This is a genomic window from Rahnella sp. BCC 1045 (assembly GCF_019049615.1).
In the GTDB taxonomy this organism is placed as follows: domain Bacteria; phylum Pseudomonadota; class Gammaproteobacteria; order Enterobacterales; family Enterobacteriaceae; genus Rahnella; species Rahnella contaminans.
The window spans coordinates 1-115,343 of record NZ_JAFMOZ010000132.1 but is presented as its reverse complement, the minus strand read 5'-3'; the positions used below and the strand labels follow the sequence as shown (position 1 = coordinate 115,343).

Annotated in this window: 102 protein-coding genes, 6 tRNA genes, 2 rRNA genes and 1 other RNA gene (1 of these 111 running past the window's edge); 30 read left to right on the top strand and 81 right to left on the bottom strand. The window is 53.7% G+C overall.

Annotation, left to right across the window (positions count from 1 at the left end; all coding sequences use genetic code 11):
- From tatB to katE, 9 genes are all read right to left on the bottom strand, one after another.
- Nucleotides 1–203, bottom strand: the 5' end (the start) of a protein-coding gene (gene tatB / locus J1782_RS16240) for a Sec-independent protein translocase protein TatB (RefSeq protein ID WP_217153510.1). The gene continues 475 nt to the left of window position 1, outside the view; the window shows 203 of its 678 coding nt (coding positions 1–203); the start codon lies at nt 201–203; the stop codon falls past the left edge of the window.
- 3 nt (nt 204–206) lie between these two features.
- The gene (gene tatA / locus J1782_RS16235) at nt 207–473 is read right to left on the bottom strand and encodes a Sec-independent protein translocase subunit TatA (RefSeq protein ID WP_152324825.1); all 267 of its coding nucleotides are present in this window, start codon (nt 471–473) and stop codon (nt 207–209) included.
- A gap of 73 nt (nt 474–546) precedes the next feature.
- Complete coding sequence (gene ubiB, locus J1782_RS16230; protein ID WP_152324824.1) at nt 547–2,178, bottom strand: ubiquinone biosynthesis regulatory protein kinase UbiB; 1,632 nt, start codon at nt 2,176–2,178, stop codon at nt 547–549.
- Nucleotides 2,175–2,783: an SCP2 domain-containing protein gene (locus J1782_RS16225; protein WP_152324840.1), complete on the bottom strand. Its 609-nt coding sequence runs from the start codon at nt 2,781–2,783 to the stop codon at nt 2,175–2,177. Before J1782_RS16225 ends, ubiB begins: the two co-directional genes overlap by 4 nt.
- Before the next feature lie 13 nt (nt 2,784–2,796).
- Entirely contained in the window at nt 2,797–3,552 is a 756-nt protein-coding gene (gene ubiE / locus J1782_RS16220; RefSeq protein ID WP_101079375.1) for a bifunctional demethylmenaquinone methyltransferase/2-methoxy-6-polyprenyl-1,4-benzoquinol methylase UbiE, read from the bottom strand.
- 147 nt (nt 3,553–3,699) lie between these two features.
- Nucleotides 3,700–5,220: a DNA recombination protein RmuC gene (gene rmuC, locus J1782_RS16215; protein WP_165061822.1), complete on the bottom strand. Its 1,521-nt coding sequence runs from the start codon at nt 5,218–5,220 to the stop codon at nt 3,700–3,702.
- Between the two features lie 157 nt (nt 5,221–5,377).
- Nucleotides 5,378–5,905: a DedA family protein gene (locus J1782_RS16210; RefSeq protein WP_152324822.1), complete on the bottom strand. Its 528-nt coding sequence runs from the start codon at nt 5,903–5,905 to the stop codon at nt 5,378–5,380.
- 194 nt (nt 5,906–6,099) lie between these two features.
- A complete protein-coding gene (gene udp, locus J1782_RS16205; protein WP_101079380.1) occupies nt 6,100–6,861 on the bottom strand; it encodes a uridine phosphorylase in 762 nt (253 codons plus the stop codon).
- 289 nt (nt 6,862–7,150) lie between these two features.
- The gene (gene katE, locus J1782_RS16200; RefSeq protein WP_217153509.1) at nt 7,151–9,433 is read right to left on the bottom strand and encodes a catalase HPII; all 2,283 of its coding nucleotides are present in this window, start codon (nt 9,431–9,433) and stop codon (nt 7,151–7,153) included.
- 171 nt (nt 9,434–9,604) lie between these two features.
- Between katE and J1782_RS16195 the strand changes: the two genes are divergently transcribed.
- Nucleotides 9,605–10,435 (top strand): dienelactone hydrolase family protein, encoded by an 831-nt coding sequence (locus J1782_RS16195; RefSeq protein ID WP_165061825.1) that lies wholly within the window; start codon nt 9,605–9,607, stop codon nt 10,433–10,435.
- A 91-nt stretch (nt 10,436–10,526) separates the two neighbouring features.
- Here the strand turns inward: J1782_RS16195 and fsa are convergent, their stop codons facing one another.
- Nucleotides 10,527–11,189: a fructose-6-phosphate aldolase gene (gene fsa, locus J1782_RS16190; RefSeq protein ID WP_152324819.1), complete on the bottom strand. Its 663-nt coding sequence runs from the start codon at nt 11,187–11,189 to the stop codon at nt 10,527–10,529.
- A gap of 11 nt (nt 11,190–11,200) precedes the next feature.
- The gene (gene ptsP / locus J1782_RS16185) at nt 11,201–13,705 is read right to left on the bottom strand and encodes a phosphoenolpyruvate--protein phosphotransferase (protein ID WP_165061829.1); all 2,505 of its coding nucleotides are present in this window, start codon (nt 13,703–13,705) and stop codon (nt 11,201–11,203) included.
- Between the two features lie 351 nt (nt 13,706–14,056).
- Here ptsP and J1782_RS16180 point away from each other — a divergent pair, with 351 nt between their 5' ends.
- From J1782_RS16180 to J1782_RS16160, 5 genes are read left to right on the top strand one after another with little or no spacing between them, the layout of a single operon-like run.
- Nucleotides 14,057–15,136, top strand: a complete 1,080-nt coding sequence (locus tag J1782_RS16180) for a PTS fructose transporter subunit EIIC (protein ID WP_152324817.1) — start codon at nt 14,057–14,059, stop codon at nt 15,134–15,136.
- Nucleotides 15,137–15,165: 29 nt separating this feature from the next.
- Nucleotides 15,166–15,495, top strand: coding sequence for a PTS fructose-like transporter subunit IIB (locus tag J1782_RS16175; RefSeq protein ID WP_152324816.1), 330 nt, complete (start codon nt 15,166–15,168; stop codon nt 15,493–15,495).
- Between the two features lie 16 nt (nt 15,496–15,511).
- Complete coding sequence (locus J1782_RS16170; protein WP_217153508.1) at nt 15,512–17,809, top strand: formate C-acetyltransferase; 2,298 nt, start codon at nt 15,512–15,514, stop codon at nt 17,807–17,809.
- On the top strand, nt 17,775–18,680 hold the full coding sequence (locus J1782_RS16165; RefSeq protein WP_217153507.1) for a [formate-C-acetyltransferase]-activating enzyme: 906 nt from the start codon (nt 17,775–17,777) through the stop codon (nt 18,678–18,680). Before J1782_RS16170 ends, J1782_RS16165 begins: the two co-directional genes overlap by 35 nt.
- Nucleotides 18,681–18,705: 25 nt before the next feature.
- A complete protein-coding gene (locus J1782_RS16160) occupies nt 18,706–19,050 on the top strand; it encodes a PTS fructose-like transporter subunit IIB (protein WP_152324813.1) in 345 nt (114 codons plus the stop codon).
- A gap of 18 nt (nt 19,051–19,068) precedes the next feature.
- Here the strand turns inward: J1782_RS16160 and J1782_RS16155 are convergent, their stop codons facing one another.
- The 3 genes from J1782_RS16155 to metE all read right to left on the bottom strand — a co-directional run bounded on the left by J1782_RS16155 (nt 19,069) and on the right by metE (nt 23,356).
- Nucleotides 19,069–19,932 carry an AraC family transcriptional regulator gene (locus J1782_RS16155; protein ID WP_152324812.1) on the bottom strand — a complete coding sequence of 288 codons (864 nt, stop codon included), beginning with the start codon at nt 19,930–19,932 and terminating at the stop codon, nt 19,069–19,071.
- Between the two features lie 155 nt (nt 19,933–20,087).
- Nucleotides 20,088–20,852: an SDR family NAD(P)-dependent oxidoreductase gene (locus J1782_RS16150; RefSeq protein WP_152324811.1), complete on the bottom strand. Its 765-nt coding sequence runs from the start codon at nt 20,850–20,852 to the stop codon at nt 20,088–20,090.
- A gap of 224 nt (nt 20,853–21,076) precedes the next feature.
- The gene (gene metE / locus J1782_RS16145) at nt 21,077–23,356 is read right to left on the bottom strand and encodes a 5-methyltetrahydropteroyltriglutamate--homocysteine S-methyltransferase (protein ID WP_217153506.1); all 2,280 of its coding nucleotides are present in this window, start codon (nt 23,354–23,356) and stop codon (nt 21,077–21,079) included.
- A 104-nt stretch (nt 23,357–23,460) separates the two neighbouring features.
- Here metE and metR point away from each other — a divergent pair, with 104 nt between their 5' ends.
- The gene (gene metR / locus J1782_RS16140; protein ID WP_165061841.1) at nt 23,461–24,396 is read left to right on the top strand and encodes an HTH-type transcriptional regulator MetR; all 936 of its coding nucleotides are present in this window, start codon (nt 23,461–23,463) and stop codon (nt 24,394–24,396) included.
- Here metR and J1782_RS16135 read toward each other — a convergent pair.
- Nucleotides 24,302–25,201 (bottom strand): carboxylate/amino acid/amine transporter, encoded by a 900-nt coding sequence (locus J1782_RS16135; protein ID WP_217153505.1) that lies wholly within the window; start codon nt 25,199–25,201, stop codon nt 24,302–24,304. The two genes, metR and J1782_RS16135, sit on opposite strands and share 95 nt — an antisense overlap.
- Before the next feature lie 202 nt (nt 25,202–25,403).
- Between J1782_RS16135 and J1782_RS16130 the strand changes: the two genes are divergently transcribed.
- Nucleotides 25,404–25,706 (top strand): DUF2756 domain-containing protein, encoded by a 303-nt coding sequence (locus tag J1782_RS16130; protein ID WP_152324807.1) that lies wholly within the window; start codon nt 25,404–25,406, stop codon nt 25,704–25,706.
- A 47-nt stretch (nt 25,707–25,753) separates the two neighbouring features.
- Here J1782_RS16130 and ugpQ read toward each other — a convergent pair whose 3' ends face one another.
- From ugpQ to J1782_RS16075, 11 genes are all read right to left on the bottom strand, one after another.
- Nucleotides 25,754–26,494 carry a glycerophosphodiester phosphodiesterase gene (gene ugpQ, locus J1782_RS16125; RefSeq protein ID WP_371819790.1) on the bottom strand — a complete coding sequence of 247 codons (741 nt, stop codon included), beginning with the start codon at nt 26,492–26,494 and terminating at the stop codon, nt 25,754–25,756.
- Nucleotides 26,495–26,496: 2 nt separating this feature from the next.
- The gene (locus J1782_RS16120) at nt 26,497–27,570 is read right to left on the bottom strand and encodes a sn-glycerol-3-phosphate import ATP-binding protein UgpC (protein WP_120134718.1); all 1,074 of its coding nucleotides are present in this window, start codon (nt 27,568–27,570) and stop codon (nt 26,497–26,499) included.
- Nucleotides 27,571–27,575: 5 nt separating this feature from the next.
- The gene (gene ugpE, locus J1782_RS16115) at nt 27,576–28,421 is read right to left on the bottom strand and encodes a sn-glycerol-3-phosphate ABC transporter permease UgpE (protein ID WP_217153504.1); all 846 of its coding nucleotides are present in this window, start codon (nt 28,419–28,421) and stop codon (nt 27,576–27,578) included.
- Nucleotides 28,418–29,305 (bottom strand): sn-glycerol-3-phosphate ABC transporter permease UgpA, encoded by an 888-nt coding sequence (ugpA, locus tag J1782_RS16110; RefSeq protein ID WP_152324804.1) that lies wholly within the window; start codon nt 29,303–29,305, stop codon nt 28,418–28,420. The genes ugpE and ugpA overlap by 4 nt, the downstream gene beginning before the upstream one ends.
- A 100-nt stretch (nt 29,306–29,405) precedes the next feature.
- On the bottom strand, nt 29,406–30,719 hold the full coding sequence (gene ugpB / locus J1782_RS16105) for a sn-glycerol-3-phosphate ABC transporter substrate-binding protein UgpB (RefSeq protein ID WP_217153503.1): 1,314 nt from the start codon (nt 30,717–30,719) through the stop codon (nt 29,406–29,408).
- Nucleotides 30,720–30,941: 222 nt separating this feature from the next.
- On the bottom strand, nt 30,942–32,129 hold the full coding sequence (locus tag J1782_RS16100) for a PLP-dependent aminotransferase family protein (RefSeq protein WP_217153502.1): 1,188 nt from the start codon (nt 32,127–32,129) through the stop codon (nt 30,942–30,944).
- Between the two features lie 131 nt (nt 32,130–32,260).
- Nucleotides 32,261–32,962, bottom strand: coding sequence for a high-affinity branched-chain amino acid ABC transporter ATP-binding protein LivF (gene livF, locus J1782_RS16095; protein ID WP_165061852.1), 702 nt, complete (start codon nt 32,960–32,962; stop codon nt 32,261–32,263).
- A 27-nt stretch (nt 32,963–32,989) separates the two neighbouring features.
- Entirely contained in the window at nt 32,990–33,760 is a 771-nt protein-coding gene (gene livG / locus J1782_RS16090; RefSeq protein ID WP_165061854.1) for a high-affinity branched-chain amino acid ABC transporter ATP-binding protein LivG, read from the bottom strand.
- Complete coding sequence (locus J1782_RS16085) at nt 33,757–35,046, bottom strand: high-affinity branched-chain amino acid ABC transporter permease LivM (RefSeq protein ID WP_152324799.1); 1,290 nt, start codon at nt 35,044–35,046, stop codon at nt 33,757–33,759. The genes livG and J1782_RS16085 overlap by 4 nt, the downstream gene beginning before the upstream one ends.
- The gene (gene livH, locus J1782_RS16080) at nt 35,043–35,969 is read right to left on the bottom strand and encodes a high-affinity branched-chain amino acid ABC transporter permease LivH (protein WP_095924234.1); all 927 of its coding nucleotides are present in this window, start codon (nt 35,967–35,969) and stop codon (nt 35,043–35,045) included. Before livH ends, J1782_RS16085 begins: the two co-directional genes overlap by 4 nt.
- Nucleotides 35,970–36,201: 232 nt before the next feature.
- Entirely contained in the window at nt 36,202–37,314 is a 1,113-nt protein-coding gene (locus J1782_RS16075; RefSeq protein ID WP_152324798.1) for a branched-chain amino acid ABC transporter substrate-binding protein, read from the bottom strand.
- 404 nt (nt 37,315–37,718) lie between these two features.
- Here J1782_RS16075 and panM point away from each other — a divergent pair, with 404 nt between their 5' ends.
- The gene (panM, locus tag J1782_RS16070; RefSeq protein ID WP_208951479.1) at nt 37,719–38,099 is read left to right on the top strand and encodes an aspartate 1-decarboxylase autocleavage activator PanM; all 381 of its coding nucleotides are present in this window, start codon (nt 37,719–37,721) and stop codon (nt 38,097–38,099) included.
- Between the two features lie 69 nt (nt 38,100–38,168).
- Here the strand turns inward: panM and rpoH are convergent, their stop codons facing one another.
- The 4 genes from rpoH to ftsY form a co-directional block, all read right to left on the bottom strand.
- Nucleotides 38,169–39,026: an RNA polymerase sigma factor RpoH gene (rpoH, locus tag J1782_RS16065; protein WP_152324796.1), complete on the bottom strand. Its 858-nt coding sequence runs from the start codon at nt 39,024–39,026 to the stop codon at nt 38,169–38,171.
- Nucleotides 39,027–39,345: 319 nt separating this feature from the next.
- A complete protein-coding gene (gene ftsX / locus J1782_RS16060) occupies nt 39,346–40,326 on the bottom strand; it encodes a permease-like cell division protein FtsX (protein WP_112290540.1) in 981 nt (326 codons plus the stop codon).
- Complete coding sequence (gene ftsE / locus J1782_RS16055) at nt 40,326–40,991, bottom strand: cell division ATP-binding protein FtsE (protein ID WP_152324795.1); 666 nt, start codon at nt 40,989–40,991, stop codon at nt 40,326–40,328. Before ftsE ends, ftsX begins: the two co-directional genes overlap by 1 nt.
- A gap of 5 nt (nt 40,992–40,996) precedes the next feature.
- Entirely contained in the window at nt 40,997–42,409 is a 1,413-nt protein-coding gene (gene ftsY, locus J1782_RS16050; protein WP_217153501.1) for a signal recognition particle-docking protein FtsY, read from the bottom strand.
- A gap of 226 nt (nt 42,410–42,635) precedes the next feature.
- Here ftsY and rsmD point away from each other — a divergent pair, with 226 nt between their 5' ends.
- The 4 genes from rsmD (at nt 42,636) to J1782_RS16030 (ending at nt 46,847) form a co-directional block, all read left to right on the top strand.
- On the top strand, nt 42,636–43,247 hold the full coding sequence (gene rsmD, locus J1782_RS16045; protein ID WP_152324793.1) for a 16S rRNA (guanine(966)-N(2))-methyltransferase: 612 nt from the start codon (nt 42,636–42,638) through the stop codon (nt 43,245–43,247).
- Nucleotide 43,248: 1 nt separating this feature from the next.
- Nucleotides 43,249–43,527 carry a DUF1145 family protein gene (locus tag J1782_RS16040; RefSeq protein ID WP_152324792.1) on the top strand — a complete coding sequence of 93 codons (279 nt, stop codon included), beginning with the start codon at nt 43,249–43,251 and terminating at the stop codon, nt 43,525–43,527.
- A gap of 221 nt (nt 43,528–43,748) precedes the next feature.
- Nucleotides 43,749–44,375, top strand: a complete 627-nt coding sequence (locus J1782_RS16035) for a lysoplasmalogenase (RefSeq protein ID WP_101079422.1) — start codon at nt 43,749–43,751, stop codon at nt 44,373–44,375.
- A gap of 114 nt (nt 44,376–44,489) precedes the next feature.
- Nucleotides 44,490–46,847 (top strand): zinc/cadmium/mercury/lead-transporting ATPase, encoded by a 2,358-nt coding sequence (locus J1782_RS16030; RefSeq protein ID WP_217153500.1) that lies wholly within the window; start codon nt 44,490–44,492, stop codon nt 46,845–46,847.
- Nucleotides 46,848–46,864: 17 nt separating this feature from the next.
- Here the strand turns inward: J1782_RS16030 and tusA are convergent, their stop codons facing one another.
- Nucleotides 46,865–47,125: a sulfurtransferase TusA gene (gene tusA / locus J1782_RS16025; protein ID WP_217153499.1), complete on the bottom strand. Its 261-nt coding sequence runs from the start codon at nt 47,123–47,125 to the stop codon at nt 46,865–46,867.
- 221 nt (nt 47,126–47,346) lie between these two features.
- On the opposite strand from tusA, the gene J1782_RS16020 reads away from it, so the two are divergent.
- From J1782_RS16020 to glpT, 3 genes are all read left to right on the top strand, one after another.
- Complete coding sequence (locus J1782_RS16020) at nt 47,347–48,018, top strand: 7-cyano-7-deazaguanine/7-aminomethyl-7-deazaguanine transporter (protein WP_152324789.1); 672 nt, start codon at nt 47,347–47,349, stop codon at nt 48,016–48,018.
- 124 nt (nt 48,019–48,142) lie between these two features.
- Nucleotides 48,143–48,709: a DcrB family lipoprotein gene (locus J1782_RS16015; RefSeq protein ID WP_165061883.1), complete on the top strand. Its 567-nt coding sequence runs from the start codon at nt 48,143–48,145 to the stop codon at nt 48,707–48,709.
- Between the two features lie 238 nt (nt 48,710–48,947).
- Entirely contained in the window at nt 48,948–50,300 is a 1,353-nt protein-coding gene (gene glpT, locus J1782_RS16010; RefSeq protein ID WP_208951476.1) for a glycerol-3-phosphate transporter, read from the top strand.
- A 76-nt stretch (nt 50,301–50,376) separates the two neighbouring features.
- Here glpT and yigL read toward each other — a convergent pair whose 3' ends face one another.
- Nucleotides 50,377–51,186, bottom strand: a complete 810-nt coding sequence (yigL, locus tag J1782_RS16005; protein ID WP_152324786.1) for a sugar/pyridoxal phosphate phosphatase YigL — start codon at nt 51,184–51,186, stop codon at nt 50,377–50,379.
- 48 nt (nt 51,187–51,234) lie between these two features.
- Nucleotides 51,235–52,227, bottom strand: a complete 993-nt coding sequence (gene pldB / locus J1782_RS16000) for a lysophospholipase L2 (protein WP_208951475.1) — start codon at nt 52,225–52,227, stop codon at nt 51,235–51,237.
- 121 nt (nt 52,228–52,348) lie between these two features.
- Here pldB and rhtB point away from each other — a divergent pair, with 121 nt between their 5' ends.
- On the top strand, nt 52,349–52,969 hold the full coding sequence (gene rhtB, locus J1782_RS15995) for a homoserine/homoserine lactone efflux protein (RefSeq protein ID WP_152324784.1): 621 nt from the start codon (nt 52,349–52,351) through the stop codon (nt 52,967–52,969).
- 63 nt (nt 52,970–53,032) lie between these two features.
- Here rhtB and rhtC read toward each other — a convergent pair whose 3' ends face one another.
- From rhtC to pldA, 3 genes are all read right to left on the bottom strand, one after another.
- Nucleotides 53,033–53,650 (bottom strand): threonine export protein RhtC, encoded by a 618-nt coding sequence (gene rhtC, locus J1782_RS15990; RefSeq protein ID WP_165061892.1) that lies wholly within the window; start codon nt 53,648–53,650, stop codon nt 53,033–53,035.
- A gap of 37 nt (nt 53,651–53,687) precedes the next feature.
- Nucleotides 53,688–55,520 carry an ATP-dependent DNA helicase RecQ gene (recQ, locus tag J1782_RS15985; RefSeq protein WP_217153498.1) on the bottom strand — a complete coding sequence of 611 codons (1,833 nt, stop codon included), beginning with the start codon at nt 55,518–55,520 and terminating at the stop codon, nt 53,688–53,690.
- Between the two features lie 128 nt (nt 55,521–55,648).
- Nucleotides 55,649–56,527 (bottom strand): phospholipase A, encoded by an 879-nt coding sequence (gene pldA / locus J1782_RS15980; RefSeq protein ID WP_152324781.1) that lies wholly within the window; start codon nt 56,525–56,527, stop codon nt 55,649–55,651.
- A 250-nt stretch (nt 56,528–56,777) separates the two neighbouring features.
- Here pldA and J1782_RS15975 point away from each other — a divergent pair, with 250 nt between their 5' ends.
- A complete protein-coding gene (locus tag J1782_RS15975; RefSeq protein WP_152324780.1) occupies nt 56,778–57,260 on the top strand; it encodes a thioesterase family protein in 483 nt (160 codons plus the stop codon).
- A 46-nt stretch (nt 57,261–57,306) separates the two neighbouring features.
- On the top strand, nt 57,307–58,221 hold the full coding sequence (rarD, locus tag J1782_RS15970) for an EamA family transporter RarD (RefSeq protein WP_165061900.1): 915 nt from the start codon (nt 57,307–57,309) through the stop codon (nt 58,219–58,221).
- Here the strand turns inward: rarD and J1782_RS15965 are convergent.
- Nucleotides 58,186–59,253, bottom strand: coding sequence for an AbrB family transcriptional regulator (locus tag J1782_RS15965; protein WP_371819789.1), 1,068 nt, complete (start codon nt 59,251–59,253; stop codon nt 58,186–58,188). The genes rarD and J1782_RS15965 overlap by 36 nt on opposite strands.
- 138 nt (nt 59,254–59,391) lie before the next feature.
- On the bottom strand, nt 59,392–60,342 hold the full coding sequence (gene corA, locus J1782_RS15960; protein ID WP_104924058.1) for a magnesium/cobalt transporter CorA: 951 nt from the start codon (nt 60,340–60,342) through the stop codon (nt 59,392–59,394).
- 420 nt (nt 60,343–60,762) lie between these two features.
- Here corA and J1782_RS15955 point away from each other — a divergent pair, with 420 nt between their 5' ends.
- Entirely contained in the window at nt 60,763–61,239 is a 477-nt protein-coding gene (locus J1782_RS15955; RefSeq protein ID WP_165061903.1) for a WbuC family cupin fold metalloprotein, read from the top strand.
- A gap of 122 nt (nt 61,240–61,361) precedes the next feature.
- On the opposite strand, the gene uvrD is transcribed toward J1782_RS15955, so the two are convergent.
- From uvrD to J1782_RS15920, 7 genes are all read right to left on the bottom strand, one after another.
- Nucleotides 61,362–63,527 (bottom strand): DNA helicase II, encoded by a 2,166-nt coding sequence (uvrD, locus tag J1782_RS15950; RefSeq protein ID WP_208951473.1) that lies wholly within the window; start codon nt 63,525–63,527, stop codon nt 61,362–61,364.
- 85 nt (nt 63,528–63,612) lie between these two features.
- Entirely contained in the window at nt 63,613–64,329 is a 717-nt protein-coding gene (gene yigB, locus J1782_RS15945) for a 5-amino-6-(5-phospho-D-ribitylamino)uracil phosphatase YigB (RefSeq protein WP_217153516.1), read from the bottom strand.
- A complete protein-coding gene (gene xerC / locus J1782_RS15940; RefSeq protein WP_152324776.1) occupies nt 64,329–65,240 on the bottom strand; it encodes a tyrosine recombinase XerC in 912 nt (303 codons plus the stop codon). Before xerC ends, yigB begins: the two co-directional genes overlap by 1 nt.
- Complete coding sequence (locus J1782_RS15935) at nt 65,237–65,941, bottom strand: DUF484 domain-containing protein (protein WP_101079448.1); 705 nt, start codon at nt 65,939–65,941, stop codon at nt 65,237–65,239. The genes xerC and J1782_RS15935 overlap by 4 nt, the downstream gene beginning before the upstream one ends.
- Nucleotides 65,938–66,762, bottom strand: a complete 825-nt coding sequence (dapF, locus tag J1782_RS15930) for a diaminopimelate epimerase (RefSeq protein WP_217153497.1) — start codon at nt 66,760–66,762, stop codon at nt 65,938–65,940. Before dapF ends, J1782_RS15935 begins: the two co-directional genes overlap by 4 nt.
- 97 nt (nt 66,763–66,859) lie before the next feature.
- Entirely contained in the window at nt 66,860–67,063 is a 204-nt protein-coding gene (locus J1782_RS15925) for a lipoprotein (protein ID WP_152324774.1), read from the bottom strand.
- Nucleotides 67,064–67,221: 158 nt separating this feature from the next.
- A complete protein-coding gene (locus J1782_RS15920; RefSeq protein WP_152324773.1) occupies nt 67,222–69,780 on the bottom strand; it encodes a class I adenylate cyclase in 2,559 nt (852 codons plus the stop codon).
- Between the two features lie 330 nt (nt 69,781–70,110).
- Here J1782_RS15920 and hemC point away from each other — a divergent pair, with 330 nt between their 5' ends.
- From hemC to hemY, 4 genes are read left to right on the top strand one after another with little or no spacing between them, the layout of a single operon-like run.
- Nucleotides 70,111–71,052 (top strand): hydroxymethylbilane synthase, encoded by a 942-nt coding sequence (hemC, locus tag J1782_RS15915; protein WP_165061914.1) that lies wholly within the window; start codon nt 70,111–70,113, stop codon nt 71,050–71,052.
- Nucleotides 71,049–71,798, top strand: coding sequence for a uroporphyrinogen-III synthase (gene hemD / locus J1782_RS15910; RefSeq protein WP_217153496.1), 750 nt, complete (start codon nt 71,049–71,051; stop codon nt 71,796–71,798). The genes hemC and hemD overlap by 4 nt, the downstream gene beginning before the upstream one ends.
- A gap of 13 nt (nt 71,799–71,811) precedes the next feature.
- Nucleotides 71,812–72,963, top strand: a complete 1,152-nt coding sequence (gene hemX / locus J1782_RS15905; protein WP_217153495.1) for a uroporphyrinogen-III C-methyltransferase — start codon at nt 71,812–71,814, stop codon at nt 72,961–72,963.
- Between the two features lie 3 nt (nt 72,964–72,966).
- Nucleotides 72,967–74,163 (top strand): protoheme IX biogenesis protein HemY, encoded by a 1,197-nt coding sequence (gene hemY, locus J1782_RS15900; protein WP_152324769.1) that lies wholly within the window; start codon nt 72,967–72,969, stop codon nt 74,161–74,163.
- A gap of 594 nt (nt 74,164–74,757) precedes the next feature.
- On the opposite strand, the gene J1782_RS15895 is transcribed toward hemY, so the two are convergent.
- The 18 genes from J1782_RS15895 to trxA form a co-directional block, all read right to left on the bottom strand.
- A non-coding RNA gene (locus J1782_RS15895) (RtT sRNA) lies at nt 74,758–74,887 on the bottom strand.
- Between the two features lie 34 nt (nt 74,888–74,921).
- Nucleotides 74,922–74,998, bottom strand: a tRNA-Pro gene (locus J1782_RS15890).
- Nucleotides 74,999–75,058: 60 nt separating this feature from the next.
- Nucleotides 75,059–75,144, bottom strand: a tRNA-Leu gene (locus J1782_RS15885).
- Between the two features lie 29 nt (nt 75,145–75,173).
- A tRNA-His gene (locus J1782_RS15880) sits at nt 75,174–75,249 on the bottom strand.
- A 63-nt stretch (nt 75,250–75,312) separates the two neighbouring features.
- Nucleotides 75,313–75,389: transfer RNA gene (locus tag J1782_RS15875), tRNA-Arg, on the bottom strand.
- Between the two features lie 143 nt (nt 75,390–75,532).
- Complete coding sequence (locus tag J1782_RS15870; protein ID WP_217153494.1) at nt 75,533–76,927, bottom strand: amino acid permease; 1,395 nt, start codon at nt 76,925–76,927, stop codon at nt 75,533–75,535.
- A gap of 240 nt (nt 76,928–77,167) precedes the next feature.
- Nucleotides 77,168–77,908: a lipopolysaccharide N-acetylmannosaminouronosyltransferase gene (gene wecG / locus J1782_RS15865; protein ID WP_217153493.1), complete on the bottom strand. Its 741-nt coding sequence runs from the start codon at nt 77,906–77,908 to the stop codon at nt 77,168–77,170.
- Nucleotides 77,898–79,271, bottom strand: a complete 1,374-nt coding sequence (gene wzyE / locus J1782_RS15860) for an ECA oligosaccharide polymerase (protein ID WP_217153492.1) — start codon at nt 79,269–79,271, stop codon at nt 77,898–77,900. Before wzyE ends, wecG begins: the two co-directional genes overlap by 11 nt.
- Nucleotides 79,268–80,350, bottom strand: a complete 1,083-nt coding sequence (locus J1782_RS15855) for a TDP-N-acetylfucosamine:lipid II N-acetylfucosaminyltransferase (RefSeq protein WP_165061929.1) — start codon at nt 80,348–80,350, stop codon at nt 79,268–79,270. The genes wzyE and J1782_RS15855 overlap by 4 nt, the downstream gene beginning before the upstream one ends.
- Nucleotides 80,347–81,597 (bottom strand): lipid III flippase WzxE, encoded by a 1,251-nt coding sequence (gene wzxE / locus J1782_RS15850; RefSeq protein WP_208949950.1) that lies wholly within the window; start codon nt 81,595–81,597, stop codon nt 80,347–80,349. Before wzxE ends, J1782_RS15855 begins: the two co-directional genes overlap by 4 nt.
- A 1-nt stretch (nt 81,598) precedes the next feature.
- The gene (rffA, locus tag J1782_RS15845) at nt 81,599–82,729 is read right to left on the bottom strand and encodes a dTDP-4-amino-4,6-dideoxygalactose transaminase (protein WP_217153491.1); all 1,131 of its coding nucleotides are present in this window, start codon (nt 82,727–82,729) and stop codon (nt 81,599–81,601) included.
- A gap of 4 nt (nt 82,730–82,733) precedes the next feature.
- Nucleotides 82,734–83,423, bottom strand: coding sequence for a dTDP-4-amino-4,6-dideoxy-D-galactose acyltransferase (gene rffC / locus J1782_RS15840; RefSeq protein WP_217153515.1), 690 nt, complete (start codon nt 83,421–83,423; stop codon nt 82,734–82,736).
- Between the two features lie 2 nt (nt 83,424–83,425).
- A complete protein-coding gene (wecC, locus tag J1782_RS15835) occupies nt 83,426–84,688 on the bottom strand; it encodes a UDP-N-acetyl-D-mannosamine dehydrogenase (RefSeq protein WP_217153490.1) in 1,263 nt (420 codons plus the stop codon).
- A gap of 2 nt (nt 84,689–84,690) precedes the next feature.
- Nucleotides 84,691–85,815, bottom strand: a complete 1,125-nt coding sequence (gene wecB / locus J1782_RS15830; RefSeq protein WP_217153489.1) for a non-hydrolyzing UDP-N-acetylglucosamine 2-epimerase — start codon at nt 85,813–85,815, stop codon at nt 84,691–84,693.
- Nucleotides 85,812–86,864: an ECA polysaccharide chain length modulation protein gene (gene wzzE, locus J1782_RS15825; RefSeq protein WP_152324759.1), complete on the bottom strand. Its 1,053-nt coding sequence runs from the start codon at nt 86,862–86,864 to the stop codon at nt 85,812–85,814. Before wzzE ends, wecB begins: the two co-directional genes overlap by 4 nt.
- A gap of 45 nt (nt 86,865–86,909) precedes the next feature.
- Nucleotides 86,910–87,995 carry a UDP-N-acetylglucosamine--undecaprenyl-phosphate N-acetylglucosaminephosphotransferase gene (gene wecA / locus J1782_RS15820; protein ID WP_152324758.1) on the bottom strand — a complete coding sequence of 362 codons (1,086 nt, stop codon included), beginning with the start codon at nt 87,993–87,995 and terminating at the stop codon, nt 86,910–86,912.
- Nucleotides 87,996–88,283: 288 nt separating this feature from the next.
- A complete protein-coding gene (gene rho / locus J1782_RS15815) occupies nt 88,284–89,543 on the bottom strand; it encodes a transcription termination factor Rho (RefSeq protein ID WP_101079467.1) in 1,260 nt (419 codons plus the stop codon).
- A gap of 415 nt (nt 89,544–89,958) precedes the next feature.
- On the bottom strand, nt 89,959–90,285 hold the full coding sequence (trxA, locus tag J1782_RS15810; protein ID WP_013577537.1) for a thioredoxin TrxA: 327 nt from the start codon (nt 90,283–90,285) through the stop codon (nt 89,959–89,961).
- Nucleotides 90,286–90,403: 118 nt separating this feature from the next.
- Between trxA and rhlB the strand changes: the two genes are divergently transcribed.
- Together rhlB and gppA are read left to right on the top strand one after the other, a co-directional pair.
- Complete coding sequence (gene rhlB / locus J1782_RS15805; protein WP_101079469.1) at nt 90,404–91,696, top strand: ATP-dependent RNA helicase RhlB; 1,293 nt, start codon at nt 90,404–90,406, stop codon at nt 91,694–91,696.
- A gap of 6 nt (nt 91,697–91,702) precedes the next feature.
- Entirely contained in the window at nt 91,703–93,196 is a 1,494-nt protein-coding gene (gene gppA, locus J1782_RS15800; RefSeq protein WP_152324757.1) for a guanosine-5'-triphosphate,3'-diphosphate diphosphatase, read from the top strand.
- A 63-nt stretch (nt 93,197–93,259) separates the two neighbouring features.
- Here the strand turns inward: gppA and rep are convergent, their stop codons facing one another.
- A complete protein-coding gene (gene rep, locus J1782_RS15795; protein WP_152324756.1) occupies nt 93,260–95,284 on the bottom strand; it encodes a DNA helicase Rep in 2,025 nt (674 codons plus the stop codon).
- 177 nt (nt 95,285–95,461) lie between these two features.
- Between rep and ppiC the strand changes: the two genes are divergently transcribed.
- On the top strand, nt 95,462–95,743 hold the full coding sequence (ppiC, locus tag J1782_RS15790) for a peptidylprolyl isomerase PpiC (RefSeq protein ID WP_152324755.1): 282 nt from the start codon (nt 95,462–95,464) through the stop codon (nt 95,741–95,743).
- A gap of 102 nt (nt 95,744–95,845) precedes the next feature.
- On the opposite strand, the gene ilvC is transcribed toward ppiC, so the two are convergent.
- The gene (gene ilvC / locus J1782_RS15785; protein WP_152324754.1) at nt 95,846–97,321 is read right to left on the bottom strand and encodes a ketol-acid reductoisomerase; all 1,476 of its coding nucleotides are present in this window, start codon (nt 97,319–97,321) and stop codon (nt 95,846–95,848) included.
- Nucleotides 97,322–97,507: 186 nt separating this feature from the next.
- Between ilvC and ilvY the strand changes: the two genes are divergently transcribed.
- On the top strand, nt 97,508–98,389 hold the full coding sequence (gene ilvY, locus J1782_RS15780; RefSeq protein WP_165061941.1) for an HTH-type transcriptional activator IlvY: 882 nt from the start codon (nt 97,508–97,510) through the stop codon (nt 98,387–98,389).
- A gap of 50 nt (nt 98,390–98,439) precedes the next feature.
- Here ilvY and ilvA read toward each other — a convergent pair whose 3' ends face one another.
- The 7 genes from ilvA to J1782_RS15745 form a co-directional block, all read right to left on the bottom strand.
- Nucleotides 98,440–99,984, bottom strand: coding sequence for a threonine ammonia-lyase, biosynthetic (ilvA, locus tag J1782_RS15775; RefSeq protein ID WP_165061944.1), 1,545 nt, complete (start codon nt 99,982–99,984; stop codon nt 98,440–98,442).
- A 5-nt stretch (nt 99,985–99,989) separates the two neighbouring features.
- Nucleotides 99,990–101,840: a dihydroxy-acid dehydratase gene (gene ilvD, locus J1782_RS15770; RefSeq protein ID WP_165061947.1), complete on the bottom strand. Its 1,851-nt coding sequence runs from the start codon at nt 101,838–101,840 to the stop codon at nt 99,990–99,992.
- Between the two features lie 203 nt (nt 101,841–102,043).
- Nucleotides 102,044–102,973, bottom strand: a complete 930-nt coding sequence (locus tag J1782_RS15765) for a branched-chain amino acid transaminase (RefSeq protein ID WP_101079475.1) — start codon at nt 102,971–102,973, stop codon at nt 102,044–102,046.
- A 16-nt stretch (nt 102,974–102,989) separates the two neighbouring features.
- Nucleotides 102,990–103,253: an acetolactate synthase 2 small subunit gene (gene ilvM / locus J1782_RS15760; protein WP_013577547.1), complete on the bottom strand. Its 264-nt coding sequence runs from the start codon at nt 103,251–103,253 to the stop codon at nt 102,990–102,992.
- On the bottom strand, nt 103,250–104,896 hold the full coding sequence (gene ilvG, locus J1782_RS15755; RefSeq protein ID WP_165061950.1) for an acetolactate synthase 2 catalytic subunit: 1,647 nt from the start codon (nt 104,894–104,896) through the stop codon (nt 103,250–103,252). Before ilvG ends, ilvM begins: the two co-directional genes overlap by 4 nt.
- 147 nt (nt 104,897–105,043) lie before the next feature.
- A complete protein-coding gene (ilvL, locus tag J1782_RS15750; protein ID WP_015699153.1) occupies nt 105,044–105,145 on the bottom strand; it encodes an ilv operon leader peptide in 102 nt (33 codons plus the stop codon).
- A gap of 132 nt (nt 105,146–105,277) precedes the next feature.
- Nucleotides 105,278–106,516 carry an MFS transporter gene (locus J1782_RS15745; RefSeq protein WP_152324748.1) on the bottom strand — a complete coding sequence of 413 codons (1,239 nt, stop codon included), beginning with the start codon at nt 106,514–106,516 and terminating at the stop codon, nt 105,278–105,280.
- A gap of 367 nt (nt 106,517–106,883) precedes the next feature.
- On the opposite strand from J1782_RS15745, the gene J1782_RS15740 reads away from it, so the two are divergent.
- Entirely contained in the window at nt 106,884–108,419 is a 1,536-nt protein-coding gene (locus J1782_RS15740; protein WP_152324747.1) for a YifB family Mg chelatase-like AAA ATPase, read from the top strand.
- Nucleotides 108,420–108,444: 25 nt separating this feature from the next.
- On the opposite strand, the gene J1782_RS15735 is transcribed toward J1782_RS15740, so the two are convergent.
- Nucleotides 108,445–108,783, bottom strand: coding sequence for a DUF413 domain-containing protein (locus J1782_RS15735; RefSeq protein WP_095924170.1), 339 nt, complete (start codon nt 108,781–108,783; stop codon nt 108,445–108,447).
- 118 nt (nt 108,784–108,901) lie between these two features.
- On the opposite strand from J1782_RS15735, the gene hdfR reads away from it, so the two are divergent.
- Complete coding sequence (hdfR, locus tag J1782_RS15730; protein ID WP_152324746.1) at nt 108,902–109,726, top strand: HTH-type transcriptional regulator HdfR; 825 nt, start codon at nt 108,902–108,904, stop codon at nt 109,724–109,726.
- Nucleotides 109,727–109,738: 12 nt separating this feature from the next.
- Here hdfR and yjfF read toward each other — a convergent pair whose 3' ends face one another.
- The 8 genes from yjfF to J1782_RS15690 all read right to left on the bottom strand — a co-directional run.
- Nucleotides 109,739–110,725, bottom strand: coding sequence for a galactofuranose ABC transporter, permease protein YjfF (yjfF, locus tag J1782_RS15725; RefSeq protein WP_165061956.1), 987 nt, complete (start codon nt 110,723–110,725; stop codon nt 109,739–109,741).
- Complete coding sequence (gene ytfT / locus J1782_RS15720; protein ID WP_217153488.1) at nt 110,725–111,744, bottom strand: galactofuranose ABC transporter, ATP-binding protein YtfT; 1,020 nt, start codon at nt 111,742–111,744, stop codon at nt 110,725–110,727. Before ytfT ends, yjfF begins: the two co-directional genes overlap by 1 nt.
- A 10-nt stretch (nt 111,745–111,754) precedes the next feature.
- Complete coding sequence (ytfR, locus tag J1782_RS15715; RefSeq protein WP_217153514.1) at nt 111,755–113,236, bottom strand: galactofuranose ABC transporter, ATP-binding protein YtfR; 1,482 nt, start codon at nt 113,234–113,236, stop codon at nt 111,755–111,757.
- A gap of 110 nt (nt 113,237–113,346) precedes the next feature.
- Nucleotides 113,347–114,303 carry a galactofuranose ABC transporter, galactofuranose-binding protein YtfQ gene (gene ytfQ, locus J1782_RS15710; protein WP_152324742.1) on the bottom strand — a complete coding sequence of 319 codons (957 nt, stop codon included), beginning with the start codon at nt 114,301–114,303 and terminating at the stop codon, nt 113,347–113,349.
- Nucleotides 114,304–114,703: 400 nt separating this feature from the next.
- Nucleotides 114,704–114,779 (bottom strand) — tRNA-Trp (locus J1782_RS15705).
- A gap of 53 nt (nt 114,780–114,832) precedes the next feature.
- Nucleotides 114,833–114,909: transfer RNA gene (locus tag J1782_RS15700), tRNA-Asp, on the bottom strand.
- An 87-nt stretch (nt 114,910–114,996) separates the two neighbouring features.
- Nucleotides 114,997–115,112, bottom strand: a 5S ribosomal RNA gene (gene rrf / locus J1782_RS15695).
- A 123-nt stretch (nt 115,113–115,235) separates the two neighbouring features.
- Nucleotides 115,236–115,343 (bottom strand): 23S ribosomal RNA (locus J1782_RS15690); the annotation flags it as partial.

The window sequence follows — 115,343 nt, the reverse complement described above, 5'->3', positions numbered from 1 at the left end:
TCTTCAGCTTTTTTCAAGCTGTCCTGCAATTCCTGAAGCTTCAGTTCTTGCGAAAGCTCACTCTGAACAGAAGCCGCCATAGCACGCAGTGTGCGGATCCAGCCTGCTACTGTTCTTACTGCTACAGGTAAACGCTCCGGCCCAAGGACTACCAGGCCAATCACCAATACCAGCAGCAGTTCACTAAATCCAATATCGAACACGGCTTATACCTGCTCTTTGTTTTGGCTCTTGGTTTCATCTGCCTTGGCTTCTGGCTTGCTTTCAACAGACTTAGCGATGAAATCAGCATCAGAAGCAGAAGTGTCAGCATCTTTGTTAGTTTTCTGGCCTTCATCATCGCTCATGGCTTTTTTAAAGCCTTTGATGGAAGCACCCAGATCAGAACCCAGACCGCGCAGTTTCTTAGTACCGAACAGCAGTACCACGAGTACAACGAGAATCAGGATTTTTGTAATACTAATACCACCCATTATTTTCACCTCAAACAGGAAGGAACGACGTTCATTGCCGTTCGCAAACGGCATTCAATTTAACGCAAAGTATTCAGCTGGCGCGCTTCCATCCAATCAACCAGGAAATTGCACCCGCAATCATCAGGCATGCCGGATAAACCTTAACATCGCCCAACAGTAGAAGAGTTCCGCTCAACAGCAGCGTCGCACCAATCCCCAGAAGATAACGAGACTGCCCCTGACGGGAACTCTGGTTATGGATCTGGGAGGAAAGCTTCTCAATGTTGTATTGCAACAACTTATGCTGATGCAGGCTCTGGTAAACCAGATCCGGCAACTCAGGCATTTTCTCCAGCCAGAACGGCGCACGCTCTTTCAATGCACGGATCATTGCCGGCAACCCGACCTGATCGCGCACCCAACTTTCGAGGAAAGGTTTCGCTGTGGTCCACAAATCGAGTTGAGGATAAAGCTGACGTCCGAGACCTTCTACGTACAGCAACGTTTTTTGCAGCAACACGAGCTGAGGCTGAACTTCCATATTAAAACGGCGGGCCGTATTAAACAGATTCAGCAGCACGTTACCAAAAGAAATTTCTGCCAGCGGTTTCTCAAAAATCGGTTCGCAAACCGTACGGATAGCGAATTCGAACTCTTCGACGTTGGTATCGCGGGGAACCCAGCCGGAATCGACATGTAATTCAGCCACTTTACGATAATCACGGTTAAAGAAAGCGATGAAATTCTCCGCAAGATACCGTTTGTCTTCCTTGTTGAGCGAACCCACTATGCCGCAATCGATCCCTATGTAGCAAGGGTCTTCGGGCGTTTCATAGCTCACGAAAATATTGCCCGGATGCATATCGGCATGGAAGAAACTGTCGCGGAAAACCTGAGTGAAGAAAACCTGCACGCCGCGTTCGGCCAGCAGTTTCATATTGGTGCCCTGTTTCTTCAACGCTTCAATATCAGAAACCGGGATACCGTAAATACGCTCCATCACCATCAGACGTTCGCTACAGTAATCCGGGTAAACCTCCGGCACATACAACATCGGGCTGCCTTCGAAATTACGGCGCAGCTGAATAGCATTCGCCGCTTCACGCAGTAAATTCAGTTCATCGAGCAGCGTTTTTTCATATTCGCGTACCACCTCACGGGGGCGCAAACGGCGACCATCGGGCAACAGAATCGGTAACCAGCCTGCCAGACGTGACATAAGACGGATATCCGCCACGATAGTCGGCAAAATATCCGGACGGATCACTTTCAGAACCACCGGCTTACCGTTTTCTTTCAAAATGGCAGTATGAACCTGAGCAATCGAGGCAGAAGCCAGCGGCGTCTGGTCGAACTCATCAAACCAGGTTTCCACCGGACCACCGAGCGCCACTTCAATTTGCTGACGCGCTTTTGCGCCATCAAAAGGCGGAACGTGGTCCTGAAGCAAAGCAAGCTGATCGGCAATCTGAGGAGGGAAAAGGTCACGCCGCGTTGACATCATCTGCCCGAACTTGATCCATACCGGCCCCAGTTCTTCCAGCGCCATACGCATACGCTCGCCCAACGGCTTTTCTTTATGACGATTAGGCAACCAGAAAAAAAGATAACGACCAATGCGCAGCGGCAGCGTTAAGCGGATTTTAGGGATGAGTTCGTCAAGGCCGTAGATCAGAAACATGCGGATGATCAGATATAAACGTCGCATTTCCCTAGGCGTCACGGTTTACCCTCCAGTTTTTCGATACGTCTATCCAGCGCATCCAGTTCCCGCACCAGTGCAGAGACTTCATCGCTAAACCAGACCACTTCCAGCGAACCGGGTGCCATTTTCCACTCTTCGGTCAGGGTTTGCGCTAAATAGCTTTGCTGGTGCTTAAGGCCTTTTTGCAGAAAACGGAAACCGCCCTGAACCGCCTGACTTAATCCCTGAGAGGCAATATCACCGATATAAGGGGCCAGGAATTCTGCGGGCTCGAATTCAGCCATATCCAGCAATGCAGAAAACTGCTGAACCACGGAAATATCACCATCGACCACCAGTTCGCCACTGCGCATCATTGGCGACAACAGCTGGCGATCGCGTAATTTTTGCAGCGATGAAATCCGTGAAGTAACGGTGCAATCGGCCAAACCTTCCCATTGTCCGAGCACATCGATTTTTTGCTCGCTGAAAACAAACGTCAGCGGTGCGCTCAGTTCCTGTAGTTCAACACGTAAAACTTTGCCTGCCAGACGCGTGCGCGCCGCCTTCATGCTGCGATCTTTGAAAAGCAGAAAATTAAGCGGCGTCTCGATAGCGGCAGTCAGCAACGGCGTTAACAACATCGGCATACTCATATCAGAATTTGAAACCCCGATGCAGCGCAACAATGCCACCGGTCAGATTGTGATACGTCACATTCTCAAAACCTGCATCCGCCATCATGCCTTTCAGGGTTTCCTGATCAGGGTGCATACGGATGGATTCGGCCAGATAGCGATAACTTTCAGCATCTTGTGCAACCAGTTCGCCAATGCGCGGCAAAATATGAAAAGAGTAGGTGTCGTAAGCTTTGCTCAGCGGTTTCAAAACCGGTTTGGAGAATTCCAGAACCAGCAGACGGCCACCCGGCTTGAGCACGCGGAACATCGAACGCAGCGCTTTTTCTTTTTCAGTCACATTACGCAGACCGAAAGAAATTGTGATGCAGTCGAAATAATTATCAGGGAAAGGCAGAGCTTCAGCGTTGGCCTGAACATAATTAACGTTGCCCACAATACCGAGATTACGCAGCTTTTCGCGGCCCATCTTCAGCATGGAGTCGTTAATATCTGCCAGCACAACTTCGCCTTTTTCGCCCACCAGACGGGAGAACTTCGCGGTCAGATCGCCGGTGCCACCGGCCAGATCCAGCACACGCTGGCCCTGACGCACACCGCTGCAATCAATGGTGAAACGTTTCCAGATGCGATGAATGCCGAAAGACATCAGGTCATTCATCAAATCATATTTTGCCGCAACGGAATGGAAGACTTCCGCCACCATTTCCTGCTTCTCATCTTTGGCTACTGTACGAAAACCGAAATGGGTGGTTTCCTGCGTCTGCTTTTCCATTATTTATGCCTGCTTTTTCAGTCAAACTCTTGGGGAGAAGTGTACCAGAACCCGTTAGAAAGCCCCATCACCGATGGTGATTCAACATATTGCAAAGATTCACTTATTGAATCAGTCCGACCCAGTGGAAACCTTTGCCAGCTTTAATTATTCACGCGGGTTCAGCGCCTGTTCTTCTTCCGCATCAGAGATATCGGGCAGAGATGCGGTATCTTCCGGTTCATTTTCCGCTTTCGCTATCTCAGCCAGAGAGGGGCTGATAGGCCGTTTAACTTCGACCCCCAGAGCACGGAAACTTTCAACCTGCCCTATTAGATTACCACGGCCTTGCGTGAGTTTATTCATCGCGGAGCGATAACTTCCCTGCGCTTTGTCCAGGCTTTGTCCCATCGACTCCATGTCATCCACGAACAACCGCAGCTTGTCATACAAACGCGCGGCGCGATCGGCAATGCGTTTGGCGTTCTGGCTCTGATGCTCATAGCGCCATAAATTACTGATTGTACGCAAAGCCACCAGCAGCGTTGTCGGGCTGACAAGCATAATATTGTGACGCAGTGCTTCGCTGATTAATTCTGGCTCCCGGTCGATAGCCAGTAAAAAAGCGGGTTCAACGGGGATAAACATCAGGACGTAATCAAGGCTGCGCAAACCGGGAAGCTGCTGATAATCCTTACGACCCAGCAAACGGATATGGCCGCGAACGGACGCGATATGCTCATTCAGCGCCGCTTCACGCTCGCTGTCATCTTCACTGTTGAAGTAACGCTCGTAGGCCACCAGCGTCATCTTCGCGTCGATCACCACGTCTTTATTCTGCGGCAGACGCACCACCACATCGGGCTGCATTCGGCTGTTCGTATCAACCTGAACGCTGACCTGCGTCTGATATTCGTAACCTTCGCGCAGGCCGGACGCTTCCAGCACGCGGCTGAGCACCACTTCGCCCCAGTTCCCCTGCGTTTTATTATCGCCTTTCAGCGCTTTGGTGAGGTTCACCGCTTCACGTGCCATCTCAACGTTCAGCTGTTGCAGGTTACGGATTTCGTGCGCCAGCGTGTGACGTTCACGGGCTTCCTGACCAAAACTGTCCTGCACCTGACGGCGGAAACCATCAAGCTGCTCGCGCAACGGCAGCAGAAGTTTGTCCAGGCTTTGCTTGTTCTGTTCGTCGGCCCGGCGACCATTTTGTTCAAAAATACGGTTGGCCAGATTTTCAAACTGGCTGCTCAGGCGCTGTTCGCTGTTAATCAGCAGTCGCTGTTTGTCTTCTGCCGCCATGCGCGTTTCGTCCAGCCGGGTCGAAACCTCGCGCAACTCGGCTTCCTGAGCGCTGTTAATTTCACGCTGGGCGCGTAATTCCTGGTTCAGCTGCTCGCATTCATTTTGCCAGTGAGCCAGCAATTGCAATTTCTCCTGGCTGGCTGCCGCCGCGCTGTGCAATTTGCGCAGCTCAAGTTCCGCTTCACGCATTTGCTGCTGAACGGCTTGTCGCTCATTTTTGTGCGCGTCATTTTCCGCCTTCATTTGCTCCAGCGAATGCTCCAGCAACCGGCGCTGTGTTTCGTACTCCGCCTGCTGCTGCTGTTGCCGCAAACTGGCGACCAGCCAGCCGACTAACAGACCGATTAGCCCTGCGCCCAGGGCGTACAAAATACTGATATCCACGCGCATTCCTTCTTAAAATCACTTGCGGTCACGGTAATAGCAGGCTGTATGGATGTCCAGTCTATTTTCAGGGGCATGACGCCTTTGCGAGACGTCTTCCAAAAAGGAATTTCTCCCGCCCGCGCCGCTTGAAGACTTCAGCGATGCAGCGCAGGATTCAGAACCAGCGGCTCAGCCATTGGATGCCAAAAGCGCCCGGCGCAAGAATGCCAAATGCCCAGATCAGTGCGGAGGTCACGTTGGCAATCTGGAAATATTTCTTTGGCATGCCACAGATCCCCGCTACCAGCGGCACTACGGCGCGCAACGGACCAAAAAAGCGGCCGATAAACGCGCCCGGCATGCCCCATTTTTCGAAGAATGCATGCCCGCGGATCAGCATTTGCGGATGGCGGGAGAACGGCCAGAAGTTGCCCACTCTGTCCTGAAAATGGTTGCCGACCCAATAAGAGAGCCAGTCGCCGAAGAAAGCACCCGCCGCGGCAGCGGCCCAGATGGGCCAGAAAGGAATACCGGTTTCGCCAATCAGCGCACCCAGCCCTAATAAGATAAACGTCGCAGGAAGCAACAGGGAAAGAAATGCCAGAGACTCACCAAAAGCCAGAAAGAAGACGATGGGCGCAGCCCACACCTGATGTGCGCGAATAAAGGTCGTTGTGTAATCCAGAATGTCGTGAACAGTCAAAAAGCAGTTCCTTTTGTCAGCGGTTTTGTGCCAGCGGCTTTTTATCAGCAGTTTTTTATCAGCAGATAAATAGCCGGATTGATAAATTATTCCAGACACTTTACTAACACGACCTTAACAGATCTGATTATCGGGACAAAAAAATGGGCCGCCAGAGGCAGCCCACAGATGTGATGTGTTTGTTTTAGTATTTTTTAGATCAGGCGACGAGCGGCTTCTACAACGATTTTCACCGCGTGGCTTTCGGTCTTTTTCATCGTTTCCGCGTCAGGAATTTCCTGCTGCGTGCGGTTTACGATAACACCGGCAACCATACCTGCGCGCAGGCCCTGGCTTGCACACATGGTCAACAGTGTGGCGGATTCCATCTCATAGTTCATCACGCCCATTTCCTGCCATTCTTTCATCGATTCTTTGAAGCGACGAACAACGCGGCCAGAGAAGGTGTCGTAACGTTCCTGACCCGGATAGAAGGTGTCAGAAGACGCGGTTACGCCGATGTGCGTTGCAGCGCCAACAGATTCTGCCGCCGCGACCAGCGCCGTGGTACAGGCGAAATCGGCGACAGCCGGGAATTCCATCGGTGCAAAGTGCAGGCTCGCGCCATCAAGACGAACAGCAGCCGTTGTGACCAGAACATCGCCCACATTGATGTGCGGCTGAATAGCGCCGGTCGTACCTACGCGCAGGAAAGTCCGGATGCCCAGCTGTGCCAGCTCTTCCACCGCGATGGACGTAGACGGGCCGCCGATACCGGTTGAACAAACGATCACAGATTTGCCGTCAAGCTCAGCACGCCATGAGGTAAATTCGCGATGAGAAGCCAGACGCACCGGGTTCTCCATCAGTTTGGCAATTTTCTCCACGCGTTCCGGGTCGCCGGGAACAATCGCCAGCGTGGCACCGTTTAAATCTTTTTTGGCCAGGCCAAGATGGAAAACTTCAGGCTGAGACATAACAAACTCCTCTGTATGTAAGGTCATTTATTGGCAGAAGGAACACCCGGCAACTGTACTGAACATTGTGACGTTATTTCGTGACGGCAGTCACTATGATGTAACAACAAGAATCACGCATACATTTAATTTGTGACATAAATCACAAATTAAATGTATTACGCCGAAATTTTAACCAGACTGATACTTTGCAGGATGAAGTATTTTCCCGAACGGAAAAATAAAAGCAGGCGTTGCCATATCACTGATGAATGACGCCGCCTGCCAGTGAGGCTGATAAAAATTCAAGTCAGGCCGGAACCGCTCCGGCTGCCGCACTACGCGACCAGACGCGATGTTTAGCCATTTCTTTCAGGAACTCTTTCAGCAATTTTCCTTCCGCCTTTTCGCCCTCGATAATCCCGTCCTCCGGTACGTCATCCGTCAGCCCAAGCAGCGGTTTAAAGCGACGGGCGTCTCCGCTCAGCCCGATAACTTTCAAATGTTTATAGGCTTCAAGCACATAATGACGGGAATCGCCGTTCATCAGCAAAGCATCAATGTGGCCGTGAGGCACAATAACAGCGTCCACGGTAATCGACGGCGAACCGGCAAACGTGGCGTCTACTGGCAATGCCGAACCATCATCGGCAATTACATTTCCCAAATGGCTGGCCAGAAGTTTGGGATGAACACCGGCAGCCTGTAACGCCTGCAAGGTTTCCAGCACATCAGCCGCGTTGACGCCTTCGCCCAGCAGCACGGCCACCTGACGCCCTTTTATCGTCCCTTTTCCGCTGGCGTACAAACTCAGTGATGGATCGGCTTCCAGACCATTAACCGGTTTCGGAGGCTTAACCTTTCTTGTCTGCGCGGAAAGTGTGATGCCCAGATTTTTCGCGACGATGGCCGCCAGAGTCTGGTCAACGTGCGCCAGCAAATCCACCACGCGTTCGCGAATATACGGCCGAACCACTTTGGACAACTCAAAGGAGAATGCTCCGGCGATATGATCCTGCTCCACTGGCGTCTGACTCAGCCAGAACAGGCGCGGATGCGCATAGTATTCTGCGAAGGATTCACTTCGCTGCCGAATTTTTTCAGCATCAATACGCTCAGGGTAACTTTCAAATCCGCCTCCGGACGCAGCCGGTGGCGTTTCTCGCGGCCAGTTATTGTTGATGGAATTCGGCTCGTAATTCGCCGGATTGTTATCTACATCCTGCCGGTGCATCCCGTCACGCTGGAAGTTATGGTACGGACAGGTTGGCCGGTTAATCGGGATTTCATGGAAATTCGGCCCGCCCAGACGGCTGATTTGCGTATCGGTGTAAGAGAACAAACGCCCCTGCAACAGCGGATCATTTGTAAAATCAATGCCGGGCACAACATGTCCCGGATGGAAAGCGACCTGCTCGGTTTCCGCGAAATAGTTGTCCGGATTACGGTTGAGCACCATTTTCCCGACAAGCTCCACCGGCACCAGTTTTTCAGGGATCAGCTTGGTCGGGTCGAGCAAATCGAAATCAAACTTGAATTCGTCTTCTTCCGGGATCAGCTGAACGCCCAGTTCATATTCGGGATAATCGCCGGCTTCGATGGCCTCCCACAAATCGCGCCGGTGGAAATCGGCATCTTTTCCCGCCAGTTTCTGTGCCTCGTCCCACAACAGAGAAGCCTTACCCGCCAGCGGTTTCCAGTGAAAACGGACAAACGTCGCTTTCCCTTTGGCATTCACAAAGCGGAAAGTGTGGATCCCGAAACCTTCCATCGTGCGGTAACTGCGCGGAATGCCCCGGTCAGACATCGCCCAAAAAACGTTATGCAGCGTTTCGGGCTGGAGGGAAACATAGTCCCAGAAGGAGTCATGCGCGCTGGCACCTTGCGGAATTTCGTTGTGCGGCTCGGGTTTTACGGCGTGGACAAAATCAGGAAATTTATGGGCATCCTGTATGAAGAAGACCGGCGTGTTATTACCGACCAGATCATAAATCCCTTCATCGGTATAAAACTTGGTGGCCCAGCCGCGAATATCACGAACCGTATCTGCTGACCCTTTCGAGCCCTGCACCGTCGAGAAACGCACAAAGACCGGCGTTATCTTTTTCGGGTCGGAGAGGAAACTGGCTTTCGTTAGCGCTTTCAGGCTGCGGTAAGGCTGGAAATAACCGTGCGCGGCGGCACCGCGCGCATGAACGATACGTTCAGGTATCCGCTCATGGTCAAAATGGGTAATTTTCTCGCGGAGGATGAAATCTTCCAGCAGCGTCGGCCCACGGCTGCCTGCTTTCAGCGAGTTCTGGTCATCAGCAATTTTGGTGCCCTGATTGGTTGTCAGCGGCTGCTTCTCGCCATTTTTTCTATGTCGCTCCAGCGCATCGAGTTTGGCGTTGGTGTTCTCCGGGCTTTTGGCACTGCCGGAGGCGGTCGGTTCTTTGCCGGGCGGCGTGGGTTGCGGTGAAGCCTGATAAGCGCTGTCGGATGGCGCGAGATTGCCCAGGCCCGGCTGAGAAGATTGACTGCCTGTGGCAGGGGCTCTGCTTACCGATTTTGACTCACTTTTCTTGGTCGTTTTAGACGGTGATTTCGACATTGAACATGACTCCTCATGAAAGATTCGGACGTTCTATGGTTCTTCCCTGACATATTTCCTGCATAACTTTTAACTATAGAACATCTGTTCTGCCTTGCTGTTCCAGCTTTCCGGCTATAGTTTTAATCCATAGAGCCAGATTTCCGTATGGACACTTGCATGGAGACCACGATGAAAAAAGAAGAAGAATTACTGACACTGAAACAGGCTCCGACCAGCTTTGCCCCTGCCGTGACACCGGTTGCCAGCACGACAATTCATACCGACACCGACGGGCTTCACGCGGGTCAGACGACCATTCCTTCGCAGGGTGAAGATCTTCCCGCCTATCTCGCCCGGCCGGAAAACTTCTCCGGAAAATTACCAATCATTCTGGTGGTCCAGGAGATTTTTGGCGTTCACGAACATATTCAGGATGTCTGCCGCCGGCTGGCAAAACAAGGATATCTGGCTATCGCGCCTGAGCTGTATTTCCGTCAGGGCGATCCACGCAATTACACCGAAATCAGCGAGCTGTTCGAAAAACTGGTCAGCAAAGTGCCGGATCAGCAGGTACTTTCCGATCTCGACCACACCGCGCATTGGGCATCGCAGCACGGCGGGGATATTTCCAAACTCGGGATTACCGGTTTCTGCTGGGGCGGCCGGATCGCCTGGCTGTATGCGGCGCACAACCCTCAACTGAAAGCGGGCGTGGCGTGGTACGGAAAACTGGTCGGCAACAAAACACTGACCAGCCCGACCAACCCGGTTGACCGTGCCGCCGCGCTTGATGCGCCGGTGTTAGGTTTGTACGGCGGTCAGGACACCGGCATTCCGCTGGATACAGTCGAAACTATGCGGCAGGCTATTCGCGCGGCCAATGCGACGGCGGAAATCGTGGTGTATCCGGATGCCGGCCATGCGTTTAATGCAGATTACCGCCCGAGTTATCACGCCGAAGCCGCCACCGATGGCTGGCAGCGTATGCTGGATTTCTTTGCACAGTATGGGGTGAAATAAAAAACACGGTGTGAAGTAGACAATCAAAAGTGAAACAAATAAAAAAACCCGGCCGGTTTTCCTGTCGGGTTTTTTGTTGTCTTTCAGAAGGTTATAACGACAACTTCCCGAAGGCGCCCTGCCAGTCCTGTTCAAATTTCTCGACGGCTGCCTGCACCGCAGGCGCGCTGATGAACTGCTCCGCCACATCCACCGGCATGGTGACCGACTGACATCCCGCCAGCAAACAAGCCAGCACCTGGCGCGGCGTTTTAAAGCTGGCGGCCAGCACTTTGGCGTGCGGTGCATGAAGCGACAGCAATTGCTGAAGCTCAGTCACCATCGCAATGCCGTCGCCGCCCTGCGCGTCCAGCCGGTTAACATACGGCGCGACATATTCTGCCCCGGCCAGTGCCGAAAGCAGCCCCTGACCTGCGCCATACACGGCGGTTCCCAGCGTTGGAATTTTTCGGGTACGCAGGATTTTAATGGCTGCCAGCCCTTCCGCCGTGACCGGAACTTTCACCACCAGCCCAGGAACGCGTGAATGAAGCAATTCGGCTTCTTCAACCATTTGTTCAGCCTGATTTGCCAGCACCTGCGCAAACAGTTTTCCTTCTCCGCCTAAAGCATCACGCAGCGCGGGCAAAACTTCCCATAATGACGTCCGGGCTTTTGCCACAATGCTCGGATTCGTCGTCACGCCCTGCAACGGCAAAATACGGGATAAACGTTTTACTGCGCTGATATCAGCCGTATCCAGATAAAGTTCCATACCCTCTCCTGTCAGAGTTCAAGTTCTTGTTTGAGCAGTGCTTCTATCTGCGCTGCTGTCGTTGAATTCATCAGCGCGTCGCGGAAACTGTCGTGCATGATTCGTCGCGCCAGCTTTGAGAAAATCCGCATATGCTGGTCGCCCGAAGCATGTTTATTCAGCGTCAGCATGATGACAAACTGTGCTTCTTCCTCGCCCCACTGCACCGGTTCAGGCAACTTCGCGACGCTGATCGTCGATTGTTCGATATGTTCTGATTTGGTATGCGGGATAGCAAAACCGAAACCCAGTCCGGTCGAAAATACGGCTTCACGCGCCCAGACGTCTGCTGCCAGTTTTCGCGGATAGCGACAACGTCCGGCCAGCATCAGGTTATCGACCATGCCTTTAATCACTTCCTCTTTGCTGCGCCAGTCCGCATTGAGCGCTACGCATTCTGTGGTGATCAGCGGTGCATCGTTCACAGCCATACGGAACTGCGCCAGCAAATGTTCAACCTCAAGCGACGTGCGGCACTGCATCGCACGGTTGAGCAACTGACGGCATTCCCGGCTGTCGAGATTTGCCAGACGCGCTTTCGTCACCGGCACCGACGGCGCACTCATGCTGATTTCATCCAGCCCGAGGCCGACAAGCAGCGGCAGTACGGAACCTTTTGCACCCAGTTCGCCGCATAAGCCAATCCATTTCCCGTGGTGATGAACTTCGCGTACGACGTGGTCAAGACCACGCAGGAATGCCGGATTCAGGCTGTTGTAATGACGGGTAACCTTGGTGTTATCCCGGTCGACGGCAAGCAAGTATTGCGTCAGGTCATTGCTGCCGATGCTAAAGAAATCAATCTCTTCACAGCACTGATCGATGATGAACATTACCGACGGCACTTCCAGCATGATCCCCAGCTGAATTTTTTCATCGAACGGGATTTGCTCACTGCGCAGCGACTGTTTGGCTTCCGCCAGTTTCTCTTTCACCCATAAAATCTCTTCCATCGAAGAAATCATCGGGATCATAATTTTCAGCGATCCGTGCGCGGAAGCACGCAGAATTGAACGCATTTGCGTATGGAATAACGGCAGGAATTCCTGATAAATACGCACTGCGCGATAACCGAGGAACGGGTTATTTTCGGCAGGAATATTCAGATAATTGACCGGTTTATCGCCCCCGATATCCATGGTGCGGACGATAATGGTTTTGCCTTTAGCCGCTTCTGTTGCCTGGCAGTAAATGTTGTATAACTCGTCTTCGGAAGGCGCACTGGCGCGATCCATATACAGCATTTCTGTACGGAACAGCCCGACAGCTTCCGCGCCATTGTCAAATGCCGCACAGGCTTCCACCGAGTGGGCAATATTGGCCGCGACTTCAAGACGCACGCCGTCGGCGGTATAACCCGGTTTATCCAGATATTCGCTTTGCTGATTGCGCAGTGCCTGATGCACCGCCTGTTCCTGACGATAATAGCGCCTTACCGGCTCACTGAGCGCACAAGCCACCAGCCCGAGATCGCCGTCAATCTGCACATCCTGCCGCAGATATGCCTGTAATGGCTGCGGATCGACCCCAACCAGCGTGGGAATATTGAAAGACCGCGCGAGGATCACCGTGTGCGATGTGCTGCCACCGCTGCCGAGCAGTAATCCTTTAAGGTGTTGTTTATCCAGTTCGAGAAACTGGCTTGGCGTCAGTTCATCCGCCAGACAAATGCTCGCTTCACTCAGTTTTTGCTGGGATGCAAAACAATCCTCGCCATAGATTTGCTGCAACAGCTGGAAGCTGACATCACGAATGTCCAGTTCGCGTTCACGCAGATAGGCACTGGAAGATTGCGCCAGCTGTTGGCTGAAATGCTGAGCTGTTTCCACGATGCTTTGCGCGCAACTTTTTCCTTCCATGACATGCTTATGCAGCGCGTCACGCAGGCTGTTATCACGTAGCAAAGAACGATGCGCCTCCAGCACCGCGGTCACCGTGCCATTCCCTGCCATCAGCTGAAGTTCGATAGACTTCTCCAGCCCTGTCAGCCCGTGAGAAAGTAAACTCTGTTCTTTATCCGTACCTTGCGTCTCGGGTAAATCCGCCAGCGTCGCCAGATTCACGCGGGCAAGGCTGACCAGTTTCCCCAGCGCGCAGCCTTCACTGACGGAACGGGCGCGAAAGACCAGCGGAGAAAGATTTGCCAGAGATTCAGGAAGAGGTTCCCGCTCCGCCTGATCATCATGTTCAGGCAGGGCTTCATCACACAGCGGAAACTGGTGTTCAATAAAATGCGCCAGCGCGGCACAGGCGGCCTCTTCATCTTCCCCTTCCACGGTGACGTGACATTCATCACCCAGCAAAATATCCGCGCCAATCAGCGACAGAACACTTTTGCCATCGGCTTTGCGGTCAGAACGGACATTGTGCCAGTGAAAAGAAGAATCAAATCCATTGCACAGCGTTTCAATATGGCTGGCCGGACGGGCATGAACACCATTTACCAGTACGCAGGTGAAGCTCAACTTCTTGGTCATTTCTGAATCCTCATCCCAAATTCCGGCGGATAAACCGGCTCATTGCAGGATAAGAGTCGCGCGGGCCAACTTGCTACCAGACAAAAATGACAAACACTGGACAAATGTAATGTCCGTCGCTTTTTGCGAGGCAGCTCACATTGAGTTCTGACGTAAAAACCTCTCCCCGACTCGGGTTATTTGAACCTGCTCGCATTTTTGAACTGAGCTTACAAAAGTCCAGTAAAACACAAATTTGTCCACTATTAGCGCCCCTGACGGCGGCCTATTGTGGTCGTCAATATCCTTTCAGCTTCCGAGGTTTTGCTGAAAAGGACGTTCCGTTATTTTCGCCCGACACCGGAGCCCACTATGAAAGAATTGCTTAATATTCTGAAAAATACCCGTCAGCACCTGATGACCGGCGTATCCCATATGATCCCTTTTGTGGTTGCGGGCGGCATTCTGCTGGCGGTCTCCGTCATGCTTTACGGCAAAGGCGCCGTGCCTGACGCAGCGACCGATCCGAATCTGAAAAAACTGTTTGATATTGGTGTGGCCGGTCTGACGCTGATGGTGCCTTTCCTGGCGGCTTACATCGGTTATTCCATTTCCGACCGCTCTGCGCTCGCGCCCGCAGCCATCGGTGCCTGGGTCGGCGCTTCCTTTGGTGCGGGCTTCTTCGGCGCGATCATCGCCGGTCTTCTCGGGGGGATCATCGTCTTCTATCTGAAGAAGATCCCGGTGCCGAAGATCCTGCGTTCCGTGATGCCGATCTTTGTGATCCCGATTATCGGTACCTTACTGACGGCGGGCATCATGATGTGGGGGCTGGGGGAACCGGTCGGGCTGCTGACTTCCTCGCTGACCCACTGGCTGCAAGGTCTGCAGCAGGGCAGCATTGTCGTGCTCGCCATCATTATGGGGCTGATGCTGGCCTTCGATATGGGCGGGCCGGTCAATAAAGTCGCCTACGCCTTTATGCTGATTTGCGTGGCACAGGGCGTTTATAGCGTCGTGGCAATTGCCGCAGTTGCTATCGCTACACCACCGCTGGGGCTGGGTTTCGCCACGCTGATTGGCCGTAAATACTATTCCACTGAAGAACGGGAAGCCGGAAAAGCCGCCCTGCTGATGGGTTGCGTCGGCGTCACTGAAGGCGCGATCCCTTTCGCCGCCGCCGACCCGCTGCGCGTTATTCCTTCCATCATGATGGGTTCTGCCTGTGCCGCCGTGACCGCCGCACTGGTTGGCGCGCAATGCTATGCCGGCTGGGGCGGGCTGATTGTTCTGCCTGTGGTGCAGGGAAAACTGGGCTACATCGGCGCATTGCTGGTCGGCATGGTGGTGACGGCTCTTTGCGTCAACCTGCTGAAACATCTGGCTGCCAAAAAACAATCCGCTAAAAAACATCCGGAATCCGACCTGGATCTGGATTTCGAAATTAACTGACCTCAGACGTAAAACCAAAGGTGAAGATCATGACCAAAATTATTGCTGTAACTGCCTGCCCTTCCGGCGTTGCCCACACCTATATGGCGGCGGAAGCCATTGAACGCGCGGCGAAAGCCAGAGGCTGGGAATGCAAAGTCGAAACTCAGGGCTCGATAGGCCGGGAAAATGAGCTGACCACGGCCGATGTCGCGGCCGCAGATATCGTGATCCTGACCAAAGATATTGGTATCAAACAGGAAGAACGCTTTAAGGGCAAAGTCACCGTTCGGGTCGCCATCAGCGATGCCGTTAAGCGCGCTGATGCCATTATGGAAAAAATCGCGGCACATCTCGCCAAAGCCGCTGTCACGGACTGAAAGTAAGGAGAACAGGATGACTTCCCGCATCGAACGTCTGAAAAATGCGCTTTTCGCTAACCCGCGTGAAATCTCGCTGGAACGGGCTCTGCTGTACACCGAAAGCCACCGTACGACTGAAGGCGAGTCCACGCTTTTGCGCCGGGCAAAAGCGACAGCCTGGATCCTTGATCACGTGGCAATCACCCTGCGTGAAGACGAACTGATTGCCGGCAACCGCACCGTCAAACCGCGAGCGGGGATCATCTCTCCTGAAATGGACCCTTACTGGCTGCTTAAAGAACTGGATACATTTTCCACCCGTCCGCAGGATCGCTTTACGATTTCTGAGCAGGATAAACAGATTTACCGCGAACAGCTTTTCCCTTACTGGGAATCGCGCTCGATGAAAGATTTCATCAACAGTCAGATGCCGGAAGACGTCAAAGCGGCTACCAAAACACAGATTTTCAGCATCAACCAGACCGATAAAGGCCAGGGGCACATCATTATTGATTACCCTCGCCTGCTCAGCGGCGGTCTTGATAACTTAGTCGCTGAACTTAAACAGCACGTTATCGATGTGCCGGATAATGCCTTTTATCAGGCGGCACTGATTTTGCTCGAGGCTTCGCAGCGGCACATTTTGCGTTATGCCGCGCTGGCAGAACAAATGGCGCAGACGTGCAATGATATGCAAAGAAAGGCTGAACTCGAACGTATTGCCCGCATATCGCAGCATATTTCCGGCAATAAGCCGCAGGATTTCTATCAGGCCTGTCAGCTGTTCTGGTACATGAATATTATTTTGCAGTACGAATCCAATGCCAGTTCGCTATCGCTCGGACGCTTCGATCAGTACATGCTGCCGTTCTACCAGCATTCCCTTTCACACGGCGAACAGCCGGAGTTTTTGAAAGAGTTGCTGGAAAGCCTGTGGGTGAAATGCAATGACATCGTGCTGTTACGTTCGACGTCGAGCGCCCGGTATTTCGCCGGTTTTCCCACGGGTTATACGATTTTACTCGGCGGTTTAACGGAGACGGGTCGCAGCGCGGTCAACGTGTTGTCATTTCTGTGTCTGGACGCTTATCAGAGCATCTGCCTGCCGCAGCCCAATCTTGGTGTGCGGGTCAACGAACTCATCGACCGTCCGTTCCTGCTGAAAACAGCCGAAACTATCCGTCTCGGCACCGGCATTCCGCAAATCTTCAACGATGAAGTGGTGGTTCCGGCCTTCCTGAACCGCGGCGTGAGCCTCGAAGATGCCCGGGATTATGCGGTCGTCGGCTGCGTCGAATTGTCTATCCCAGGGAAAACGTACGGGCTGCATGACATCGCGATGTTCAACATGCTGAAAGTCATGGAGTTAACGCTGCATGAGAACGAAGGAAATTCTGCGATTAACTATGCTGAGCTGGTGGAACAGATCCGCCAGAAAATCAGCCACTACGTGAAACTGATGGCGCAGGGCAGCAATATCTGCGATATCGGCCACCGCGACTGGGCACCGGTTCCGTTGCTGTCGTCTTTCATTGAAGGTTGTCTGAAAAGCGGGAAAGACATTACTGCTGGTGGCGCGCGCTATAATTTTTCCGGCGTTCAGGGCATCGGCATCGCAAACCTCAGTGACTCACTGCATGCGCTGAAAGGGATGGTGTTTGATCAGCAACGCCTGAGCTTTGATGAACTGCTTGCCTCGCTGAAAGAGAATTTCGCCAGCGAAGAAGGCCGCGCGCTCCGCGCCCGCCTGATCAACCGCTTCGAGAAGTACGGCAACGACGTCGATGAAGTGGATTTAATCAGTGCCGATTTGCTGCGCTATTACTGCAAAGAAGTCGAACAGTACCGCAACCCGCGCGGCGGCCAGTTTACGCCGGGCTCTTACACTGTCTCTGCACATGTGCCGCTAGGGGCGGTCGTCGGGGCTACACCGGACGGGCGCTTTGCAGGCGAGCAACTGGCCGACGGCGGCCTTTCGCCTATGCTCGGGCAGGATCATCAGGGGCCAACCGCGGTACTGAAATCCGTCAGTAAGCTCGACAATATGCTGCTCTCAAACGGCACTTTGCTGAACGTGAAATTTACGCCATCAACGCTGGAAGGTTTGCAGGGTCTGAATAAGCTGGCTGATTTTCTCGGCGCCTTCACCCGGCTGAAATTACAGCATGTTCAGTTCAACGTGGTGAATGCCGAACAGTTGCGCGAAGCGCAAAAACGTCCGCAAGATTTCGCCGGATTAGTGGTCAGGGTCGCCGGATACAGCGCGTTCTTTGTCGAACTGTCAAAGGAGATTCAGGATGACATTATCGGTCGCACCGCACACCAGCTCTGACCTGCGGATCCCCATGGTCAACGGAGCTTGTGAAACCGCTGAAAAATCCCCGACGGGGCGCATTTTTAACATTCAGCGATTTTCTCTCAACGACGGTCAGGGGATCCGCACGATGGTTTTCTTTAAAGGTTGCCCGCACCGCTGCCCGTGGTGCGCTAATCCGGAATCCATGTCGCCCCGGATCCAGACCATCAAACGTCAGGCGAAATGCCTGAACTGCCGGACCTGTTTGCAGGATCCGCAGGAATGCCCGAGCGGCGCACTGGAATATGTAGGCGAAGACATTACGCTGCCAGCGCTGATGTCCCGCCTGCTCAAGGATGAAGTTTTTTTCCGGTCATCCGGCGGTGGCATCACGCTTTCCGGTGGCGAAGTGCTGATGCAACCGGTTTTTGCCCGCGAGTTGTTGAAGGAATTACAGGGCCTCGGGATCCACACGGCCATTGAAACCGCAGGCGATGTCCCGCGGGATCATTTGCTTTCGGTGGTTGAACACTGCGATCAGGTTTTATTTGATTTCAAAATCATGGACGCCACGCTGGCCCGCACCCTGCTCAACATGAATCAACCTCGGGTGCTGGAGAATTTTCAGGCGCTGACCCAGCGCGATGTGGAACTGCTTCCGCGCGTTCCCCTGATCCCTGGCTACACGCTGACACAGGAAAATCTGCGTCAGATCCTGGATTTCCTTAAACCCTTCAACTTAAATGAAATCCATCTGTTACCCTTCCACAAATACGGAGAAGCAAAATATCCGTTATTAGGAAAAACCTATTCGATGCACAAAACACTGGTGCCGGATGCCGTCGCACTTGCGCCATTGCGCGCAATGGCTGAAAGCGATGGGTATACCGTGACGATGGGCGGGTAAAATTTCCAGCTACGGGGAACGGCAAATGTCATTAAAACTGGTCGGAGTCACGGCCTGCATCAGCGGTGTCGCTCACACATATATGGCGGCTGAACGCCTGGAAAAGCTGTGTTTGCAGGAAAAATGGCAGGTGAAAGTGGAAACGCAGGGCGCGCTGGGTGTCGAAAACGCGCTCTCGGAAAGCGATATTGCTCAGGCAGATATCGTTTTGCTTATCACGGAGATCCAGCTGGAAAACAGTGACCGTTTTACTCATAGCCGCTGCGTACAGACAGGCATTCACACTTTTTTACGCACGCCGGACAAAGTCATGGCCGCCGTGAAAAAGATCGCCTCATCTCCGCAGGGTACGCGCATCGTTCTCGCATAATAAGGACCGTCAGCGCTTCTACGGCTCCAGACTCTCAAACTGGCTGCGATACTGGCGGCGATATTCGGAAGGGGAACGTTCGGTGCTTTTCTTAAACTGGCGGCAAAAATAGTTGCTGTCGATGTACCCGCAGGCATGGGCGACTTCTTTCACTTTCATGTCATATCCTTTCAGTAGATTTTTTGCCTGCTCCAGCCGGACATAGTTCAGGTATTCGTTCAGCCCAATCCCGCCGCTTTTCTGAAACAAATGTGACAGATAATTCGGTGAAATATAAAACGCCTTGGCGACCGAATCGCGGGTGAGCGGTTCGCGGTAATGCTCTTCGATATGCTGGCGTACCGCGCCGAAGAGCGCCTGGCTGCGTGAGGCGGTATGCGCCGAGTAACTGAATAAATCCTGCGCATGGCTCAGTAACCCTTTCACCAGGAACCGCGCCGTCAGCTGATCCGCCTGGTGCCACGCCAGTTCATTGAGCGCCTGCAACATAAAAGCGCCTACGCGCGGCCCGCGCCTGCCAGTATTGCCTTTTTCACGTGAATCAAACTGTTTGCCGTCCCAGCCGAGCAGGCTGAAACCCAGCTGTTGTTTGCCAAATAACAGGCTCAGGGTGCGAACCGGCGTTTGCCACTGCGGACTATTCCAGCCTTTTGCCGGCACAAATAGCACATCCCCCGCCTGCATGCAGACAACCTGACTCACGCCCTGCTCATTTTCCCATTCCATCATCTGCTCCCCTTCGAGGACGAGTTCCAGACGCGGAAAATCTACCTGATACGCAAGTGCCGGCACCGGATGCAGGGCACCGGCAAAAAAGACCTGCCGGACGCCTTCGGGTTGCTCAATTACCGGAGATAAAACGGAAAAAAGAGGATGCGTCATGTTCAGATTACCTGTCAGCGGAATCACGCCATCATAACTAACCTGCGACGCAGAAAGAAAAGGAAGTCACAAATTTGGGAGGAGTACCGGGAAATCCGGCCTGCCGGTGAAGCGGCGGGCCGGAAACATCAGCTTATACCTGCGGAGGGTGGAGCTTATGCCTGCGGAGGCTGGCCGTTAGACGCCGACAAACCGCCATCAACCGGCAGATTTACGCCCGTCACGAAGCGGGCATCATGGCTGGCGAGAAACGCAATCACATCAGCAATTTCTTCCGGCTCCGCACCACGTCCCAGCGGAATTCGTTCGGCAAATTTAGCCAGCAACGGCTTGTTGTCTTTAATTCCGGCCGCCATCTCCGTAAAGGTCAGCGACGGACACACCGCGTTAACACGCACGCCGTCTTTACCGTGGTCCATCGCAATCGAGCGGGTAAAGTTCGTCACGCCGCCTTTCGCCGCGTTATAGAAACTCATTCCCCAGTCGCCGCCGGTACCGGAAACCGAGGAAATGTTGACAATATTTCCCTTACTTTTGATCAATGCAGGCATGAAGAATCGCGTGCAGTAAAAGACGCCGCTCAGATCGATGGCGATAATTTTCTGCCAGTCATCAAGGCTCGCTTCGGTCGCTTTACCCTGCACAACCACGCCTGCGGCGTTAACCAGCACATCAACACGCCCGAATTTGTCTTCGATCACCGCCGCCATCCGCTCCACATCCTGCGCGGAAGAAACATCCGCCAGATGAATATAATACTGCGTACTGCTCAGCGTTTTGGCGACTTTCTCCAGTTTCTCTTTCGTTCTCCCCACCAGCACGACTATCGCGCCTTCTGAAGAAAAACGCCGTGCGGATGCCGCACCCATACCGGAACCTGCGCCCGTTACTACCACGACTTTGTCTGTAAACCGGTTCATATTTTCTCCCTGTCTGTTGGGTAAAAAGAAAGTTAATCCTGATTTAAGCCTAGCGGAGAAAGGCGCAACGCGCGGAAACTGCCTGAGGCTGAGTGCCGTAATCGCGCTACAGCCGCCGTATGACGGGGGCTGAAACAGACGTAACAAAGTGCGAATGTGCACCAAAAAAAAGGGGCACCGGAGTGCCCCAAAACGTGTCAGCAACAACACAACGACTCTTTAATTCAGGCTTTCTCAGCGCGCAGACGCTTGGCGGCTTTAACCATGTTTTCCAGCGATTCGCGGGTTTCCGGCCAGCCGCGGGTTTTCAGGCCGCAGTCCGGGTTGACCCACAGGCGTTCCGCCGGAATACGATCCGCGGCTTTACGCAGTAAATCCTCAATCCACTCCACGCTTGGCACGTTAGGTGAGTGAATGTCGTAAACGCCCGGCCCGATTTCATTCGGGTACTCGAAGTCTTTAAACGATTCCAGCAAGTCCATATCGGAACGCGAGGTTTCGATGGTGATCACGTCAGCATCCAGCGCGGCAATGGAATCCATGATGTCGTTGAATTCGCAGTAACACATGTGGGTGTGGATCTGCGTGTCATCGCTGGCAATCGCGGCGTTCAGTTTGAACGCATCTACCGCCCAGCGGAGGTAAGCATTCCATTCAGACTGGCGCAGCGGCAGGCCTTCGCGCAGTGCCGGTTCGTCAATCTGAATGATACCGATACCGGCTTTTTCCAGATCTTCCACTTCATCACGCAGCGCCAGCGCGATTTGTTTAGCGATGGTTTCGCGGCTGACATCTTCACGCGGGAAGGACCAGCAGAGAATAGTGATCGGGCCGGTCAGCATGCCTTTCACCGGTTTTTCGGTCAGCGACTGCGCATACTTCGCCCACTCCACGGTAATGACTTGCGGACGGCTGACATCGCCGATAATCACCGGCGGTTTCACGCAACGTGAACCGTAGCTTTGTACCCAGCCGTTTTGCGTGAATACAAAACCGTCCAGATGCTCGCCGAAATATTCCACCATGTCGTTACGTTCAGCTTCACCATGCACCAGCACGTCGATATCCAGACGTTCCTGTTCTTTAATGGCCTGCTTAATATGTTCGCTGATACCGGTGCGGTATTTGGTGTTATCCAGCCGACCTTGTTTAAAGTCCAGACGCAGGCCGCGAATTTCAGTGGTTTGCGGGAATGAGCCGATGGTGGTGGTCGGCCAGGCAGGCAGGTTGAAACGGGCACGCTGCGCTTTAGCACGTTCGGTATAAACGTGCTGACGCTCGATATCTGTGGCCGTAATCGCCGCCACGCGTTGACCGACTGCCGGATTATTCACGCGGGCGGATTCACGGCGGGCACGGATGGGCGCGCTGTATTCGGCCAGTTTCAGCTGCGCTTCCGCAGTCGGATGGTTCAGCGCAGACGTCAACAGTGACAGCTCGGCACATTTTTGCAGGGCGAAGGCGAACCAGCTTTTCACTTCTTCATCCAGACGGCTTTCGACGCTTAAATCAATCGGACTGTGCAGCAGGGAACAAGAGCTGCCGATCCAGACGTTGCGCCCTGCCACCAGCGGTTTCAGACGGTCAAACCAGGTGCTCAGATCCGCACGCCAGACGTTACGGCCGTTGATCACACCCAGAGAAATCAGCCAGTTTTCTGGCAGTTTACTGATGACGGCTTGCAAATCATCGCGACCCGCGACGGCATCAATGTGTAACCCCTGAACCGGCAGCTGACGGATAGTGTCGAGATTATGCCCGACGCTGTCGAAATAGGTGGTCAGCAGCAGTTTGGTTTTGCTCTGTTCCAGCGCGGTATAAGCCGGTTTGTACGCGTCCAGCCATTCCTGCGGTAATTCCAGCACCAGCGCCGGTTCGTCAATCTGCACCCACTCAACATCGCGTTTTGCCAGTTCAGCCAGCACCTGCTGATAAACAGGCAGAATGTCGTTGAGCAGGGAAAGGCGGTCAAACTGTTCGCCTTTGACTTTGCCGAGCCACAGATAGGTCAGCGGGCCCAGCAGAACCGGTTTCACTTTGTGGCCGAGCGCCAGCGCTTCGTCCACTTCTTCCAGCAGTTGTGTCCAGGTCAGTTTGAATTTCTGCCCTTTCACAAACTCCGGCACCATGTAGTGATAGTTGGTGTTAAACCATTTGGTCATTTCCGCTGCCGCCGCCGGTTTACCGGTCGGTGCGCGGCCACGGCCAAGGCGGAATAAGGTATCGAGATCCACAGAGCCGTCGTCATTCTGATGACGTGCCGGCACGTTGCCCAGCAGGAGGCTGGTGGTCAGAACGTGATCGTACCAGGCGAAATCGCCCACCGGCACTAAATCCACGCCTGCTTCAGCTTGTTGCTTCCAGTGACGGGCGCGGAGTTCACGTCCGGTTGCCAGCAGTTCTTCCTGAGTGGAATTGCCTGCCCAGTAGCTTTCTTGTGCTTTTTTAAGTTCACGACGCAGACCAACGCGTGGAAAACCCAGAGTGTGATTCAGTATCGTCATCTTTTTAGTTCCTGTTTAGCCATCCAGATGTTTACACATCCATAATCCGCAGGTACTGTATAATCCACAAGCGCAAATTATTCATGACACAGTGAAGGACTCTCATGATCGAACTGAAACACCTGCGAACGTTGCAAGCACTGCGCAACACCGGGTCACTGGCCGCCGCCGCCTCGCAGCTTCATCAGACACAATCGGCCCTGTCGCACCAGTTCAGCGACCTTGAGCAACGGCTGGGTTTCAGGTTGTTCGTGCGGAAAAGTCAGCCTTTACGCTTTACGCCGCAGGGCGAAATCATGCTGAATCTGGCAGAACAGGTGCTGCCGCAAATCCAGCAGGCGTTGCAGGCGTGCAATGAGCCGCACCAGACTTCACTGCGCATCGCGATTGAGTGCCACAGCTGTATTCAGTGGCTGACGCCCGCGCTGGATAACTTCCACCAGAACTGGCCGCATGTGGTGATGGATTTCAAATCCGGCGTGACGTTTGACCCGCAACCGGCGCTGCAACAGGGCGAGCTGGATATCGTGCTGACCTCCGATATTCTGCCGCGCAGCGGTTTGCACTACTCCCCGATGTTCGATTACGAAGTCCGTCTGGTGCTGGCACCGGATCATCCGCTGGCGGCTAAAACCGTGATTTCGCCGGAAGATTTGAGTACGGAAACCCTGATGATTTATCCGGTTCAGCGTCAGCGTCTGGATATCTGGCGGCATTTCCTGCAACCGGCAGGGGTCAGCCCGTCGCTGAAAAGCGTCGATAACACGTTGTTATTAATCCAGATGGTGTCGGCAAGAATGGGGATTGCGGCGTTACCGCACTGGGTCGTAGAAAGTTTTGAGCGCCAGGGCCTCGTCGTAACGAAGACCCTGGGCGAAGGTTTATGGAGCCGTCTGTTCGCCGCCGTCCGTGACGGCGAACAGCGTCAGCCGGTGACTGAAGCGTTTATTCGTTCGGCGCGCCAGCACGCGTGCGATCATCTGCCGTTTGTTCGCGACGCGGCACGACCCAACGCCGGTGTACCCACAGTGAGGACATAATCACTACTGCGCCAATAATAAAGCTCGGCCAGTGCGGCTGCTGTTGCCAGATTGCCAGATTCACCAGCAGCCCCGCCGGGACGTGGAAGTTGTTCATAATTCCCAGCGTTCCCGCATCAACCTGCGTCGCACCGTAGTTCCACATGAAATACCCCAGCCCTGAAGCACCAATGCCCAGCCACACCAGAATGCCCCATTGCAGGTTCGTGGTCGGTAATTTTTGCGGATTGCCCCACAGGAACCAGGCCACCACCGCGCACAACAGTGCGCCGAGATAGAACCAGGAGAACGCCGTATGCTGCGGCATCGGACGGGTTTCCATCAGGCGTTTATAGCCCACCTGCCCGATGGCAAAACAGATGTTCGCCGCCTGCACCAGCAGTAAACCAATGATGAAATGTTCGCTGATGTGGTCGTAACGAATAATCGCCGCGCCCGCGACCGCCAGCAGGGCGCTCAGCGCATAACCGATACGGATTTTGCGGCCACTGATCAGGTCATAAATCAGTGTGACGTACAGCGGCGTCATCACCGTAAATAGCAGGAATTCCGGCACCGAAAGGTACAGATACGCTTCGAAGCTGATGAGATACATGATGCCAAGCTGCATCGCGCCCACCGCCATGTACAACAAAATGGTGGTGAGCTGATGACCTTTCCAGCGCAGGAACGGCAGGAAAACCAGCGCCGCCAGTCCTAAACGGACTAACACGGAGAACACGCTGTCAACCTGTCCTGCCAGATAGACGCCGATCAGGCTGAACGAAAAGGCCCACAAAATGGTGGTGATAATGAGTAAAGGCACGGCAGTTGAGCCCTAAAATGATAAAGATGGATGATTGTAGCGGAATGAAGGAAACCGCGAAGCGTGAAGGTGGTTTACATCTGTTCAATTATAGAGCAAACGAGAGCGACAGCACGCTTTGAGGGAAACGTGCGCTCAAAGGACACGTTCACGGCTGCGATGGCATACACTTAACGGATGACTGAAAACGGAGGATGAACTGATGAAATGTTTATATGGAATGCTCGCCGCGCTGCCGCTGCTGTTTGCTGTTCAGACCACCAGTGCAGTCGAAAAAGTGCCGAACCCTGACGATCCGCTGCTGAACAATCCGTCGCAACAACGCATGCAACAACAACAGCAGAACAATCAGCAGATGCAGAAACGTCAGCAGGAGCAGGATATGCGTAACAGTCAGCAGCAACAGCAGCTGAAGCTGAAATCGCAGATCCAGAGCAATCAGCAACGTTTACAGATCCAGCAGAATAACCAGACGCTGGGTCAGAAGCTGAATCAGACGCCGTAATCCCCCTTCAGGCGCGGTGTTCACTGCGCCTGATCCGCGTTACCCGCTTAAACGAAATCCGGCCCGATCACATCAATCTTATCGGTACAAATACAGTCCACGCCCCAGCCCAGTAATTCACGGGCGCGCGCCGGATTATTCACGGTATACACCAGAATATGCAGACCGGCGGCTTTGATTGCTTTCACGCGTTCTTCATTAAGCAGTTTGTGATTGAGATGCAGAGACGCACATTCCAGTTCGTCGGTCAGTGCTTTCCAGTTTTCGTGCCACGAGTCGATCAGCAGACCGCGCGGAAGCTCGGGGGCGGCTTTTTTCGCAGCAACCAGTGCGTCAAATTCGAACGAAGAAAGCAGCGGCGGCACGGCCTGGTTTTTCCACAATTCACGGGCGGCCAGCGCGACGTCGGTTCCGGTTTTTTCATCCAGCCCGGTGGTCGGTTTGATTTCGATATTCGCCATCATGTTGTGGCGCGCACAACGTTCGGCGACCTGCGAGAGCAGCGGGAGTTTTTCTCCTTTGAACTCTGCGCCATACCAGTCGCCGGCGTCGAGCCGTTCGAGTTTTTCCCACGGCAATTCACCTGCCACACCCCAGCCATTGCTGGTGCGGTTCAGGGTATCGTCGTGCAACAGGAAGATTTCCCCGCCCTGCGCCAGTTTGGCGTCAAATTCGATCATCTTATGACCGTATTTCGCGCCCATATCGATAGCCGCCAGCGTGTTTTCCGGTGCCAGAGCACCGCCGCCGCGGTGCGCCACAATGCGAGGATAAGGCCAGGCTTTCATGTTCATTCCATCCGTAATCCGGTGTGAGTATCGAAAAAGTGTAACGCTTTCGCCGGGAAAACCAAGCGCAACAGCGAACCGGCTGTCGGGAACACTTCATGCGATAAACGCACCACAACGCCGCTGCCCGCCAGTTTGCCGTGTGCCAGATTATCCGCACCCAGCAGTTCCAGCGTATTGAGCACCATCGGAATACCGTTTTGTGTGTCATCAGTCAGATGAATATGTTCAGGGCGAATACCGACCGTCAGCTCACGACCGCCCCACTCAGGGCGCGCCACCGGCAGCGGCAGTTCAAACCCGCCTTCCATCACCAGCGACGTGCCGTCCGTGGTGAGCTGGCCAGGTAACAGGTTCATGGCCGGAGAGCCGATAAAGCTGGCGACAAACAGGCTGGCCGGACGGCGATAGACTTCCGACGGCGTGCCGATTTGTTCGGCAATACCTTTGTTCATCACGATCACACGTTCGGCCAGGGTCATGGCTTCCACCTGATCGTGGGTAACGTACAGGCTGGTGGTGCGCAGACGACGATGTAATTGTTGTAGTTCAAGGCGCATCTGGACGCGCAGTTTAGCGTCGAGGTTAGAAAGCGGTTCGTCGAACAGGAATACCGCCGGTTCCCGCACGATGGCACGCCCCATTGCCACACGCTGACGCTGGCCGCCGGAAAGCTCACGCGGTTTTCGTTTGAGCAACGGCCCCAGTTCCAGAATGCGCGCCGCTTCCTCAACGCGATCGTTGATTTGCGCTTTGCCGAAGCCGCGGATTTTCAGGCCATACGCCATGTTGTCGTACACGCTCATGTGCGGATACAGCGCATAGTTCTGGAAGACCATTGCGATGCCGCGATCTTTCGGCTCCAGTTCAGTGACGCGCTGGTCATTAATGTAGATATCACCGGAGGTCGTGCGCTCAAGCCCGGCCACCATGCGCAGCAGAGTCGATTTTCCGCAGCCGGAAGGCCCGACCATCACGATGAACTCGCCGTCGGCCACGTCCAGATCGATGCTCTGGATGATCTGGTTTTTGCCGTCGTAGGATTTGGTCACTGCCTGTAATTTCAAATTTGCCATTTCAGTTACTTCTCACTGTCTACCAGGCCGCGCACAAACCAGCGCTGCATCAGGAGCACCACCGCCAGCGGTGGCAATAAGGTCAGGATCATGGCCGCCATCACCTGATTCCATTGGGTCGAGCCGTCGCCGGAGGAAATCATGCTTTTGATCCCCGCCACCGCCGTGCCCATCGAGGCATCGCTGGTGATCAGAATCGGCCACAGGTACTGGTTCCAGCCATAAATAAAGGTGATGACGAACAGCGCCGCCAGATTGGTTTTCGACAGCGGCAGCACGATGTCCCAGAAAAAGCGCATCGCGCCTGCGCCGTCGATACGTGCGGCTTCCAGCAATTCATCCGGCAAGGTCATAAAGAACTGGCGAAACAGGAAAGTCGCGGTCGCCGAGGCCATCAGCGGCAACGTCAGGCCGGTGTAGCTGTCGAGCATATGCAGATTAGCGATGACCTGAACGGTCGGGAAAATACGCACTTCCACCGGCAACATCAGCGTCATGAAAATCAGCCAGAAGAACAGGTTACGCAGCGGAAAACGAAAATAGACAATCGCGTAAGCCGAAAGCATCGACACCGAAATCTTACCGATGGTGATCACCATCGCCATGATGAAGCTATTGATCAGCATCCGTCCGAATGCCGGACTGCTGTTCCCTGCCCCCTGTGTCCAGATGGTGATGATGTTTTCCCATAAATGGGTGCCCGGGATCAGCGTCATTGGCACATCGAAAATCTGTTTGTTATCCAGCGAGGCCGCCACAAACGCGACGTACAGCGGGAATAAAATCACCAGCACGCCAAGCAGCAGCATGATGTGGCTGAAGATATCCAGCCCTCTGCGGTTCTCAATCATTGGTAACGCACCTTACGCTCGACAAAGCGGAACTGAATGAACGTCAGGCCGCAAACCAGCAGCATCAGAATGACGGACTGCGCGGCAGAACTGGACAAGTCCAGACCGGAGAAACCTTCGCGATACACTTTATAAATCAGCGTGGTCGTCGCTTGTACCGGGCCACCGGCTGTCGCGGCATCAATCACCGGGAAGGTATCAAAGAAGGCGTACACCAGATTGACCACCAGCAGGAAGAAGCTCACCGGTGAAATCAGCGGTAATACGAGATTGAAGAAGCGACGTACCGGGCCTGCGCCATCGATAGCCGCCGCTTCTACCAGAGATTTTGGGATCGACTGCAACGCCGCCAGGAAGAACAGGAAGTTGTAGCTGACCTGCTTCCAGACCGACGCCAGCACCACCAGGAACATCGCCTGACCGCTGTTTTGCGCGTGGTTCCAGTTGTAGCCTATCGAGCCCAGGAAATGAGTAATCAGGCCCAAACCGGGGCTGAACAGGAACATCCACAAGACGGCAGCGACGGCAGGCGCCACGGCGTAAGGCAGGATCATCAGCGTCTGATAAATCCGGCTGCCGCGTACCACGTGATCGACCAGCGCCGCGAAAAACAGCGAAACGGCCAGTCCGATGAATGCCACCATAAAGCTGAATTTCAGCGTGGTATAAAAAGAGTCGAGATAGTACGGGTCCTGAAACAGCTGTGTGAAGTTAGTCAGACCGGCGAAGGTGCTGGATAAGCCGAAAGGATCCAGTGTCTGTACCGAATACCACAGCGCCTGACCGGCAGGCCACAGGAAAAATATCGCGGTGATCAACAGCTGCGGCAACACCAGCGCGTAGGGCAACCAGCTGCAACCAAAACCGGGACGGTGTGAACTCATGATGGTTTACTCGTTAATGCGATGACGGGTTTGGCTCCTCCCCCTGCAAAGGGGGAGGCTGTTTTGCTCCCTCCCCTTCGCGGGGGGAGGTGCAAGAAAATTATTTGGTAGAAGCTTCGAAGCGACGCAGCAGCAGATTCCCGCGCTGTACTGCGGTATCCAGTGCTTCTTTGGCGCTTTTCTTACCGCTCCAGACGCTTTCCAGTTCTTCATCAACGATGGTACGTATCTGCGGCATGTTGCCCAGACGCAGACCTTTGGTGAACGGTAATGGCGGCTTGTTCAGCATCTGGCGGGTGGCAACGTCAGAACCCGGATTCTTCTCGTAGAAGCCTTCTTTTTTGGTCAGCTCATACGCCGCAGTCGTCACCGGCAGATAACCGGTTTTCTGGTGCCATTCGGCAGCGATTTCCGGCGTGGTCAGGAATTGCAGGAATTCGGCGACGCCTTTGTAAGTGTCTTTGTCTTTGCCGTTCATCACCCACAGGCTTGCGCCGCCGATGATGGCGTTTTGTGGTGCGCCTTTGATATCTGCGTCGTAAGGCATCATGCCCACGCCGTAGTTGAATTTGGAATACTGACGGATGTCGGCCAGTGAACCGGAAGATGCGGTAGTCATCGCGCAGTCGCCGTTATAGAACTTGGCGGTGGATTCGTCTTTACGACCAAAATAGGTGAAATCACCTTTTTTGTTCATGTCTTCGAGCATCTGAATGTGTTTGATTTGCTCTGGTTTATTGAATTCCAGAACCGCATCGGTGCCGTCGAATCCGTTGTTTTTGGTAGCGATTGGCAGACCGTGCCACGCGCTGAAGTTCTCAATCTGGATCCAGCCCTGCCAGCCGCTGGCGTAGCCGCACTTCATGCCGGCTTCACGCAGTTTTTCGGTGTACGCGGCCATATCCTGCCAGGTTTTCGGCGGCTGATCCGGGTTCAGACCGGCTTTCTTAAACGCATCTTTGTTGTAATACAGCACCGGCGTGGAGCTGTTGAAAGGCTGGGATAACAGACGGCCTTTGGAATCGGAGTAATAACCGGAAACGGTCGGCACGAACTGGGAAACGTCTTCTTTGATGCCTGCATCACTGAACACTTCGTAGACCGGTTTGATGGCTTTGCTGGCCATCATGGTCGCGGTGCCTACTTCGTAAACCTGCAAGATAGCCGGAGCATTGCCGGTGCGATATGCCGCGATACCGGCCGCCAGGCTTTCGTCGTATTTGCCTTTATAGACAGGCACGATTTTGACATCAGGGTGCGTCTGGTTAAAACGGTCGGCCAGCGAGTTCACTTCTTTGCCTAATTCGCCGTCCATAGAGTGCCAGAAAGGAATTTCTGTCACAGCGAAGGCATTGGCGCTGAAAGCCAGCGTCAGCGCGGTGCCGATGACCGTTTTTTTGAGGTTGATGAACATGCCTGTCTCCTGAATTCTGCTGGTGTAAAAGGGGCAGAGATAAATGGGGTATTGAGAAACGTTTTTATGCGGAGGTAACATGACACGGCTAAATTACAGATAAATAACAGTTAAATGACATTAACGTTACAGCAGCATGAAGTGCAGGTGACGAACAGATGGCAAAAAAGAAGGCGCATCGGGTGAACGATGCGCCTTATAAAGAAGGGAAATCCGGGGGTTTTACAGCGCGCGTTTCAGGCGGGCAACCGCCTCGTGCATCTGCTCTTCGGTCGCGGTGGCGAACGACAGACGGAAGGTCGAGTGATCCGGATTATCGGCATAGAAGAATTCGCCCGGCACAAACACCACGCCCTGCTCCAGCGTCTTTTTCATCCACTCAGCGCAGTTACGCGGCTCGCGGAAACGTGCCCACAGGAACATGCCGCCTTTCGGATATTCAAACGTCAGCACGTCGCCCAGTTCGCGTTCCAGCAGTTCGGCCATGACCTGGCATTTCTTTTTATACGCGGCACGAATGGTTTCGATCTGCTTCGGCAGACGGCCAAGACCGAGATAATATTCCGCAATGCTCTGCGACAACGCGCTGGCGTGCAAATCTGCCGCCTGTTTGATGATGGCGACCTTATGCAACAGCCAGTCAGGCATAATCACCCAGCCCAGACGCAAACCCGGCGCCAGAATTTTAGAGAACGTCGAGGTGTAGATAATGTTATCCGCGTGACCGAAAAGGGCTTTCGACAGCTCAAACAGCGTCGGCTGGCGTTCTTCGGTGAAACGCAGTTCGCCGTACGGATCATCTTCTACAATCAGGAATTCGTGCTGTGCCGCCAGTTTCACCAGCTGCTCACGGCGCACACGGCTCAGGGTCACGCCGCTCGGGTTACCGAACGTCGGCACCAGATACACGCCTTTAATCTTTTGTGTTTTCAGCAGTTCGGCCAGCTCATCGACAATCATGCCGTCGCCGTCTGAACTGACGGAGAGGATTTGCGCTTCGGCCAGTTCCAGGGTCTGCAAAGCGGCCAGATAGGTCGGGCGCTCCACCACGAAAATATCATCCGGGTTCACCACGGCGCGCATCACCAGATCCAGCGCCTGCTGGGATCCGGCGGTCACTACGATATCTTCAGGCTGCGCGACCACGCCACGTTCCTGACAAAGAGAAGCAATACGCTCACGCAGCGTATAACTGCCTTCTGTCAGGCCATACTGGAATGCGTGCTCCGGCTGTTCTGTTATCGCCAGCTGTGTGGCTTCACGCAGGCCGTCGAAATCAAAAAGCGCTGAAGAAGGAATACCACCCGCCAGTGAAATAACGCCTTCCATTTTGCTGTGTTTCAGCAATTCCCGGATGGCCGAACTTTTAAGCCTGACCATACGGGCGGCGAGTAAACCTTCTGTGTTCATGACATGTTCCTGATGATGTGCAAAGTTATAAGAATGTAAGAGATGTTAATTTATCGACAAAATAAAAACCGCAAAGCGCTTGCCGTGCGGTTTAGTAGATTTATCACAGATTTTTAAAATCAGAAGCCAATTTATGCGCCGAGATAGGCCGCACGCACAGCTTCGTTGGCCAGCAATGCCGCGCCGGTATCTTCCAGCACCACATGACCGTTCTCCAGCACATAACCGCGATCGGCGAGTTTCAGCGCCTGATTGGCGTTTTGCTCGACCAGGAAGATGGTCATCCCTTCTTCGCGCAGTTGCTGGATAGTGTCAAAAATCTGCTGGATGATGATCGGCGCCAGACCGAGCGACGGCTCGTCGAGCAGCAGTAAACGCGGCTGGCTCATCAGCGCACGGCCAATCGCCAGCATCTGTTGCTCGCCGCCGGACATAGTGCCTGAACGCTGAACACGACGCTCTTTCAGACGCGGGAACAGTGTAAACACGCGCTCCAGACGGGCATGAAACTGGTCACGTGTGGCGAAAAATCCGCCCATCGCCAGATTCTCTTCCACGGTCATGCGCGAAAACACACGGCGGCCTTCCGGCACTATTGCGATATCGCCGCGCATGATTTTGGCGGTCTGCCACTGTGTGATGTCCTGCCCTTCAAAAATGATCGAGCCGTGCGACGCCCGCGGTTCGCCACATAAACTGCCGAGCAGCGTGGTTTTACCCGCGCCGTTCGCGCCGATCAGCGTGACGATTTCCCCTTTGTTAATGCTCAGGCTGACTTCATGCAGCGCCTGAATTTTGCCGTAATGGGCGGATACCTGATTAAATGACAACATCTTGTTCTGTCCCTTAGCCTTCGCCCATTAACCTTCGCCTAAATAGGCGCGGATCACGTCAGGATTGTTACGAATTTCAGCCGGTGTGCCCTGCGCCAGCGGCGTGCCCTGATTCACCACGTAGATGCGGTCGGAAATGCCCATCACCAGCTTCATGTCGTGCTCAATCAGCAGCACCGACACGTTGTGCTGGTTACGCAGTTCGGCAATCAGCTGATTCAGCTCTTCGGTTTCGCGCGGATTCAGACCGGCAGCCGGTTCGTCGAGCATCAGGATTTCCGGGCGCGTCACCATGCAGCGGACGATTTCCAGACGGCGCTGCTGGCCGTACGCCAGATTACCCGCCTGACGGTTCGCCAGCTCGAGCAAGCCGACGCGTTCCAGCCAGTCGGCGGCGCGATCGAGCGCTTCTGCTTCGGCGCGACGAAATCCCGGCGTTTTGAACAGCCCCGCCAGCACACCGCTTTTCAGGTGCTGATGCTGGGCAACCAGCAGGTTTTCAATCACCGTCATTTCACGGAACAGACGCACGTGCTGGAAGGTTCGCACCACACCCATGCGGGCAATTTTCTGCCCGGGTAATCCTTCCAGATGCTGGTCACGCAGTTTAATGGTGCCGCCGCTCGGTTTGTAGAAACCGGTCAGACAGTTAAATACCGTGGTTTTACCGGCACCGTTCGGGCCAATCAGCGACACAATTTCGCCCTGATTGAGGTTCAGCGCCACGTTGTTGACCGCCAGCAGGCCGCCAAAACGCATCATTAAACCTTCAACGGCTAACAGAGGTTGCGTGCTCATGCCTGTTCCCCCTGATCGGCGATTTGTTTTTTAGACAATTTGAGTTTCAGCTGCGGACGTTTCATCGGCAGCAAGCCCTGCGGACGCCAAATCATCATCAGCACCATTAACGCACCGAGCAGTAACATGCTGTATTCATTGAGGTCACGCATCAGCTCGCGGGAAACTACCAGCAGAATGGCCGCCAGAATGACGGCAAACTGTGAGCCCATGCCGCCGAGCACCACGATAGCCAGCACAAAGGCGGACTCCGCAAAGGTGAAGGATTCCGGGCTGACAAAGCCCTGACGCGCGGCGAACAGCGTACCGGCGAAACCGGCAAACGCGGCGCTGATGGTGAACGCGGTCAGTTTGATCCGGGTCGGATTCAGCCCGAGCGAGCGGCAGGCAATTTCATCTTCACGCAACGCTTCCCACGCACGGCCCAGCGGCATGCGCAGCAGCCGGTTGATGATGAACAATGTCGCAATCACCAGCAACAGTGCCACCATGTACAGGAAGATGATGCGGTCGCTCGGGTCGTAGGTGACGTGAAAGAAGTTGCTGAAGGTATCCCAACCGCCGTCGCGTGGCGTGCGGCTGAATTCCAGCCCGAACAGCGTCGGTTTGGGGATCTGGCTGATGCCGTTCGGCCCGCCGGTCAGTTCGGTATTGTTAAGCAGCAGGATACGCACGATCTCACCGAAGCCGAGCGTCACAATCGCCAGATAATCGCCACGCAGCCGCAGCACCGGGAACCCGAGCAGGAAACCAAACGCCGCCGACACCAGACCGGCCAGCGGTAATGCTTCCCAGAAACCGATACCGTAATAGTGATTGAGCAGCGCATAGGTGTAAGCGCCGATGGCGTAAAAGCCGCCGTAACCCAGCACCAGCAGACCGGACAACCCGACCACCACGTTCAGACCGAGGCCGAGCATAATGTAGATAAGCGTCAGCGTGGCGATATCCACCGTGCCGCGTGAAACGATAAACGGCCAGGCGATGGCGGCAATAATCAGCACCAGCGCCAGCAGCTTTTGTTTCGGCGTCGAGCCGTCAAAGCTCGGCAGTACCCAGCCCGGACCGGACACTTTTTTCAGGCCACTGCTGACCATCGGACGGAACAGCTGAAACACGAAAACGATGGCACAACCGATGGCAATCCACGTCCAGCGCACTTCACCGGCACCGTTGACCACCAGCTTTGTGCCATCGAGGCTCAGCTGTAATCCCATGATGAATGCAGCCAGTACCAGCAGGACGAAAGCGGAGACCAGCGCATTTAACAGATTCAGGCGCTTCATACTTTCTCAACCTCCGGACGTCCGAGAATACCGGTCGGCAGCACCAGTAACACCACGATCAGCAATGCGAAGGACACCACATCTTTGTACTCGGTGCTCAGATACGCCGAGGTCAGCGCTTCGGCCACGCCTAAAATCAGGCCGCCAATCATCGCGCCAGGAATACTGCCGATACCGCCGAGAACCGCTGCGGTAAAGGCTTTCATCCCGGCCATAAAGCCAATGTACGGGTTAATCACGCCATAGAATTGCCCCAGCAGAACGCCCGCCACTGCCGCCATTAATGCGCCAATAACGAAAGTCAGCGAGATCACGCGGTCAGTGCTGATCCCCAGCAGGCTGGCCATTTTGAGATCTTCCGCACAGGCACGGCAGGCACGCCCCATACGTGAATAACGGATGAACAGCGTCAGCGCCAGCATGGCGACAAATGTGACTATCCAGATAATCAGTTGCATGGTGCTGATTGTCGCGGCGAAACCATTCGCTTCGCCCAGTTTCCACTGGCCGGTCACCAGACTCGGTAAAGCGAGGTCACGCGAGCCCTGAGTCAGGCTGACGTAGTTTTGCAGAAAAATTGACATCCCGATGGCAGAAATCAGTGCAATCAAACGCTTGGAGTTACGCACCGGCTTATATGCCACGCGTTCAATGCTCCAGCCGTAGGCACTGGAAATCACAATCGCGGCGATAAAACCGGCACCGATCAGCAACCAGCTGGCGTCGATACCCATCATCATCAAAGCGGCGATTACGATAAAAGAGACATAACTGCCGATCATATACACCTCGCCGTGTGCGAAGTTGATCATGCCGATAATGCCGTAAACCATGGTGTAACCAATGGCGATCAGCGCATAAGTACTGCCCAACGTCACGCCGTTGAACATCTGCTGAATGAAATAGAGGAACTGCTCTGACATACCCTATCCTTATTAATCAAGGGTTTGATAACTTGTGCTGAGACTGCAACCCGGTGCCTTTTATAACACCAGACGCCGGGCAGAGTAATGCGCTGTTCTGAAGCATAATGCCCAAAATCATTCGTGTTGCCTCAAGGCGGCAACTGAATGAATCCCCGGGAGCTTACACAGGTAAGTGACCGGGGTGAATGAAGGCGGCCAACGCAGAGGCGGCGCGAAGGATGCCGGGCATTTATTTGATAGGGGTAGACGTGCCGTCCTTATGCCACTCGAAAATACCGAATTCGAATCCTTTCAGGTCACCTTTTTCATCCCAGCTCAGGGGGCCCATGACGGTGTCCACGGAAGCTGATTTCAGATTTTTAGCGATGTCAGCCGGTTCCATGCTGCCGCTGCGTTCCATACCGGTAGTCAGCGCCTGTAATGCGGCGTAAGTCGTCCAGACGAACGGACCGGTTGGATCCAGTTTTTTGGCTTTCAGGGCATCCACGATTGGCTGGTTAGCCGGAACCTGGTCATAACGTTTTGGCAGCGTCACCAGCATACCTTCAGAGGCATCACCGGCGATGTTAGACAGTGAGGAGTTACCCACGCCTTCCGGACCCATAAATTTGGCGTTCAGACCGGCTTGTTTAGACTGGCGCAGGATCTGCCCCATCTCCGGGTAGTAACCGCCGAAGTAGACGAAATCGACGTTTTCTTTCTTCAGACGCGCAACCAGCGTAGAGAAGTCTTTATCGCCGGCGGTCACACCTTCAAACAGAACGACGTTGCCGCCGCCTTTTTTCAGCGCGTCCTGTACGGAACGGGCCAGGCCTTCGCCGTACTGTTGTTTATCATGCACAACAGCAATGCGTTTTGGTTTGATGGTGTCGAGGATGTATTTGGCTGCGGTCGGACCCTGGTCAGAATCCAGACCAGTGGTGCGCATTACCATTTTATAACCACGGGTGGTGAGGTCTGCGTTGGTTGCGGCTGGCGTGATCATCAGAACGCCTTCGTCTTCATAAATGTCAGAAGCAGGCTGTGTTGAGGATGAACATAGGTGGCCAATCACGTAACGGATACCGTCGTTGATCACTTTGTTGGCAACGGCGACCGCTTGTTTCGGATCACACGCGTCGTCATATTCGACGCCAACCAATTTATCGCCCTTCACGCCGCCTTTGGCATTGATGTCTGCGATCGCTTGTTTAGCCCCTGTAAACTCCATATCACCATACTGGGCGACCGGACCTGACATAGCACCAACGATGGCGACTTTGATATCTTTCGCGAATGCCGCCTGACTCATTGCTAATGCAATACACCCTGCCAGCCAGATCTTACCCTTTGTTACTTTCATCCGATTACCCCGTTTGATGTGTGGTGTGGTTTGCTCTTTGCCTGCCTGTTCAAAACATCATCACTTAAGAAATTTAGTATAAGTAATAATGAGTTACCGGCTTATTTCGCCTTATTTTCGAATAAGACTTTATAATTCATATCATTAAACAGGAATTTTCTTCTGCAAATCAAATGGCACAGTCAGAAATATGAGGTGTAAACAGAATTTTATTTGGATGGAAAATCGGTTCTCTTTTAAACAATCAGCCGTTAACGCTGGCATTATTGATTAAAGCCAACATTTATCGCTTATACAGGGATCGCTGAAAAAGTTTTCAACCTGTTACTGTACAAAAAAAGTTACGCCCGATTTTCAGACGGATCCGCTACACTAAACGCCTCTTTTTTCTGACCATCCACATCATGAAATTAACCATCCAAAAACTCACTTCGCTCAGCACGCAGGATCTCATCGATCTGGCAAAAGTCTGGCCTGAGCAAACGGAAAGTGACTGGCAAGGCAGCCTGAGCGAACACCACGCGCTGTTCGCCGCCGTGTTTAACGAGCGCATTCTTGGCGCGGTGAAAGTCCGGCTGAACGGCGACCACGGCGAGCTTAGGGATCTGCGGGTTCGCGAAGTGACGCGGCGCCGCGGCGTCGGGCTGTATCTGATGGAAGATTTGCAGGTGCAACTTCCGCAGGTCAAAAGCTGGGAAATGCCGTCCGATGGCGAAGCCGTGACCGACGCCTTTATGCAGGCCTGCGGTTTTTCCCTGACAGGGAATATCTGGAAGAAGCCCTAATCCGCGCTGAATTTCAGGCATAAAAAAAGCGACCCGAAGGTCGCTTTTTGGTTTCAGAAAGCTGTCGTATCAGGCTTCAATCGCCAGACGCAGTTTCTTCATCGCGTTCTTTTCAAGCTGACGAACACGTTCTGCTGAAACACCGTATTTATCGGCCAGTTCCTGCAGAGTCGATTTGTTATCGTCATCTAACCAGCGGGCACGGATGATATCCTGGCTGCGTTCGTCCAGACCTTCCAGCGCGTAGCTTAGTTTGTCTGTCGCATCGCGATCCCAGTTATCTTCTTCGATGCTTTCTGCAAAGTCAGAGCTTTTATCTTGCAGATACAGCATCGGTGCCATCGCGGCGCCGTCGCGTGGTTCGTCGTCCGGTGTCGGGTCGAACGTCATGTCCTGTGCGGCCATGCGCGATTCCATTTCCAGCACATCTTTGCTGGTCACACCCAGTTCGCGGGCAACGTGCTCCACTTCGTCGTGGCTGAACCAGCCCAGACGTTGTTTGTTTTTACGCAGGTTAAAGAACAGCTTACGCTGTGCTTTCGTCGTCGCGACTTTCACGATGCGCCAGTTACGCAGCACGTATTCGTGAATTTCTGCTTTAATCCAATGCACCGCAAAGGACACCAGACGCACACCAACTTCCGGATTAAAACGGCGAACCGCTTTCATCAGGCCGATGTTACCTTCCTGGATAAGGTCCGCCTGTGGCAAACCGTAGCCTGAATAGTTGCGGGCAATATGAGCAACAAAGCGCAGGTGAGACAGGATCAGCTCTTTCGCTGCGTCCAGGTCACCGTCGTAATGCAGCCGCTCAGCCAGTGCCCGTTCTTCCTCTGCGGTAAGCATAGGATAAGTATTGGCTGCCCGAACATAGGCTTCCAGGCTACCTTGGGGTACTAATGCTAAAGTGCGCATTTCGTTAGTCATTCAAAAGCCTCTCATGTATGACGTTGTGCAGGTTTTATACCACGTTGCTGCGGGATGATACCGCTACGCTGTGTGCCATCTGGCGACCACAGAAGCAACGCCGAGCCCTTAATATCCGCTGTTATTCGACCCCGAATTTTACATAAAGTTCACGGCCGGATTCAACAGTCTGACGACTGTATGTGACAGACTGACTATTGGATAGTGAATTTGTGCCATTGCGGAGAAAGCAGGGAAATGATGTGGCGGAAAGGCCGAAAACAGCTTCCCCCTGAGACACAATTACTGAGCAGCAGGGGGACATTATAGCAAATTCTCGCTACTGTGGTGTAAATCGCCGTAAATGTTGAACGGTCGCCAGCCACGCCGCAATCCAGCCAATCATTGCGGACACGATCAACAGCAACAGACTTTCGTCCCAGCCCAAACCGTGCAGATCAAAGGTCGTGCCGAACACTTGCGCGACTTGCGTCACCACGCTCTCAAGGCGCAGTACCAGCACTTCCGACAGGATCAGCGACAACAACGCGCCGGTAAAACCGAGCATCGCGCCACCGTTCAGGAACGGCCTTAAAATGAAGCCATCGGTCGCACCAATCAGCTTCATAACGTTGATGGTATCGCGACGGCTGAAGATACTCAGTCGCACACTGTTACCAATGACCAGGAAGACAGCAATCACCATCAGCACGCCAATCATCGCGGCAATTTGCCCCACCAGACCGGTCAGCGCCGCAAGGCGGGCAAACCAGCTGTCATCCATACGCACTTCATCCACACCGTGAACCGCCGCAACGCGATCGCGCAGGGTGTTCAGCGTGGCGGAGTCCTGGAAATTCATTTTTGGCGTGATGATAGCCACGGCAGGCAGCGGATTCTGTTCGAGCATATCCATTGCGCCGCCAAAGCCTGACCAGTTGCGGAATTCACCCATCGCTTCCTCACGGGAGAGATAATTGACTTTATCCACGCCCGCTTCAGTTTTGAGGGTTTTCACCACGTTTTCTGCGGCGTCATCATCCAGTGCTTTATCGAGATAAACGGTCAGCTGCGGCGTCGGATACCACTGTTCAGCCGCAGTACTGACGTTCTTCCATACCAGATAACAGACACTCGGCAGCGTCAGGGAAATCGCGATGACCATCACCGTGAGCAATGTCGCCAGCGGCTGACGCAGCATGTCAGCCAGCGCGTTCATCCACGCATAGCGCCACTGTTCGCGCCAGCCACCCTGCAATGCTTTACTTTTCGCAGCGCGTGCGCTTTTTGCGGTTTTCGCCGGGTTAGGACTGTTCGCCATTAGTACACCCCTCCCGACGACATACGCCCCTGACTCAGCGTCAGCGTGCGATAATTTCGACGGGCAATCAGACCCACATCATGCGTCGCCATCAGAACGGTGACGCCCACGCGGTTAAATTCTTCGAATAGACGCAAAATGCCTTCCGACAATTCGCCGTCGAGGTTACCGGTCGGTTCATCCGCCAGCAGCACCGCAGGCTTGTTCACGACGGCGCGGGCAATGCCCACGCGCTGTTGTTCACCACCGGATAACTGAATCGGCAGGTTTTTGGCTTTATCCAGCAACCCGACTTTATCCAGCGCCGCCGAAACGCGACGGCGGATATCTTCACTGCTGGCGCCGGAAATGATCAGCGGCATTGCCACATTGTCATACACGGTGCGATCCATCAGCAGATGGTGATCCTGAAAGATCATGCCGATCTGACGACGCAGGAACGGCACTTCGCTGGATTTCAGACGGCTGATGTCATGGCCGCCAAACAAAATGTGTCCGGCACTCGGGCGCTCAATGCCGCAAATCAGCTTGAGCAGGGTACTTTTACCCGCGCCAGAGTGTCCGGTCAGAAATGCCATTTCCGCTTGCTGGATGTGAAAATTGACGCCCTGAAGCGCCTGTCGTCCGCCCAGATAAGCTTTACTGACCTGTTCAAAGCGAATCATCCGTATTAATCCTCTCGGGCAAAAAGTGCCTCAATAAAATCGTCTGCCTTAAACGGCCTCAAATCTTCGATACCTTCGCCGACACCGATATAACGTATCGGGATACTGAACTGATCGGCGATGGCGAATATCACGCCGCCTTTTGCGGTGCCGTCCAGTTTAGTCAACGTAATGCCGGTTAGCCCGACCGCTTCGTTAAACAATTTTGCCTGACTGACGGCATTCTGGCCGGTACTGGCGTCGAGCGTCAGCATCACTTCATGCGGCGCATCTTCGTCGAGCTTTTTCATCACACGAACTATTTTCTTCAGCTCTTCCATCAGGTGCGCTTTGTTCTGCAAACGCCCGGCGGTATCGGCGATCAGTACGTCGATATTACGGGCCTTCGCCGCCTGAATGGCATCGAAAATCACGGAAGCGGAATCGGCACCGGTATGCTGGGCAATCACCGGGATCTTGTTGCGCTGGCCCCAGACCTGCAACTGTTCAACAGCGGCCGCACGGAAAGTATCACCCGCCGCCAGCATCACAGATTTGCCCTGCGCTTCAAACTGACGCGCCATCTTACCGATGGTGGTCGTTTTACCGACGCCGTTCACGCCAACCATCAGAATGACATACGGGGTTTTTCCGCTGACATCCAGTGGCTCGTCAACTTTCGCCAGAATTTCGGACATTTCTTCCTTCAGCTTGCCGTAGAGCGCATCGGCGTCTTTCAGCTGCTTACGCGAAGCGTGCTCCGTCAGCGAAGTGATGATTTTACGCGTGGTTTCAACACCAACGTCGGCGATCAGCAGTTGTTCTTCCAGTTCTTCAAACAGATCGTCGTCGATTTTTTTACCGCGGAACAACCCGACAAAACCGGAGCCGAGATTCTGCTTAGTTTTGACCAGACTGCGTTTCAGGCGGGCGAAAAAACCTTCTTTGGTCGGACGTTCCTGCTCAGTTTCACCGGCAGGCAGCACAACGATAGGATCGAGCGCAACGGGCAGCGGCGCGTCTTCAACAGGTTCTTCTTCAGCAACGTGATCTTCCACCACCAGGCTGTCGTCGACGGCGTCGAGAGAATCTTCGCGGGCGTCTTCTGCAATCTCAGCGGCTGACTCAACGAATTCGTCTTCAACAACCTGTTCTTCAACCAGCACCGGTTCTTCGGTGACGACTTCTGCAACCACAGGCGTTTCAGCAACGGGCTGCGCAGCGACCTGTTCGGTGATGTGAACAATTTCTTCGGCCAGTTCCGCCGCCGCCTGTTCGTGAGATTCTTCAGGTGCCGGTGGCGCTTCCTGTGCAGGCGTATCGCTCCGTAGCGCTTCGGCAACCGGCGGTTCTTCGCGGATTTCTTCCTTCTGCTGCTCTTCTTCCTGACGGCCACGGCCAAACCAGGAGAAGAAACCGCGTTTTTTATCTTTTGCCATTTTACAACTTCACTCCTCGCCGCTAATGATTGGCGAACGGATTATTAATCGGGTTATGGTCGGGCAGTCTATCACTTTCCCCTTCCGGCAACACGCCCGCGTAGTGAATTCCGGTGGTTTTTCAATCGACAATGTTAAACATTTGCCCAATGCCCGCACACCGGTAGAATAGCCCTCCAAACGATATGCAACGAAGCCCGACGGCTTTGGATTACACAAGCGAACTATGGCAAAGAAACCCAACACTCCAGCCGCAGGCCAGATCCGAATTATTGGCGGTCTCTGGCGCGGACGCAAACTTCCGGTTCCACACAGTCCGGGACTGCGCCCGACCACCGATCGCGTGCGCGAAACGCTGTTTAACTGGCTCGCGCCGGTTTTGCAGGGCGCACATTGTCTGGACTGTTTTGCAGGCAGCGGCGCACTCGGTCTGGAAGCGTTATCGCGCTACGCCGCCAGCGCCACCCTGCTGGAGTTTGAGCGCCCGGTTGCGCAACAGTTAGAGAAAAACCTGGCGCTGCTAAACGCCAAAGATGCGCAAGTCTTTAACGTCAATACATTGAACTGGCTGGCAAAAGCCGGGAATGCCTTTGATGTGGTTTTCCTCGATCCGCCTTTCCGTAAAGGTATTCTGCAAGACACGCTGAATCTGCTGGAGCAAAATAACTGGCTGGCAGACGAAGCCTGGATTTATGTCGAAACAGAAGCCGAACACGACACTCTGGATGTGCCTGCCAGCTGGCGTTTACATCGTGAGAAAGTCGCCGGACAAGTTGCTTATCGCCTTTACCATCGCGATGTGACGCCTGAAACCGGCTCACCAGAACAGGAGCTGTAAGATGTTGATCAATATTGGTCGGTTGTTGATGTTGTGTATTTGGGCGTTTCTGGCGTTTAACCTGATTCACCCTTTCCCGAAACCGATCAAGTATTTTTTAGACGTGGCGATTGTGTTCATGTTCTTCATGCACGGCTTGCAGGTGATGTTGCTCAAAGCCACGCAGGGTAAGGAAAAGGACACCATTGGTGGCTGGCTGCAAACCCGTATTTTCCTGTTCGGCGTGTTTGAATTGCTGGCCTGGCAGAAAAAACAGCCTCCGTTGCCCACCAAGAAGTAATCCCCGTTTTACGGCGCGTAGTGCGCCGTAAAAAGCCCCTCTGCGGCTGCTATTCTTCAACTCTGCCTGAACAGACGGCCTGATAAGGTTATTTCTGATTGTCTGCGGCACCGCGCCTCTCCTACACTGAGAATAAGTACGGGAAACCAGGATGTGTTTTCCTGAAGGCAGATCCTTGCGTTGGTTTTATCTTCTGTTTTTTAGATATAAAAGGATAAACAATGAGTTGGCCATTCCTCGCAGTATTTTTCTCAGGCTGGTTGTTCGTTGACGCCAGCTATCGCGGCCCGCGCTGGCAACGCTGGGTATTCAAACCCGTCACCTTATTATTGCTGCTTTTACTTGCCTGGCAGGCACCGACGCTCAATGTTTACAGCTATCTGATCCTGCTGGGTCTGGCCGCGACGCTGGTTGCCGACGGTCTGTTGCTGCTGCCGGAAGAGCGGTTTATGTACGCCATCGGCGCGTTCTTCCTCTCGCATCTGCTGTATACGCTCAGTTTTGCCAGCCAGATGACGATTACGTTCTTCTGGCCTTTACCGCTGACGCTGCTGATTATCGGCGCGATATTACTGGCGGTGATCTGGACGCGCCTGGCGGAACTTCGCTGGGCAGTGACCACTTACATCGCGATGACGCTGCTGATGGTCTGGCTGGCGGGTGAACAGTATTTCGCACGCAGCACCGACATGGCGTTCTCGCTGTTTTGCGGCGCTGCGCTGCTGTTGCTGGGGAATATTTTCTGGCTCACCAGCCGTTATCGCTTCACTTTCCGCGCCTCCGACGCACTGGTTGCCGCGTGTTATTTCGGCGGTCACTTCCTGATTGTCCGGTCGCTTTACCTGTAAATTCCTGCGGCGGAACCGTTCTGGTTCCGCTATCTCGAAATTGTTATTGACCTTAGAGCTGACTCCAGGGTTTACACTGGGAGTAATTCCACTCGGTTTCGAACCGGAGGCTTTATGATCCCAATGAAAAATAACAACAGCTGTAACTGCGGATGTCAGGGCAAACGCGCGCCTGCACTGCATATCAACAAAATCAGCATGCCCGCGCAGTCCGGCACACATCCTGCGGGCTGTTGCAGTGACAAAGCTCCGCTGGCGGCATCAGCTTGCGCTACGGCGTCCGACAGCTGCTGCACTCCGAAAACAGGTGAGCACTCACACACTTCCGACGATGGCAGCGCAGAAGGCTCGCCGGGCGAAGATGACCCCAGAGCGCCGCTTTCCGCCAGCCATCAATACAGCTGGAAGGTGGAAGGAATGGATTGCCCGGCGTGCGCCCGCAAAATCGAAAATTCTGTTGCAGGCCTTGATGGCGTAAACCGCGCCAGAGTACTTTTTGCTACTGAAAAACTGGTCATTGATGCCGGTTTTGATATCACAAAAAACGTGCAAAATGCCGTTACCGCCGCAGGATTCACCCTGCAATCTCTCGATAACAAACAAAATATCCCGGAAGCGGAAGAGTCACGTCTGAAAGAAATGCTGCCGCTGATCGTCCTGTCGGTGCTGATGTTGCTGAGCTGGGCGCTCGATCATTTCAACCCGCAAATGGGTAAAATTGCGTTTATCGCCACCACACTGGTGGGATTGTGGCCGGTGCTCCTTCAGGCCATCCGCCAGACGCGCTCCGGTTCGCCTTTTGCCATCGAAACGCTGATGAGTATTGCGGCGCTCGGTGCGCTGTTCATTGGTGCAACCGCCGAAGCCGCGATGGTGTTGCTGCTGTTTATGGTGGGCGAGCGTCTGGAATCCTTCGCCTCGAGCCGCGCACGCAGTGGCGTGAAATCCCTGATGGCGCTGATCCCGGATACCGCCGTACGCGTGGTAAATGACAAAACAGAAACGGTGCCGGTCAGCAGCCTGCGCCCCGGCGATATCATTGAGATCGCAGCGGGCGCGCGCCTGCCCGCAGACGCCATTTTACAAGGCCACGCCAGTTTCGATGAAAGCGCATTAACCGGCGAATCAGTGCCTGTTGAACATCAGCCCGGCGAAAAAGTCCCGGCGGGAAGCCTGTGCGTTGACCGCCTTGCGCGCCTTGAAGTGGCTTCCGCGCCCGGCAACAGCGCCATCGACCGCATCCTGCAACTGATTGAAGAAGCTGACGAACGCCGTGCGCCTATCGAGCGTTTCCTCGATACTTTCAGCCGCTATTACACGCCGGTCATTATGCTGATGGCGCTGCTGGTGATTATCGTTCCCCCGCTGGCGATGGGACTTTCATGGGAAACCTGGATTTACCGCGGGCTAACGTTGCTGCTGATTGGCTGCCCTTGTGCGCTGGTGATTTCGACGCCGGCGGCGATCACCTCCGGGCTGGCCGCCGCGACCCGCCAGGGCGCATTAATCAAAGGCGGTGCAGCGCTGGAACAGCTGGCACTCATTCAGACCGTCGCGCTGGATAAAACCGGTACGCTGACCGAAGGGAAACCAGAAGTCACCCACGTTGTAACCCTGAACGGTATCAGTGAAGGCGAAGTGTTAAGTCTGGCCTCGGCGGTCGAAGAAGGTTCGCATCACCCGCTGGCGCAGGCGATTTTAGCCCGTGCAAAAATCAGTAATCCTTTACCGCTTACGGCGCAGGATCGCCGTGCGCTGGCCGGTACAGGCGTGGAGGGCATTGTTTCTGGCCGTAAAGTTCAGGTGCTGACTCCAAAAAGTGTGGCAGAAAATACGCTAACAACAGAAACCCTTGCGCAAATTACTGACTGGGAATCCACCGGGAACACCGTGGTGGTTGTGTTGCAGGAAGATAATGCCATCGGCCTGATTGCAATGCAGGACCGCCTGCGTGATGACGCCGCAGAAGCCTTGCAGAAGCTCAAAGCCCTCGGCGTGTCGGCGGTAATGCTCACCGGCGACAATCCGCGTGCAGCGAAAAACATTGCCGACCGGCTGGGCATTGATTTCCGTGCAGGCCTGCTGCCGGCGGATAAAGTCTCGGCGGTCACCGCGCTGAATGCAGTTAAACCGGTGGCGATGGTCGGCGACGGCATTAACGATGCGCCGGCAATGAAAGCCGCTACGATAGGGATTGCGATGGGAAGTGGCACCGACGTTGCGCTGGAAACCGCCGACGCGGCGCTGACGCACAACCGCCTGAGCGGGCTGGCGCAGATGATCAGTTTGTCACGCGCAACGCGGGCAAATATTCGTCAGAACATTACGATTGCGCTGGGGCTGAAGGCGATATTTCTGGTGACCACCATTATAGGGCTGACCGGTTTATGGCTGGCGGTGCTGGCCGATTCCGGCGCCACGGCGCTAGTCACCGCCAATGCCCTGCGGCTGTTGCGCAAGAAATCACACTGACCGTCAGGGCTGAGCAATCAGCCCTGTTTTTCCACCAGACCTTTGCACAGCAAATAGCGGTACGGCAGGTTTTCAGTATCAGACGCTAAAAGCCGGTGTTCCATAAAACGGCAGAAACCGGGAATATCGCGGGTCGTTGCCGGATCATCGGCGATGATCAGCAGCGTTTCGCCGTCTTTCATGGTGCGCACCGTTTTGCGAACCATCATTACAGGTTCCGGGCAACGCAGTCCCAGCGCATCAAGCTGATGGTCGGGATTGATAAAGGGGTTGTTCATTTCGTGTCTCAACATCTTCATACGTGAATGCGCGACAGTTTAACCCGCTGGTTTTCTGGTGCAACAAACAAGGCGCATTGCGCTAAAATTAACCATTGAAGCTGTTGCGCAAACGATGCGCAAACAGGTAATATGCGCGCCGCACGTGATGACTCACTGCAGAAGTAAAAATACGTTTGGGTTCCCTCACCCCAATTTCTTTATAAAAAAAGGTCACATCTATGTACTCTTTTACTGCTCAGCAGCGGTTTTCCGCGCTGATATGGCTTTCTCTATTCCACATTGCCATCATTACGTCCAGCAACTATCTGGTTCAGCTGCCTGTTTCCATTTTTGGTTTCCATACCACCTGGGGCGCGTTCACTTTTCCGTTTATTTTCCTGGCTACCGATCTCACGGTGCGAATCTTTGGCGCACCGCTGGCACGACGGATTATCCTTTCCGTCATGATCCCGGCACTGGCAATCTCTTACGTGATTTCCGCGCTGTTCTTTGAAGCACAGTGGCAGGGCGTTGAAGCGCTCAGTAGCCTGAACATCATGGTAGCCCGCATCGCGACCGCCAGCTTTATGGCTTACGTGCTGGGACAAATCCTCGACGTTCACGTGTTTAACCGCCTGCGCCAGAACCGCCGCTGGTGGATTGCGCCGGTCGCCTCGATGTTCCTCGGCAATATCAGTGATACGTTGTCCTTCTTCTTCATCGCGTTTTACAAAAGTACCGATGCCTTTATGGCGGCGCACTGGGTAGAAATCGCGCTGGTGGATTACAGCTTCAAAGTGCTGATCTGCCTGGTGTTCTTCCTGCCGATGTACGGCATGCTGCTGAATATGCTCCTTAAGCGTTTATCCGCACAGGGACATAACCCGCATTCGGCTATCCGCGCACACTGAACAGGGCTCTGGTAAAACACAAATCGCGCCATAATCTGACTTGCATTTGTGGCCTGAATAGGTTGCCATAACGACTGTTAAGTCAACATGTAAGCCTGATAGACAGGCCACTTAAGGAAGCCCGATGCGTAATATCGCGAAAATGATGGGAATGGCAGTACTGATCGCCGGTCTGGCTGCGTGTGACGGTAAAACCACCGATGCACCTGCCGCAGATAAAGGTGCGCCAGCGGCCGCAGCGACGGCAGCGACCACGCCGGTCAGCCTGCTGGAAGGTAAAGTCACTTTCTCCCTGCCGCAGGGAATGAGCGACCAGAGCGGTAAGCTGGGCACTCAGGCAAACAATATGCACGTCTACGCAGACAGCACCGGCCAGAAAGCGGTGATTGTGATCCTGGGTGATAACACCACCGAGTCACTGGACGTTCTGGCGGGTCGTTTACAGGATCAGCAAAAAGCGCGTGATACCAATCTGCAAGTCGTCACCAATAAATCCATTCAGGTGAACGGCCAGACGTTGCAGCAGTACGACAGCGTCATCACCTCTGCCGGTCAGAAAGCGTATTCCTCTATCGTGCTGGGCAAAGTCGACAGCCATTTGCTGACCATGCAAATCACGCTACCAGCAGATAATCAGCAACAGGCACAGACCGATGCCGAAGCGATTATTAATACGTTGAAAATTCAGTAAATTCAGATGTTGTGAAAATATCAGGCGGAGCTCAGGCTCCGCCTTTTTTGTCTTATGCTGTTACTCGTTCTCACAAAATCCGCCTCCGCTGTAATATAAATGTAACAATTCCGTCATAAATCACAGTTCGTTTGTGCGCGAATAGCTAAAATGATGTTCGTTTTGGAACACACTGGCTCCGCCATTTCGTTCGTGACTCACGATGAGTCCGACCTGATTTATGCCATCGGAGGCATTTATGCTCAGTATCTTTAAACCCGCGCCCCACAAAGCTCCTGTTGATGAGGCTCACGTCGATCCGCTTTACCGCCGTCTCCGCTGGCAAATCTTCATGGGGATTTTCTTCGGTTATGCGGCCTACTATCTGGTGCGCAAAAACTTCGCCCTGGCTATGCCTTATCTGATTGATCAGGGCTTTTCCCGGGGTGATTTAGGCTTTGCGCTGTCCGGGATTTCTATTGCCTACGGCATCTCAAAATTTATTATGGGGTCTGTCTCTGACCGCTCGAATCCGCGCGTTTTCCTGCCTGCTGGTCTGATTCTGGCCGCGGCGGTGATGTTGTTTATGGGCTTCGTGCCATGGGCAACGTCGAGCATCGCCATTATGTTTGTACTGCTGTTCCTGTGCGGATGGTTTCAGGGGATGGGCTGGCCGCCGTGCGGTCGCACCATGGTCCACTGGTGGTCGCAGAAAGAACGCGGCGGCGTGGTGTCTGTATGGAACTGTGCGCATAACGTCGGCGGTGGTATTCCCCCGCTGCTGTTCCTGCTGGGTATGGCGTGGTTTAACGACTGGCACGCGGCGCTTTATATGCCTGCTTTCGGCGCTATTCTGCTGGCGGTATTCGCCTTCATGACCATGCGCGATACGCCACAATCTTGTGGTCTGCCGCCGATTGAAGAATACAAAAACGATTATCCGCCGGACTATGTAAAAGAGTCTTCCGAGCAGGAACTGACGGCGAAACAGATTTTCATGCAGTACATTTTGCCGAACAAATTGCTGTGGTACATCGCCCTGGCTAACGTGTTTGTCTATCTGCTGCGCTACGGTATTCTGGACTGGTCGCCGACTTACCTGAAAGAAGTGAAGCATTTTGCGCTGGATAAATCCTCGTGGGCGTATTTCCTCTATGAATATGCCGGTATACCGGGCACGCTGCTGTGCGGCTGGATGTCGGACAAAGTGTTTAAAGGCAACCGCGGCGCTACCGGCGTGTTCTTTATGGTGCTGGTGACGATCGCCACCGTGATTTACTGGCTCAATCCGGTCGGTAATCCGGGTATCGATATGGCTTGTATGATCACCATCGGCTTCCTGATTTATGGCCCGGTCATGCTGATTGGTTTACATGCGCTGGAACTGGCACCGAAGAAAGCGGCGGGGACGGCGGCAGGCTTTACCGGTCTGTTTGGTTATCTCGGCGGTTCAGTCGCCGCAAGTGCGATTGTCGGTTATACCGTGGACTACTTTGGCTGGGACGGCGGTTTTATCGTGATGATAGCCGGTTGCGTGCTGGCCGTTGTGCTGCTGTTGCTGACCATGCTGAGTGAAAATAAACACAAAGCACAGCTGGCCGGACGCGTCTGATTTAAGAGGGTAATAAGATTAGCAAAGCAGGGCAAACGCCCTGCTTTCGTTTTTATGACGCTGGATTTACAGCAGATCAGCTTTCTTGTGCAAGATACATCTTACGCAGGTAATGCGGTACGGCGTCGTCGGCGTTGGAGCCGATAATTTCCGCATCCGGCAGGGCAGCTTTCAGACGTGGCAATGAGCCACTCATCAGGCACCCTTTACCGGCCATCGACAGCATTTCGAGGTCATTCAGACCGTCACCAAAGGCGATGCAATCTTTCAGCGAATAGCCCATCAGCTTAGAAACATATTCCAGCGCGTGGCCTTTCGATACGCCACCCGCCATCACTTCCAGACATACCGGCAATGAGAAGCTGACGTTGACACGGTCGCCCCAGCGCGCGTTGATGGCTTCTTCCAGCGGCAACAGTTTTTCATGATCTTCACAGGTGAAATACACTTTGCAGATGCCGTCGGTTTCCAGCAAACCCGGTTCATACAATTTGTATTTGAAGACGGATTCACGGAAGAAATCATCCTGATCGGCGCGGTCCCGGTTCATGTACCAGTCATCGTTGCGATAAACGTTGGTCAGAATATCCGGGTTGTTATGCATGATGCCGAACAGGTCTCTGGCAATGTCTTCATCCAGATTGTGCGAGAAAATCAGATCGCCGTCAGTGTTATGCACACGCGCACCGTTGGAGGTGATCATGTACGCACTGATTTCCAGATTATCGCGCATCTGCGCCACGTCGATATGGTGACGCCCGGTGGCGAACACGAAATGCACGTCGCGCTGAGTCAGCAGTTTCAGCGTCTCTTTGGCGAACGGGCTCAGGGTATGATCAGGTGATAGCAGCGTGCCATCTAAATCGGAAGCAACAACATGGTACATAGCGTTAGGTTCTAACCTCTGATGGAGTTGTGCGCGGCGAACCGCGGATTAAAGCTGTCGCGCAAAAAAGCGCATGATAGCGTCCAGCGCCTGTGCCCTCAGGTCGTCCCGTTCAAACAGGATCTCATGGCGCGCGCCTTCAATGACCAGCGGTTTTTCCCCTTCACAAGGATGTCCCGCAACGGCCATGGCCTGACAAAAAGCAAGATGGGACCGGTTATCCACTACGCGGTCTTCGCTCGCCTGCAATAACAGAACCGGCGTGGTGATTTTTTCGGCTTCTTTCAGGATATGCATCCCCGCCTCAATGCCTTCACGCACCCAGTGATAGGTCGGTCCGCCGACCTGCAACTCCGGATAATCAGCATAAAAGCGCAGATTGCGGCGATAACGTGCGCGGCTGTGCGTCAGCTGGTTGACCACAAACGGCAGCGGCCGCCAGTGTCCGGTACCCAGCGCATAGCCATCACGTCGAACCGGACGATTCTCCGCCCAGTTGAGAATACGGCGCGACACCCAGCCGGGCATCGGCAGATAAATACCGGTCATCGGCGCGAGTAACGCCGCGGCATCGAAATTCTGCGGATTTTTCGCCAGATACAGCGCCAGAATCGCACCGCCCATGGAGTGTGCCAGCGCGAACTTTTTCGCGTACTGACGCGTCGCGATCTCCAGCTGATAAAAGCGGTCAAAATCTTCGACATAATCATCAAAGTGTTTCACGTGACCGCAATGCGGATCGTCAAGCATCCGCCCGGAACGCCCCTGACCGCGGTGATCGACAATCATGACATCGTAGCCGCAATGGAATAAATCGTAGGCTACTTCAGGATATTTTACGTAGCTTTCGATACGCCCCGGTGACACCACGATGACTTTATCGTGCTCAGGCGAACAAAAGCGGACGTAGCGGATCGGCACATCATCAACGCCGCTAAACTCACCCTCTTCGCGCGTTCGCCAGAAATCCAGCAAAGGCCCGGTCGCAAAGGCTGCAAACTCCTTCTCGCGTGTTAACCACTTCGCATAATTCACAGGCATTCAATGATCCAACGTCGTCAGACAGGCAGGAGGAAAGTGTTATTTGTGAGCTATAGCGCAATTATAGACAATGGCGTATTGTGCCATAAAACAACCTAAAACGTACTCAGGGAGTCCCGCAATGACACTGGACTGGTGGTTAACCTACCTGCTCACCACTTCTATTTTAAGTTTATCACCCGGTTCCGGTGCGATTAATACCATGAGCACGGGCATCAGCCACGGCTATCGTGGTGCCGTAGCCTCGATTGCCGGATTACAACTCGGTCTGGCCATTCACATCGTGCTGGTCGGTATCGGACTCGGGGCGCTGATTTCATCCTCGCTGATGGCCTTTGAAATTCTCAAATGGCTGGGCGCGGCGTACCTGATCTGGCTGGGTATTTGCCAGTGGCGTTCTGCCGGTGCGATTGACCTGAACGCACTCGCCAGCAGTATGCCGCGCCGCCGTTTGTTCAAACGCGCCATTCTGGTGAATCTGACCAATCCAAAAAGCATTGTGTTCCTGGCCGCATTATTCCCGCAGTTTATCATTCCGCACCAGCCGCAGGCTGCACAATACGTGGTATTGGGCGTCACCACCGTGGTCGTCGATATCATTGTGATGATCGGTTACGCGACGCTGGCGACCCGAATCGCTAACTGGGTAAAAGCGCCAAAACAAATGCAGTTGCTGAACCGCATCTTTGGCTCGCTGTTTATGCTGGTGGGCGTGTTGCTGGCGAGTGCGCGAAAAGTGTAAATCGCTGAAATGCAAAAAGGGTCCGGCAAATCACCGGACCCTTTTTTATGCAGAACGTTTTAATCAGCGATTTACGATCAGCGCAATACCGAAGCCAGCGAAAACCACACCTGCCACGCCATCGATCCATTTCGCTAAACGCTGATACCCGCGACGCATTTTCGGCAGCGCAAACACCATCGCCACTAAAGAGAACCACGCCAGCGTTTCCACCACGATCAGCAGGAAGATACCCAGACGCTCACCGCCGCTGACGCTGTCGCCAACAAACATGGAGAACACGCTGCCGAAATAAATCACGGCTTTAGGGTTCGAAAGATTGGTCAGCAACCCGCGCATAAACGTACGGCCACGCGCGGGCAGAACCACCGGCGTTTCATCGCCATTCTGCTTTTTAGCCCGTGCGGATTTCAGCAACTGCCAGCCCATCCAGCACAGATACAGGCCACCACCGACGGTGATGATCTGATGCAGCCAGGCCATTTTTTGCAGAATTAAGTGTAAACCCATCAGCGCAACCGCCGCCCAGACCAGCACGCCCAGCGTAATGCCAATCACGCCCATCATGGCTTCTTTACGTGACCGGCTGGCGGCAGTTTGTGAAACAAAGAAGAAGTCCGGTCCCGGACTCATCAGCGCGATCAGATGAACCATCGCAACCGTCAGGAATAACATCAGCATGATCAACTCTCAGTGTTATGTGTAGGAAACAGAATTCTTATTCGTCACCGTTATCGATATGGTCACGGATCATATTCATAAATGGCCGACCAAATTTCTCCAGCTTACGCTGACCGACGCCGGTGATATCCAGCAAATCACCTGGACTGACAGGCAGATGTTCGGCCATTTCCAGCAGCGTTGTGTCGTTAAACACCACGTATGGCGGCACATTATTTTCATCCGCCAGCGATTTACGCAGTTTACGCAATTTGGCAAACAGCTTGTGATCGTAATTTCCGCCATAGGTTTTCTGGCGTGATGTGCTTTTAATTTTCAGCGTCTGAATACGCGGCACCGCCAGTTGCAACGGAATTTCGCCGCGCAATACCGGACGGGCAGATTCGGTCAGTTGTAGCGCCGAATGCATGGCGATGTTCTGAGTAATCAGCCCGAGATGGATCAGCTGGCGTACCACGCTGGTCCAGTGCTCATTGCTGTGCTCTTTACCGATGCCGTAGACGGTCAGTTTTTCGTGGCCGTATTCGCGGATACGCTGGTTGTTCGAGCCGCGCAGCACTTCGACCACGTAACCCAGACCAAAGCGTTGCCCGACGCGCGCCACCACCGACAGCGCTTTCTGCGCGTCCAGCAGGCCATCGTAGCGTTTTGGCGGATCCAGGCACACGTCGCAGTTACCGCAGGCATTCTGCTTACCTTCGCCAAAGTAATTGAGCAGTACCAGGCGGCGACAGGTTTGCGCTTCGGCAAATGCGTTCATCGCATTCAGTTTGTGGCGTTCCACATCCTGTTGCGCACCGGCCGGTTTTTCTTCCAGACAGCGGCGCAGCCAGGCAATATCAGCCGGATCGTACAACAGCACCGCTTCGGCGGGCAGACCATCACGTCCGGCACGGCCCGTTTCCTGATAATAAGACTCAATGGTGCGGGGAATATCGAAGTGCACCACAAAACGGACGTTCGGCTTGTTGATGCCCATCCCGAATGCGACGGTGGCGACCACAATTTGCAGGTCGTCGCGCTGAAACCCTTCCTGCACGCGGGCGCGGGTTTCGTTATCCAGTCCGGCGTGATACGCGCCAACACTTAGCCCGCGGCTTTGCAATCGCGCGGCGGTGTCTTCAACTTTGGCACGGCTGTTACAGTAAATAATGCCGCTTTTGCCGCGCTGGTCCTGCACAAAGCGGATCAGCTGATCGAGCGGTTTAAACTTTTCTACCAGCGTGTAACGGATGTTCGGACGGTCAAAACTGCTGACCTGAATCAGCGGATCGTTCAGCTCAAGCAGACGAACAATGTCGTTACGGGTGGCTTCATCGGCGGTCGCGGTCAGCGCGATCACCGGTAATTGCGGGTAACGCAGTTTCAGCTGGCCGAGCGCGCGATATTCCGGACGGAAATCGTGGCCCCATTGAGAAATACAGTGGGCTTCATCGACGGCGAGCATCGCCGGATTCCACTGTTGCAGCTGTTCGAGGAAATCGCCCATCATCAGACGTTCCGGCGCGATATACAGCATTTTGATGCGCCCCGCGCGGCAACCAGCCATCACTTCCAGCTGTTGCTCACGGGTTTGTGTCGAGTTCAGGCAACCGGCTTCAACACCTGCCGCCATCAGCTGATCGACCTGATCTTTCATCAGGGAAATGAGCGGCGAAACGACCAGCGTCAGGCCGTCCATCACCAGTGCGGGGATTTGATAGCACAGCGATTTACCGCCGCCTGTGGGCATCACTACCAGACAATCACGGCCAGAAATGGCGGTGTTGATGATAGTTTGCTGGCCTGGTCTGAATTGCTGATAGCCGAAGGTATCGCGTAATACCTGATGAGCCAGCTCTTCTTTGTTTATCACTGCCGCCGTAGACACTCAATTCCCCAACTGTTCAAACCACCCGGCTAAACCCTAAAGCCGCCGGGGCTGTACTGCACCGACATAATATACCCTAAATAATTCAGGTTGCAGCCAAAGGGCATGCAACCTGAGTATGACGGATATTACATCATGTCGTTAAGCATGATACCGACACCGACGCGAGTTTGCTTGTGGTTGTAGTCGATCAACGATTCGCCGTAACCGCTGAACACCTGCGTGTAGAAGCGAACGTGTTTGCTGATCGGATAGCTCCAGCCCGTTGTCGCGCCGCCGTAGCCGGTGTTCCAGTTGTAACGGCTTTCCACGCTGAACACGCTGTCACCGAGGGCATACCCGACTTTCAGACGGTAATATCCCATGTATTTGGTGATGTCCGGATTATCGTCATTTTTGTCACTTTCCGGCAGGCGATACCAGGGTTTGACATCGACTTGCCAGTTGCCGTGCTGCGCCATAAAGCGCGCATAGACGCGGTTCCAGCTGCGCGAAGTCGGGTCAGAACGTCCGTTGGAATCGTGATTCACGCCGTATTCGGCTTCGCGTAACGTCCATCCCAGGAAGTCGTAATCCGTCGCCCAGGCCAGGAACAGTTGCGGCTCATAGTTAGTTTCGCGGAACGGTGAAGATTCACCACGGTTGGAAAGCTGCCAGAACGATTTCTGCGTATAAGACGCGCCGAGCACCGAGTTATCCCCGGCGATACCACGCCACAGCGGGAATGCCAGACTCAGCTGGAACTCAACTTCATCGTGCTTGGCATTGTCCGCCCAGTCATAAGACTGAATGGCTTTTTTGTTAATATTGCTGGTATCGGTATACAGCAAATAGTTTGATTCATAAGGATAAAGCGTGAACGGGTTGTCGTGATCCTGCAACATACTGGCGATAATGCTGCCACGAACAGCCGGTTTATCATGCACTTCCTGAATGGTGGCTTCAGCCGCATAGCTCAACGCTGGCAACGCCAGAATGGCGGCACCGACAGCCCAAATTTTACGCATTTTCCTTACCCTCGCCCTAAAATTTTAAAATGAGTTATTGTTTATTGGCCCGCTACCTGGCCGTTTTCCTGCAGACTTAAGTCCGGAAATCCAAAGCGGGACATTTTACACACAAATACATTTCTACATGACCACTGAATACATTTATCGGTCGCACTCTGGAATTCCCTTTTTTCCGCACCTAAAATCAACATCCCGTTAACTTTTTCGGCGAACATACGCGTCTTACATTTTCGTCAGGAATCACTCCATGTCTGCTTCATCCCTCAGCCACGAGGCTGCCCTGCAACTGATCGGCAATATTTTCGTTTATGACATGCCGTTTAACCGCGAACTTGGGCTTGAACTTAAACGCCTTGACGTTGATTACGCTGAGCTGAAATTTTCCAATCAGACTAAACTGGTGGGCAATGCGGCACAAAAAATTCTGCATGGCGGCGTAATTGCCGCGGTGCTGGATGTCGCCGCCGGTCTGGTCTGCGTAACCAGTTCGCTTATCCGCCGAGATAAACCCGACCATCCTCTGCTGGAAGCGGAAATGCGTCAGCGGCTGTCGAAAATGGGCACCATCGATTTACGTGTGGATTATCTGCGTCCGGGCCGTGGCGACTACTTTATTGCGTCCGCGAGTCTGGTCCGCGCCGGGAATAAAGTGTCCGTGGCGCGTGTTGATCTGCACAACGATACCGGCGTACACATTGCCACGACCACGGCGACCTATATGGTCGGCTGAAATCGGGTAAACTCCGCTTCTTTACCTACTCTTTTTCAGGTACCTCATGGACGCACACCGTACCCGGCAGGGCATTATTTTTGCCTTTATTGCCTATCTGATCTGGGGGATCGCTCCGGCGTACTTCAAGCTCATCAGACAGGTGCCTGCTGACGAAATTCTGACTCACCGGGTGATCTGGTCATTCTTCTTTATGTTAGTGCTGCTCTCCGTCAGCCGCAGCTGGGGCGACGTCCGGCGGGTACTGGCACAACCGAAGAAAGTCGGGATGTTACTGATTACTGCCCTGCTTGTCGGTGGGAACTGGCTGATTTTCATCTGGGCCATTAACCATGACCACATTCTCGAAGCCAGCCTCGGCTACTTTATCAATCCGCTGGTGAATGTGGTGCTGGGGATGCTGTTTTTGCGGGAAAGGTTCCGCAGTTTGCAATGGTTTGCCGTGGCGCTGGCGTTTGCCGGAGTACTGGTACAGGTGTGGTTATTTGGCTCCGTGCCAATTATCGCGATCGGGCTGTCGCTGACTTTCGCGTTCTACGGTCTGCTGCGTAAAAAAATCGGTGTGGATTCGCAAACCGGTATGCTGATTGAAACGCTGTGGCTGCTGCCGGTTGCGGGAGTTTATCTGTTCTTTATCGCCAACAGCCCGACCAGCAATCTGGCCGCTAATCCGTGGTCGCTGGACTTAATGCTGATGGCCGCCGGGATCATTACCACGATTCCGCTGCTGTTCTTCACCGCCGCCGCAGCGCGCCTGAAGCTTTCAACGCTGGGCTTTTTCCAGTATCTCGGCCCGACGCTGATGTTCCTGCTGGCGGTGGTGTTCTACGGCGAGACCGTTCACCCTTCCCAGCTGATTACGTTCGGCTTTATCTGGGTCGGGCTGCTGTTCTTTATCGGCGATGCACTTTACACGCAAGGCCGCCTAAGACGAGGAAGAAGCGGGCACAGCGCTGCGTGATATAAAACGCGCCATCGCGGGACCGGTAGCCAGAATGGTGATCAGACGCAACGTCTGCATCGCCATCACAAAGCCCAAATCCGCATGACTTCCCGCCGCAATAATCGCGACGGTGTCCAGCCCTCCGGGGCTGGTCGCCAGATACGCCGTGAGCATATCCACATGCAGTAATTTCGTCAGCACCCACGCCATTCCCCCGCAAATCAGCATCAGGCCGATAATCGACGCAATCATCTGCGGCAACGTACGCAGCGCCAGCTTGAAGATGGGCCGGGTGAACCGCAGGCCAACGCTCCAGCCAATCAGCGTGTACGCCATCGCCAGCAGCCATTCGGGCACTTCTAAAGTGACAGTGCCGGTGGAATGCAGCACCGCGCCGACGACGGCCGGAAGCAGCAGCGCGCCGGAAGGAATGCGCAAACGCGGACCGAGCCAGACACCGGCCAGCGCCAGAAAAACGGTGGCAAAGAAACGCCACGTCAGCGGCGGAAACCACACAATTGCAGCGGCAAGCGACGCGCCGTCGCCCATCGCCATACGGGCGACAAATGCGGCAGCGGTCGCAACAAACAACACGCGCAGATACTGCATAAATGCCACCAGACGAACGTCTGCACCAAAATCACCGGCCATCGCGACCATTGCGCTGGCACCGCCGGGTGACGAACCCCATGCACCGGTTGGGCCGGGTAACTGGCTGAACCGCACCAGCAGCCAGCCGGAAAGCCCGCTGGCCAGCAGCGTCGCCACCAGCACCATCAGCACCAGCGGCCAGTCATTCAGAAGCGGAGGCAAAATGGATGGCGAAAGGCTTTGCGCAATCATGCAGCCCAGCACGCCCTGCGAGATTTTGAAGAACAACGGGTGAATGCGCACACTGGCGCCCAGCAACCCCATCAGCACGCCGACAATCATCGGCCCGAGCAACAACGCAGCCGGGACATGGAATGCTTGAAATATAATACCGAGAATCAGCGAGGAAACGACGAGGATTATCCACTGGCCCGCCGGAGCCATCCTTTCCATCAACATGGCAGTTGGTCTGTTTTTAAGAGAGTTCAGCGCTCTTTATTAACATATTTCAAACAGGAGAGGGAACCGCAAAGACATAACAAAGACGGAATCCCCCGCCGCGGCAAGGCGCAAGAGGGGGAAATTTTGTCTGGCCGGTTACAGCCAGTTTTTACGTTTGAAGTACAGATAAGGTGCCAGGCCGGCGAGGATCATCAGCGCAATAGCGCCCGGATACCCGAATGACCATTTCAGTTCAGGCATGAATTCGAAGTTCATCCCGTAGCTGGAGGCCACCAGCGTTGGCGGCAGGAATACCACGGAAACCACCGAGAAAATCTTGATGATGCGGTTCTGTTCGATGTTGATAAAGCCCATCGCCGCCTGCATCAGGAAGTTTACTTTCTGGAACAGGGATTCATTGTGCGGCAGCAGGGATTCGATATCGCGTAATACTTCGCGCGCCTGCTCCAGCTGACCTGCCGGTAAACGGGCTTTACGCACCAGAAAGTTCAGTGCGCGCTGGGTATCCATCAGACACAACCGGACTTTCCAGCCGATATCTTCCAGCTCCGCCAGCGTGGAAAGCGCAGCGTCATATTCGTCGCCCTGATGCCCTTCCATAATCACGCGGCTGAGTTTTTCCAAATCGCTGTAGATGTTTTCAATTTCATCCGCCAGCTGTTCGATTTTGGTTTCGAACAAATCCAGCAGCAGTTCGTACGCATTCCCATCGACCAGTTTCTGGTTTCTGGCGCGCATACGGTAGAGTCGAAACGCCGGTAATTCGCGCTCGCGCAGGGTATAAAGACGCCCTTCGCGCACGGTAAAGGCGACGGTGCTGTTGCCCGCGTGATCTTCAGCGTCTTCGTAATAGAAAAAGGAGTGAATGTGCAGACCGTCTTCGTCTTCAAAGAAACGTGCGGAGGCTTCGATGTCGTCCAGTTCAGGACGCGTCGCCAGGCTTTGCCCTAATTCACATTGAACGCGTTCGCGCTCCTGTTCGTCAGGTTCAACCAAATCCACCCACAATGAGGTTTTGAGATCGTCTGACTCGTCCAGCTCTAAACGGGATAAGCGGCTGTTTTCTAATTTAAAAGCACTCAGCATGTGCCCGTTCTCCCAATAAATACGGAAAGTGGACAACGCGTTGAAGCACAGAAAATCACGAGGTGAGAGATGTCACCGGCGTAATTCAGACCAAATTCAGATCTGACTCACAGCGACAAAACGGGGGTCGCTGACAACCACTAAGGCCATCAGCAAAGAGGAGGGCCTTAGAAGTGGTACCTAATGAACAGGTTATTGAGCCAGTATCTACTGGGTGTGTCCAAGGCGCAGTTCCTCATTGATAATAGTGCGCGCATGTTACGCCGGGAATAAAAAGACTGTCAACCGCCAGTAAATCGATTCTGGCAACATTTATGCATAAATTTCAGGCATTGTTAGCAACGTTTCCCGGCTTATGTGCAGCCGTTTTTTTGGCTACACTCAGAGACCTGATTTCCCCACACTTTTCAGATGACCCTAATGATTAAGCAGATTAACCAAGACACGCTGTGCGACCTGATCACCAGGGCGGCTCACTCGCCAAGACTGCGTCAGAACCTGAATATGCATCCGGCACCGGAAGACGACGTTCAGCGTCTGGCGATCGCCATGGAGCCGGGCACTTACGTGCGTATTCACCGCCATCCGCACACCTGGGAAATGCTGACCGCCCTGCGCGGACGTTTTCTGGTGCTGATTTATGATGCCAGCGGAAAAGTGACCGACCGTCTGTGGCTCGGCGCAGAAACCCGTCTGCTGGAAATCCCGGCCAATACCTGGCACAGCGTGTTATCCCTCGACGAAGGCGGCGTGATTTTTGAAGTGAAACACGGCGCTTATCAGCCGGTACAGGAACACGATTATCTGCCGGGCACCCCGCCGGAAGGCGAAGAAGGCGTAAAAGAAACGCTGGAATGGTATGCGAAAGCAGAAGTGGGTGAGGTTTTCGCCCTTTAATACGCCGTTGTGCAAGCGTCAGCGGCGCAGCGAGGTTGAGTCCGGCCAGAGCGGAGACACCGGAATGGACACGTAGTCCATGAGGATGTCGAGCACTGCCCGGGCTCAAGATCGCAAGTAAGCTAGCTTGCGGCCTCTAACCTGGCGTAAGCGGCGACGAGCCACTTAATCCCCTCACCCGGGAATGCGACCTGCAGGCGACTGTGTTCGCCGCTGCCTTCCATGTTGACGATAGTGCCTTCGCCAAATTTAGGGTGTGTCACGCGCTGGCCGAGTTTGAAGCCGGTATCGCTGACGCTGGTTGGCGTGCCGACGCTGCGGTTACTCATCGGGCGCGATACATTGGCACGCATTCTGACTTCTTCGACACAATCTTCCGGTAATTCTCCGACAAATCGTGACGGACGATGGGAGACTTCTTTGCCGTATAAGCGGCGGGTTTCGGCGTAGGTCAGGGTGAGTTTTTGCATGGCGCGGGTGACACCCACGTACGCCAGACGGCGTTCTTCTTCCAGACGCCCGCCTTCTTCCAGTGACATCTGGCTCGGGAACATGCCCTCTTCCATGCCGACGATAAACACCTGCGGGAACTCCAGGCCTTTCGCCGAGTGCAACGTCATCAGTTGCGTGGCGTCCTGATTGGCATCCGCCTGCCCTTCGCCTGCCTCGAGCGCGGCGTGCGACAGGAATGCCTGCAACGGCATCAGATCTTCGTCTTCATCCTGATAGCTGAACTGACGCGTCGCCGTCACCAGTTCCTCTAAGTTTTCGATACGCGCCTGACCTTTTTCGCCTTTTTCCTGCTCATACATGATGAACAGGCCGGAATCTTTGATAACACGGTCAGTCTGCACGTGCAGCGGCATGTCTGATGTTTCATGCGCCAGTGCGTCCACCAGTTCGGTGAAACGCTGCAGGGCAGATGCCGCACGACCTGCCAGCACTTTTTCCTGTAACAAGGCACGCGTGGCCTGCCACATGGTCAGCTGGCGGTCACGGGCAGTCTGGCGCACCACATCCAGCGTACGGTCGCCGATACCGCGCGTCGGGGTGTTCACCACGCGCTCAAACGCCGCATCATCATTACGGTTGGACATCAGACGCAGATACGCCAGCGCATCTTTGATTTCCTGACGGTCAAAGAACCGCTGCCCGCCGTAAATGCGGTATGGCATCGCCATCTGCAGTAATGCTTCTTCCAGCACACGCGACTGGGCGTTGCTGCGGTAAAGAATGGCGCAATCTTTCAGCGCACCGCCGTTGTCCTGCCAGGTTTTTATACGGTTAACCACAAAGCGCGATTCATCCAGTTCATTGAATGCGCAATACAGTGAAATCGGTTCGCCCTCGCCGTCTTCGGTCCACAGGTTTTTCCCCATACGGCCGTTATTATTTTCAATCAGCGAGTTGGCGGCTTTCAGAATGGTGCTGGTCGAGCGGTAATTCTGCTCCAGACGGATGGTTTCCGCATTCGGGAAATCTTTCAGGAAGCGCTGGATGTTTTCGACCTGCGCGCCGCGCCAGCCGTAGATCGACTGGTCATCGTCGCCGACGATCATCACGTTATTGTTGTCGCCCGCCAGCAGACGGATCCACGCATACTGGATGCTGTTGGTGTCCTGGAATTCGTCCACCATCAGATTGGTAAAGCGTTCGCGGTAATGCTGCAAAATATGCGGCTTGTTCAGCCAGAGTTCGTGGGCGCGCAGTAATAACTCGGCGAAATCCACCAGCCCGGCGCGGTCACAGGCTTCCTGATAGGCCTGATAAATTCGTAACCAGGTTGCCTCGACAGGATTGTTATATGTTTCAACGTGCTGCGGGCGCAACCCTTCGTCTTTTTTGCCGTTGATGTACCACATCGCCTGTCGCGGTGGCCATTGTTTCTCATCAATGTTCAGGGCTTTTATCAGGCGCTTGATCAAACGCATCTGGTCGTCGCTGTCGAGGATCTGGAAATCCTGCGGCAGTTTGGCGTCCAGGTGATGCGCGCGCAGCAATCGGTGCGCGAGGCCGTGGAAGGTACCAATCCACATGCCGCCCTGACTGGTGCCAATCAGCTGGTCGATACGGTGGCGCATTTCTGCTGCCGCTTTGTTAGTGAAGGTGACCGCCATAATGGAATACGGCGAGCACTTTTCTACCGCCAGCAGCCACGCGATGCGGTGAACCAGCACGCGGGTTTTGCCACTGCCTGCCCCGGCCAGCACCAACAGATTGCTGCGCGGCGCGGCCACGGCTTCACGTTGTTTTTCATTCAGGCTGTCGAGCAGGTCAGAAACGTCCATAGGCACCGTTTGTCAGGATGAGAAAAGCACTCACCAGATGAATGCTTTTCTACTGTGAATTTATACAGAGTAATTTATGAAGGGATTATAGCAATGCTGTCAGCGATGCCAACTGCGAAATCTCAATATGCGGCAACAGACGGGCATCCTTAATGTGCATCAGGTCGCCTTTACGCAGATTAATCCAGCACGATTGCATGCCGCAACGGACGGAACCCGCGACGTCTGTCGTCAGGTCATCGCCGACATGAAGGATGTTTTCCAGCGGAATATCCAGCTTCATCGACGCCTTTTTATACATGTCGGCGTAAGGTTTCGCCCGGCCATGATCCCCTGCGCGCAGGGTAAACTGAAAATATTGCGCCAGACCACAGGCGTGCGGATCGGCATTGCCATTGGTGATCGCCACTAAAGGCCAGCGTTCAGCCAGTGCGGCCAGCGCATCGTGGTTTTCTTCCGGTACATAAATACGGCTGCGCCACAGGGCGAAGGTTTCCATGGCGGCTTTCGTACCCTGTTTTGCATCGTTTTCACCGAGACCCGCGCGGGTCATGGCCAGATGCACTGCCTGACGACGCCACTCAGTAACGTCGTGATAAATCTCTGCGTCCTCTGCCAGCAATTCTGCACGCATCAGGCGGATGGTATCCGGTGCCATGTCGGCCAGTGCCGGATGAAAACCCTGAATCGATTTCAGCGTTTCAGAATCGGTACGACGGATAACATCGTAATTGTCATACAGCGTGTCGTCTAAATCGAAGGTGATCGCTTCAATGCGTTTCAGCGGACGATAGAACTTCATCATGATTTTCCTCGTTTTGCGCGGGGATGCGCGGCGTCGTAAACCGTCGCCAGATGTTGAAAGTCCAGATGGGTGTAGATTTGCGTAGTAGACAAATTCGCGTGGCCCAAAAGTTCCTGTACCGCGCGTAAATCTCCGCTGGATTCCAGCACATGCGTGGCAAACGAGTGACGCAGTTTATGCGGATGAATATGGCTGTTCACGCCCTGTTTCACGCCCCACTCCGCGAAGCGTTTTTGTACGTTGCGGGCGGAAATCCGGTTGCCCTGGCTCGACAGAAACATCGCGTCGTCCTTCGGGCCAAACAGCGCACGTCTTTCCAGCCAGTGCTCCAGCCAGGTCACCGCCGTTCGACCGATGGGCACTTTGCGCTCTTTGCTGCCTTTCCCCAGAACACGCACCTCGCCTGAAGCCATATCAATATGCTTGCAGTCGATGCCCACGAGTTCGGATAAACGTAACCCGCCGCCGTACATCACTTCCAGCATCGCGCGGTCACGCACGGAAAGCGGATCGTCGAGGTCGATTTCCAGCAGTTTATTCACCTCATCGACGTCGAGATTTTTCGGCAGATGTTTTGGAGAATGCGGGGTGGAAATCCCTTTGGCAGGATTAGCGCTTAACACGCCCTGACGCACCAGCCAGTCGAGAAAGCTGCGCAGTGAAGACATGCGCAGCGCCAGACTGGATGCGCCAAGACCGGCGCGTTTACTGCGGGCCAGCAACATACGCACTTTCGGCGCATCAAGCTGTTGCCAGTGAGCAATGCCAATCTCGCCAGCGATCACGATCAGGGCGTCTAACTGACGGCTGTAATTGGTAGTCGTTAACGGACTGAGCTGACGTTCGACGTGCAAATAACGCAGAAACGCCTCGACTGCGGGATACAGAGGCGATTCGGTGTGGCTCATACCCGTTCGATCCAACGTTCCAGCAGGCCAGGCAGCATTTTAGCCAACTGATCGAGTAAGACGGTGCCCATTCCCGGCTGATAGTGTTGCGGGTCGCGGCTGCTGAAAATCAGCACGCCCAGTTCGCCTTGTTCACCCATCAGGGAAAGCGCGACAGAACCCACGGCTTTGGCCTGCGGCAATAACAGTAACAGTTCGGGACCGTTCAGGCCGCCAAGATAGTGGGGTGTTTCGCCCAGACGCTGAATGCGCATGGATTCAAATGCGCTGCGACTCACCGCCAGATGGGTGAAATCAGAAGGCGCACCGATACGCCAGCCTTCGCTGAACAGGCGCACATTGGCGCCCGCCAGTCCAAGACTGCGCGCCCAGCGCTGCAGGCGGTTCAACATATCCTGCAAACTGCTGGCCGCCGCGAGCGTGGCCTGTAGTTCAATCATCCGCCCGAACAGCGATTCATTGATCGACGCCTGCTCCATCAGCAAGGTAATTTCTTCTTCCAGCTGCGCAATCTGATGACGCTGACGTCCGAGCTGCCACTCCACCAGCGAAGTGCTGCCTTTTACCGGGTGCGGAACGTGCATCTGTTCAACGCTGCGGGCATTGCGGATAAAGAAATCCGGGTTTTGCAGCAGATATTGCATGACGCTGTCGTCGTCAAGCGCAATCACCGGTTCAATCTGGTCATCAAGATTGTTCATAGATGAATAAATCCGTCGTAAACATGAGTGGCAGGTCCGGTCATATACAGCGGATGACCCGGCCCTTTCCAGTGAATATCGAGGCTGCCTCCCGGCAGTTCCACCTGAACTTCTTCTGCAAGTAAACCTTGCTGAATTCCTATGGCAACCGCCGCACAGGCACCGCTTCCGCATGCCTGTGTTTCTCCCGCTCCGCGCTCATATACGCGAAGTTTGACGTTTTCCGGGCTGACAATCTGCATGAACCCGACGTTCACGCGCTCAGGAAAACGCTCGTGGCTTTCAAGCACCGGGCCGAGGATTTCGACTTCTGCCGTCAGAACATCCTCAACCTGCAATACGCAATGCGGGTTTCCCATCGACACGACGCCGCAAAATACTGTGCGCTCTTCTGCACGCAGAATATAGGTCTTTTCCGGTTTTGCTGCACGGAAAGGAACCTGCTGCGGTTCGAAAACCGGCTCGCCCATATTGACCTGAACGTCTTCATCTTCCGTGACAGTCAGCGTCATACGGCCAGTCTGCGTACTGACGCGAATGTCGCGTTTGTTGGTCAGACCTTTGATGCGCACGAAGCGGGCAAAACAGCGCGCACCGTTACCACATTGCGCCACTTCGCTGCCATCCGCGTTGAAAATACGGTAATGGAAGTCTAATTCGGGATCGTAAGGAGGCTCTACCACCAGCAGCTGGTCAAAACCCACACCACGGTGACGATCGGACAATCGACGGATCAACTCAGGAGAGAAATAGACATTTTGAGTGACGGCGTCAACGACCATAAAATCGTTGCCCAGGCCGTGCATTTTGGAGAACTGCATAACTGACTCCGTTTACCGCTGGTCAAATCCAGTCGCGATGATCCCTTCATGATACGAACCGGCACACAGCCGCCGGCACGCCGACACAAAGTGCTGATTAATCTCTGGAGTTCGTCGTGAGATCTTCGGGTGATACACCTTTCTGCTGCGAAGAACCGTCGTTAGCAGTACCCGGTACATTGCTGGTTTTTTGCTTTGTGGCTTTTTCCGGTGGTGGGAAATAAAGCGGCCCTTTCAGCCCGCAACCGGAGAGAGCAAATAGTATCGTCGCGGCCAGAGACCAGCGTAAAACGTTTTTCATTTTATGAATGCCTGTAATTCATGCGACCAAGCTCTCTATCATCGCAGGTGGATCATGAAAAGCAACAGGAATCGATAAAACCCGCGGGCACATTTTTGGGATTTAAAGGGAAAGAAAGCCGGATATTCTGCCGCGTGTCCGCCAGAGGAACACTTTTTCTAATGCAGCTGGAATTGCTGTTTCAGGCGGGAGGGTTCCGCGTCGCTTTCCGGGATAACGGCGCAGGTCGCAGATAACGCGTTACTGCGAAATGGGATCACCTGGATACGGTCATCAAGCGTCACAATCTGGTAGAACTGAGGCAGGTTGAAGTTAATGAAACTAGAGCCATAGGTGAAGCGGTCATGTGAGGAAGAGTAGAAGCGGCTGACGTCGCGCACCAGATCTTCTTTGCTGCCTTCGCAGTGGTGATACACCTCGACGCGGTTTGACTCATCAAGAATATAGATGTTAAAGCCGATATCGTCAGCGCTGTCTTCGAAGAAGAACTGGATGATACCTTCGCTCGCATAGCCGTCAATAACCGCGGGCAGATGCGCCTGATCGGTCTGCAATTTCACCGACAAACCGTGCAGTTTGTTATTGGAAATGGCTCCGTAAAACTCGACGGCGTTTTCCAGTTTCTGCACGGAAACGCTCAGACGCTCGAAGAACAGTCCCCAGGTCTGCCCGGAAACGCGTACCGCTTTGAAACGGCCAGGTTCCAGACGTTTGCTGGACAGGCGCAGCTCAATGCATTCCGATACCAGTTGCTGAATGCGCGTGCGGATAAGCCCGCGCAAATGCTGGCTGTAGCAGAACACTTCCACCGATTCCGGCGGCGCGGCGTCCTGATGCATTTTACCCAGAATGGTTTTCAGCGCTTCCAGCACCGCCTGCTCGCCGCTGAAATGCAGCGTACGCACTTCATTCCACGAGTTGCGGTAAAGCAAATCAATGCTGCCAACCATGCATTCCTGATTCTGACCGAAGCTGAAAACATCCAGCTTACGGAAATCAAAATGCACGACCTGATTGCGGAATGCGGCAGTCGGATCGTGTTCTAAGTTAACGATAATCGCCAGATGGCGGATTTCGCACGGGCTGTACAACGCTTTTGGCGTCGGTGCCGGTAAACGCAGCGGGAAACTGTGGGACACATCGGCCACCAGTTCGCGCAGTTTAGCGATGTCACACAGGCTGCCACTTTTAATGTGCAGGCGCGTGGTCGATGTCAGCAGGCCGTTGAAATACGCCCATGCCACCAGTTTATTCAGGTAACGGTTATATTCCAGCGGCTGATGGCTGACGATAGACTCCATCGACGGCGACTGGTTATACAGGTACCAGCCGGTGCGGTTCGCACGGCCAATCGGCACATGAATAAAGGTTAAATCGTTTTCGGACAAATCAGGTGAAATCTGTGGATTCACCAGCGTGACTTTACCCGGCAGCGCTTCGAATGCGGCGTACAACTTACGGGTCAGCACGCCGATATCCTGCGGGCTGGCGCTGACGCTTAAATTGTTGCGACGGGCAAAGCGAATCAGGTTGCGATAGCTTTGCATCATGGCATCAAGCAGTTCGTTATGCGCTTCGCGCACGCGCTCGATTTTCCAGTTCGCCCGGTTGTCCAGGATCGCCAGACGCTCTTCATCCCAACCCCATTCTCCCACCAGCTGGCTGAGAATTTCGCGACGCCATCCCACCGACGCACGGGCGCGGGACAGCTTTTCGCAGACTTTTAAATAGAAACAGCGGCGGACTAAATCAAGGCGGGTGAAATCTTCAATCTGGGTGAGGTAACGGGTCACCCGGTCGAGCATCATACAATATGAATCAAGACCGAAGCATACGATTTCACCCTGATGCAGACGTTGTTTGATATCCATCGCCAGCAATTGTGTTTTCGGGTATTCCCACGAATAGGTTTCCAGCAGCAGCGTTTTCAGCACCGCTTTGTACGGCGAATCAATACTTTTATAGAGCTGCCAGAGGCTCGCGCCAAAATACTCTTCTGCCGAAAGCGTACTGAGGCCACCGAGATCGAGCCATTCATTAGGCGTCAGCGCGCCCTGTGCATAAAGAGAAAGAACATATTCATCGTAATGCCCTTCCTCTTCGCCCGGCACCATATTCCAGAGAATACGTTTACCGGCCAGACGGACTGCCGTCCGGTAGAATTCGTCGAGCAATAAAATGTGCTGCGTGGAACCACAGTCCTCACCGCCCAGACTGCCGCTTTCATTGTGGCGGAAGCGGTTTTCATCAATCAGGAAGAAACTGACTTCCACGCCCAGCGACGCCGCCCATTTCTCTAACAGGCTGCATTTTTGCTGTAAGCGGTTGCGCTCTTCGTTATCAAGCCAGGACTGGTGGCATACCCAGATATCGAGATCTGAGCTTTGGCTCTGACCAATGGAGGAGGTGCTCCCCATCGAATACACGCCAGTAATCGGCAATTCGCCTTTCGCCAGAGGTTCGAGCGCGCTTCCCCATTTATCTTCGAGGTCATTTAAATAGGTATTTTGGGATTCATCAGGCGTGAAAACGCAGATACCGTGCGGAACCTTACCTTCAAGGTATCCCGGCATCAGAGGGTGATGTTGATGTAGAAAGACGGGAAGCAGCTGGTAGACCTGTTGAAACGCAGGGCCCATTGCTGCCAGTGCACGATCGACTCGTAACTGGTTGATCGCATCCAATCTTTGCTTCAATGTCTCGATGTAGAGGTACAAGACGTTTCGCCTGATTATACAGTGTCTGGAAATAACCCCGTTCCAAATCCGTCATTTATCGTGATGCTTATGCTTTGAACAACCGCGATTGTGCAAATAGTTGACGAATAATTGCTGGAAACGTGATCAATTTAACACCTTGCTGATTGACCGTAAAGAAAGTAACGCACCACAATTACTCTTCCGCTTCTCTGGATTTTACTGCCTGTTCCTGAATGGAACAAATGACCTCCATCATCGTTAACCCTCTTTTACGAATGCCTTCTTACGCTGACAGCTTTCTATTGTCAGTGGTAGGATGGTCGCAGAGACAGTTAAACGGTAACAAACATGTTAGACAAAATCATTCGAATTGCCACCCGGCAGAGCCCTCTGGCTTTGTGGCAGGCACAATATGTTCAAACCCGGCTGATGGCCTGTCACCCCGGTTTACAGGTGGAACTGGTCCCAATGGTCACGAAGGGAGATATCATTTTAGATACTCCTCTGGCCAAAGTGGGCGGCAAGGGTTTGTTCGTTAAAGAGCTTGAACTGGCCATGCTGGATGGACGCGCAGATATCGCCGTACATTCCATGAAAGATGTGCCGGTTGAATTCCCCGAAGGTCTCGGCCTGGTCACTATTTGCGAACGCGAAGATCCGCGCGATGCTTTCGTCTCCAATCATTACGCCAGCCTGGCTGACTTGCCGCACGGTAGCATCGTTGGAACGTCCAGCCTGCGCCGTCAGTGTCAGCTGCGTCAGAAACGTCCTGACTTGCAGATCCGCGATTTGCGCGGGAACGTCGGCACACGTTTATCCAAACTCGATAACGGCGAATACGATGCCATTATTCTGGCCGTTGCCGGGCTGAAACGTCTGGGTCTGGAAGACCGTATCCGCACAGCCCTGACGCCGGAAGAATGTCTGCCCGCTGTCGGACAAGGCGCTGTCGGTATCGAATGCCGCCTTGATGACCAGATCACCCGCGATCTACTCGCGCCTCTGGCGCACCGCGAAACCACGCTGCGCGTGGAGGCCGAACGCGCCATGAATATGCGCCTTGAAGGCGGATGTCAGGTGCCTATCGGCAGTTACGCCGAGCTGGAAGGTAATGAACTCTGGCTCCGTGCGCTGGTTGGCGCACCGGACGGCAGTCAGATGGTGTGTGGCGAACGTCGCGGCCCTTCAGAAAATGCCGAAAGCATGGGTGTTGATCTGGCCGAAGAGTTGCTGGCCAACGGTGCCCGTGAAATTCTGCATGAGGTCTATCAGGGAAACGCCCCGAAATGACCATTCTGGTCACCCGCCCCTCTCCGGGAGGAGAAGCACTGGTCAGCCGGTTGCGCACTTTAGGCCGGGTGGCCTGCCATTCCCCGCTGATTGAATTTGCACCGGGGAACCAGCTCGCAATGTTGCCGAACCTGCTATCCTCATTAAATCAGCAGGATCTGGTGTTTGTACTCTCACAACATGCCGTGAATTACGCCGATCGCGCATTACGTCAGGCCGCGGTTCGCTGGCCGGAGAGCCTCAATTATTACGCGATTGGCCGAACCACCGGCCTGCTTTTTCACCGGGTCAGCAGCTTGCCTGTACTTTATCCGCAGGACGGTGAAACCAGCGAAATGCTGCTCAAGCTTCCGACGCTGCGCCGCCTCGAAGGCAAAAAAGCGCTGATACTGCGCGGCAACGGCGGGCGTGAACTCCTGGCGGAAACACTGACTGAACGGGGCGTCGACGTTACGTACTGCGAGTGCTATCAGCGCAGCCCGATTCATTACGATGCCAGCGAGCAAAGCGCCCAATGGCAACGCGCCGGAATTGACACGCTGGTGGTAACCAGCGGAGAAATGCTGCAACAGCTGTACCAGTTAGTTCCTGATTACTACCGAAACTCATGGTTACTGCGCTGTAATCTGGTGGTGGTCAGCGAACGTTTGGCAACCCTTGCCCGCCAGCTAGGCTGGAGCGCCATTCGGGTTGCCGATAATGCAGATAATGATGCGCTGATCCGCGCATTACAACTACCTGACTAAGGGATGTGCCAAAATGACGGAACAAAAAAATCCTTCCGCTGCGGATGATGAAGTGATGATCTCCAGCGCGGTTGAGAGCCCCCAGCCAGACGCCTCCGGCCGCGACCAGGAGCTGAAATCGTTGCGAAGAAAGCAGCGTACCGCGCCGGTGTTAGGCGCTATCGCAATTATTTTAGTGATTGCGCTTGGCGGGGGCCTTTATTACCACGGCCATCAGCAATCGCTGGCTCAGGCGGCTTCCAACGAAGCGCTTTCTGAACAACTCGATGCCCTGCAAAAAACCCAGCAACAGGATAAACAGCAAATTGCTGCCCTGCTCGCTCAGCAGGACAAAACCCGGCAGGACGCCGAGCGTCAGCAGGCATCATTCGGCCGTCAGCTGAACGAATTGCAGGACAAAGTGGCCAGTATTTCCGGCAGCGATGCCAAAACCTGGTTACTGGCGCAAGCCGACTATCTGGTGAAACTGGCGGGCCGTAAACTCTGGAGCGATCAGGATGTCACGACTGCCGCTGCGCTGCTGAAAAGTGCTGATGCAAGCCTGGCTGATATGAACGATCCCAGCCTCATCGAGGTTCGCCGTGCGCTGAACGAAGACGTCGGCAGTTTGTCCGCTGTAGCTCAGGTCGATTTCGACGGCATCATTCTGAAACTGAATCAGCTGTCGAATCAGGTGGATAACCTGCGTCTGGCAGACAATGACACCGACGATTCCCCGATGGACAGCGACAGTTCCAGTTTGTCCGGCTCACTGGCCGAATGGCGTCAGAATCTGACCAAAAGCTGGCACAACTTTATGGATGACTTCATCACCATCCGCCGTCGTGATACCAGCGCAGAACCGCTGCTGGCGCCAAATCAGGATGTGTATCTGCGGGAAAATATCCGCTCGCGCCTGCTGATTGCTGCGCAAGCCGTCCCGCGCCATCAGGATGAAGTCTACAAACAGTCGCTGGAAAGCGTATCCACCTGGGTTCGCGCCTACTTTGATACGTCAGATCCGTCGACCAAAGCTTTCCTGGAAGAGCTGGACAACCTCAGCCAGCAATCCGTTTCGATGGATGTGCCGGATGAGCTGAAAAGCCAGCCGATGCTGGAAAAACTGATGCAGACCCGCGTGCGTAACCTGCTTCAGCAGCCCGCCGCCGCAACACAGGGGGAATAACGCATGTTACGAGTTTTCGTGCTGTTCCTGATTGTGTTTGCCGGGATCATCGTCGGCCCGATACTGGCCGGCCATCAGGGCTACGTTCTGATTCAGACGGACAATTACAACATTGAAACCAGCGTCACCGGTCTGGTCATCATGCTGGTCGTCCTGATTCTGGTGCTGTTTTTCATCGAGTGGATCCTTCGCCGCGTTTTGCGCACTGGCGCACGAACACGCGGCTGGTTTGCCGGGCGTAAAAGCTCAAAAGCACGCAAGCAGACCAAAGCCGCCATGCTGAAACTGGCGGAAGGCGATCATCGTCAGATGGAGAAATTGCTGGCCCGCAATGCCGATCACGCCGATCAGCCGGTGGTGAATTACCTGCTTGCCGCTGAAGCAGCGCAACAGCGTGGTGATGATATCCGCACGAATCAGTATCTTGAACGTGCGGCAGAAATTGCCGATACCGACCAGATGCCGGTGGATATCACCCGTGTCCGCATCCAGCTGGCGCAAGGTGAAATCCATGCTGCGCGCCATGGCGTTGACCGGTTGCTTGGGCAGTCGCCGCGCCATCCGGAAATTTTACGTCTGGCGGAACAGGCTTATCTCCGCACCGGCGCTTACGGTTCGCTGCTGGAAATTTTGCCTTCGATGGCGAAAGCGGAAATTCATACCGACGACGAACTGCGTGTTCTTCAGGAACAAGCGTATATCGGCATGATGAACCAGCTGATGGCAGAAGAAGGCAGCGACGGCCTTAAGCGCTGGTGGAAAGATCAGAGCCGCAAGACCCGTCATGAAGTGGCGTTGCAGATCGCGATGGCGAAACATCTGATTGAATGCAACGATCAGGATCTGGCGCAGGAAGTGATTCTCGACGGCCTCAAACGCCAGTATGACGACCGTCTGGTCGCGCTGATGCCTAAACTGCGTTCCGGTAATCCGGAGCAACTGGAAAAAACGCTGTATCAACTGATTAAACAAAACGGTCCGTCGCCGCTGCTGAGCAGCACGCTGGGACAGTTGCTGATGAAGCATGGCGAATGGCTGAAAGCGAGCGAGGCTTTCCGTGAAGCGCTGAAGCAGCGTCCTGATGCTTACGATTACGCGTGGCTGGCTGATGCACTGGATAAACTGCATAAACCGGCTGAAGCGGCTGAGATGCGCCGTGAAGGGCTGATGCTGACGCTCAATAACGATCAGCAACGTTAATCAGAACAGGACTTCACATTATGCAAAAGGCTCCTTTGGGAGCCTTTTTTACGCCTGGTGCAAACCGCACATAAAAAAACACCTGCAATATAAGCAGGTGTATAAAAACAATCAGGTCCAGGACAACAGATGAGTGCCTCACTCAACGTTTTGCCTTCTGGTTGATAACGCATCAGCGTTATCGGTCAGGATGACAATAGGCACTATAAATTGGCTCTGCATCATTCCCAGGTTTATGAAGCCGGAGCAAACATAATGGGTGGAATGAGCATCTACGGCAGGAATAATGCAGGAGGCGTGCCAGTATGGCAAGCGTCTGTTAAAAATTTCCTATTACACTGATAAATAATAGCTTTATTTTAATTTAACACTAACACCCAATTTCTGTGTTGTCAGAAAACGGGCACCAGACTGCGATTCTGTCGCCAGTGAACGACGTATGAGTGTCAGCTTATATGAAGCTTTACTTATCAATAAGATAAGTGTCTCCTGTAAGAGACAGGCATACAGAGAAATGTCGCGGATAAACAACAAGCTGAGTTGAAATACTACAGACGAAAAAAAACCTGCTTTAAAAAGCAGGTCTTTCAAATGTGGTCGGCGAGAGAGGATTACGCGCATCTTCGATGCTTGCCCTGCGGGCCGTTGCTAAAGCAACGTGGTCTCGCTTCGCTCGGCTCAAACCTCCTTCGGAGGTTCTCATCCTCTTTTACTACAGACGAAAAAAAACCTGCTTTAAAAAGCAGGTTTTTCAAATGTGGTCGGCGAGAGAGGATTCGAACCTCCGACCCACTGGTCCCAAACCAGTTGCGCTACCAAGCTGCGCTACTCGCCGATGTCGTGCATCTTACTATTATATGATGCTAACCGCATCATTTAAAATGAATTTTGTGTGTGGTGCGAAGGGAGGGACTCGAACCCTCACATCCGAAGGACACTAACACCTGAAGCTAGCGCGTCTACCAATTCCGCCACCATCGCATGTCACAATCACAAAATCATTTTTAGAGTGGGGTGGCTAATGGGGCTCGAACCCACGACAACTGGAATCACAATCCAGGGCTCTACCAACTGAGCTATAGCCACCATATCTCTAACTAACGTGAAATGTTTAACTCAACAATTCACCGCAACTCTAGCGCAAACTAATGGTGCGCCCGACAGGATTCGAACCTGAGACCTCTGCCTCCGGAGGGCAGCGCTCTATCCAGCTGAGCTACGGGCGCTTAGCGCCGTTGCGGGTGGGGATACTACGGTTTTAACGCCAAGCTGTCTAGTGCTTTTTATCAGAAATATTGCGTTTGATTACGCTTTATCCAATCCGCATTAAAAGTAAGCGCCTTCCCTTCCCCACCCATGACTTACAGCGTTATTTTGCCTTTTCCGCCGTCAGCGCGGCACGCTTATGCATGCCCAGGCCGAAGTATATCAGTGACACCGCCGCGATGAAAATACCGCCAACCAGCAGAGAAACCCGTGTATCCGGGTTAATTGCCATACCCACCAGCACGCACGCCAGGAAAATCAGCGTCAGATAGTTGGTATAAGGGAACAGCACGGATTTGAACGGATGATTTTTCAGTTTCTCTTTATGTGCGTCGCGAAAACGCAGCTGGCTAATCAGCACAACAAACCACGGTACCATGCCCGGCAGCACGCTGGCGCTGTAGACATAAACGAACACTTTCTCCGGATTCGGTATCACATAGTTCAGGCATGAACCCACCAGCAGACATAAAATCGTAATCGTGATGCCATAAACCGGGACGCCGCTTTTTGAAACCCGGCTCAGAAACGAAGGCAACTGGCGGTTCTTTGACAAGGCGTAAAGCATACGTCCGCAGCTGTACATGCCGCTGTTACAGCCCGACAGCGCCGCCGTCAGTACTACAAAGTTGATGATACCAGCCGCAGAGGCAATACCAATTTTCGCGAAGGTTAAAACGAACGGGCTGCCGTGCGTGCCCATTTCGTTCCACGGGAAAATCGTGATGATGACGAAAATCGCGCCTACATAGAAAATCAGGATACGCCACAGGATATTATTGATAGCGCGTTTGAGCGTCACCTGCGGGTTCTTCGCTTCACCGGCAGTAATCCCCACCAGCTCAACGCCCTGATACGACGCCACGACGATACACAGCGCGAAGAGGAACCCTTTCCAGCCACCGGCAAAAAAGCCGCCGTGCGCCGTCAGATTGGCAAATCCCACCGGTTCGCCATGATTACCAAAACCGAAGAAAATGACCGCCAGCCCGACCACAATCATCACAATGATGGTGGTGATTTTGATCAACGCAAACCAGAACTCCATTTCGCCATAAAGCTTCACGGCGGCGAGATTCGCCGACGCCACAATCGCCACGGCTATCAGCGCCGGGATCCACTGCGGCAGTTCGGGGAACCAGTATTGCGCGTAGACGCCGATCGCGGTGATTTCAGAAATCCCCACCGCTATCCACATAAACCAGTAGCTCCACGCCGTCAGATAGCCGTAGTACGGACCGAGATATTTATGGGCGTAGACCGCAAACGAACCGGCGACCGGCTCCAGATGCAGCATTTCGCCCATCGAGCGCATGATAAAGAAGACGAACACACCGGCCAGAATGTACGCCAGTAACACTGACGGCCCGGCCCATTTCAGGGTGCTTGCCGCGCCCATAAATAATCCGACACCGATGGTGCCACCCAGTGCAATCAGCTCAATGTGCCTCGCTTCCAGCCCCCGGTGTAGTCCACCCTTTTCTTCTTTATTCTCCATAGATCCTCAATTTCTCTCTCATTGTGTTTGCCTTCCGGAATGACCGGAATGTTATTTTTATAGTGATGATGCCCGTATGGGGCGGAAAAACGGCGTTATGTTTCCGTATTTCCCGACGAGTTGCAAACGCCTATTGAGAAAGATAAGCACTGATATGAAAAGCGGACAGGAAACTCATGCAACAGAAGTGAAGAAATGAGAGGTAGCGCGCCGTCCTGAAGATTCGGAACGGCGAAATCATTACAGACGACCGGTATAGTAATAACGGACAAATTTCAGCAGTTTGAGCTGACGGCGCAAACGGCTGGGCTGTAACATCAGGCGGTATAACCATTCCAGCCCCATGCTTTGCCAGATTTTTGGCGCCCGTTTAACGTGGCCGGTGAAGACGTCGTAAGTGCCGCCGACGCCCATATAGAGCGCATCCGGATAAACCTCACGGCAATCGCGCATCAGGATTTCCTGCTTCGGCGAGCCCATCGCCACCGTCACAATTGCAGCCCCGCTGCTTTTGACCCGTTCAAATAAAGCGTTTCGTTGCTCCGGCGTAAAGTAGCCATTCTGGCTGCCGGCAATATTGACGTTCCACTGGGCGCGCAATTTTTCTTCCGTTTGTGCCAGTACGTCAGGTTTACCGCCAATCAGAAAGACCGGCGTGCCTTCACGACCGGCGCGTTCCATCAGCCCTTCCCAGAGATCGGCACCGGCGATACGGGACACCCGCGCCTGTGGATATTTTCGGCGAATAGCCCGCACCATGCTGATGCCGTCGGGATATTTGTATTCCGCCACTTTAATCAGTGCGCTCATTTCCGCATTGCTTTCGATGGTCAGCACTTTCTCGGCATTCATCGCCACCAGCGAACCGGTTTTCACCTGATTTTCGGCAAACAGATAATCAATAAAATGTGCCATATCGCGGAAGCCCCACAGTCGGATCCCGCGAATATCGTATTGTGGAACATTATTCTCAGAGTTCATTCAAATGCCTGCCAGAGTGAGGCTCCATAAGGTTTTTTCTGCGCGGCATTTTGACACGGATAAGCCCGGCAGCATCAAACATCCAGTACAGGAGTTTGGCGACAACCAGACACGCGCCGAACACCAGGCAGAAAAACACCACCCGTGAGAAGAAGGAGTCCACGCCTTCACGGGCCAGCACAATCATATTAAAGACCGCACCGAAGCAAAAACTTTGCAAGATAGCGGCTTTATAGCGGTTGGTATCCGCTTTGCCTTTTTCGTACAACCAGTCGAACCATTTCATGATCATGCCCACGGCGACGGCACCCAGCGGAATAAACCACACGCCGCCCATCACCACCAGAGAACCAATCAGGGTCGGAGAAATCGCCAGACCGGAATGGTTATCGAGCACTTCCCAGGTGAAATAGTTGGCAGAATTGAGCACGATGCCCGGACGGTCATGCCACAGCCAGGTCGGGATGAAAACGTAGAAATCACGCGCAATTGGCGCAAGGCCCTGGAAGCTGATTTTGTCGTAGTTCTGCAACAAAAGCCCCAGATTTTCCCACGGAGAAAACGTGTCGCGCGTCAGATACAGGAAAGTATAAATCGCTTCCGGGCCGCTGACGTTCAGGCCATAGCGTTTAAGTGCCAGCCAGAACATGCCGACAATGCCCAGCACGCCCGCCACCGCCAGCATCCACAGGCTGATCCAGCCGCGCACAATGCCGATAAACAAAAACAGCGCAAATGCGATGATGATATTGGCGCGGGTTCCGCCGACGATAACGTAGGTCAGGAAACCAAAAGCCACGGTGCTGGCGAGGAAAAAAAGCCAGCGGCGGATATCCGGTTTGATGAAAAACACCAACAGCATCGCCGGAATAAAGAAGTAAAAGAAGCGCTTAAGCGCCACACCGGAGACATCGCTGGAGAAAATCTGGCTGTAGGATTTCAGCTTAAACAGCAGAAAACCGTTGTGCATAAAGAAGATGGAAACTGTGACGACTGCAATCAGCGCCAGCAGCATCCAGGTCAGATGGGTTTCGACCCGGTTCATCGTAAACAGCGGGCGTGAAGGCCCGTCGCGTTTAGCCTTCAGCCGCGTTTTGTAGCAAACGTAATAAATGCCATAGAAACAGGTCGCGGCCAGCATGGCCTGCAACAGATTTTCCACCGGCACCACTTTGACGTCAAACTGGAAAACCAGCAGACAGGTCAGCGGAAAACCAAAGTAGAACGTCAGCAGATACAGTAACGAAAATAAGACGTTAAAGTTGAAACGCACGCGCCGGAACTCTTTGTACGTCAGCGTGAGAATAAACAACAGCGACAGCACGTAAACGACGGTCAGGCCGCCTAATTGTGCCAGCGTCATGACGTTTCTCCCGCCGCGAGCAGTAATGCCTGCTGCCAGCCCGAAATATAGTTCGGATTAAAGAAGGCGATGTTTTTGCGATCGGCATTCAGTAACTGACGCCGCGCTTCAGCGACCACTTTTTCATCCAGCATATCACCGTAGAAAAGCACCGGCAGATGCTGCTCGGCCAGATCCTGCCAGAAAGGATTCTGACGGCTGACGACAAACGGCACGCCGAACTGAATCAGAAGGCATTGCGTCCCGATACCCTGCTGACGGTCGAAAATAAAATAGCCCAGCGAGCAACGACGCAACACATTCAGATAATCGTCGAACGCCATGGCGCCGGTCATCAGGTCAACATTTTCGGGCGCAAACAGCGTTAATGCTTCAGTGCGAACCTGCTCAATATAAGTCTGATTATCCGCCGGATATCCCATCGGGATAATCACGCGGATACCGCTGCCGAACTGCTGATGCAGCGAACGCAGTGCTTCAATGTGGCGGTTACTGCGGTCACCGGAATTCCCCACCAGCACTGTCATCTGCCCTTCGGGTTCCGGCAGATCAGCGGGTTGGGTCAGCGTCGGATCCATCCGCGTCGGAAAATACAGTAAAGAAGACGGCGTACGCGGGTAGCGCTGATGGAAATAAATCAGGTCGCCGCGCGTGGCAAAGACATGCCCGATACGTCCCTGCGCCAGGCGGCGCATGAAATAAAACAGGCGGAATTTCAGACCTCCGGCAGATTCATACAAATCTGCACCCCAGATATGCCAGTTCGCCTGCGAGGCTTTGATTTTGCCTGTCAGCAGCGCGAGCCAGAGCGTGGGATTAAATTGCCCGTGGAAGAAAAAGTGGTGCGTCCGGTCTTGCGCGCGGGAAATCACCGCCGCCGCCAGCGTTTTTTTGTCCGGATAAACCCGAATGTCCAGGCGCGTAAACTCTGCAAACGCCGAAGCATCCGCCGCCGCGACCATAAAATGACAAATCCGCTTTTCAGGCGTGCATTCGGCCAGCACGTCGTTGAAAAAGCGCAGTACGGTTACATTATGATGAGGGATGTCAGATCCCAAAACGTGAATCAGCGTTGTCATGCTCGTCTACGATAGATAACAAATACAGTGCAGCACGCGGCAAAATAGACGATATACGTCGCCATATACGCCTGCGCGGCGCCCAGAGAACCGTGAACCGGGATCAGCCAGTGTGAAAAACCGGTCAGCAGCGCGAACTGACTGATTTCTGTCAGCACATAAAAGCGCAGAGACGCGCGGGCAATCACCAGATACCCAAAAACATACGAGCCTACTTTCAGTACATCGCCCACCAGTTGCCAGGCGAACAAATCGCGCATCGCGATAAATTGTTTTGAAAACAACAGCCAGATAGCAAAATCGCGCAGTAACCAGACCGTGAAACTGACTGCGGCCACGACGGGGATGACAAATTTCAGCGACTTCACGATTTCCCGGGAAATATCCCGTTTATCGGTCAGCCGGGATAATGTGGGCAACAAATACACGCTGAATGAGGCGGTGATAAATTGCAGATAAGCATCCGAAATACTGCTGACGCCCTGCCAGATCCCCACATCTTTCCAGCTGTAATGTTCAGCCAGCAGATTTCGCATCATCACATACGCCACCGGGATCGTGACAGAAGTGATCAGCGCCATCAGCGTAAATTTGCCGAGATGGCTGGCAATAAAACGATCCCAGCCCGGTTTTAAGTATTCCAGCGGAAAGGATTTGCGCTTCCACAACATACCAGCCGCGGGCAGGATGACCAGCGCAGGCACCAGCGCCAGACCGGCCAGCGCGCCTTCGTAACCGCCCAGTTTGAAGCAAGCCAGATAAGCGACTAAACCAATCAGACTTCCGCCAATCACCGCCAGCGCGTTGCCCATCGCGTCGCGATACCCTTTCAGGATTGCCTGAAAATAGTTGGCATAGGCGATGCCCATCTGGATAAAGGCCACGGCGCGAACGACCGCCTGATAGCGCTCATGCCCGAACAGACCGCTACTGATCGGCGCAGCGAGCAGCAGAAATATCGCCGCCAGCAGAGTGGAGAAACCTAAAATCAGCGATGACGACGTCCCGAGCACGGCTTTAAGGCGCTCAGGATTATCATGGTGTTCGGCAACATATTTGGTGACGCCATTGAAGATCCCGGCACCGGACAATACGCCCAACACCGTGACCATCTGACGGAAATTCCCCGCCTGCCCCACGCCCTCCGGCCCGAACGCCACGGCCAGCAATTTAACTACCAGCAATCCGGTGCCGATTTTAATCAGCGTGGAACCGGCGGTCCAGACTGACGCTTTTGCCAGCGACATGTCAGGCGAAGTATTGCAGCATGGCCGCAATCACAGTGCGCTGTGTGTCGTCGGTCATGTTGTAGAACAACGGCAGGCGCACCAGACGCTCACTTTCCTGCGTGGTAAAGCAGTCGGTGCCAGAGAAACGCCCGAAGTTTTCGCCAGCCGGACAGGCATGCAGCGGAATGTAATGGAATACGGTGAGGATATCTGCCGCTTTCATATGACGGATGAACGCATCGCGATCTTCGATATCGTTCAGTCGAACATAGAACATGTGGGCGTTTTGCACACATTCCTGCGGAATAGCCGGAAGCTGGATACGTCCCGCATCGGCCAGATCCTGCAAGGCTTCATAATACTGATTCCAGATAGCCAGACGGCGCTGATTAATCTTTTCAGCGGCATCCAGATTTCCCCACAGATACGCGGCCTGCAAATCAGACATCAGATAGCTGGAGCCGATATCGCGCCAGGTATATTTATCCACCTGTCCGCGGAAGAACTGGCTGCGGTTGGTGCCTTTTTCGCGAATGATTTCAGCACGATCAATCAGCGCCGGATCGTTGATCAGCGTCGCACCGCCTTCGCCGCCTGCGGTGTAATTTTTCGTTTCGTGGAAACTGAAACAGCCGATGTGGCCGATCGTTCCCAGTGCCTTGCCTTTGTAAGTCGACATCACGCCCTGCGCGGCATCTTCCACCACGAACAGATGATGCTTTTCAGCCAGCGCCATGATGGCGTCCATTTCACAGGCCACGCCTGCGTAATGCACCGGCACAATCACTTTGGTTTTAGCCGTAATCGCCGCTTCAATCAGGGTTTCATCGATATTCATGGTGTCCGGGCGGACATCCACAAAGACGATTTTCGCGCCACGCAGAACAAACGCATTGGCGGTCGAGACGAACGTGAAGCTCGGCATAATCACTTCATCGCCGGGCTGGATATCAAGCAGCAATGCGGCCATTTCCAGCGACGCCGTGCAGGACGGCGTCAGCAATACTTTCGGGCAGTTAAAATGCTGTTCGAACCATTTCTGACAGCGCAGCGTGAATCCGCCATCGCCGCAAAGTTTGCCGCTGTTCATCGCCTCGCGCATGAAATCAATTTCAGTGCCAAAAATCGGCGGCGCATTAAAAGGGATCATCGTTTCACCTGTACAGCCAGTACGCCGTGCGTGTGACTTTGCCACCGCTGGCGAGATAAAGGTTTAAAGCCGGAAGGTTGCCGGTTTGTGTCGCGACGTGAAGACGCGAAACGCCCTGACCGGCACACCATTGTTTCGCAGCCGCCATTAATGTCTTGCCCACTCCCCGCCCCTGACATTCAGGTTTGACGGCCAGCAGGCCAATTCTTGCTTCGCCCTTGGCTAGCTGGCGCAGCGTCACAAATCCGCTCGCGTCATCGGCCCACAGGCAAAGATGGTCGAATGTGCCCAGCACCGCTTTTTCCGCCCACATTGCGTAAAACCGCGCGCTGTCATCCGGCTGATACCACGGAGACCGAAAACGGCTCAGGCGAAATGCCTGACGGGCGATCGTCACCACGTTTGCAATATCTTCCGGCACCGCCAGACGCCCGGCGGGCAACGCGATATCCTGCGCACTCACCGCGACGCACACATCGGTTTCACCTTCGGCCAGACGAAAGCCGAGCGCGGACAGCGCATCCAGCATTTCGGTCTGATCCGCATCCACTTTTGCCTGCACCAGCGCATATTGCGCCAGCGCCTCAGGCGTTACGACGTTTTCCGCCGACGCATCCAGGCTCAATTTGGCACTGCGCAACTGGAAGAAATCGCTCTCCCAGTCGAGCGGTTCAATATTGCCGTGGACGTGCAGGCTCACCGCCACACACCTTTGGTGTCTACGATCCAGGACTGGCGGATCGCGCTGGCCGGGATCGCCTTAAACGAGGTGTGATCAACCAGCATCACCAGAAGATCGGCATCTTTCAGGGCATCGTCCAGAGAATGCAGTGTCACTTTTTCTGCCAGCGATGCCGGAAGCTGATGAACATTCGGTTCAACGGCCCAGGTCTCGCCTGCATGCCAGTCGGCAATCAGGTGGGTGACTTCTACGGCAGGGCTTTCGCGCAGGTCGTCGATATTCGGTTTAAACGCCAGACCAAAGCAGGCGATTTTGATTTCAGAAGCGCGCTTGCCGGTGGTGGTAAGGCAATCGGCCAGCGCGGCCTTCACGCGATCAACCACCCAGTGCGGTTTGCTGTCATTCACTTCGCGCGCCGTACGGATGATCCGCGCAAGCTCAGGGTTCTGCGCCACAATAAACCACGGATCGACCGCGATACAGTGGCCGCCAACGCCCGGTCCCGGCTGTAAAATATTCACGCGCGGATGGCGGTTTGCCAGGCTTATCAGCTCCCAGACATTAATGCCCTGCGCATCGCAAATCAGTGAGAGCTCATTAGCGAAAGCAATGTTGACGTCGCGGAAGCTGTTTTCGGTCAGCTTGCACATTTCCGCCGTACGCGAATTCGTAACCACACATTCTCCTTTCAGGAAAATGTTGTACAAATCACTGGCGCGCTGCGAGCACACGGAGGTCATCCCGCCAATCACGCGGTCATTTTTGATCAGCTCAACCATCACCTGACCCGGCAAAACGCGTTCAGGGCAGTAAGCAATATTGATATCTGCCTGTTCACCCGCCTGTTGCGGGAAGCTCAGATCCGGGCGAACTTCGGCCAGCCATGCTGCCATTTGTTCTGTCGCGCCGACCGGAGACGTAGATTCCAGAATGATCAGGTCACCCTTTTTGAGTACCGGCGCCAGAGAGCGCGCGGCGGATTCCACGTATTTCATATCCGGCAGATGATCGCCCATAAAAGGCGTCGGCACGGCAATCAGGAAAGCATCCGCAGGTTCGGGCTGAGTGACGGCGCGGAGCAAACCGCCTTCTACCGCCTGTTTTACCAGCGTGTCGAGATCGGGTTCAACGATATGAATGGCGCCACGGTTAATGGTCTCAACCGCGTGCTGATTGATGTCCACCCCCACGACTTTTTTCTGGCGTGAGGCGAAGGCGGCAGCCGTCGGCAAACCGATGTAACCCAGTCCGATTACAGAAATAGTATTGAAATTCATGGTCATACCCGATGATTTTTTAATGCATCAAGAATATGGCGACACGCGTGTCCGTCACCATAAGGATTGTGCGCCCTGCTCATGCTGTTGTATTCGTTTTCTTCGCTCAGCAGACGGTTCACTTCCTTAACAATTTTTGCAGGATCAGTCCCGACCAGACGTACCGTACCGGCATCAACGGCTTCCGGACGCTCTGTGGTTTCCCGCATCACCAGCACCGGTTTCCCCAGTGAAGGCGCTTCTTCCTGCACACCGCCCGAATCCGTCAGAATCAGATAGGCTTTATCCATCAGATAAACGAAAGGCAGATAATCCTGCGGGTCGATTAACACGATGTTGTCGATGCCCGCCAGAAAACGGTTTACCGGCTCACTGACGTTAGGATTGAGGTGCACCGGATACACAATCTGAACATCCGGATGCTGGCGGGCGATATCGGCCAGCGCCGAGCAAATCCGCTCAAAACCGCCGCCAAAACTTTCACGGCGGTGACCCGTTACGAGGATCAGTTTTTTACTGGCATCGAGGAACGGATAGGTATTGGCCAGCTGCTGCGCCAGAGACGCATCGCTGTTAAAGCGATCACGAACCCACAACAGCGCATCAATCACCGTATTGCCGGTGACGAAAATGCGGCTTTCAGGAATATTTTCCCGCGTCAGATTCGAACGGGCGTTTTCCGTCGGGGCAAAATGCCAGCGCGCAAGATGACCGGTCAGCAGGCGATTGCCCTCTTCCGGCCACGGCGAAGAAAGATCACCGGTGCGCAGACCGGCTTCGACATGACCGACCGCAATCTGATGATAAAAAGCCGCCAGACTCGCGGACAGCGTCGTGGTGGTATCGCCGTGAACCAGCACGACGTCCGGTTTAAATTCATCAAGCACCGGCTTCAGGCCAGTCAGAATACGGCTGGTGATTTCCGTCAGACCCTGCCCCGGTTTCATAATATTGAGGTCATAATCGGGCGTAATCTCAAACAGACGCAGTACCTGATCGAGCATTTCACGGTGCTGTGCCGTGACACAAACTTTAGATTCAAAAGCCGCATCCTGCGACAAAGCAAGCACCAGCGGCGCCATTTTAATGGCCTCCGGACGGGTGCCGAAAATCGTCAACACTTTCACAATGTGTTTCTCTTATTTTTACGACGCGTCAGGGCAACTCCTGCCCCGATTAAACCACCGACAATCCCCCACATGATCATCAGGAACACACGGCGCGGGCTGTCACGTTTTACAGGTTCCTCAGGCGTTCTGAGGTAACGATAAGTCTGGAATTTCGCGGTCAGCGTCGGGCCCACATTCAGCGTCGACAGCATGGCGCGGTTCTGGTCGTAATCCAGATCATAACCCGGCCCGGAAGCCTGTAATAATTCCAGGCGCGCTTTCAACATAGGCACACCCAGCAGGAACATGTCGGAATCCGGCAGCTCTTCGGCTGGCGTGTCCGTCACGCTTTTGGTGATGTTTTGCTGCTGGGCGATTTTCAGCGCCTGCTCGGTGTTATTCACCGTGCGTTTGAAAATGCTCTGCGCCACTTCTTCCTGGCGTTTGACCTGCGCTTTCATCGACTGCGTCCGGGCAGCCCATGCGCCCTGCAACTCATCGTAAAGATGCTGCGCCGCGCGCTGGCTGGCGAAATTAACATACTGACGCAAAAGTTTGTTGGCATCAGCGGCATCTTCCGCCGTCAGTTTCACAATGTCGTTCGGGACTTTCATTGCATCGCGCGGTGTGAACTGAATATCGTTAATCAGATCATCGAGCAAAACGGCATCCGCGCGCGCATCATTTTCCAGGCGCTGCTTGTAATAAGGGCTTTGCAGCCAGAAATCACGACGGGTGTCGTAAGCGGCCAGCTGCATCACAAATTCATTATAGGATTCATCAGAGATCGGCGGACGACCGGTATCCGACGGCAACGCAGTGCGCACATCCAGATTACGCAGGAACTGCGCTTGTGAGAAATAGGACGAGAGATTGTTCACGGTGGGACGGTCGGTAATGGCCGTCGAGCTCCACTCCTGTTTCATCAGATAAGAGGAGCCCAAAGCCACTAACGCGAACAGTATTGCCAGGCCCGCAATCCAAAATTTACCTTTCCATAAGGTGCAGCACAAACCACGAATATCGAGTTCATTTTCGATGTCACGATCATTCTGGTTTCTTATCATTTCTGGTTTATCCACAGCCAGTATGCCCTTGTGTAAAAGATGGAATTATTGAGGAGATGAACGGCGCAAACGCCTTTTAAGACGTTTGATAAACCGGGCCACGCGCCAGGCGTGCTTGATGCAAACGCCGTACAACAGGAAAGCGACAAAGAATAAAGCCAGCATGACCCATTCAGGCACGAAAGGCAGATGTTCGCCAATCACGCCAACCGCCGCCAGAAGTGCAGCGGCCACGGTAATTAGCATAAAGGCCTGACGGGAAGTAAAGCCGGCGCGCATGATCAAATGATGAATGTGCTGGCGATCGGCAGAAAACGGACTCATGCCTTTGCGCAGACGTCGGTACATGATGGCAACCATGTCCATCAGAGGGATTGCGATAAGCCAGAGTGCGGTCACCGGGTTCATCGGATGCGTTTCGCCTTGCGTGCTTTGCAGCAGGATCCAGATGACCGTAAAACCAATCAGCGTACTACCCGCATCGCCCATGAACACTTTATAGCGAGGGCCGAAGACGCCCAGATTGAGCAGGATATAAGGCAAAATGGCGGCAATCATGGCGAAGCACCAGAGCGCCAGTTCCATGTGACCACTGCCATACATGATGATGCCTAAAGAACCGAAACTGACGCAGGATAATCCGCCCAGAAGCCCGTCGATACCATCCACCATGTTAAAGGCGTTGATCGCCGCCCAGACGGCAAACAGGGTCACCAGATAGCCGAACGGCCCGAGTGCCATTTCCCATGGGCCGATAAGATGCCCGAGATTACGTAGCGTGAGATTTGCGAAACTCATCATCGCCACGGCCACCACAGCCTGCACCATTGCGCGGGTTTTTACACTGATATCGAAACGGTCATCGAGCGCGCCGACCAGTACCAGCAAGCCCGCGCAGGCGAGATAAAGGTTGCCATGCGGAATGACATAGCTGGTGATAAGAAAGGCGAAACAAACCCCTGCATACACAGAAATACCGCCGACCAGCGGGATCAAACCCTGATGGCGTTTGCGAAAATTGGGTTTATCTACGAGTCCGATTTTATTCGCCACCTTCCGGGCAACGAACAGAAACAGGAATGAAAAAACGAAAACAATGGCAAGCTCAGTACTCATATTGAGTAAATTCACAGTTAAGAGATCTCTTCTGCAAAAATAAGGTGCGTGGAATCGAGAGCATCATAAACCTCACAGCCTTAAATCAAATCCTATGGTGACAGTTATGGTTTTGTCTCAGGCAAGACCTTATCTGTTGCCATTTCTTGGGCAGTAAACCGATAAAATAAAGAAAGGGCACTGGAAAAACCATCAGCTATTATCCGAATAGTCTGACAATTTCACCAAAGTAGCATTATGGTAGCTACCAAAAGCAAAAAACGCCACGGCTTAGCGTGGCGTTAGTTTGAGTTTTACACCAAATTACGAACGTTTCATCATATCGAAGAAGTCGTCATTGGTTTTCGTCATGGCGAGTTTGTTGATGAGGAATTCCATTGCATCAATCTCACCCATCGGGTGAATGATTTTACGCAGGATCCACATCTTCTGAAGTTCTTCTGACGTGGTCAGCAGCTCTTCTTTACGGGTACCAGAACGATTGTAATCAATCGCAGGGAATACGCGTTTCTCAGCGATTTTGCGCGCCAGATGCAATTCCATGTTGCCGGTACCTTTGAATTCTTCATAGATAACTTCATCCATTTTAGAACCGGTATCGACCAGCGCAGTAGCGATGATGGTCAGGCTTCCGCCCTCTTCCACGTTACGTGCTGCACCGAAGAAACGTTTTGGACGGTGTAAGGCGTTAGCATCCACACCACCGGTCAGAACTTTGCCTGATGACGGAACCACGGTGTTGTAAGCACGAGCCAGACGGGTAATGGAGTCCAGCAGGATGATGACGTCTTTCTTGTGCTCAACCAGGCGTTTGGCTTTTTCGATGACCATTTCAGCCACCTGAACGTGACGGGATGCCGGCTCATCAAAGGTAGAAGCGATAACTTCACCTTTAACCAGACGCTGCATCTCGGTCACTTCTTCCGGACGTTCGTCAATCAGCAGAACCATCAGCACACAGTCAGGATGATTGTACGCAATGCTTGTCGCGATATTTTGCAGCAGCATGGTTTTACCCGCTTTCGGCGGAGCAACAATCAGACCACGCTGGCCGCGGCCAATCGGAGCAGCCAGATCCAGTACACGCGCGGTTAAATCTTCCGTTGAACCATTACCACGTTCCATACGCAGACGGGAATTTGCATGCAGAGGGGTTAAGTTTTCGAACAGGATTTTGCTGCGGGCGTTTTCTGGTTTGTCGTAGTTAACTTCGTTAACTTTCAACAGGGCAAAATAACGTTCACCTTCTTTAGGTGGGCGGATTTTACCGGAAATGGTGTCGCCAGTGCGAAGGTTGAAGCGGCGAATTTGGCTTGGTGATACGTAGATGTCGTCGGGGCCTGCGAGGTAGGAACTGTCTCCGGAGCGGAGGAAACCAAATCCATCCTGCAATATCTCCAGTACGCCATCACCGAAGATGTCTTCTCCGCTTTTCGCATGCTGCTTCAATATTGAAAAGATAATGTCTTGCTTGCGCATGCGGGCCTGGTTTTCCAGCCCCATATTTTCGCCGAGTGCAATCAGGTCAGAGACCGGCGTATTCTTTAATTCGGTAAGATTCATAATGGTGGGTTCTTAAACTCGGGGTATGTCTCGAACATCTGTCGTGAATGGGTATGGCAGGGTCATCCATGCCTGTTTATTGTATGACACTTCAAATCACAGCTTTGAAATCCAGCCGCAGGCAGTCGCTCGCGGGCGATATTCTAGAGGGGCAATGATATTGAAGGTGTCTTAAAGCCGATTTTGTTAAAACCGTTAGATGGTCAAGCACAGTGCCAGTTCAATTTAATTATTATTCAAAGAAACTTTATAGGCAGATGTTTTTGACACAACAGAGTAAAACGTAAGAATCAAACTACAGGTAAGCTCTATTTGCAGTAAGCGTAAACTTAGCACGCTTCTTGACAGGCGTCTAGCGGACAATGTGAAAAACACGGCAGCCCGCTAAACACCTGGCTTTGGTCATCCCGACCGATTACAGATTAGCTGTTAAGAACTCTTTCAGCTGACCTTTCGACAGTGCGCCAACTTTAGTTGCTGCGACTTCGCCGCCTTTAAATAACAGCAGGGTAGGAATACCACGGATGCCGTATTTAGGTGCAGTACCTGGGTTTTCATCGATGTTCAGCTTCGCGATGGTCAGCTTGCCTTCGAACTCAGTGGCAATTTCATCCAGAATCGGAGCGATCATTTTACAAGGACCACACCACTCTGCCCAGAAATCGACCAGTACCAGCCCTTCAGCTTTCAATACGTCGTTGTCGAAACTGTCATCGGTCAGGTGAATAATTTTATCGCTCATGTTCTACTCCAAAGGATTATCTTTACCTTGTTGATGTAGCATTAACCAACAGTAGGTTGACTTTATTTCACCGGATACGCTTTCGTAAAGCAATAGTTAGCTGATATTCTACCACACTATGAGCAAAACACACTTGACCGAACAGAAGTTTTCCGACTTCGCCCTGCACCCGCTGGCAGTAGAAGCCCTTGAAAAGAAAGGGTTCCATTACTGTACGCCTATTCAGGCATTGGCATTGCCGATCACGCTCGCTGGGCGTGATGTTGCAGGTCAGGCGCAAACCGGTACCGGCAAGACGCTGGCTTTTTTGGCGTCTACTTTCCATTATCTGCTTTCTCACCCTGCTGCGGAAGGTCGTCAGACTAACCAGCCGCGTGCCTTGATCATGGCACCTACGCGTGAACTCGCGGTGCAGATCCACTCCGACGCCGAAGCATTATCTGAATCTACCGGGCTAAAATTAGGTCTGGCCTATGGCGGCGACGGTTACGATAAACAGCTTAAAGTGCTGGAAAGCGGCGTGGACATCCTCATCGGAACCACCGGCCGTTTAATCGATTACACCAAACAGAACCACATCGACCTGGGCGCGATTCAGGTGGTGGTGCTGGATGAAGCAGACCGCATGTTCGATCTGGGCTTCATCAAAGATATCCGCTGGATCTTCCGCCGGATGCCACCTGCGACTCAACGCCTCAACATGCTGTTCTCAGCAACCCTTTCCTATCGTGTGAAAGAACTGGCGTTCGAAAACATGAATAATGCCGAGTCGATTGAGATCGAACCGGAGCAAAAAACGGGCCACCGTATTAAAGAAGAACTCTTCTACCCTTCGAATGAAGAGAAAATGCGCCTGTTACAGACGCTGATTGAAGAAGAATGGCCAGACCGTTGCATCATTTTTGCTAACACTAAACACCGTTGTGAAGACGTCTGGGGCCATCTGGCAGCCGACGGTCATCGCGTAGGTTTACTAACCGGCGATGTCCCGCAGAAAAAACGCCTGCGCGTTCTGGAAGACTTCACCAAAGGCACGCTGGATATTCTGGTTGCGACTGACGTTGCAGCCCGTGGTTTGCACATTCCTGCCGTTACGCACGTCTTTAACTATGATCTGCCTGACGACTGTGAAGACTATGTTCACCGTATTGGTCGTACCGGCCGTGCGGGTCTGAGCGGTCATTCCATCAGCCTGGCTTGTGAAGAGTACGCGCTGAACCTGACGGCAATCGAAACCTACACCGGTCACAGCATTCCTGTCAGCAAATACAGCAGCGAAGCGCTGTTAACTGATTTACCTGCGCCGAAACGTCTGGCTCGCTCTCGTACCGGAAACGGTCCGCGTCGTAACAGCAATTCGTCTTCACGTCGCAGCAGCGCACCACGTAGCAACCGTAAACGTCCGGGCTGATAACCTATGCTAAGCTCCACCTCACTCTATGCAGCAATTGATTTGGGCTCTAACAGCTTTCACATGCTGGTTGTTCGTGAGGTGGCAGGCAGTATCCAGACCCTCGCCAGAATTAAGCGCAAAGTGCGTCTGGCTGCCGGTCTGGATAAGCAAAACCTGCTTTCTCAGGAAGCCATGCAACGTGGCTGGCAATGCCTGAAGCTGTTTTCCGAAAGATTGCAGGATATTCCCCGCGAACAAATCCGCGTCGTTGCCACCGCAACGTTGCGGCTTGCCAGTAATGCGGACGAATTTTTGAGGAAAGCTCAGGAAATTCTCGGTTGCCCGATTCAGGTCATTGCCGGTGAAGAAGAAGCCCGTCTGATTTATCACGGCGTTGCCCATACCACGGGTGGCCCGGATAAACGTCTGGTCGTCGATATTGGCGGCGGCAGTACAGAGCTGGTCACTGGTATCGGCGCACAGGCCACCACGCTTTTCAGCCTTTCGATGGGCTGCGTGACCTGGCTGGAGCGCTATTTTACCGACCGAAATCTGGCAAAGGAAAACTTCGATCAGGCCGAACAGGCTGCGACCGACATGATCCTTCCGATAGCGCCTCAACTGATCGCCAATGGCTGGCAAATTTGTGTTGGTGCTTCCGGCACCGTTCAGGCGCTTCAGGAAATCATGGTCGCTCAGGGTATGGATGAGCGCATTACGTTGCCGAAACTTCAACAGCTCAAACAGCGTGCAATTCAGTGCGGCAAACTGGAAGAGCTGGAAATTGAAGGCCTGACGCTTGAACGTGCGCTGGTTTTCCCAAGCGGTCTGTCGATTCTCATCGCCATTTTCAAAACCCTGAATATCGAAACCATGACGCTGGCCGGTGGCGCACTGCGTGAAGGTCTGGTTTACGGCATGCTGCACCTGCCGATTGAACAGGATATTCGCCAGCGCACATTGCGAAATCTGCAACGCCGCTATCTGCTTGATAATGAACAGGCACAGCGCGTAGCACAGCTTGCAGAGAACTTTTCGTTGCAGGTGTCACAGGAATGGAAGCTCGATGCCCGCGCCCGTGAGCTGCTGAATAGCGCCTGTTTGATCCACGAAATCGGGCTGAGTGTTGATTTCAAAAAAGCGCCACAGCACGCAGCCTATCTGATCAGTCATTTAGACTTACCGGGCTTTACGCCGGCGCAGAAAAAACTGCTGGCGACGCTGTTGCAAAACCAGAACGGGACGCTCGATTTACCGTTGCTCAATGAGCAAAACGCCGTCCCGCCGCGTCAGGCACAACGTCTTTGTCGCATTCTCCGGCTTGCGATTATCTTTGCCAGCCGTCGCCGCGACGACACATTGCCCGCCGTGCGTTTACGGGCAAATGATGATGAACTGAATGTGATTGTGCCGCAGGGCTGGCTGGCTCAGCATCCGTTACGGGCAGAAGAGCTGGAACAGGAAAGCCACTGGCAAAGTTATGTCCACTGGCCGCTGTTCGTCGAAGAACAGCTCTGATTTTTTTCGTAAAAAAAACGCACCGAATGAGGCAGGGCTTATCCCCTGCCTTTTCTTTGACTGTCAGTTTCCGCCTTTGGCTTTCGCCAGTTGTTCACGGATTTTCTCCAGATGGCTTTGCCCTTTCACCATACGCTCCTGCGCACTGACCACTTTACGCTCACTTTCCCAGGCCAAATCATCCTGCGGCAGTTCCATCAGGAAGCGGCTGGGTTCCGGACGAATTAATTCCCCGTACTGGCGGCGTTCACGGCAAAGGGTAAAAGTCAGCTCTTTTTGGGCGCGGGTAATGCCCACATACGCCAGACGCCGTTCTTCATCGACATTGTCTTCATCGATGCTGCTCTGGTGCGGCAACAATCCTTCTTCCATGCCGACCAGAAACACATACGGGAATTCCAGACCTTTCGAAGCGTGCAGCGTCATCAGCTGAACCTGATCCAGTTCTTCGTCACTTTCACCACGTTCCATCATGTCACGCAGCGTAAAGCGCGTGACCACCTGAGTGAGCGTCATCGGCTCATCCAGATCGGTACCTTCGAGCATTTCGGTCATCCAGCTGAAAAGCTGATTGACGTTTTTCATGCGCATTTCGGCCGCTTTCGGGCTCGGCGAGGTTTCGAACAACCAGCTTTCGTAATCGATGCCGTGGATCAGATCCCGTACCGCCGCAACCGGTTCGCGTTCGGCCAGTTCAGAAATAGTGCCCATCCAGTGCGTGAACCGTTGCAGTGATTCCAGGCCACGCCCGGTCAGATACTGGCTCAGCCCCATATCGAAACTGGCTTTGAACAAACCTTTGTTACGCTGATTTGCCCACTCACCCAGTTTCTGCAACGTCGCTGCACCGATTTCACGACGCGGTGTATTCACGATACGCAGGAAAGCGCTGTCATCGTCAGGGTTAGTCAGGACGCGCAAATAGGCCAGTAAATCTTTAATTTCAGGCCGCGAGAAGAACGACGTGCCGCCGGAAATGCGGTACGGAATGCGGTTCTGCATCAGCATTTTTTCAAACAGGCGTGACTGGTGGTTACCGCGATACAAAATCGCGTAATCGCCATAACCGGTCTTGTTGATAAAGTGATGCGCAATCAGCTCGCCAACCACGCGCTCGGCTTCGTGATCTTCATTGTTGGCGGTCACCACTTTCAGCGTTTCGCCGTAACCCAGCTCAGAGAAAAGCCGCTTCTCGAACACATGCGGGTTGTTGGCGATCAGGATGTTAGCCGCTTTCAGAATGCGCTGCGAGGAACGATAGTTCTGTTCAAGCTTAACGACCTGCAACTGCGGGAAATCTTCTTTCAGCAGCACCAGGTTTTGCGGCCGCGCACCGCGCCAGGAGTAGATAGATTGATCGTCGTCGCCCACTACAGTGAAACGTGCGCGGTTGCCAACCAGCAGTTTCACCATCATGTACTGACTGGTGTTGGTGTCCTGATATTCATCGACCAGCAGATAGCGCAGTTTGTTCTGCCAGCGCTCCCGCACTTCTTCATTCTTCTGCAACAGCAGCGTCGGCAGCAGGATCAGGTCATCGAAATCGAGGATATTACAGGCGCGCATATGGTCATGATAAAGCCCGTAGCAGTGCGCGAAGATCTGATCGCGTTCCGATCGCGCAAGGCCCGCCGCATGGGACGGATCAACCAGATCGTTCTTCCAGTTTGAGATCGTCGAGATCAGCTGTTGCAACAGCGTTTTGTCATTTTCCAGCCACTTCTCGCTCAGCTCTTTGAGCAGCGCCAGCTGATCCTGATCGTCGAACAGGGAGAAATTGGATTTCATGCCCAACGCGGCAAATTCGCGTTTGATGATTTCAAGCCCCAGCGTGTGGAAAGTCGCGATCAGCAAGCCGCGTGATTCTTTTCGCCCAAGGGTTTGCGCCACACGCTCTTTCATCTCGCGCGCCGCTTTATTGGTGAAGGTTACAGCCGCAATGTGGCGAGCCTGATAGCCGCATTCACGGATCAGGTGTGCGATTTTATTGGTAATCACCCTGGTTTTGCCGGAGCCAGCCCCCGCCAGAACCAGGCAGGGTCCGGTGACGAATTCGACGGCATGTTGTTGGCTGGGGTTTAATCGCATGGCGTATTTTTGCTCACCTGATGGACAAGGACGGCGATTGTAGCAGAAACGTCGCCTGAGATTGACAGCCTTTACGGTGCAATTTGTGATGTCTGGAATGCAGGCCGGAGTCCACATACGGCGTTGCAGATGTTACATTACGCCCCTGGAAACACTCTCGCATAAAAGGTCTCAATCATGGCAAAAACTGCTGCAGCAATGCATATCCTTGTTAAGGAAGAAGCACAGGCGCTCGATATTCTGGAACAACTGAAGAATGGCGGCGATTTCGAAAAACTGGCTAAAAAACATTCTACCTGCCCGTCAGGCAAAAAAGGCGGCCATTTAGGTGAATTCAAGCAAGGCGCAATGGTGCCAGCTTTCGATAAAGTGGTTTTCTCTGCGCCGCTGATCGAGCCACAAGGCCCGCTGCACACGCAGTTCGGTTACCACATCATTAAGATCCTGTACCGCAACTGAGTTACCGTTCCGGCGCAGTAAAAAGAAAGGGCACCGCATTTTCATGCAGTGCCCTTTTTATTTATCTTCCGAAAACCCGGAAGAATTCGAGTAAGAAGAGGATCAGCTCGCTACTGCGATGCGTTTCATATCAGTCATATAACCACGTAAAGTGCGGCCGATTGACTCGATCGGGTGGTTGCGAATCGCTTCGTTAACGTCACGCAGCTGTGCGTTATCGACCTGCGTTTCTGCAACAGATTTGCCCAAATCACCTGCCTGCAGGGTGGTCATGAACTCTTTCAGCAACGGTACTGCGGCGTTAGCAAACAGGTAGTTACCGTATTCTGCGGTATCAGAGATAACCACGTTCATTTCGTACAGACGCTTACGCGCAACGGTGTTGGCGATCAGCGGCAGTTCGTGCAGTGATTCGTAGTAAGCAGACTCTTCGATGATGCCGGAAGCCACCATGGTTTCGAAGGCCAGCTCAACGCCCGCTTTCACCATCGCAATCATCACAACGCCGTGGTCGAAGTATTCCTGCTCAGAAATTTTACCGTCGAACTGTGGTGCATTTTCGAACGCAGTTGCGCCCGTTTCTTCACGCCAGGTCAGCAGGTTTTTGTCGTCGTTCGCCCAGTCAGCCATCATGCCGCGGGAGAATTCGCCGGAGATGATGTCGTCCATGTGTTTCTGGAACAGCGGCGCCATGATCTCTTTCAGTTGTTCGGACAGCGCATAAGCACGCAGTTTCGCCGGGTTGGACAAACGATCCATCATCAGCGTGATGCCGCCTTGTTTCAGCGCTTCGGTGATGGTTTCCCAGCCGAACTGCAGCAGTTTTTCTGCGTACGCTTCATCCACGCCGTCAGCAACCAGTTTGTCGAAGCACAGCAGAGAACCGGCCTGCAACATACCGCACAGGATAGTCTGCTCGCCCATCAGGTCAGATTTTACTTCTGCAACGAAAGAAGATTGCAGAACACCGGCGCGGTGGCCGCCCGTTGCTGCTGCCCAGGCTTTAGCAATCGCCATGCCCTCGCCTTTCGGGTCGTTTTCCGGGTGAACAGCGATCAGCGTCGGAACGCCGAAACCACGTTTGTATTCTTCACGAACTTCAGTACCCGGACATTTCGGCGCAACCATCACGACGGTGATGTCTTTACGGATTTGCTCGCCCACTTCAACAATGTTGAAGCCGTGTGAGTAACCCAGCGTTGCGCCATCTTTCATCAGAGGCTGAACCGCTTTAACCACAGCGCTGTGCTGTTTGTCTGGCGTCAGGTTAACGACCAGGTCAGCCTGTGGGATCAGTTCTTCGTAAGTGCCGACTTTGAAGCCGTTTTCGGTCGCTTTACGCCATGAAGCACGCTTCTCAGCAATCGCTTCTGCACGCAGGGTGTAGGAAACATCCAGACCGGAATCACGCATGTTCAGACCCTGGTTCAGACCCTGTGCGCCACAGCCTACAATCACCACTTTTTTACCTTTGAGGTAGCTGGCTTCGTCCGCGAATTCATCGCGACCCATGAAGCGGCATTTGCCCAGTTGTGCCAGCTGCTGACGCAGGTTCAGTGTGTTGAAATAGTTAGCCATGTCTTGCTCCGTTCTATCGAGGTAAGTGCTGTTATTTTTTGTTTCACCGGTGAGCCGGTGAACGCCGTGAATTCACTATATGTCATGCGACACATTGCTTAAATTGATATATTACGAAGATGACGTTGCAAAAAATGCAATATACTTCGTTTGACCTTTGCGTAACTAAAAAGCCGGGACTTCTTTATGGATTTGCGTGATCTGAAACTGTTCTTACATCTGGCGGAAAGCCGCCATTTTGGCCGTTCGTCGAAGGCGATGCATGTCAGCCCGTCTACATTATCGCGCCAGATCCAGCGGCTGGAAGAAGAACTCGGCCAGCCGTTATTTCAGCGTGACAACCGCACTGTGCAACTGACCAGCGCGGGTGAACAGCTCAAAACTTTTGCCCAGCAAACGCTGCTGAGTTACCAGCAACTGCGCAGCGGGCTGGATCAGCATGGCCCGACGCTCAGTGGCGAGCTGCATTTGTTCTGCTCGGTCACCGCTGCGTACAGCCACCTGCCCCCTATTCTTGACCGCTTCCGCGCGCAACATCCGCTTGTCGAAATCAAACTGACCACCGGCGACGCCGCCGACGCGGTCGAAAAAGTTCAGTCCACCGAAGCGGACCTGGGGATTGCAGGCCGCCCGGAAAGTCTGCCGGGCAGTGTCGATTTCACGCAGATCGGCGAAATCCCGATGATCCTGATTTCCCCGTCTCTGCCGGGCGCGGTGCGAACGCAAGTCAGCGTGCCACATCCCGACTGGTCACAGATTCCGTTTATCCTGCCGGAACACGGCCCGGCGCGAAAACGTATCGACATCTGGTTCAAACGAAACCGTCTGAGCAACCCGCTGATTTACGCCACGGTGTCCGGCCACGAAGCCATTGTGTCGATGGTCGCGCTCGGTTGCGGCATCGCTCTCATCCCTTCGGTAGTAGTCGATAACAGCCCGGAACCGGTTCGCAACCGTATTTCTGTTCTGGATAACGTCACGCTCGGCGCGCCGCTGGAACTGGGCGTCTGCGTGCAGAAAAAACGGCTGAACGAACCCCTGATCGAGGCGTTCTGGCAATTACTCTGAGCGTCTCAGGATAAAAAAAACGGGACACTTTTAAGGTGCCCCGTTTGATTTTAGCCCGCCAGGAAGAAGCGGAACGCCGGATTATCACTTTCGTTGTGACAGTCATAGCCCAGCGCCGTCAGGTTCTGTTCGAACTCCGGCTCTTGTTCGTTCAGCTCAAACGCCGCCAGCACGCGACCAAAATCAGTGCCGTGGCTGCGGTAATGGAACAGTGAAATATTCCAGTGCGTGCCCAGCGTATGCAGGAATTTCAGCAAAGCACCCGGGGATTCCGGGAATTCAAAGCTGTAAAGCCGCTCACGCAGAGGTTTGGTCGGACGCCCGCCCACCATATAACGCACGTGAAGTTTCGCCATTTCATCGTCGGACAAATCCACAACCTGATAACCGTCGTGGTTCAGTTCGTCGATAATTTCCTGACGTTCTGCGTGACCGCGCGTCAGACGTACACCCACGAAAATGCAGGCATTGTCCGCATCGGCATAACGGTAGTTAAACTCCGTCACCGAACGGCCACCCAGCAGCTGACAGAATTTCAGGAAGCTGCCTTTGCGCTCAGGGATAGTCACCGCCAGCAGTGCTTCGCGTTGTTCGCCCAGCTCGCAGCGTTCTGACACATAACGCAGACCGTGGAAATTGACGTTCGCGCCAGAAAGCACATGCGCCAGACGCTCGCCCTGAATGTTGTGCTGCTGCACGTATTTCTTCAGCCCCGCCAGCGCCAGCGCGCCGGAAGGTTCTGCAATCGCACGCACATCTTCGAACAAATCTTTCACCGCCGCGCAGATAGAATCGCTGTCGACAGTGATCACGTCATCGAGATATTCGCGGCACAGACGGAAGGTTTCGTTGCCAATACGTTTCACCGCCACGCCTTCGGCGAACAAGCCGACACGCGCCAGATCCACCGGTTCACCGGCGTCCATCGCCGCACGCAGACAGGCAGAATCTTCGGCTTCGACGCCGATCACCTGAATCTGCGGCATCAGCTGTTTGATAAGCACCGCCACACCGGCGGCCAGACCACCGCCGCCGACGGGAACAAAAACGCGATCCAAATGCGCATCCTGTTGCAGCAGTTCCATCGCCAGCGTGCCTTGTCCGGCGATCACCGCCGGATGGTCAAACGGCGGCACAAAGGTCATGCCCTGCTTTTGCGAAAGCTCAATAGCTTTGCCTTTGGCTTCGTCGAAATTCGCGCCAAACAGCAGGACTTCGCCGCCGAAATTACGCACCGCATCAACTTTGATATCCGCAGTCGCCACCGGCATCACAATCAGAGATTTGATGCCTTTTTTGGTGGCTGAAAGCGCGACACCCTGGGCATGGTTGCCCGCTGACGCCGTAACGACGCCGCGTGCAGCCTGTTCTTCGGTCAGGCTGGCAATCATCGAATACGCACCGCGTAGTTTAAAACTGTGAACAGCCTGGCGGTCTTCCCTCTTCACCAGAATGGTGTTACCCAGCCGGGAAGAGATTTTTTCCATGACCTGCAAAGGCGTCACCTGCGCGACTTCATAAACCGGCGCACGCAGCACGGCACGCAGATATTCTGCGCCGCACGGCTGGTCGGGTAAAGGTTGTGATACCGCCATGACTGTCAGCCTCCCAGCTTAGACTTGTCGCGTACTGCGCCTTTGTCCGCACTGGTCGCCAGCAATGCATAAGCACGCAGCGCCAGAGAAACCACACGTTCACGGTTCTTAGGCGTCCAGGCTTTATCGCCGCGTGCCAGTTCGGCTTCGTGACGCGCTGCCAGTTCCGCCGCCGGAACGTCCAGCACCATTTTGCGGTTTGGAATGTCGATGTCGATGATGTCGCCATCTTCAACCAGTGCAATCAGGCCGCCGCTGCCCGCTTCGGGAGAAACATGGCCGATGGACAGACCGGACGTCCCGCCGGAGAAACGACCATCGGTGATCAGCGCACACTCTTTACCCAGCCCCATGGATTTCAGATACGTGGTCGGATACAGCATTTCCTGCATGCCAGGCCCGCCTTTTGGCCCTTCGTAGCGGATAACGACCACGTCGCCGGAAACCACTTTACCGCCGAGAATCGCTTCAACTGCGCTGTCCTGGCTCTCATAAACCTTGGCCGGCCCCCGGAACGTCAGGTTGGATTCATCCACGCCTGCGGTTTTAACGATACTGCCCGCTTCGGCGATATTGCCGTAAAGCACAGCCAGACCGCCGTCTTTGCTGAACGCATGTTCCAGAGAGCGGATACAGCCTTCGGCGCGGTCATCATCGAGTGTGTCCCAGCGGCAATCTTGTGAGAATGCCTGTGTGGTACGGATGCCCGCCGGACCGGCACGGAACATTTTTTTCACCGCTTCGTCCTGGGTCAGCATGATGTCGTACTGATCCAGCGTCTGGTTCAGGGTCAGACCGAGAATATTTTTTACGTCGCGGTTCAGAAGGTTGGCGCGATCCAGTTCGCCCAGAATCGCCAGTACGCCACCGGCGCGGTGAACGTCTTCCATGTGATATTTCTGGGTGCTTGGCGCAACCTTACACAGATGCGGTACTTTGCGTGACAGACGGTCGATGTCGGTCATGTCGAAGTCGATTTCGCCTTCCTGCGCTGCCGCTAACAGATGCAGAACGGTGTTGGTGGAGCCGCCCATCGCGATATCCAGCGTCATGGCGTTTTCGAATGCGGCTTTGCTGGCGATGCTGCGCGGTAAGGCGCTGGTGTCATCCTGCTCGTAATAACGCTTGGTCAGCTCAACGATGCGGCGACCGGCGTTCAGGAACAGGTCACGGCGATCCGCGTGAGTGGCCAGCAATGAACCGTTACCCGGCTGAGACAGACCCAACGCTTCGGTCAGACAGTTCATGGAGTTAGCGGTAAACATACCGGAACAGGAACCGCAGGTCGGACAGGCAGAACGTTCAATTTGCTCGCTGTCGGCATCGCTGACGTTCGGGTTTGCGCCCTGAATCATCGCATCAACCAGGTCGAGTTTGATGATTTTATCAGACAACTTGGTTTTACCGGCTTCCATCGGACCGCCGGAAACGAAGATCACCGGAATGTTCAGGCGCAGTGACGCCATCAGCATTCCCGGGGTGATTTTGTCGCAGTTGGAAATGCAGACCATGGCATCGGCGCAGTGCGCGTTAACCATGTATTCCACCGAGTCTGCGATCAGCTCGCGTGAAGGCAGTGAATACAGCATGCCGCCATGGCCCATGGCGATCCCGTCATCCACGGCGATAGTGTTGAACTCTTTCGCCACGCCGCCGGACGCTTCGATTTGCTCGGCAACCAGTTTACCCAAATCACGCAAATGCACGTGGCCCGGTACGAACTGGGTGAAGGAGTTGACGACGGCAATAATGGGCTTGCCGAAATCGTTATCGGTCATGCCGGTGGCACGCCATAAAGCGCGGGCACCCGCCATATTGCGGCCATGGGTCGTGGTGTGGGAACGGTACTTAGGCATGCTCTGTTCACTCCAAATCATTTCTGTTTAGCAGGCAGCGAAATCGCTACCTGCTGAATTTCTTATTTATCCTCATCATTACCCTAAATCATTCGGGTTGCATCAAGGCGGCAACTGAATGAATCCCCGGGAGCTTACTCAGGTAAGTGACCGGGGTGAATAAAGGCAGCCAACGCAGAAGCAGCCTGAAGGATGACGGGTAATTACTGTGGGTTGATTGGATCCAACCAACCCCATTTGTCTTCGGTTTTGCCGGTGAACAGGCCGAAGAATGCATCCTGAATTTGTTTGGTGACCGGACCACGTTTGCCGATGCCGACCTGAATGCCGTCAACGCTGCGAACCGGTGTGATTTCTGCGGCAGTACCGGACATGAAGACTTCATCGGCCAGGTACAGGGATTCGCGGGACAGAACCTGCTCGCGAACTTCCAGCCCCATATCTTTCGCCAGTTTAATAATAGCGTCGCGGGTGATGCCCGGCAGAGCGGAAGAGGTAAACGGAGGTGTAAACAGAATGCCGTCTTTTACTTCGAACAGGTTTTCGCCCGCACCTTCAGAGACATAACCGTGAACGTCGAGCGCAATACCTTCCTGATAGCCGTGGCGACGCGCTTCACTACCGACCAGCAATGAAGAAAGGTAGTTACCGCCAGCTTTCGCAGCCGTTGGAATAGTATTGGCTGCCACGCGGTTCCAGGAGGACACCATCGCATCGATGCCCTGCTCCAGCGCTTCTTCACCCAGATACGCGCCCCACGGGAAGGCCGCGATGATCACGTCAGTTTTGTAGCCGTCCGGCGGGTTAACGCCCATACCGACATCGCCAACAAACACCAGCGGACGGATATACGCGCTGACCAGATTGTTTTTGCGCAGAGTTTCGCGGCAAGCCTCCATCAGCTCATCCACGCTCTGAGAAACCGGCATACGGTAGATTTTTGCGGAATCGCGCAGACGCTGCATGTGTTCACGGTGGCGGAATACGACGGGGCCTTTATGGGAGTCGTAGCAACGCACGCCTTCAAATACGGAAGTGCCATAATGCAGTGCGTGTGACATGACGTGAACTTTTGCTTCTGCCCACGGAACCATCTCGCCATTGAACCAAATGTAATCAGCTTTCTTCGTCATTCTCTCGTTCCTTTACTCACGCATTCGCGCGTATTTGTTGTGATGTATGTTGCTGGATCTCGACACAAGCGACATCCATAAGTTTGCGTAACTGTGAAGACAGTAAATCTACCGGGCGCTGGCTGGCAACGGTCAATTCGATATTTATATTTTCCGCATTGACCATCGGGGTCATGTTCATTGCGCACACCTGAAAACCACGGTGGCGAACAACGCGTAATACGCGTTCTAACATTTCAGGGCGGAAACGGGCCTGGATTGAGACGTTATGCTGCATCATGACATTTTCTCCAACATGGTTTCGTTGCCTGCGCCCGGTGGAACCAGTGGCCAGACATTCTCATTTTCGTCGATGGAAACCTGAAGCAAATACGGGCCTTCGCTGGTGAAGAATGCGTCCAGAGCGGCATCGACTTGGTCTTTACGGTGGATACGCTGGCCGGGGATATTGAATGCGCTGGCCAGCGTCACAAAATCAGGATTATCAGAAAGGTTGGTTTCACTAAAACGTCCGTCGAAGAACAGCTCCTGCCACTGTCGTACCATCCCTAACCGCTGGTTATCCAGCAACAGGATTTTGACGGGCAGCTGTTTTCGCTTGATGGTGCCCAGCTCCTGAACGTTCATCATGAACGAGCCGTCACCGGAAACGCAGATCACCATGTCGTCCGGGCGGGCAACCTGTGCGCCAACGGCAGCCGGAACGCCAAAGCCCATCGTGCCCAGACCGCTGGAGGTGATGAAGTTTTCCGGGCGGCTGAACTGCATGTGCTGCGCGGTCCACATCTGGTGCTGACCGACATCGGTGGTGACAACGGTACTGGCAGATTTGCGATCGGAGATTTGTTTCAGTAACAGCGGTGCATAAATCGCTTCGCCCGGATGGTCATAGCGCCATTCACCCTGCGCTTTCAGCGTCATCACTTCATCACGCCATGCGCTGATGTTCAGCGGTTGTTGCAGTGCAGGTAACAGAGAATTCAAATCACCCTGCAACGCGACGTGCGCCTGACGCAGTTTGTTCAGTTCCGCCGGATCGATATCCATGTGGATAACGGCCGCGTTTGGCGCGAAGGTATTCAGTTTGCCTGTCACCCGGTCATCAAAACGCGCACCGACCGCAATCAGTAAATCGCAGGACTGAACCGCCAGATTAGCGGCTTTGGTGCCGTGCATACCCAGCATTCCCAGATAACACGGGTCAGTCTCATCCGGTGCGCCCAGCCCTTTCAGGGTGGCTACCGCCGGCATGCCCGTTGCTGAGATGAAGTCACGTAAAGCCGGCACCGCCTGAGCCATACCGACACCGCCGCCGACGTAGATCATCGGTTTTTGCGACGCGGCGATCATCGCGCTGGCTTGTTGCAGTTCAGCTGCCGGATGCGGGAAGGTTTCTTCTACCGCCAGCAGATGCGGCGGTAATTCGCCGGTCGCCAGCTGAATATCTTTCGGGATGTCGATCAGAACCGGGCCCGGACGCCCGGAAGTGGCGATGGCAAAAGCTTCCGCCATGATTTCCGGCAGCGCGTCCAGCGATTCAACCAGGAAGCTGTGTTTGGTACAGGCCAGAGATAAACCTAAAACGTCGATTTCCTGGAAGGCGTCGGTACCGATGAATGCGGAACCGACCTGACCGGTGATAGCCACCAGCGGAACGGAATCGAGCAGCGCGTCAGCCAGACCAGTGATCAGGTTGGTCGCACCAGGCCCGGAAGTGGCGATACAAACGCCGACTTTTCCGGTAGAACGGGCATAGCCGATGGCGGCCATTGCGGCGCCCTGCTCGTGCCGGCACAACAGGTGTTCCACGCCGCCGTCATACAATGCATCGTATACCGGCATGATTGCCCCGCCAGGATAACCAAATACTGTATTTACACCCTGCGCACGCAACGCTTGTACTACCCACTGTGCTCCGTTCATCTTTATTCTCCTGCCTTTTTGCGACAAGTGCAGAATATTATGCTGTTGCTCATTTTCCGACCCCGCTTCACTGTTCTCTGAAATACCTGACCCAAAAAAAAACCCCGGACCTTTCGGTGCGGGGTTTCTTTTCAGGTTCAGGCTTGTTTAATAAGCCTTTCTTCGTCCAAGTGCAGCCCCGCACGGTGGGATAATAATCACCACCACGCTAATCACGACTAGGCTAACTACGAGGAGAAGGGCTTTCATTTTTAGGTTTCTAAAATTCATATTGCGAACGATTGCCTACAGAGTTATCACAGTAATGCGTTTAATGACAACACTTTTCTTGCGTTATTATTTGCGACGCGCTGCACAACCCGGCAAAAATAATCTGAAAAATCAAACCTTAGCAGGCTGATCCGTTCTCTGATTATTTATTGCTCCCGTTATCGCTTTTCCGCGCGTATCTCGCCCGAATGCAACAAGTACAGAAATTACGATCGCCACCGTCCCGGCGACAATCGCCATCGCCAGCCCGTAGTTATGTCCGTGACTTTCGGCAATGCCTGCCTGCAATGTCGCATTGACCGACGCCAGCAAATTCCCGAGCTGATAAACAAATCCGGGCAATACAGCGCGGGTGTTCGCAGGCACCAGCTCAGTGAGATAAGACGGCACCACGCCCCACGCGCCCTGCACCATAAACTGCATCAGGAAAGCCCCCAGACCGATGGTCCAGGTTCCGCTGGAAAATGCCCACAGCGGGATCACCGGCAATGACAGTAAGGCTGCAATAATAATGGCTTTTTTACGACCAATCTTCTCTGAAAGCGTACCGAAGAAGATACCGCCGATGATCGACGCAATGGTGTAACCGATAGCAATCAAACTGACCGTATGTGCATCAAAACCGTGCTGAACTTTCAGGAATGACGGGTAGAGATCCTGCGTTCCGTGGCTGAAGAAATTGAAGGCCGCCATCAGGACGACCAGATAAACACAAAGTTTCCAGTGTGATTTGAGCACTGGCAACAGCGCGGTGCTTTCCTTGCGTTCACGCGCAGCAAGCCAGACCGGCGATTCCTGCACCTTAAACCAGATAAAAGGCAGCAGGAAGATCGGCACAGCGCCGATGACAAACATTCCGCGCCAGCCGACCATCTCCGAAAACAGCCCGTAAACCACCGCGGCCAGCAGATACCCGAACGGATAACCGGCCTGAAAAATACCGGACATCATGCCGCGCGAACGGTCAGGAATGGTTTCCATCGCCAGTGAAGAAGCCACACCCCACACGCCGCCCATCGCCACGCCATAAATCACACGCAGGATCAGGAAAATGGTCAGGGACGGCGCCGCTGCGGTGCAGAGTTCAAATACGGAAAAGCAGGCAATATTCACCATCAGCACCGGTTTACGTCCGTATTTTTCTGCGGCCCGCCCGAACACCAGCGCGCCGATGGGCCGCACCGCTAGTGTCAGCAAAATCGCCAGCGTGACTTCTTTGATATCGACATGAAAGGCTGTCGCTATGTCACTAAGAAGAAAGACTAAAATGAAGAAATCGAAAGCATCGAGCGTCCAGCTTAAAAAGCTGGCGATGGCAACATTACGCTGCCGGGAGGTCCAACCAAACATGGGTTTATCCCTATTCCGGAATAGCTGTAGGCAGTGCTCTCACTGAACTGTTCCGGAAAATCCACAGCGAGGCAGAGAGATGTTAATCAATGATTGATATTTGTTTCTTTATTGTTAAATACATAAAGATTAAACACCTCAGCCTGTATAAACAGCAACTTAATTAGCCCGCTAATTTGTTTCCGAAGACCTCAATTTGTTAAGGAGTATTACCGCCAGTGTGGCGCACCACGCACTGCCGCATTGCAACCTGATAATCCCGCGAGTCTTTTTACGTGACGCTGCGCATTTGGCAGATCTTCTTCACAAAATCGTTACCGACTGCGTCATGCTGCCTTTCAGGAAAATTCACAGCCAAGGAAGAAGTATGTCATTAGCCGTGGTGTATACCCGCGCATCACTGGGTGTTCAGGCTCCGGGTGTCTCCGTTGAAGTGCATATCAGTAATGGCTTACCGGCCCTGACGCTGGTCGGCCTGCCCGAAACCACCGTCAAAGAGGCCAGAGATCGAGTCCGCAGCGCCATCATCAACTGTGGTTTCAGTTTTCCTCCCAAGCGGATTACGGTGAATCTCGCCCCTGCCGACTTGCCCAAAGAAGGTGGCCGGTATGATTTATCTATCGCGCTGGCGATTCTGGTGGCCTCTGAACAGCTTAGAGGCGACAGGCTGGTGAAATATGAGTTTTTGGGAGAACTGGGACTTTCAGGCGCTTTGCGCAGCGTTAACGGCGCAATTCCTGCGGCGCTCGAAGCACAGAAAGAAGGCCGGATTTTAATTTTGCCGCAAGCAAATCAGTCCGAAATGACGCTGCTTGATCCCGGCGTCGCCAATATTGCAGGACATCTGTTACAGGTTTGTGCTTTTTTGCAGGGCGAGGACAGCCTGCCGGCGATTGAATATCCACCCGTTGCGCCGGAACCTGCCTGCCAGCCTGACATCGCCGATATCATTGGTCAGGAGCAGTCAAAACGCGCACTGGAGGTCGCCGCCGCCGGAGGCCATAACTTATTGCTTATCGGACCGCCCGGCACCGGGAAAACCATGCTGGCGAGCCGTTTGCCTGGCTTACTTCCCCCGCTCAGTAACGAAGAAAAGCTCGAAACCGCCGCGATCGCCAGCCTGGTGTATAACCCGGAAGATGACGGTGAGTTTTCTCGTGTACGGCCTTTCAGGGCGCCACATCACAGTACGTCAATTAGCGCGCTGGTCGGCGGGGGTTCGCTGCCTAAGCCGGGAGAAATTTCACTGGCCCACAATGGCGTCCTGTTTCTAGACGAGCTTCCGGAATTCCAGCGTCAGGTGCTGGATGCTTTGCGCCAGCCGATGGAATCGGGCGAAATCACGATCTCCCGGGCGCGGGCAAAAGTCCGTTATCCGGCCAGAGCCCAGCTGATTGCAGCGATGAATCCCAGCCCTACCGGACACTATCAGGGGATCCACAACCGCACGCCCCCGCAGCAGGTTTTACGCTATCTGGGCAGGCTTTCCGGCCCTTTCCTGGACCGGTTTGATTTATCCATTGAAGTGCCGCTGTTGCCGCCTGGAATTTTAAGCCAGCAAAACCATACGCCGACAGCACGGGAAAGCAGTGCGCAGGTTCGGGAACGGGTATTAGCCGCACGGGAGATTCAGCTGAAACGGGCGGGGAAAATCAATGCGAGGCTGAACAGCAGCGAAGTCGAAATTTACTGCGTTTTAAAAAAAACGGATGCGGAATTTCTGGAAGAGGTTCTGCATAAACTGGGATTGTCGGTCAGGGCGTGGCACCGGATCCTGAAAGTTGCGCGAACATTAGCCGATTTAGAGGGGAAAGAATCGATTGAACGAAAACATATTTCTGAGGCGCTGAGCTATCGCACCATGGATAGGCTATTGTTAACTTTACATAAGAATCTGGCATAAAAAAACGGGGCATCGCCCCGTTTCATTAGTCGTCGCTTTCCGTATAGTCTTCTACAGCATCGGCCTGCGGTTTGCCGCCGGACAGCGTGTGGAATTTCTTCGGACGACGGGTGCGGACAATATATTTGTTCCACACTTTTTCTGCATCTGTCACAGGTTCGCGCGTACCCCGGCAAACCTCCAGGAACAGCTTTTCTTCGTCGGTAACGGGCTCACGTTTCCCCAGATCCAGCTCATTAAAAGCAAAGCCGTAACGTTCTAGCATTTGCGCTTCTTTAATGGTGAAATCGCCATGCCGGGAGAACCCGCGAGGGTAATGTTTATTATCAAAAAAACGATTTGTCGTGGTGAAGCTTTCCGCCATCTGACACGCTCCTAATTCTCTCATGGTCGTGCTGTTATGGCGCGGAGTATTAGTTAGGCTTGACATTGTGTAAAACAAAACATTTAAATCTTAACGACAAAAATTATTGGAGATAGTTTTGGACACGGAATTACTGAAAACCTTTTTGGAGGTCAGTAGAACTCGCCACTTTGGTCGGGCGGCGGAATCCCTTTATCTGACGCAATCGGCTGTCAGCTTTCGTATCCGGCAACTGGAAACCCAACTTGGCGCTAATTTGTTCACGCGGCATCGCAATAACATCCGCTTAACGCCCGCAGGAGAACGCCTGCTGCCCTATGCCGAGAATCTGATGTCTACGTGGCAAATGGCGAAAAAAGAGGTTGTACGCTCGTTACAGCACACAGAATTGTCAATTGGCGCTACGGCATCGCTTTGGGAAGCCTATCTGACACCCTGGATGCAGTCGCTTTACACCCAACGTGACACGCTGAGGCTCGAAGCGCGCATCGCTTTACGCCAGTCACTGGTAAAACAATTGCATGAAAGACAACTGGATTTGCTGATCACCACTGAACCACCCAAGATGGATGAACTGTCGAGCCAGCTTCTGGGTAATTTCTCGTTACGACTTTTTTCATCGAAGAAAACGGTCAGAGGGGAACAAACGCCTTACGTGAAACTGGAATGGGGCGCAGATTTTCCACAGCAGGAAAAGCTGCAAAACAGCGATCAGGAACCGGTGCTGACCACAACGTCTGCACAACTGACGCGTCAGTTGCTGGAAAATACGGGTGGCTGCGCTTTTCTGCCAGCGCATTGGGCGAAAGAATATCCGCAGCTCGCCGCGCACGAAGATGTTCCGCCGGTGATCCGCCCGTTGTACGCCGTTTGGCTGCAAAACAGCGATCAGCAGGTTCTGATCCGTCAGTTACTCAAAACACCGCTGATCACTAACTTCTGATGCCGTCCTGACTCAGGACGGCTCTGGTCGTGGATGGCGTGCCCTTCTGGCAGTCCAGAAGGTGCCCATGCCTTTTTGCAGTGCGATAAAGATAAACAGCAAAACTCCCATGACGATTTTCGTCCACCATGAACTGAGCGTGCCATCAAATGTGATGTAAGTCTGGATAAGCCCCTGAATTAAGACGCCAAACAAACTTCCCAGCACCGTTCCAACACCGCCGCTCAAGAGTGTGCCGCCAATGACGACGGACGCAATCGCATCAAGCTCAACGCCGCTGGCCGCCAGCGCATACCCCGCTGACGTGTAGAGCGAGAAGATGATCCCCGATAACACCGCCAGCGTACTCGACAACATGTAGATATAAATCGTTGTGCGTCTGACGGGAACGCCCATCAGCGCCGCAGACACATTGCTGCCGCCCACGGCATAGACGTTGTTACCGAAACGCGTACGGTGAGCCAAAATGATGCCGCCAAAGACCACCAGCAGCATGACCAGAGCCAGCAGAGTAAAACGGCCACCTCCGGGCATTTTCCAGGCGTAATTGGCAAGAAAATCGTAAACCGGATGGTTAATCGGCAGAGATTCCTCTGAGACGATAAAGCTCATACCGCGTACAAAAAACATCCCCGCCAGCGTGATGATGAAAGCAGGCAATTTCAGCGTATCAATAATCCAGCCCATCAGCGCACCAAACAGCGCCCCCATCAGAAGCACAATGACAAACGCATAACCCGGCGCGACGCCGTACGTGCCTATCAGTTTCGCCAGCAACACGCCCGTAAAAGCGATAACAGATCCCACGGACAGGTCGATACCGCCGGAGAGGATCACGAAGGTCATCCCGACGGCTACGATGCCGAGAAAGGCGTTATCTGTCAGTAAATCAAAGAAGACACGCGTGGAGGCGAATCCGGGAAACTGGGTGAAGCAATACCCATATCCGGCCAGAAACACCACGATAGTAATCAGCAGGGGCAGATTTCTTTTAAGCATTATCCCTTTCTCCGGAACAGATTACTGAGCGAGACGCGGGGCGACTGAACCACCAGGACGGCGAGAACCACCAGAGCTTTGAGCACCAGATTAAACTCGGGTTTAAAGCCTGAAAGCAGAATACCGGTGTTCATTCCCTGAATGATCAGCGCTCCGACCACCGAAAGAAGCAGGTTAAAACGTCCGCCCAGCAGCGAACCGCCGCCGATGACAACGGCGAGAATGGCGTCCAGCTCCAGCCATAATCCGGCGTTGTTGGCATCGGCACCGCGGATATCCGCCGTGACAATGACGCCCGCGACTGCCGCGCATATCCCGCAAACAATGTAGGTTGAAATGAGCACCAGGCGCGCATTCACACCGGCGTTATAGGCAGAGCGGATATTGATGCCGACAGATTCGATAAACAGCCCGAGTGCAGTTTTACGCGTGAGCGCCCAGACCAGTATCAGCATGACGGCAGCAATAATCACCGGCATCGGAAGATAGAACAAAGAACCGCTGCCAAATTGCGACAAACCGTTGTGTTCAAACGTGACGATCTGCCCTTCTGTAATCAGCTGCGCGATACCCCTTCCGGCGACCATCAGCATCAGTGTGGCTACAATCGGCTGTATTTGCAGGACAGCGACCAGAAATCCATTCCATAAGCCACATATCGCTCCGACGCCCACGGATGCCAGTAACACTATCGTCAGCGGATATCCCTGAACGGTCATGGTCGCTGCTGTCGCGCCCGCGATCGCCATCACCGCGCCGACGGACAGGTCGATACCGCCGGTGGCGATAACCAGCGTCATCCCCAGGGCCAGTAAAGCGACGGGTGCGCCGCGATTGAATATGTCTACCAGGCTGCCAAACAGGCGGCCATCCTGAATATGGATGGAGAAAAAGCCCGGTGCGACCAGACTGTCGATCAGTAATATTGCGACAAAAGCGCCAATTTGCGTGGCACCTTTGGGAAACACAAATCTTACTTTGCGCGGTCTTCCTGTCATCGGCAGACTCCTGTTACTCATCGGTATCTCCTCATTGAGCCGCGATGGCTTTCATAATGGCGGGCACGGAGATCTCGGCCTGCTCAATTTCAGCAACATGACGACGATCGCGCAGTACCACGATACGGTCGGCGTAACCCGCAAGCTCCTCCAGCTCAGAGGAAATGACCAGCAGCGCCAATCCTTCATCACAAAGCTTTTCAATCAGGCGAATAATTTCCGCATGCGCGCCGACATCAATCCCGCGAGTGGGTTCATCAAGAATAAGAAAGCGGGGATTGGTCGCAAGCCAGCGGGAAAGCAGGACTTTTTGCTGATTGCCTCCAGAAAGATACTGAATTTCCTGCTCGGTGCCGGGCGTACGGATACCCAGGAGTTTGATAAACTTTTCGGCAATCTGATGCTGTTCTTTCATCGGTAAAGGACGCAGCCAGCCACGCCGGGCCTGCAACGCCAGAATGATATTTTCGCGAACCGTTGCCGCACCAATAATCCCGTCGGTTTTGCGATCTTCAGGGCAATAACCAAAACCGAGCTTCGCCGCTTTTCGTGGTGTATTGATCGTTGCCGCACGGCCTTCAACCTGCGCATTACCGCTGTCATGGCCTTTAATGCCAAAAATCAGCTGAGCAGTTTCCGTGCGGCCAGAACCCAGTAGCCCGGCCAGCCCGACGATTTCTCCACGACGAACTTTCAGATCGAAATGTTCAACCACCCCACGACGACCATAATCTTTGAAATCAACCAATGGCTCGCCTGTGACATTCCGGTGTTCGGTGCGTTTAAGCAGGCTTTCATCAAAGCTGTGCCCAAGCATCATCGGTACCAGATCGATACGGGGCAGATCGGCAGTACGTTCAGATCCCACCCGTTTGCCGTTGCGTAAAACCGTTATCCGGTCGCTGATCCGATACACCTGATCGAGGAAATGCGTCACGAAGATCATCCCCACGCCTTTGTTGCGCAGCTGAACAAGAATATCGAGCAGCATACTGACTTCTTTGGCATCAAGACTGGCGGTGGGCTCATCAAGGATCAGCACTTGCGCAGAGAGGTCCACCGCCCTGGCAATGGCCACGATCTGCTGGATAGCGATGGAATAAGTGGAAAGAGGCTGGCTGACATCCAGATGCAGCCCATAGCCTTCCAGAAGCGCTTCGGCCTGTTGCTCCATTTTGCGCTGATTGACCAGTCCGAAGCGGGTCGGTTCTCGCCCGATGAAGAGATTCGCAGCAACGGAGATATTCGGCAGAAGGTTAACTTCCTGATAGACCGTGCCAATCCCCAGCGACTGTGCGTCTGCGGTATTCACTGGTTCGATGGATTTTCCATTGAGAAAGACCTGACCTGCGGAGCGTTTATAAACGCCGGTCAGCGCTTTAATCATTGTGGATTTACCGGCACCATTTTCCCCCAAAAGTGCAACGATTTCGCCACATTCGAGTGTGAAGTCGACATTTTCAAGCGCCTTTACGCCGGGGAATTCAACTGACAAGCCGCGCACTTCAAGCAGCGTTATTGAATCTGGATTATCCGTCACGTCACTACTCCTGCTGCATTCGCCAGCGGCGAAAAGGGAATAATTTTTACCGGCTTGTCCGTGAGACAAGCCGGTAAACCGGCTTAATAACCCATGTCTTTTTTCATGTCGTATTCTTTCTGAGCCATATCAGGCAGGATTAAAGCGGACTGAGTCTGGATGAATTTCTTCGGCTGAGTACCGTCTTTTTTCATTGCGATCAGCGCATCAAATGCCGGGCCTGCCATGTTAGGGGTCAGCTCAACAGAGGCATTCGCTTCACCGGCTAACATCGCTTTATAGATGTCAGGAACCCCATCGATGGAAACGATTTTGATCTGTGAACCCGGTTTCAGACCGGCTTCTTTAATGGCCTGAATCGCACCGATTGCCATATCATCGTTATGGGCATAAACAGCACAAATGTTCTTGCCGTTTTGTTCAGCCTTAATGAAGCTTTCCATGACTTCTTTACCTTTACTGCGGGTGAAGTCGCCAGACTGGGAACGGATAATTTTGACGTTTGGTGCCGCTTTGAGTGCATCGGCAAAACCTTGTTTACGGTTTAAAGCAACACTTGCACCGACGGTTCCCTGCAATTCCACGACGTTACAAGGTTTACCCGCGACTTCTTTTACCAGCCAGTCACCGGCCACTTTACCCTCGTAAACGCTGTCTGAAGCGACCGCAGCGGTGTAAAGCGTCGGATCACTGACTTCGATAGTGCGGTCCAGCAGGAATACCGGGATCTTGGCTTCTTTGGCTTCAGTCAGAACAGGAGCCCAGCCGGTTGCGACAACAGGCGCGATGAAGATCGCATCAACACCTTGTGCAATAAATGAACGTATCGCTTTGATTTGGTTCTCTTGTTTCTGCTGGGCATCAGCAATTTTCAGTGTAATGCCGCGTTTTTCTGCCTCTGATTTAGATACTTTAGTTTCAGCAGAACGCCACCCGGACTCAGAACCGATCTGCGAAAATCCCACAACCAGAGGAGCTGCCTGCGCCGCCCCACAAAGTGTTGTTGCAACTGCTGCTGCCACTAATAAGCGTTTATACATGTCTTTTTCCTCGCGTGTAGTCTGAGCTACTTTTTGTTATGACTCGTTGGGTACGGCCAGGATTTTCATCCAGCAAACGTATTCCTTCATTGCGACAAAGATGCTTTAAAAAGGAGGAAAACGTATTGTCAGGATCGGGTCATCGTCATCGGACGATGATTAGGTTTAGTACACTGGGAAAATGGGAGCATGAGCGGTGTCACATACGGGGATAACAATCATTTAGTGCATGTATTTAGCCGAAACATGACAAAAAACAACCAGAAAACGGGGAAGGATTGAGCATTAATGGTGCAAAAGTTTAGCAAAACGAGGATTAAATCACAGTTGTATGGACAATGAGGAAAGTCAGAGAGGCATATAACAAAAAAGCCCCTCGCTTTCGCGAAGGGCTTTAATATGGCAGGGGCGGAGAGACTCGAACTCGCGACACCCGGTTTTGGAGACCGGTGCTCTACCAACTGAGCTACGCCCCTATATTACGCTTACTATTATGCCTGCTAATTTAGCAGGCATAATATTTAATAATTGGCGGAACGGACGGGGCTCGAACCCGCGACCCCCTGCGTGACAGGCAGGTATTCTAACCAACTGAACTACCGCTCCACCGGTTCTTTCACTCATATCAGCAATCGTCTGATACAAGTTTGTTCCTGTTATTTTCCTTGTCAGGGGAAAAGGAACTAATTTGATGCCTGGCAGTTCCCTACTCTCGCATGGGGAGACCCCACACTACCATCGGCGCTACGGCGTTTCACTTCTGAGTTCGGCATGGGGTCAGGTGGGACCACCGCGCTGTTGCCGCCAGGCAAATTCTGTTTCATTCATACCGCTCACCCTCTCTCAGGCTTGCACTACGAACCAATCTCGGAACATTACGCTGAAAAATCTCGGTCTCGCACAGAGTCAATCTAAAACACCTTTGGTGTTGTAAGGTTAAGCCTCTCGGGTCATTAGTACTGGTTAGCTCAATGCATCGCTGCACTTACACACCCAGCCTATCAACGTCTTAGTCTTAAACGTCCCTTCAGGTGGCTTAA

Excerpts from the sequence above, each read along its gene's own strand:
- tatA (WP_152324825.1), bottom strand. The coding sequence starts at position 473 with ATGGGTGGTATTAGTATTACAAAAATCCTGATTCTCGTTGTACTCGTG.
- J1782_RS16225 (WP_152324840.1), bottom strand. The coding sequence starts at position 2,783 with ATGTTGTTAACGCCGTTGCTGACTGCCGCTATCGAGACGCCGCTTAAT.
- ubiE (WP_101079375.1), bottom strand. The coding sequence starts at position 3,552 with ATGGAAAAGCAGACGCAGGAAACCACCCATTTCGGTTTTCGTACAGTA.
- udp (WP_101079380.1), bottom strand. The coding sequence starts at position 6,861 with ATGTCTCAGCCTGAAGTTTTCCATCTTGGCCTGGCCAAAAAAGATTTA.
- katE (WP_217153509.1), bottom strand. The coding sequence starts at position 9,433 with ATGTCGAAATCACCGTCTAAAACGACCAAGAAAAGTGAGTCAAAATCG.
- J1782_RS16195 (WP_165061825.1), top strand. The coding sequence starts at position 9,605 with ATGAAAAAAGAAGAAGAATTACTGACACTGAAACAGGCTCCGACCAGC.
- fsa (WP_152324819.1), bottom strand. The coding sequence starts at position 11,189 with ATGGAACTTTATCTGGATACGGCTGATATCAGCGCAGTAAAACGTTTA.
- ptsP (WP_165061829.1), bottom strand. The coding sequence starts at position 13,705 with ATGACCAAGAAGTTGAGCTTCACCTGCGTACTGGTAAATGGTGTTCAT.
- J1782_RS16180 (WP_152324817.1), top strand. The coding sequence starts at position 14,057 with ATGAAAGAATTGCTTAATATTCTGAAAAATACCCGTCAGCACCTGATG.
- J1782_RS16175 (WP_152324816.1), top strand. The coding sequence starts at position 15,166 with ATGACCAAAATTATTGCTGTAACTGCCTGCCCTTCCGGCGTTGCCCAC.
- J1782_RS16170 (WP_217153508.1), top strand. The coding sequence starts at position 15,512 with ATGACTTCCCGCATCGAACGTCTGAAAAATGCGCTTTTCGCTAACCCG.
- J1782_RS16165 (WP_217153507.1), top strand. The coding sequence starts at position 17,775 with ATGACATTATCGGTCGCACCGCACACCAGCTCTGACCTGCGGATCCCC.
- J1782_RS16160 (WP_152324813.1), top strand. The coding sequence starts at position 18,706 with ATGTCATTAAAACTGGTCGGAGTCACGGCCTGCATCAGCGGTGTCGCT.
- J1782_RS16155 (WP_152324812.1), bottom strand. The coding sequence starts at position 19,932 with ATGACGCATCCTCTTTTTTCCGTTTTATCTCCGGTAATTGAGCAACCC.
- J1782_RS16150 (WP_152324811.1), bottom strand. The coding sequence starts at position 20,852 with ATGAACCGGTTTACAGACAAAGTCGTGGTAGTAACGGGCGCAGGTTCC.
- metE (WP_217153506.1), bottom strand. The coding sequence starts at position 23,356 with ATGACGATACTGAATCACACTCTGGGTTTTCCACGCGTTGGTCTGCGT.
- metR (WP_165061841.1), top strand. The coding sequence starts at position 23,461 with ATGATCGAACTGAAACACCTGCGAACGTTGCAAGCACTGCGCAACACC.
- J1782_RS16130 (WP_152324807.1), top strand. The coding sequence starts at position 25,404 with ATGAAATGTTTATATGGAATGCTCGCCGCGCTGCCGCTGCTGTTTGCT.
- ugpQ (WP_371819790.1), bottom strand. The coding sequence starts at position 26,494 with ATGAAAGCCTGGCCTTATCCTCGCATTGTGGCGCACCGCGGCGGCGGT.
- J1782_RS16120 (WP_120134718.1), bottom strand. The coding sequence starts at position 27,570 with ATGGCAAATTTGAAATTACAGGCAGTGACCAAATCCTACGACGGCAAA.
- ugpE (WP_217153504.1), bottom strand. The coding sequence starts at position 28,421 with ATGATTGAGAACCGCAGAGGGCTGGATATCTTCAGCCACATCATGCTG.
- ugpA (WP_152324804.1), bottom strand. The coding sequence starts at position 29,305 with ATGAGTTCACACCGTCCCGGTTTTGGTTGCAGCTGGTTGCCCTACGCG.
- ugpB (WP_217153503.1), bottom strand. The coding sequence starts at position 30,719 with ATGTTCATCAACCTCAAAAAAACGGTCATCGGCACCGCGCTGACGCTG.
- J1782_RS16100 (WP_217153502.1), bottom strand. The coding sequence starts at position 32,129 with ATGAACACAGAAGGTTTACTCGCCGCCCGTATGGTCAGGCTTAAAAGT.
- livF (WP_165061852.1), bottom strand. The coding sequence starts at position 32,962 with ATGTTGTCATTTAATCAGGTATCCGCCCATTACGGCAAAATTCAGGCG.
- livG (WP_165061854.1), bottom strand. The coding sequence starts at position 33,760 with ATGAGCACGCAACCTCTGTTAGCCGTTGAAGGTTTAATGATGCGTTTT.
- J1782_RS16085 (WP_152324799.1), bottom strand. The coding sequence starts at position 35,046 with ATGAAGCGCCTGAATCTGTTAAATGCGCTGGTCTCCGCTTTCGTCCTG.
- livH (WP_095924234.1), bottom strand. The coding sequence starts at position 35,969 with ATGTCAGAGCAGTTCCTCTATTTCATTCAGCAGATGTTCAACGGCGTG.
- J1782_RS16075 (WP_152324798.1), bottom strand. The coding sequence starts at position 37,314 with ATGAAAGTAACAAAGGGTAAGATCTGGCTGGCAGGGTGTATTGCATTA.
- panM (WP_208951479.1), top strand. The coding sequence starts at position 37,719 with ATGAAATTAACCATCCAAAAACTCACTTCGCTCAGCACGCAGGATCTC.
- rpoH (WP_152324796.1), bottom strand. The coding sequence starts at position 39,026 with ATGACTAACGAAATGCGCACTTTAGCATTAGTACCCCAAGGTAGCCTG.
- ftsX (WP_112290540.1), bottom strand. The coding sequence starts at position 40,326 with ATGGCGAACAGTCCTAACCCGGCGAAAACCGCAAAAAGCGCACGCGCT.
- ftsE (WP_152324795.1), bottom strand. The coding sequence starts at position 40,991 with ATGATTCGCTTTGAACAGGTCAGTAAAGCTTATCTGGGCGGACGACAG.
- ftsY (WP_217153501.1), bottom strand. The coding sequence starts at position 42,409 with ATGGCAAAAGATAAAAAACGCGGTTTCTTCTCCTGGTTTGGCCGTGGC.
- rsmD (WP_152324793.1), top strand. The coding sequence starts at position 42,636 with ATGGCAAAGAAACCCAACACTCCAGCCGCAGGCCAGATCCGAATTATT.
- J1782_RS16040 (WP_152324792.1), top strand. The coding sequence starts at position 43,249 with ATGTTGATCAATATTGGTCGGTTGTTGATGTTGTGTATTTGGGCGTTT.
- J1782_RS16035 (WP_101079422.1), top strand. The coding sequence starts at position 43,749 with ATGAGTTGGCCATTCCTCGCAGTATTTTTCTCAGGCTGGTTGTTCGTT.
- J1782_RS16030 (WP_217153500.1), top strand. The coding sequence starts at position 44,490 with ATGATCCCAATGAAAAATAACAACAGCTGTAACTGCGGATGTCAGGGC.
- tusA (WP_217153499.1), bottom strand. The coding sequence starts at position 47,125 with ATGAACAACCCCTTTATCAATCCCGACCATCAGCTTGATGCGCTGGGA.
- J1782_RS16020 (WP_152324789.1), top strand. The coding sequence starts at position 47,347 with ATGTACTCTTTTACTGCTCAGCAGCGGTTTTCCGCGCTGATATGGCTT.
- J1782_RS16015 (WP_165061883.1), top strand. The coding sequence starts at position 48,143 with ATGCGTAATATCGCGAAAATGATGGGAATGGCAGTACTGATCGCCGGT.
- glpT (WP_208951476.1), top strand. The coding sequence starts at position 48,948 with ATGCTCAGTATCTTTAAACCCGCGCCCCACAAAGCTCCTGTTGATGAG.
- yigL (WP_152324786.1), bottom strand. The coding sequence starts at position 51,186 with ATGTACCATGTTGTTGCTTCCGATTTAGATGGCACGCTGCTATCACCT.
- pldB (WP_208951475.1), bottom strand. The coding sequence starts at position 52,227 with ATGCCTGTGAATTATGCGAAGTGGTTAACACGCGAGAAGGAGTTTGCA.
- rhtB (WP_152324784.1), top strand. The coding sequence starts at position 52,349 with ATGACACTGGACTGGTGGTTAACCTACCTGCTCACCACTTCTATTTTA.
- rhtC (WP_165061892.1), bottom strand. The coding sequence starts at position 53,650 with ATGCTGATGTTATTCCTGACGGTTGCGATGGTTCATCTGATCGCGCTG.
- pldA (WP_152324781.1), bottom strand. The coding sequence starts at position 56,527 with ATGCGTAAAATTTGGGCTGTCGGTGCCGCCATTCTGGCGTTGCCAGCG.
- J1782_RS15975 (WP_152324780.1), top strand. The coding sequence starts at position 56,778 with ATGTCTGCTTCATCCCTCAGCCACGAGGCTGCCCTGCAACTGATCGGC.
- rarD (WP_165061900.1), top strand. The coding sequence starts at position 57,307 with ATGGACGCACACCGTACCCGGCAGGGCATTATTTTTGCCTTTATTGCC.
- J1782_RS15965 (WP_371819789.1), bottom strand. The coding sequence starts at position 59,253 with ATGTTGATGGAAAGGATGGCTCCGGCGGGCCAGTGGATAATCCTCGTC.
- corA (WP_104924058.1), bottom strand. The coding sequence starts at position 60,342 with ATGCTGAGTGCTTTTAAATTAGAAAACAGCCGCTTATCCCGTTTAGAG.
- J1782_RS15955 (WP_165061903.1), top strand. The coding sequence starts at position 60,763 with ATGATTAAGCAGATTAACCAAGACACGCTGTGCGACCTGATCACCAGG.
- uvrD (WP_208951473.1), bottom strand. The coding sequence starts at position 63,527 with ATGGACGTTTCTGACCTGCTCGACAGCCTGAATGAAAAACAACGTGAA.
- yigB (WP_217153516.1), bottom strand. The coding sequence starts at position 64,329 with ATGAAGTTCTATCGTCCGCTGAAACGCATTGAAGCGATCACCTTCGAT.
- xerC (WP_152324776.1), bottom strand. The coding sequence starts at position 65,240 with ATGAGCCACACCGAATCGCCTCTGTATCCCGCAGTCGAGGCGTTTCTG.
- J1782_RS15935 (WP_101079448.1), bottom strand. The coding sequence starts at position 65,941 with ATGAACAATCTTGATGACCAGATTGAACCGGTGATTGCGCTTGACGAC.
- dapF (WP_217153497.1), bottom strand. The coding sequence starts at position 66,762 with ATGCAGTTCTCCAAAATGCACGGCCTGGGCAACGATTTTATGGTCGTT.
- J1782_RS15925 (WP_152324774.1), bottom strand. The coding sequence starts at position 67,063 with ATGAAAAACGTTTTACGCTGGTCTCTGGCCGCGACGATACTATTTGCT.
- hemC (WP_165061914.1), top strand. The coding sequence starts at position 70,111 with ATGTTAGACAAAATCATTCGAATTGCCACCCGGCAGAGCCCTCTGGCT.
- hemD (WP_217153496.1), top strand. The coding sequence starts at position 71,049 with ATGACCATTCTGGTCACCCGCCCCTCTCCGGGAGGAGAAGCACTGGTC.
- hemX (WP_217153495.1), top strand. The coding sequence starts at position 71,812 with ATGACGGAACAAAAAAATCCTTCCGCTGCGGATGATGAAGTGATGATC.
- hemY (WP_152324769.1), top strand. The coding sequence starts at position 72,967 with ATGTTACGAGTTTTCGTGCTGTTCCTGATTGTGTTTGCCGGGATCATC.
- J1782_RS15870 (WP_217153494.1), bottom strand. The coding sequence starts at position 76,927 with ATGGAGAATAAAGAAGAAAAGGGTGGACTACACCGGGGGCTGGAAGCG.
- wecG (WP_217153493.1), bottom strand. The coding sequence starts at position 77,908 with ATGAACTCTGAGAATAATGTTCCACAATACGATATTCGCGGGATCCGA.
- wzyE (WP_217153492.1), bottom strand. The coding sequence starts at position 79,271 with ATGACGCTGGCACAATTAGGCGGCCTGACCGTCGTTTACGTGCTGTCG.
- J1782_RS15855 (WP_165061929.1), bottom strand. The coding sequence starts at position 80,350 with ATGACAACGCTGATTCACGTTTTGGGATCTGACATCCCTCATCATAAT.
- wzxE (WP_208949950.1), bottom strand. The coding sequence starts at position 81,597 with ATGTCGCTGGCAAAAGCGTCAGTCTGGACCGCCGGTTCCACGCTGATT.
- rffA (WP_217153491.1), bottom strand. The coding sequence starts at position 82,729 with ATGATCCCTTTTAATGCGCCGCCGATTTTTGGCACTGAAATTGATTTC.
- wecC (WP_217153490.1), bottom strand. The coding sequence starts at position 84,688 with ATGAATTTCAATACTATTTCTGTAATCGGACTGGGTTACATCGGTTTG.
- wzzE (WP_152324759.1), bottom strand. The coding sequence starts at position 86,864 with ATGATAAGAAACCAGAATGATCGTGACATCGAAAATGAACTCGATATT.
- rho (WP_101079467.1), bottom strand. The coding sequence starts at position 89,543 with ATGAATCTTACCGAATTAAAGAATACGCCGGTCTCTGACCTGATTGCA.
- trxA (WP_013577537.1), bottom strand. The coding sequence starts at position 90,285 with ATGAGCGATAAAATTATTCACCTGACCGATGACAGTTTCGACAACGAC.
- rhlB (WP_101079469.1), top strand. The coding sequence starts at position 90,404 with ATGAGCAAAACACACTTGACCGAACAGAAGTTTTCCGACTTCGCCCTG.
- gppA (WP_152324757.1), top strand. The coding sequence starts at position 91,703 with ATGCTAAGCTCCACCTCACTCTATGCAGCAATTGATTTGGGCTCTAAC.
- rep (WP_152324756.1), bottom strand. The coding sequence starts at position 95,284 with ATGCGATTAAACCCCAGCCAACAACATGCCGTCGAATTCGTCACCGGA.
- ppiC (WP_152324755.1), top strand. The coding sequence starts at position 95,462 with ATGGCAAAAACTGCTGCAGCAATGCATATCCTTGTTAAGGAAGAAGCA.
- ilvC (WP_152324754.1), bottom strand. The coding sequence starts at position 97,321 with ATGGCTAACTATTTCAACACACTGAACCTGCGTCAGCAGCTGGCACAA.
- ilvY (WP_165061941.1), top strand. The coding sequence starts at position 97,508 with ATGGATTTGCGTGATCTGAAACTGTTCTTACATCTGGCGGAAAGCCGC.
- ilvA (WP_165061944.1), bottom strand. The coding sequence starts at position 99,984 with ATGGCGGTATCACAACCTTTACCCGACCAGCCGTGCGGCGCAGAATAT.
- ilvD (WP_165061947.1), bottom strand. The coding sequence starts at position 101,840 with ATGCCTAAGTACCGTTCCCACACCACGACCCATGGCCGCAATATGGCG.
- J1782_RS15765 (WP_101079475.1), bottom strand. The coding sequence starts at position 102,973 with ATGACGAAGAAAGCTGATTACATTTGGTTCAATGGCGAGATGGTTCCG.
- ilvM (WP_013577547.1), bottom strand. The coding sequence starts at position 103,253 with ATGATGCAGCATAACGTCTCAATCCAGGCCCGTTTCCGCCCTGAAATG.
- ilvG (WP_165061950.1), bottom strand. The coding sequence starts at position 104,896 with ATGAACGGAGCACAGTGGGTAGTACAAGCGTTGCGTGCGCAGGGTGTA.
- ilvL (WP_015699153.1), bottom strand. The coding sequence starts at position 105,145 with ATGAAAGCCCTTCTCCTCGTAGTTAGCCTAGTCGTGATTAGCGTGGTG.
- J1782_RS15745 (WP_152324748.1), bottom strand. The coding sequence starts at position 106,516 with ATGTTTGGTTGGACCTCCCGGCAGCGTAATGTTGCCATCGCCAGCTTT.
- J1782_RS15740 (WP_152324747.1), top strand. The coding sequence starts at position 106,884 with ATGTCATTAGCCGTGGTGTATACCCGCGCATCACTGGGTGTTCAGGCT.
- J1782_RS15735 (WP_095924170.1), bottom strand. The coding sequence starts at position 108,783 with ATGGCGGAAAGCTTCACCACGACAAATCGTTTTTTTGATAATAAACAT.
- yjfF (WP_165061956.1), bottom strand. The coding sequence starts at position 110,725 with ATGCTTAAAAGAAATCTGCCCCTGCTGATTACTATCGTGGTGTTTCTG.
- ytfT (WP_217153488.1), bottom strand. The coding sequence starts at position 111,744 with ATGAGTAACAGGAGTCTGCCGATGACAGGAAGACCGCGCAAAGTAAGA.
- ytfQ (WP_152324742.1), bottom strand. The coding sequence starts at position 114,303 with ATGTATAAACGCTTATTAGTGGCAGCAGCAGTTGCAACAACACTTTGT.